The 103021-nt window shown below is 36.3% G+C and carries 104 protein-coding genes, 1 riboswitch and 2 other annotated features; of the genes, 83 read left to right on the top strand and 21 right to left on the bottom strand.

Going from position 1 to position 103021, the window contains the following annotated elements:
* Window positions 1–299 precede the first annotated feature (299 nt).
* The 7 genes from ACZYT3_RS05895 (at window position 300) to ACZYT3_RS05865 (ending at window position 6971) form a co-directional block, all read left to right on the top strand.
* Window positions 300–1025: a sigma-70 family RNA polymerase sigma factor gene (locus tag ACZYT3_RS05895; RefSeq protein WP_071440989.1), complete on the top strand. Its 726-nt coding sequence runs from the start codon at window positions 300–302 to the stop codon at window positions 1023–1025.
* Window positions 1022–1903: an anti-sigma-I factor RsgI family protein gene (locus tag ACZYT3_RS05890; RefSeq protein ID WP_071440988.1), complete on the top strand. Its 882-nt coding sequence runs from the start codon at window positions 1022–1024 to the stop codon at window positions 1901–1903. Before ACZYT3_RS05895 ends, ACZYT3_RS05890 begins: the two co-directional genes overlap by 4 nt.
* A 177-nt stretch (window positions 1904–2080) precedes the next feature.
* Window positions 2081–2971, top strand: a complete 891-nt coding sequence (locus ACZYT3_RS05885) for an anti-sigma-I factor RsgI family protein (protein WP_464088019.1) — start codon at window positions 2081–2083, stop codon at window positions 2969–2971.
* Window positions 2898–3656, top strand: a complete 759-nt coding sequence (locus ACZYT3_RS05880) for a polyphosphate polymerase domain-containing protein (protein ID WP_464088018.1) — start codon at window positions 2898–2900, stop codon at window positions 3654–3656. The genes ACZYT3_RS05885 and ACZYT3_RS05880 overlap by 74 nt, the downstream gene beginning before the upstream one ends.
* Window positions 3657–3668: 12 nt before the next feature.
* Window positions 3669–4340: a DUF4956 domain-containing protein gene (locus ACZYT3_RS05875; protein ID WP_464088017.1), complete on the top strand. Its 672-nt coding sequence runs from the start codon at window positions 3669–3671 to the stop codon at window positions 4338–4340.
* A gap of 5 nt (window positions 4341–4345) precedes the next feature.
* Window positions 4346–5743, top strand: a complete 1398-nt coding sequence (locus ACZYT3_RS05870) for a CotH kinase family protein (protein WP_464088016.1) — start codon at window positions 4346–4348, stop codon at window positions 5741–5743.
* Window positions 5744–5810: 67 nt separating this feature from the next.
* A complete protein-coding gene (locus ACZYT3_RS05865; protein ID WP_071440984.1) occupies window positions 5811–6971 on the top strand; it encodes an iron-containing alcohol dehydrogenase in 1161 nt (386 codons plus the stop codon).
* Between the two features lie 18 nt (window positions 6972–6989).
* Here the strand turns inward: ACZYT3_RS05865 and ACZYT3_RS05860 are convergent, their stop codons facing one another.
* The gene (locus tag ACZYT3_RS05860; RefSeq protein ID WP_464088015.1) at window positions 6990–7838 is read right to left on the bottom strand and encodes an HAD family hydrolase; all 849 of its coding nucleotides are present in this window, start codon (window positions 7836–7838) and stop codon (window positions 6990–6992) included.
* 1047 nt (window positions 7839–8885) lie between these two features.
* Between ACZYT3_RS05860 and ACZYT3_RS05855 the strand changes: the two genes are divergently transcribed.
* From ACZYT3_RS05855 to ACZYT3_RS05830, 6 genes are all read left to right on the top strand, one after another.
* Window positions 8886–9452 (top strand): hypothetical protein, encoded by a 567-nt coding sequence (locus ACZYT3_RS05855; RefSeq protein WP_071440982.1) that lies wholly within the window; start codon window positions 8886–8888, stop codon window positions 9450–9452.
* Between the two features lie 80 nt (window positions 9453–9532).
* Window positions 9533–10156, top strand: a complete 624-nt coding sequence (gene tmk, locus ACZYT3_RS05850) for a dTMP kinase (protein ID WP_464088014.1) — start codon at window positions 9533–9535, stop codon at window positions 10154–10156.
* Complete coding sequence (locus tag ACZYT3_RS05845) at window positions 10153–11127, top strand: DNA polymerase III subunit delta (protein ID WP_464088013.1); 975 nt, start codon at window positions 10153–10155, stop codon at window positions 11125–11127. Before tmk ends, ACZYT3_RS05845 begins: the two co-directional genes overlap by 4 nt.
* Window positions 11117–11944 (top strand): regulatory iron-sulfur-containing complex subunit RicT, encoded by an 828-nt coding sequence (gene ricT / locus ACZYT3_RS05840; RefSeq protein ID WP_071440979.1) that lies wholly within the window; start codon window positions 11117–11119, stop codon window positions 11942–11944. The genes ACZYT3_RS05845 and ricT overlap by 11 nt, the downstream gene beginning before the upstream one ends.
* Complete coding sequence (rsmI, locus tag ACZYT3_RS05835) at window positions 11941–12792, top strand: 16S rRNA (cytidine(1402)-2'-O)-methyltransferase (RefSeq protein WP_071440978.1); 852 nt, start codon at window positions 11941–11943, stop codon at window positions 12790–12792. Before ricT ends, rsmI begins: the two co-directional genes overlap by 4 nt.
* Before the next feature lie 81 nt (window positions 12793–12873).
* The gene (locus ACZYT3_RS05830) at window positions 12874–13254 is read left to right on the top strand and encodes a hypothetical protein (protein ID WP_464088012.1); all 381 of its coding nucleotides are present in this window, start codon (window positions 12874–12876) and stop codon (window positions 13252–13254) included.
* A 59-nt stretch (window positions 13255–13313) separates the two neighbouring features.
* On the opposite strand, the gene ACZYT3_RS05825 is transcribed toward ACZYT3_RS05830, so the two are convergent.
* The gene (locus tag ACZYT3_RS05825) at window positions 13314–13457 is read right to left on the bottom strand and encodes a hypothetical protein (protein WP_154667075.1); all 144 of its coding nucleotides are present in this window, start codon (window positions 13455–13457) and stop codon (window positions 13314–13316) included.
* Between the two features lie 266 nt (window positions 13458–13723).
* Here ACZYT3_RS05825 and ACZYT3_RS05820 point away from each other — a divergent pair, with 266 nt between their 5' ends.
* The 24 genes from ACZYT3_RS05820 to ACZYT3_RS05705 all read left to right on the top strand — a co-directional run bounded on the left by ACZYT3_RS05820 (window position 13724) and on the right by ACZYT3_RS05705 (window position 39117).
* Window positions 13724–14077, top strand: coding sequence for an ArsR/SmtB family transcription factor (locus ACZYT3_RS05820; protein ID WP_464088011.1), 354 nt, complete (start codon window positions 13724–13726; stop codon window positions 14075–14077).
* A 2-nt stretch (window positions 14078–14079) separates the two neighbouring features.
* A complete protein-coding gene (locus ACZYT3_RS05815; protein ID WP_464088010.1) occupies window positions 14080–16503 on the top strand; it encodes a heavy metal translocating P-type ATPase in 2424 nt (807 codons plus the stop codon).
* Window positions 16504–16622: 119 nt separating this feature from the next.
* Entirely contained in the window at window positions 16623–17162 is a 540-nt protein-coding gene (rbr, locus tag ACZYT3_RS05810; RefSeq protein ID WP_273400223.1) for a rubrerythrin, read from the top strand.
* A 142-nt stretch (window positions 17163–17304) separates the two neighbouring features.
* Window positions 17305–18801 carry an IMP dehydrogenase gene (locus ACZYT3_RS05805; RefSeq protein ID WP_071440973.1) on the top strand — a complete coding sequence of 499 codons (1497 nt, stop codon included), beginning with the start codon at window positions 17305–17307 and terminating at the stop codon, window positions 18799–18801.
* A gap of 191 nt (window positions 18802–18992) precedes the next feature.
* Window positions 18993–20198: an ABC transporter substrate-binding protein gene (locus tag ACZYT3_RS05800; RefSeq protein WP_464088009.1), complete on the top strand. Its 1206-nt coding sequence runs from the start codon at window positions 18993–18995 to the stop codon at window positions 20196–20198.
* 66 nt (window positions 20199–20264) lie between these two features.
* Window positions 20265–22064: an ABC transporter permease gene (locus ACZYT3_RS05795; RefSeq protein WP_464088008.1), complete on the top strand. Its 1800-nt coding sequence runs from the start codon at window positions 20265–20267 to the stop codon at window positions 22062–22064.
* A gap of 1 nt (window position 22065) precedes the next feature.
* Entirely contained in the window at window positions 22066–23184 is a 1119-nt protein-coding gene (locus tag ACZYT3_RS05790; RefSeq protein ID WP_071440970.1) for an ABC transporter ATP-binding protein, read from the top strand.
* On the top strand, window positions 23184–23825 hold the full coding sequence (locus tag ACZYT3_RS05785) for a YesL family protein (RefSeq protein ID WP_294560867.1): 642 nt from the start codon (window positions 23184–23186) through the stop codon (window positions 23823–23825). Before ACZYT3_RS05790 ends, ACZYT3_RS05785 begins: the two co-directional genes overlap by 1 nt.
* Window positions 23826–23883: 58 nt before the next feature.
* Window positions 23884–24132: a hypothetical protein gene (locus tag ACZYT3_RS05780; RefSeq protein WP_294560866.1), complete on the top strand. Its 249-nt coding sequence runs from the start codon at window positions 23884–23886 to the stop codon at window positions 24130–24132.
* 11 nt (window positions 24133–24143) lie between these two features.
* Entirely contained in the window at window positions 24144–24674 is a 531-nt protein-coding gene (locus ACZYT3_RS05775) for an SOS response-associated peptidase family protein (protein ID WP_464088007.1), read from the top strand.
* Between the two features lie 53 nt (window positions 24675–24727).
* On the top strand, window positions 24728–25810 hold the full coding sequence (locus tag ACZYT3_RS05770; RefSeq protein WP_464088006.1) for a pyridoxal phosphate-dependent aminotransferase: 1083 nt from the start codon (window positions 24728–24730) through the stop codon (window positions 25808–25810).
* Entirely contained in the window at window positions 25807–26448 is a 642-nt protein-coding gene (locus ACZYT3_RS05765; RefSeq protein WP_464088005.1) for a diaminopimelate epimerase, read from the top strand. The genes ACZYT3_RS05770 and ACZYT3_RS05765 overlap by 4 nt, the downstream gene beginning before the upstream one ends.
* Complete coding sequence (locus ACZYT3_RS05760; protein ID WP_464088004.1) at window positions 26445–27092, top strand: DapH/DapD/GlmU-related protein; 648 nt, start codon at window positions 26445–26447, stop codon at window positions 27090–27092. Before ACZYT3_RS05765 ends, ACZYT3_RS05760 begins: the two co-directional genes overlap by 4 nt.
* 117 nt (window positions 27093–27209) lie before the next feature.
* Window positions 27210–28505, top strand: coding sequence for an adenylosuccinate lyase (purB, locus tag ACZYT3_RS05755; protein ID WP_464088003.1), 1296 nt, complete (start codon window positions 27210–27212; stop codon window positions 28503–28505).
* Window positions 28506–28535: 30 nt separating this feature from the next.
* Window positions 28536–30206: a formate--tetrahydrofolate ligase gene (locus ACZYT3_RS05750; protein WP_464088002.1), complete on the top strand. Its 1671-nt coding sequence runs from the start codon at window positions 28536–28538 to the stop codon at window positions 30204–30206.
* A gap of 110 nt (window positions 30207–30316) precedes the next feature.
* Window positions 30317–31198, top strand: coding sequence for an AAA family ATPase (locus ACZYT3_RS05745; protein WP_464088001.1), 882 nt, complete (start codon window positions 30317–30319; stop codon window positions 31196–31198).
* A gap of 153 nt (window positions 31199–31351) precedes the next feature.
* A complete protein-coding gene (locus ACZYT3_RS05740) occupies window positions 31352–32875 on the top strand; it encodes a BglG family transcription antiterminator (RefSeq protein ID WP_464088000.1) in 1524 nt (507 codons plus the stop codon).
* A 4-nt stretch (window positions 32876–32879) separates the two neighbouring features.
* Window positions 32880–33338, top strand: a complete 459-nt coding sequence (locus ACZYT3_RS05735) for a PTS sugar transporter subunit IIA (protein WP_464087999.1) — start codon at window positions 32880–32882, stop codon at window positions 33336–33338.
* Between the two features lies 1 nt (window position 33339).
* Window positions 33340–33663: a PTS fructose transporter subunit IIB gene (locus tag ACZYT3_RS05730; RefSeq protein ID WP_464087998.1), complete on the top strand. Its 324-nt coding sequence runs from the start codon at window positions 33340–33342 to the stop codon at window positions 33661–33663.
* Between the two features lie 26 nt (window positions 33664–33689).
* Window positions 33690–34787, top strand: coding sequence for a PTS fructose transporter subunit IIC (locus ACZYT3_RS05725; protein ID WP_464087997.1), 1098 nt, complete (start codon window positions 33690–33692; stop codon window positions 34785–34787).
* Window positions 34788–34825: 38 nt separating this feature from the next.
* Window positions 34826–35695 carry a class II fructose-bisphosphate aldolase gene (locus ACZYT3_RS05720; RefSeq protein WP_464087996.1) on the top strand — a complete coding sequence of 290 codons (870 nt, stop codon included), beginning with the start codon at window positions 34826–34828 and terminating at the stop codon, window positions 35693–35695.
* 21 nt (window positions 35696–35716) lie between these two features.
* Window positions 35717–36583: a class II fructose-bisphosphate aldolase gene (locus ACZYT3_RS05715; RefSeq protein ID WP_464087995.1), complete on the top strand. Its 867-nt coding sequence runs from the start codon at window positions 35717–35719 to the stop codon at window positions 36581–36583.
* A 7-nt stretch (window positions 36584–36590) separates the two neighbouring features.
* Window positions 36591–37631, top strand: coding sequence for a transaldolase family protein (locus ACZYT3_RS05710; RefSeq protein ID WP_464087994.1), 1041 nt, complete (start codon window positions 36591–36593; stop codon window positions 37629–37631).
* Between the two features lie 232 nt (window positions 37632–37863).
* Window positions 37864–39117, top strand: coding sequence for an ATP-binding protein (locus tag ACZYT3_RS05705; RefSeq protein WP_464087993.1), 1254 nt, complete (start codon window positions 37864–37866; stop codon window positions 39115–39117).
* 40 nt (window positions 39118–39157) lie between these two features.
* Here ACZYT3_RS05705 and ACZYT3_RS05700 read toward each other — a convergent pair whose 3' ends face one another.
* Both ACZYT3_RS05700 and ACZYT3_RS05695 read right to left on the bottom strand, forming a co-directional pair.
* Window positions 39158–39586: a hypothetical protein gene (locus tag ACZYT3_RS05700; protein ID WP_464087992.1), complete on the bottom strand. Its 429-nt coding sequence runs from the start codon at window positions 39584–39586 to the stop codon at window positions 39158–39160.
* 10 nt (window positions 39587–39596) lie between these two features.
* The gene (locus tag ACZYT3_RS05695) at window positions 39597–40163 is read right to left on the bottom strand and encodes a folate family ECF transporter S component (RefSeq protein ID WP_464087991.1); all 567 of its coding nucleotides are present in this window, start codon (window positions 40161–40163) and stop codon (window positions 39597–39599) included.
* A gap of 61 nt (window positions 40164–40224) precedes the next feature.
* Window positions 40225–40322: riboswitch (THF riboswitch) on the bottom strand.
* A 137-nt stretch (window positions 40323–40459) separates the two neighbouring features.
* Between ACZYT3_RS05695 and ACZYT3_RS05690 the strand changes: the two genes are divergently transcribed.
* From ACZYT3_RS05690 to ACZYT3_RS05640, 11 genes are all read left to right on the top strand, one after another.
* A complete protein-coding gene (locus ACZYT3_RS05690; RefSeq protein WP_464087990.1) occupies window positions 40460–42037 on the top strand; it encodes a hypothetical protein in 1578 nt (525 codons plus the stop codon).
* A 102-nt stretch (window positions 42038–42139) separates the two neighbouring features.
* Window positions 42140–42313 carry a DegV family protein gene (locus ACZYT3_RS05685; RefSeq protein WP_464087989.1) on the top strand — a complete coding sequence of 58 codons (174 nt, stop codon included), beginning with the start codon at window positions 42140–42142 and terminating at the stop codon, window positions 42311–42313.
* A complete protein-coding gene (locus tag ACZYT3_RS05680; RefSeq protein ID WP_464087988.1) occupies window positions 42313–42996 on the top strand; it encodes a DegV family protein in 684 nt (227 codons plus the stop codon). Before ACZYT3_RS05685 ends, ACZYT3_RS05680 begins: the two co-directional genes overlap by 1 nt.
* Window positions 42997–43138: 142 nt before the next feature.
* Complete coding sequence (locus ACZYT3_RS05675; protein WP_464087987.1) at window positions 43139–43618, top strand: PTS sugar transporter subunit IIA; 480 nt, start codon at window positions 43139–43141, stop codon at window positions 43616–43618.
* Window positions 43599–44465, top strand: a complete 867-nt coding sequence (locus ACZYT3_RS05670; protein ID WP_464087986.1) for a PRD domain-containing protein — start codon at window positions 43599–43601, stop codon at window positions 44463–44465. The genes ACZYT3_RS05675 and ACZYT3_RS05670 overlap by 20 nt, the downstream gene beginning before the upstream one ends.
* Window positions 44466–44587: 122 nt before the next feature.
* Window positions 44588–45949, top strand: coding sequence for a PTS transporter subunit EIIC (locus tag ACZYT3_RS05665; RefSeq protein ID WP_464087985.1), 1362 nt, complete (start codon window positions 44588–44590; stop codon window positions 45947–45949).
* Between the two features lie 13 nt (window positions 45950–45962).
* Complete coding sequence (locus ACZYT3_RS05660; protein WP_464087984.1) at window positions 45963–47405, top strand: glycoside hydrolase family 1 protein; 1443 nt, start codon at window positions 45963–45965, stop codon at window positions 47403–47405.
* A gap of 386 nt (window positions 47406–47791) precedes the next feature.
* Window positions 47792–48034: a binding site (T-box leader), on the top strand.
* 55 nt (window positions 48035–48089) lie between these two features.
* Entirely contained in the window at window positions 48090–48890 is an 801-nt protein-coding gene (locus ACZYT3_RS05655; RefSeq protein WP_294562130.1) for a MetQ/NlpA family ABC transporter substrate-binding protein, read from the top strand.
* A gap of 3 nt (window positions 48891–48893) precedes the next feature.
* Window positions 48894–49385 (top strand): peptide-methionine (S)-S-oxide reductase MsrA, encoded by a 492-nt coding sequence (gene msrA, locus ACZYT3_RS05650; RefSeq protein WP_464087983.1) that lies wholly within the window; start codon window positions 48894–48896, stop codon window positions 49383–49385.
* Window positions 49386–49389: 4 nt separating this feature from the next.
* Window positions 49390–50358 carry a methionine ABC transporter ATP-binding protein gene (locus tag ACZYT3_RS05645; RefSeq protein WP_294562128.1) on the top strand — a complete coding sequence of 323 codons (969 nt, stop codon included), beginning with the start codon at window positions 49390–49392 and terminating at the stop codon, window positions 50356–50358.
* Complete coding sequence (locus tag ACZYT3_RS05640) at window positions 50355–50990, top strand: methionine ABC transporter permease (RefSeq protein WP_294562127.1); 636 nt, start codon at window positions 50355–50357, stop codon at window positions 50988–50990. Before ACZYT3_RS05645 ends, ACZYT3_RS05640 begins: the two co-directional genes overlap by 4 nt.
* Here the strand turns inward: ACZYT3_RS05640 and ACZYT3_RS05635 are convergent, their stop codons facing one another.
* On the bottom strand, window positions 50991–52400 hold the full coding sequence (locus ACZYT3_RS05635; RefSeq protein ID WP_464087982.1) for a spore germination protein: 1410 nt from the start codon (window positions 52398–52400) through the stop codon (window positions 50991–50993).
* A 113-nt stretch (window positions 52401–52513) separates the two neighbouring features.
* A complete protein-coding gene (locus ACZYT3_RS05630) occupies window positions 52514–54427 on the bottom strand; it encodes a BglG family transcription antiterminator (RefSeq protein WP_464087981.1) in 1914 nt (637 codons plus the stop codon).
* 223 nt (window positions 54428–54650) lie between these two features.
* On the opposite strand from ACZYT3_RS05630, the gene ACZYT3_RS05625 reads away from it, so the two are divergent.
* The 5 genes from ACZYT3_RS05625 (at window position 54651) to ACZYT3_RS05605 (ending at window position 58967) form a co-directional block, all read left to right on the top strand.
* Entirely contained in the window at window positions 54651–56096 is a 1446-nt protein-coding gene (locus ACZYT3_RS05625) for a glycoside hydrolase family 1 protein (RefSeq protein WP_464087980.1), read from the top strand.
* A 20-nt stretch (window positions 56097–56116) separates the two neighbouring features.
* Window positions 56117–56446, top strand: a complete 330-nt coding sequence (locus ACZYT3_RS05620; RefSeq protein WP_294562123.1) for a PTS sugar transporter subunit IIB — start codon at window positions 56117–56119, stop codon at window positions 56444–56446.
* A complete protein-coding gene (locus ACZYT3_RS05615; protein ID WP_294562122.1) occupies window positions 56439–57701 on the top strand; it encodes a PTS sugar transporter subunit IIC in 1263 nt (420 codons plus the stop codon). The genes ACZYT3_RS05620 and ACZYT3_RS05615 overlap by 8 nt, the downstream gene beginning before the upstream one ends.
* Window positions 57702–57703: 2 nt before the next feature.
* Complete coding sequence (locus ACZYT3_RS05610; RefSeq protein WP_294562121.1) at window positions 57704–58042, top strand: PTS lactose/cellobiose transporter subunit IIA; 339 nt, start codon at window positions 57704–57706, stop codon at window positions 58040–58042.
* Window positions 58043–58106: 64 nt separating this feature from the next.
* Window positions 58107–58967 (top strand): HAD family hydrolase, encoded by an 861-nt coding sequence (locus ACZYT3_RS05605; RefSeq protein WP_294562120.1) that lies wholly within the window; start codon window positions 58107–58109, stop codon window positions 58965–58967.
* 27 nt (window positions 58968–58994) lie between these two features.
* On the opposite strand, the gene ACZYT3_RS05600 is transcribed toward ACZYT3_RS05605, so the two are convergent.
* The 3 genes from ACZYT3_RS05600 to ACZYT3_RS05590 are packed head-to-tail and all read right to left on the bottom strand — an operon-like array spanning window position 58995 to window position 62677.
* Window positions 58995–59774, bottom strand: a complete 780-nt coding sequence (locus ACZYT3_RS05600; protein ID WP_464087979.1) for a TatD family hydrolase — start codon at window positions 59772–59774, stop codon at window positions 58995–58997.
* A gap of 2 nt (window positions 59775–59776) precedes the next feature.
* The gene (gene mnmE, locus ACZYT3_RS05595) at window positions 59777–61105 is read right to left on the bottom strand and encodes a tRNA uridine-5-carboxymethylaminomethyl(34) synthesis GTPase MnmE (RefSeq protein ID WP_464088021.1); all 1329 of its coding nucleotides are present in this window, start codon (window positions 61103–61105) and stop codon (window positions 59777–59779) included.
* A gap of 57 nt (window positions 61106–61162) precedes the next feature.
* Window positions 61163–62677: a bifunctional metallophosphatase/5'-nucleotidase gene (locus ACZYT3_RS05590; protein ID WP_294562118.1), complete on the bottom strand. Its 1515-nt coding sequence runs from the start codon at window positions 62675–62677 to the stop codon at window positions 61163–61165.
* Window positions 62678–62788: 111 nt separating this feature from the next.
* Between ACZYT3_RS05590 and ACZYT3_RS05585 the strand changes: the two genes are divergently transcribed.
* The 3 genes from ACZYT3_RS05585 to ACZYT3_RS05575 are packed head-to-tail and all read left to right on the top strand — an operon-like array spanning window position 62789 to window position 64662.
* Window positions 62789–63562, top strand: a complete 774-nt coding sequence (locus ACZYT3_RS05585) for an inositol monophosphatase family protein (protein WP_464087978.1) — start codon at window positions 62789–62791, stop codon at window positions 63560–63562.
* A 1-nt stretch (window position 63563) separates the two neighbouring features.
* A complete protein-coding gene (locus tag ACZYT3_RS05580) occupies window positions 63564–64085 on the top strand; it encodes a DUF5662 family protein (RefSeq protein ID WP_294562116.1) in 522 nt (173 codons plus the stop codon).
* Between the two features lie 7 nt (window positions 64086–64092).
* Window positions 64093–64662 carry an ECF transporter S component gene (locus ACZYT3_RS05575; RefSeq protein WP_464087977.1) on the top strand — a complete coding sequence of 190 codons (570 nt, stop codon included), beginning with the start codon at window positions 64093–64095 and terminating at the stop codon, window positions 64660–64662.
* Here ACZYT3_RS05575 and nagA read toward each other — a convergent pair.
* The 5 genes from nagA to ACZYT3_RS05550 form a co-directional block, all read right to left on the bottom strand.
* Complete coding sequence (nagA, locus tag ACZYT3_RS05570) at window positions 64659–65792, bottom strand: N-acetylglucosamine-6-phosphate deacetylase (RefSeq protein WP_464087976.1); 1134 nt, start codon at window positions 65790–65792, stop codon at window positions 64659–64661. The two genes, ACZYT3_RS05575 and nagA, sit on opposite strands and share 4 nt — an antisense overlap.
* Before the next feature lie 57 nt (window positions 65793–65849).
* Complete coding sequence (locus ACZYT3_RS05565) at window positions 65850–67427, bottom strand: PTS system mannose/fructose/sorbose family transporter subunit IID (protein WP_464087975.1); 1578 nt, start codon at window positions 67425–67427, stop codon at window positions 65850–65852.
* Window positions 67428–67438: 11 nt separating this feature from the next.
* Complete coding sequence (locus tag ACZYT3_RS05560) at window positions 67439–67909, bottom strand: PTS sugar transporter subunit IIB (RefSeq protein ID WP_464087974.1); 471 nt, start codon at window positions 67907–67909, stop codon at window positions 67439–67441.
* A 4-nt stretch (window positions 67910–67913) separates the two neighbouring features.
* A complete protein-coding gene (locus ACZYT3_RS05555; protein ID WP_464088020.1) occupies window positions 67914–68294 on the bottom strand; it encodes a PTS sugar transporter subunit IIA in 381 nt (126 codons plus the stop codon).
* Between the two features lie 78 nt (window positions 68295–68372).
* The gene (locus ACZYT3_RS05550) at window positions 68373–70316 is read right to left on the bottom strand and encodes a BglG family transcription antiterminator (protein WP_464087973.1); all 1944 of its coding nucleotides are present in this window, start codon (window positions 70314–70316) and stop codon (window positions 68373–68375) included.
* Window positions 70317–70495: 179 nt separating this feature from the next.
* On the opposite strand from ACZYT3_RS05550, the gene ACZYT3_RS05545 reads away from it, so the two are divergent.
* The 13 genes from ACZYT3_RS05545 (at window position 70496) to ACZYT3_RS05485 (ending at window position 81161) form a co-directional block, all read left to right on the top strand.
* Window positions 70496–71092 (top strand): uridine kinase family protein, encoded by a 597-nt coding sequence (locus ACZYT3_RS05545; protein ID WP_464087972.1) that lies wholly within the window; start codon window positions 70496–70498, stop codon window positions 71090–71092.
* 17 nt (window positions 71093–71109) lie between these two features.
* Window positions 71110–71982 (top strand): DUF362 domain-containing protein, encoded by an 873-nt coding sequence (locus ACZYT3_RS05540; RefSeq protein WP_464087971.1) that lies wholly within the window; start codon window positions 71110–71112, stop codon window positions 71980–71982.
* A gap of 225 nt (window positions 71983–72207) precedes the next feature.
* A complete protein-coding gene (locus ACZYT3_RS05535; protein ID WP_294562002.1) occupies window positions 72208–73026 on the top strand; it encodes a hypothetical protein in 819 nt (272 codons plus the stop codon).
* A gap of 52 nt (window positions 73027–73078) precedes the next feature.
* The gene (rnmV, locus tag ACZYT3_RS05530) at window positions 73079–73615 is read left to right on the top strand and encodes a ribonuclease M5 (protein WP_294562003.1); all 537 of its coding nucleotides are present in this window, start codon (window positions 73079–73081) and stop codon (window positions 73613–73615) included.
* Window positions 73612–74478 carry a 16S rRNA (adenine(1518)-N(6)/adenine(1519)-N(6))-dimethyltransferase RsmA gene (rsmA, locus tag ACZYT3_RS05525; protein WP_464087970.1) on the top strand — a complete coding sequence of 289 codons (867 nt, stop codon included), beginning with the start codon at window positions 73612–73614 and terminating at the stop codon, window positions 74476–74478. Before rnmV ends, rsmA begins: the two co-directional genes overlap by 4 nt.
* Entirely contained in the window at window positions 74450–75283 is an 834-nt protein-coding gene (ispE, locus tag ACZYT3_RS05520; RefSeq protein ID WP_464087969.1) for a 4-(cytidine 5'-diphospho)-2-C-methyl-D-erythritol kinase, read from the top strand. The genes rsmA and ispE overlap by 29 nt, the downstream gene beginning before the upstream one ends.
* Window positions 75284–75374: 91 nt before the next feature.
* Window positions 75375–76028 carry a DapH/DapD/GlmU-related protein gene (locus tag ACZYT3_RS05515; protein ID WP_294562181.1) on the top strand — a complete coding sequence of 218 codons (654 nt, stop codon included), beginning with the start codon at window positions 75375–75377 and terminating at the stop codon, window positions 76026–76028.
* A gap of 13 nt (window positions 76029–76041) precedes the next feature.
* Window positions 76042–76995 (top strand): ribose-phosphate diphosphokinase, encoded by a 954-nt coding sequence (locus ACZYT3_RS05510; protein WP_294562182.1) that lies wholly within the window; start codon window positions 76042–76044, stop codon window positions 76993–76995.
* Between the two features lie 2 nt (window positions 76996–76997).
* Window positions 76998–77396: a DUF1622 domain-containing protein gene (locus tag ACZYT3_RS05505; RefSeq protein ID WP_294562183.1), complete on the top strand. Its 399-nt coding sequence runs from the start codon at window positions 76998–77000 to the stop codon at window positions 77394–77396.
* 123 nt (window positions 77397–77519) lie between these two features.
* Window positions 77520–77722 (top strand) — a binding site (T-box leader).
* Between the two features lie 117 nt (window positions 77723–77839).
* A complete protein-coding gene (locus tag ACZYT3_RS05500) occupies window positions 77840–78595 on the top strand; it encodes a transporter substrate-binding domain-containing protein (protein ID WP_464087968.1) in 756 nt (251 codons plus the stop codon).
* Window positions 78596–78620: 25 nt separating this feature from the next.
* Window positions 78621–79322 (top strand): amino acid ABC transporter permease, encoded by a 702-nt coding sequence (locus tag ACZYT3_RS05495; protein ID WP_464087967.1) that lies wholly within the window; start codon window positions 78621–78623, stop codon window positions 79320–79322.
* Window positions 79315–80043 carry an amino acid ABC transporter ATP-binding protein gene (locus ACZYT3_RS05490; RefSeq protein ID WP_464087966.1) on the top strand — a complete coding sequence of 243 codons (729 nt, stop codon included), beginning with the start codon at window positions 79315–79317 and terminating at the stop codon, window positions 80041–80043. Before ACZYT3_RS05495 ends, ACZYT3_RS05490 begins: the two co-directional genes overlap by 8 nt.
* On the top strand, window positions 80043–81161 hold the full coding sequence (locus ACZYT3_RS05485; RefSeq protein WP_464087965.1) for an aminotransferase class I/II-fold pyridoxal phosphate-dependent enzyme: 1119 nt from the start codon (window positions 80043–80045) through the stop codon (window positions 81159–81161). Before ACZYT3_RS05490 ends, ACZYT3_RS05485 begins: the two co-directional genes overlap by 1 nt.
* Window positions 81162–81439: 278 nt before the next feature.
* On the opposite strand, the gene ACZYT3_RS05480 is transcribed toward ACZYT3_RS05485, so the two are convergent.
* The 3 genes from ACZYT3_RS05480 to ACZYT3_RS05470 all read right to left on the bottom strand — a co-directional run bounded on the left by ACZYT3_RS05480 (window position 81440) and on the right by ACZYT3_RS05470 (window position 88683).
* On the bottom strand, window positions 81440–82720 hold the full coding sequence (locus tag ACZYT3_RS05480) for an ATP-binding protein (RefSeq protein WP_464087964.1): 1281 nt from the start codon (window positions 82718–82720) through the stop codon (window positions 81440–81442).
* 169 nt (window positions 82721–82889) lie between these two features.
* Window positions 82890–86063 (bottom strand): UvrD-helicase domain-containing protein, encoded by a 3174-nt coding sequence (locus tag ACZYT3_RS05475; protein WP_464087963.1) that lies wholly within the window; start codon window positions 86061–86063, stop codon window positions 82890–82892.
* Window positions 86044–88683, bottom strand: a complete 2640-nt coding sequence (locus tag ACZYT3_RS05470; protein ID WP_464087962.1) for a PD-(D/E)XK nuclease family protein — start codon at window positions 88681–88683, stop codon at window positions 86044–86046. Before ACZYT3_RS05470 ends, ACZYT3_RS05475 begins: the two co-directional genes overlap by 20 nt.
* Window positions 88684–88884: 201 nt before the next feature.
* On the opposite strand from ACZYT3_RS05470, the gene ACZYT3_RS05465 reads away from it, so the two are divergent.
* From ACZYT3_RS05465 to ACZYT3_RS05420, 10 genes are all read left to right on the top strand, one after another.
* Entirely contained in the window at window positions 88885–89610 is a 726-nt protein-coding gene (locus ACZYT3_RS05465; protein WP_273398936.1) for a tryptophan synthase subunit alpha, read from the top strand.
* Between the two features lie 129 nt (window positions 89611–89739).
* The gene (locus ACZYT3_RS05460; RefSeq protein ID WP_273398939.1) at window positions 89740–90498 is read left to right on the top strand and encodes a DeoR/GlpR family DNA-binding transcription regulator; all 759 of its coding nucleotides are present in this window, start codon (window positions 89740–89742) and stop codon (window positions 90496–90498) included.
* Window positions 90499–90511: 13 nt separating this feature from the next.
* Entirely contained in the window at window positions 90512–91000 is a 489-nt protein-coding gene (locus tag ACZYT3_RS05455) for a PTS sugar transporter subunit IIB (protein WP_273398942.1), read from the top strand.
* Window positions 91001–91015: 15 nt separating this feature from the next.
* The gene (locus ACZYT3_RS05450; protein WP_273398945.1) at window positions 91016–91762 is read left to right on the top strand and encodes a PTS mannose/fructose/sorbose/N-acetylgalactosamine transporter subunit IIC; all 747 of its coding nucleotides are present in this window, start codon (window positions 91016–91018) and stop codon (window positions 91760–91762) included.
* 11 nt (window positions 91763–91773) lie between these two features.
* Entirely contained in the window at window positions 91774–92589 is an 816-nt protein-coding gene (locus tag ACZYT3_RS05445) for a PTS system mannose/fructose/sorbose family transporter subunit IID (protein WP_273398947.1), read from the top strand.
* Window positions 92590–92639: 50 nt separating this feature from the next.
* The gene (locus ACZYT3_RS05440; RefSeq protein WP_464087961.1) at window positions 92640–94106 is read left to right on the top strand and encodes a serine hydrolase domain-containing protein; all 1467 of its coding nucleotides are present in this window, start codon (window positions 92640–92642) and stop codon (window positions 94104–94106) included.
* The gene (locus ACZYT3_RS05435) at window positions 94103–94510 is read left to right on the top strand and encodes a PTS sugar transporter subunit IIA (RefSeq protein WP_273398953.1); all 408 of its coding nucleotides are present in this window, start codon (window positions 94103–94105) and stop codon (window positions 94508–94510) included. The genes ACZYT3_RS05440 and ACZYT3_RS05435 overlap by 4 nt, the downstream gene beginning before the upstream one ends.
* Complete coding sequence (locus ACZYT3_RS05430) at window positions 94511–95308, top strand: BtpA/SgcQ family protein (RefSeq protein WP_273398956.1); 798 nt, start codon at window positions 94511–94513, stop codon at window positions 95306–95308. It begins immediately after the preceding gene.
* A 121-nt stretch (window positions 95309–95429) separates the two neighbouring features.
* Window positions 95430–96251 (top strand): transketolase, encoded by an 822-nt coding sequence (locus ACZYT3_RS05425; RefSeq protein WP_464087960.1) that lies wholly within the window; start codon window positions 95430–95432, stop codon window positions 96249–96251.
* Between the two features lie 7 nt (window positions 96252–96258).
* Window positions 96259–97176, top strand: a complete 918-nt coding sequence (locus ACZYT3_RS05420) for a transketolase family protein (protein WP_464087959.1) — start codon at window positions 96259–96261, stop codon at window positions 97174–97176.
* Between the two features lie 45 nt (window positions 97177–97221).
* On the opposite strand, the gene ACZYT3_RS05415 is transcribed toward ACZYT3_RS05420, so the two are convergent.
* From ACZYT3_RS05415 to ACZYT3_RS05405, 3 genes are all read right to left on the bottom strand, one after another.
* On the bottom strand, window positions 97222–97803 hold the full coding sequence (locus ACZYT3_RS05415) for an HdeD family acid-resistance protein (protein WP_464087958.1): 582 nt from the start codon (window positions 97801–97803) through the stop codon (window positions 97222–97224).
* Between the two features lie 46 nt (window positions 97804–97849).
* On the bottom strand, window positions 97850–98254 hold the full coding sequence (locus tag ACZYT3_RS05410) for an Hsp20/alpha crystallin family protein (protein WP_464087957.1): 405 nt from the start codon (window positions 98252–98254) through the stop codon (window positions 97850–97852).
* Between the two features lie 152 nt (window positions 98255–98406).
* Window positions 98407–99042 (bottom strand): YigZ family protein, encoded by a 636-nt coding sequence (locus ACZYT3_RS05405; RefSeq protein ID WP_464087956.1) that lies wholly within the window; start codon window positions 99040–99042, stop codon window positions 98407–98409.
* Window positions 99043–99146: 104 nt separating this feature from the next.
* Between ACZYT3_RS05405 and ACZYT3_RS05400 the strand changes: the two genes are divergently transcribed.
* From ACZYT3_RS05400 to ACZYT3_RS05385, 4 genes are read left to right on the top strand one after another with little or no spacing between them, the layout of a single operon-like run.
* Window positions 99147–100001, top strand: a complete 855-nt coding sequence (locus tag ACZYT3_RS05400) for a DegV family protein (protein ID WP_464087955.1) — start codon at window positions 99147–99149, stop codon at window positions 99999–100001.
* A gap of 12 nt (window positions 100002–100013) precedes the next feature.
* Complete coding sequence (locus tag ACZYT3_RS05395; RefSeq protein ID WP_294562851.1) at window positions 100014–100868, top strand: DegV family protein; 855 nt, start codon at window positions 100014–100016, stop codon at window positions 100866–100868.
* Window positions 100869–100872: 4 nt separating this feature from the next.
* Window positions 100873–101619, top strand: a complete 747-nt coding sequence (locus tag ACZYT3_RS05390) for a hypothetical protein (RefSeq protein ID WP_464087954.1) — start codon at window positions 100873–100875, stop codon at window positions 101617–101619.
* 15 nt (window positions 101620–101634) lie between these two features.
* Complete coding sequence (locus tag ACZYT3_RS05385; RefSeq protein WP_464087953.1) at window positions 101635–102399, top strand: NAD-dependent protein deacylase; 765 nt, start codon at window positions 101635–101637, stop codon at window positions 102397–102399.
* 342 nt (window positions 102400–102741) lie between these two features.
* On the opposite strand, the gene ACZYT3_RS05380 is transcribed toward ACZYT3_RS05385, so the two are convergent.
* Window positions 102742–103021, bottom strand: a 280-nt coding sequence (locus ACZYT3_RS05380) for a hypothetical protein (protein ID WP_464087952.1), incomplete at its 5' end; no start/stop codon positions are given.

The raw sequence follows: 103021 nt of genomic DNA, 5'->3' as shown, positions 1-103021 counted from the left end.
CATTGCCAGCAATGGTGAAGATTTAGATTAAGACCTCACTTAGGAGCAGAAATGCTCCTTTTTTGTTATCTATGTAAAATCAAAATTAAGTAAAAGTAAAAGATAAATCAATATTGATTGCCTATATTGACACCTCTAATATGCCAATATAAAATCAAAACATAACTGAACCATACTATTTTTACGAGTTATCATAATGATTTCATAAATACAATAAAGGCAAATATGAAACTCATAACAGTTACCCCAATTTTAAAAAATATGATACGTATTCTATAAATGAGAAAAGGAGTAAGTTTATGCAGAGCGAGTATCTGATCATTGAACAGGTCTATGCCGCAAAAGAAAGTATGCAGGCAGCGGATGAGCTAATTCGTGCATATCTGCCTTTTATCCGATCGGAAACATCAAAGTTTTTTTCACGTCCTTGTACTGAGCAAGATGATGAATTCAGTATTGCGATGATTGCTTTTCATGAAGCCATTCGAGGATATGAAAAAAACAGAGGAGCTTTTTTTACTTATGCTTCTATGATCATACGCAGTCGTCTGATTGATTATCAGCGAAAAGAATCACGTCATTATGGACATCTTTCTTTAGATGAAAAGAAGGATGAAGATGGTAAAACCTTAATGGATACGATAGCCAGTGATGATACTGTTGATGATTTTGTAAGCTTAGAAGCAACCAAACAGGAAATTGAGGAATTGGCATCAGTAATGAAAGAATATGGTATAGGATTTAGTGATGTATCTGAAAATTCACCTAAACAGGAAAGGACCTTAGAAGCATGTAAAAAGGCCATTCAGTTTGCAGCGGATAATAAACAAATCTTAGATGAACTTTTGAGAACAAAAAAACTTCCATTAGCTCGTCTTGTAGAAGGCAGCGGAGCAGATAGAAAAACTTTAGAAAGGCATAGAAAATATATACTGGCAATGCTTCTCATCCAAACGAATGGATATGAAATTATTCGTGGACATTTGAGACATCTCCTAAAAACGAAAGGAGGTAATCTGGCATGAAGTATATGGTCATGGAATGTCATTTAAGTTATGCTGTTGTATTAGATGAAGACGGCAGGTTCTTAAATGTAGCAAATAGAAATTATGAAGTAGGCCAGGTTGTAAGTGACGTAGTCGTGATGGAAGAGAACTCTATCGAAATAGATGATAAACCAAAACCATATTTTAAATGGATTGCTTCCATAAGTGCACTTGCTGCATGTCTGGTCATTGCATTTACGACTCTTTTTCAATCAACCCCATCTTTGCAAGGATCAATATATATGACGATCAATCCTGAGGTAAGAATTGATGTTGGTGAAGAGGATATCGTTATTGATATCGAAGGCATCAATGAAGATGGTCATTTACTGATTGAGAATTATGATTATGAGAATAAAGAAGTGAATCTTGTCATGGATGAATTAATTGATCGTGCTATTGAAATGGGCTATCTCTATGAAGGAGGACAGATTACTCTTACATTAGATGCGGAAAGTGGCGAATGGATCACGAATAAGCAAGAGTCATTAGGGACTCATTTAAATGAATATCTAACAGATAAGCTTTCGGTTACGATCGAGATTACCAATCAGCCATCAGAAAATCAAGAAATTACGATACCAGTACCACCAAATAACTCTTCATCAAATGAAAATGATTCAGGATATGAAGAAGCACCTATTGTACCACCTGCATCTCAGCCAAATACTAATTCTCAAGATGATTATGATGATGACGATTATGGGGAAAATGATCCTTCGACAAATGATGATCCGGATAAAGATACAAATAATGATGGAGATAGTGGTTATGATAAAACAGAAACTGAAGCACAGTCAAATTACGGCGATTCAAGTTATGAAAAGAATGATGATGGAAATTCAAATTATGAATAAAATTTAAGCTTGACCCCAAAAACATCAAAGAATATCCGTAATCTTATAGTGTAAGGAAAAAATCTTACAGGGCTTCAAAAAAATTATTCTCTTACCCCGGTTTAGAAAGTGGGCTCACGTAATCTTTATATGTAAGATGAAAAAGAAGCCCGATAAAATAATGAAGGAGGAACTATTATGAAAAAAAGAAATTTAAAATCAATTTTATCGATCGCAAGTGTTTTAATGTTATGTTTGTTTTGTATGAGCGGATGTAGTGGAAATCCTATAGATACTACGACCCCTGACAGCAGCAGTGAGAATGTAGATGGCGGAATTTTATACTTAAAGGTAAATCCGGAAATTGCCATTACTTATGATAGTGAAGGAAATGTAGTAAAAGTAGATGCACAAAATAGTGATGCAGATGCGATCCTTGCGAACTATACAGGATATGAAGGAAAAGAATGTAAGACAGTTGTATCAGAATTAGTGAATGCAATTGGCAATGCCGGATATTTTGTTGAAGAGATTGAAGGTGAAAGCCGTCAGATTACCATTGAAATTGAAGCGGGTTCTAAGCTTCCAAACAGTACTTTCCTTGATGATGTTGCAGAAGAAGTTCGCCTTTGTGTAAGCAATAATAGCTGGCACAGTCCTGTAGATGTAGTAGGTGAAAGTGATTATGGGATTACTAATTATGTCGATACCGATTATGGAGCAAACAATGATGGTGTAACGGATTATAATGATACGGATTACGGACCAAACAATGATGGTGTAACGGATTACAATGATACGGATTATGGGCCAAATAATGATGGTGTTACAGATTACAATGATACGGACTATGGGCCAAATAATGATGGTGTAACGGATTATAATGATACCGATTATGGGCCTAACAACGATGGCGTAACAGATTATAATGACACGGATTACGGACCAAATAATGATGGTGTTACTGACTATAATGATACCGATTATGGACCAAACAACGATGGTGTAACGGACTATGATGATGGTAATAGTAATTACGACGATGGAAATAGTAATTACGATGATGGCAGCAGCGACTATGATGATTAAAGAAAAACCATCACTTAAACTTCGTCATGAGATTAAATATACGATAGATCCGTTAAACGATTGGATATTATCTCATCGCTTAAGAAAATTATTTAAACATGATAAAAATGCTGACTCACACGGGAACTACCGTGTGAGCAGTCTGTATTTTGATACACCGAATGATTCAGCATTACGACAAAAAATAGATGGTGTAGATCGTCGAGAAAAATTTCGTATTCGCTATTATAATTCTGATCTATCATTCATCCGCCTTGAAAAAAAGATAAAAATAAAAGGATTATGTAGTAAATACAGTGCTAGAATCAGTGCAGAACAGACAGAAAGACTAATCAAAGGTGATATTCGCTTTCTTCTTGAAAGTGATGAACCCTTATTTATTGAACTCTACAGTAAGATTCAAGGACGGCTTCTACGTCCTATGACAATCGTTACTTATGATCGTGAAGCTTTTTTATATGAGCCAGGTAATGTGAGGATTACCATTGACCGTAATCTTCGTACGGGAATGAGAAGCATTGATTTTTTAAATCATGATCTATATCATGCTGATGTATCGGAACAATTACCTGTCTTAGAAATAAAATATGATGAATTTCTTCCAGAAATTGTACGCATGGCTGTCAATATAAATCAAAAAGCAACTGCTTATTCAAAATATGCAGTGTGTCGACGATATGACTAAACAGGAGGGAATATGGGTTTTGGAGATATTTTTAAATCAGGATTTTTAGAAAATGTTACTGCAATATCTGTTTTAGATATGGTTCTTGTTTTGATCCTTTCTTTTGCATTAGGGTTATACATTTTCTTTATTTATAAAAAAAGCTATGCAGGAATTATGTATTCTGCATCGTTTGGGGTTACTCTTATTGCCTTGACAATGATCACAGCTCTTCTTATTCTTGCGGTTACAAGTAATGTCATATTGTCACTTGGTATGGTTGGTGCTTTGTCAATTGTTCGTTTCCGTACCGCTATAAAAGAACCATCAGATATTGCTTTCTTATTTTGGGCAATTGCTGTAGGTATCGTTCTTGCTGCAGGATTTATTCCATTAGCGGTATTTGGCAGTTTCTTTATTGGTATCATCATACTGATATTTTCAAGATACAAGGGATTTGAAAGACCTTATATTCTTGTTGTTCATTGTGAAGATTCTACAGTAGAAAAATATGTGTACGATTATTTAAAACAAAAAGTAAAGAAAACGTCTGTTAAGAGTAAAAGCGTAGTTCCTGGTTGTATTGAATTGAATTATGAAATAAGACTAAAAGATGAAAATACAGATTTTATCAATGAACTGGCAGAGTTTCCGGGTGTCAGTCATACCGTCATGGTTTCTTATAATGGCGATTACATGAGCTAAAGAATATGTTGAAACATAAGTATATTGATAAAATTTGTATCGTTGTGATAGCGGCTGCACTATTAATTACTTGTATATTTATCAACGGAGAAAGTTTAGGAATCACTTTTATGTCGTCGCAAATGGGTTATGAAACAAGATTGTTTGAAAGATCAAGGGTTCATGAGATCGATATTATTATGGATGACTGGCAAGGGTTTTTAGAAACAGCGAATGAAGAAGAATATCGCTCATGTACGATCGTGATTGATGGTGAAGCATTTTCAAATGTAGGATTACGAGTAAAAGGAAATAATTCACGACGACTTGTTCATGAATATGGTCTTGAGCGTTATAGTCTTAAAGTAGAGTTTGACCATTATGAATATAACAGTTATTATGGACTCGACAAATTTTCCTTAGATGCTTCTTTCCAGGATAACAGTTATATGAAAAACTGGATTACCTATGATATGATGGATCATATGGGTGTACCCACACCTTTGCGCAGTTATGCAAATGTTCGTGTGAATGGAGAAGATTGGGGCTTGTTTTTAGCTATTGAAGAACCTGAAGAAGCCTTTGCACGACGAGTATATGGAAAAAATCATGGACAGCTTTACAAGCCGGATTATAAGTCTTTAAACGATGAAAATGCAGATGTAGCTTTACGCTATACGGATGATGCTTTTGAAAGCTACGATAATATATTTAGAAATGCTAAGTTTGATATTACAGATCGTGATAAAGAAAGATTGATTGAGGCATTGAAGATTCTTTCTACAGGCGAAAACTTAGAGTCTGCAGTAGATGTGGATGAAGTGCTTCGTTATTTTACAGTACAAGTATTTGTAGTCAACTTAGACAGCTATTTAGGAAGGACCGGACATAATTATTTCTTATATGAAGAAGAGGGAATTATCAGTATATTGCCATGGGATTATAATCTGGCATTCGCAACCTATTCCCTAGGTATGCCGGATCCTATTAATGATGCTACACTTTATGTGAATTATCCAATCAATACACCGGCTTCTGGAGAAATTATGTTGAACCGCCCGTTATATCACAATCTCATGAAAAATGATGAATATTTTAAACAATATCATCGTTATTTTGACCAGCTGATCAAAGAATATTTTGAGAGTGGTTATTTTGAGAAATTTGTTGAGGAAACAAAAGCTATGATTTCACCTTATGTAGAAAAAGATCCAACAGCTTTCTGTAGTCATGAAGATTTTCTATTAGCGGTAGAAACGATCAAAGAGTTTTGTCTTTTGCGTGCAGAAAGTATCCGAAGGCAGCTTGAAGGAACGATACCTGCAACTATAAGAGGGCAAACGGAAGATAAGAGCAACTTTGTAGATGCCTCTTCCATCTGGCTGCCAGACATGGGAGAAATAGCTGATTTAAAGGATGAATAAAGGTGTTTAAACAAATAGAATTTCACTGATAAATGTGCTAATATGAAAGTACTTAGGAGGAAAGGATATGCAAAATTTTCATTATAACATACCAACACAAATTTATTTTGGTAAAGGTCAGATTGAGAATTTAGGAGAGAATCTGAAAAAAATTTCTGATAAGGTGCTTCTGGTATATGGAGGCGGCAGTATTAAAAAGATTGGTTTATACGATAAAGTGTGTGAGCAATTAAAAAAGGCAGGTATCGAATGGCAGGAACTTGCAGGAGTTGAACCCAATCCTCGTATTGAATCTGTACGTAAAGGCGTAGAAATCTGTCATCAGCATGGTTTGACAGCCGTCTTGGCTGTCGGTGGCGGCAGTACGATCGACTGTTCAAAGATCATCGCAAGTGGCGTGTGTTATGAAGGTGATCCATGGGATCAGGTATTAGATCGAAACAAGATTACGAAAGCTTTGCCTGTTGCGGCTGTTCTGACATTAGCGGCTACAGGCAGTGAAATGGATGGCTTTGCAGTTATTTCAGACTTAACCAAAAATGAAAAATGGGGATCGGGAAATGATCTGACAAAACCGGTATTCTCAATTTTGGATCCGGAGTATACGTATTCTGTATCTGCATATCAGACAGCAGCAGGAACGGCAGATATCATGAGTCATACTTTTGAAAACTATTTTAATCAGGAAAAGGGTGCTTATCTTCAGGCTCGTTTCTGTGAAGGTATCTTAAAGACTTGTATCAAGTATGCACCTATTGCTTTAGAAGATCCTAAGAATTATGAAGCTCGTGCAAATCTGATGTGGGCAAGCTCTATGGCCATCAATGGTATTTGTTCCTATGGAGAAAATACTGCATGGTCCGTGCATCCGATGGAACATGAATTAAGTGCCTTCTATGATATCACCCATGGTGTTGGACTGGCTATTTTGACACCAAATTGGATGGAATATGTTTTAAATGAAGACACATTGTGGAAGTTTGTAGAGTATGGGAAGAATGTCTGGGGAATCCATGAAGGAAGCGATATGGATATTGCGCATGCAGCAATTCAAAAAACTCGTGAATTCTTTAAATCATTAAATCTTCCTAGCTCATTACATGAAATTGATATTGATGAAACACATTTTGATGTCATGGCACAAAAAGCAGCTGATGGTGGACTTCAAAATGGTTTTGTAGCTCTTAGTGCAGAGGATGTAAAGAAAATATTTAAAATGGCATTATAAAAGCTGGCAATCGCCAGCTTATTTATTATCTTCTTCTTTTTGTAGTGTTTCTAGGATATGTTTTGATACTGCATAATCTTTGCAGCAGCCAATAATTTCATTGGCAGCTTTTTTTGCGGACTCCATACCATTTGACATCCCATAAGAATGTTTGAATCTTTCTAACATCTCTATGTCATTGCCGCCATCGCCATATACCGCAACCTCATCTTCCTGAAGATGAAGATATTCACATAGCCATGCGACAGCATTTCCCTTATTGACATCTTTTCCAGTAATTTCAAAAGCACCATTATCATAAGGAGCATTTACGATTTCATCTTTATGGTGATCAAGATAACAATTCATTTTTTCAATCGTTTTCGCATCACTTAAACGACAGTTGATCTTATAAATATCATGAGATAAAATATCATCAATACTTTGATCAAAAATACTATCTTTTATAAAATCTTCAATTTTCCATTTATTTGCAGCTCTGTTCCAAATGCTAGACCGGCTAAATTGATCCAAATGTTCCTGGCGATTCGCACGGATAAAAACATGGTCTTTGCCAATACAGTCAAAGTCAATCTCAGGAAAAGTTTCTAATAAATCTTTGACAATTTTTTTATCCATTTTTCTGTCATAAATTATATTTTGAGAAGGATCTAATATCAAAGCTCCATTCATACAAACCATAAAAACATCCCGTTTTTCATATTTTAATATTTTTATTTGCTGAGCATGCATGTGTCTGCCTGTCGCAAATGAAAAATATTTTCCTTCTTTAATTACTGCATCAATTGCATTAAAGATAATTTCATCAAATTCATGATCATCATTTAATAATGTTCCATCTAAATCACATGCAAATAATTTTATCATAAAGTCCTCCTCAACTCTTATATTATAAAGGAGAAATTCATAAAAAAATATCATATTTCATAAAATTTTATTGAAATTCACAAAAAAAAGAGATTGTCATTTTAGACAATCTCTTTACGAAGCCAGTTATATGAATACTTTCAATTTATAAGTGATGGAACCATATTCATAAAATTCATATGATCAACGTCTCTAGTTTTTAGATAACTCTGTCTTGAATCTTCTAAATATTTAGATCTTCATTGTTCATTCTTTATATGAATCCATCTATTGAAAATCCTCCTTTATAAACATGGAATCATTTAATTTGGAAGGAAATATAATTACATATGTTTGTTTGATTTCTATAGGAAGAACGACACATTAAACTCTCATTTATATCCAAATCATCGTTTTTTCTATTTTAAATCATTAAAACATTCTATAATTTATTTCTTAGAATTGTTTCTGACAATTCAAGTATGAAGCCATCTATATGTAAATCTCTTTCGATTTGTCAACGATGGGATCATCGATTTTTTTATAAGATCCTTAGGGCTTAATGAGAAAGTTATTTTATTCATTTTATATAATTTATTGAATATCTAACTATTTCTGTTTATAAGCACAGGGGGATTCGTTAGAATTCAATCATTATAAATTAATGATTTCTTACAACATTTCAATCATAAATAAGCCGTATCTATAAATAGATCATTTATCTATTTTTTCTACACTGCGGTAGACTTTTTATATATTCAGTTTTAGTTCTTCTCCTCTTCTCTGTCCATTGGTCTGCCCTCTCACAGAAAACACTTTCTTTTTAAAACATAAATAAGATTTTTAGTTTCCTCATGAAGTTCTGTCAGGCTTCATAGGAAACGAACTAAATTTCTTTTAAAACCTCTTTCATAAGACATTTCCTCCTTTCAGATGTTCTGTCTTTTTACACTTATATAATACCTTATTTATGCTATAGAAACAGTCTTATAATTTATTTTTTTTTGTGTTATAATAAATATGTTGGGGCATGATTCATGCCTTTTTCTTATATAGGAGAATAAGTGAATGAAATTATCGGTTTTAATGAATGACAAGATAAATCAAAACTGGTTTGAGAAGATGCTTGAAATGGATCGTAGAATTTTTCCTGCTGAGGGAAATGACTATTTAGAACCGGATTATATCCGCTCATTGTATAAACAAGTCAAAGAGGGACTGTTTTTTTGTGTAGATGAGGATGTAAATAGACTGGCAGGATATTTTACGGTGATTTTTCTTGATGAAAAGCAAAGAGATGAATATTTAAATGGTTCTCATTTTTCAACACTATTAAATAAAGGAATGAAGAAAGGAAAAAACATCCTTTATCTATATACGCTTGCAGTGGAAGAAGATTATCGTGGTACTGCATGTATGAAGTTAATGGGAAAGGCTTTTGCCAGATGGCTTGATACAAAGATTCAGGAGGGTTATGAAGTAAGTGAAGTCTATGCAGAGGCTGTTTCAGAAGATGGAGCACGTTCTTTGAAGAATGGTTTTGGGATGACACCTATGAGAGGTGCTGATGAAAAGGGCATTGGACATTATGTCTCAGATGATCAATTGAAATCTTATATTATTAAAATGCTTTGATGATTAGGTATAGGATAAAACGCTTTTTATGTTGATGATGATTGTGGTATAATCATTTTATAAGCTGACAGGAGATATTTATGAGAGGATATTTTATCACGTTTGAAGGACCCGATGGGAGCGGAAAGACGACAATTTCAACAATTGTTGCGCAAAAATTAAAAGAAATGGGCTATGATGCCATTTATACAAGAGAACCGGGTGGTATTGAAATTGCGGAACAGATTCGAAATGTGATTCTTGATCCAAAAAATACAGCCATGGATGCGAAAACAGAGGCATTGCTTTATGCTGCGTCACGACGTCAGCATTTAGTAGAAAAGGTTATTCCAGCTTTAGAAAAGGGACAAATCGTAATATGTGATCGTTTTGTAGATTCTTCTTTAGCTTATCAGGGTTATGCACGTCATCTGGGTATTGATAATGTGTATATGATCAACCAGTTTGCGATAGATGGATATTTTCCAGATACGACGATATTTTTAAATCTTGATTACAATGACGGATTAAAACGAATTGAAACAAGAGCCTTTAAGGATCGTCTTGATTTAGAAACGAATCATTTCCATCAGGAAGTAAGTGAAGGTTATCGGCAGGTACTTGCGAAATATCGTCACCGTATGCGTGTGGTGGATGCTTCACAAGAGGTAGATAAGGTTGTAGAAGAGGCGTTAAAAATCGTTTTGGAGACGATTAGAAAATGAAAGAAAAGCTTAGAAAAAAACAGCCAGTTGCTTATCGGATCTTAGAAAATGCTTTACTGGGAAAAACTTCAACACATGCTTATCTGTTTTTTGGAGATAAGGGATGTGGCAAATTTAAGAGTGCCATTTTACTGGCTCAAAGTCTTCTGTGTGAAAAAGAAGGCTTTGCATGTGAAAAGTGTGATGTTTGCAGACGTGTCGCAGAGAATAACTTTTCTGATCTGATCATTATTGACGGCAGTATCAAAACAATAAAAAAAGAAGATATCATGCATATTCAGGAAGAATTCAATAAGACGGCATTAGAAGCTACGGGAAAGAAGATCTATATATTAAATCTAGTAGAAAATGCTACAGCTGATGCAATGAATTCACTGCTTAAATTTTTAGAGGAGCCGGCAAGTGATGTGACGGCAATCCTTATCAGTGAGCAGCTGGATAAAGTGTTACCGACCATCGTATCAAGATGTCAGAAAATACCTTTCCGCAAACCGCCTGTAAAAGAAGGACTGGAATTTGCCAGAAATGAAGATATTGACGAACTGGATGCTTATTTGTGTTCTCATATAGCGGCAGATGCTGATGAAATTCTAGCGTTAAGTGAAGATGAAAATTATAGAAATGCCAGAGATTGGGCGATGGAGGTCATTGAACATTTTTATGATGATCCATATATGACACTGTTGACGATTCAGACTCAGGCATTTAATGAAAAAAAGGGAAATGATCGAATTCAGTTTGCTTATTTTAATGAAATATTAACGATATTTTTTAGAAATGGGATCATGCAGAAAAGTGAATGTAAAGATGATATATGGAATAGGATGATAGGCAAATATTCAAAAGAACAATGTGTTGAATATTTAAATATTTGTGTCAGTACAAAAAATCGTTTCAGTAAATCTGTTAGTGTGAAATTGTTAGTTGATTCGATGCTGATCAGGATGAAGGAGGTAGCAGATGGAGAATAAAGACTATACACATATAGCGTTTGTAAGTTTTTCGGAATCAAACAAGCTTTATACATTTGGGACAAATGATGATACCTTGAAGGTCCATGATAAAGTTGTTGTTGAAACGGTTCGAGGACTAGAAGTTGGTACGATCATGAAAGAAAATCAGCTTTTTGAAAATGTCTCCACTGAATTGGAAATCAAACCAGTTATCCGAAAGGCCACAGAAAAAGATTTAAAAGATGTGGAAGAGAATAAAGAAGCGGCTAAGAAGGCAATGGTGATTTGTGAAGAAGCCATTCAGGCACAGGGACTGGATATGCGTTTGATCGAAGCAGAATATACATTAGACCGCAGTAAGATCATTTTTGTATACGTTGCCGATGATCGTGTTGATTTTAGGGAGTTGTTGAAAGATCTAGCGACAAAATTTAAGTGTCGTATCGAACTTCGTCAGATTGGACCTCGCAATAAGGCAAAAATTGTGGGTGGCTTAGGTACTTGCGGCATGGAAACCTGTTGTTCAAGATTTTTAAATGATTTTGATGTGGTGTCAATCAATATGGCTAAAAATCAGATGCTGGCTTTAAATGTGCAGAAGCTTTCAGGGCAGTGTGGCAAGCTAATGTGTTGTCTTCGCTATGAAGATGCACAATATAAGGAAATGCGGGCGGGTTTACCAAAAGTGAATTCACAAATTGAATATAAAGGTAATAAATATCGTGTGACAAGCATGAATGTACTGTTGAAACAGGCAAAAATAGAAAATAAGGAAGATGTTCAATTTCTGGACTTTTCAGAATTATGGCCAGATATTGACTGGTCAAAACGATGAATCGGCAGAAAAGCTTTGAAAATGAAAAAGCAACGTTATATCTGGTTGCAACACCTATCGGTAATCTAAGTGAAATGACACCAAGGGCGATTGAGATATTAAAGAGCGTAGATGTAATTGCAGCGGAAGATACACGTAATACGATGAAATTGTTGTCACATTTTGATATCAAAACGAGATGTATGGCACATCATATGCACAATGAATATGAAAGTGCCAAAGGATTGGTAGCATTGCTGGAGGAAGGTAAAAATGTTGCCGTTGTCAGCGATGCCGGCTATCCGCTTGTCAGTGATCCCGGTCAGGTAGTTGTGAATATGGTGGTAGAAGCCGGTTTTAATGTAGTGCCTGTATCAGGAGCCAATGCAGCGCTAAATGCTTTGGTAGCTAGTGGCCTTTCAGCTCAGCCATTTATGTTTGTCGGTTTTTTAAAAGTTAATGAAAATGAACGAAGAAAAAGCTGTGAAGAATTATCAAAGGTCAAGCAAACGATGATCTTCTATGAAGCTCCGCACCGTATTAAAAAGACGCTGCATACATTTTTAGAAGTTTTTGGTAATCGTAAGATGTGTCTGGCAAGAGAAATTACTAAGAAACATGAAGAATTCCTTCGTGGAACGATCAGTGAAATGTTAGATATATGTGATGATCTCAAGGGTGAGATGGTACTTGTGCTTGAAGGATATAAAGAAGAAGAAATTGGCGATGATATTCCTTTTTCTATTTTAAATGAAAAAATACATTGTTATATCCAAAGCGGTTATTCAACAAATGAGGCAATAAAAAAAGTTGCCCGGGATCACGGGTTATCCAAAAATGAAATCTATAAACAATATCACAGTAGCTAGAGCTAATGCTCTGGCTTTTTAATAATACTTGGCGAAGATAAAAAGAAAAGCTATAATAAAAAGGAATTTAGGGGGATCAATATGAAAGATACAAATGAAAATGGTTTAGTACAATTTTTAGTGGGCATCGTTCTACTTGCAATAGGTTTATATATGTTATCTCAACGGGTGTATGTACATCATGGCTGGTCGGTCATACACTTTGGTTCTTTTAGTATCACATCTGGAATAATTACAATTCCCATGATCATAGGTGTTGTATGGTATTTTTATAATCCAAAATCATTAGGGCCAAAGATTCTTATCATCTTAGGTGTCATTTTTATTGTAGTTTCATTGCTTATGAATATGCGGATTTCAATCATGCGAATGACACTGTTTGAATATATTCTCGTTTTTGGCTTCATTGCTTCAGGCTGTGGTTTACTTTTAAAAAGTTTATTTAAAATAAATAATAAATAAAAAAGAAAAAGATGTGAATCATCTTTTTCCTTTTTTAATTATGTGAAATGCTAGAACGACTAGCGATAGAACACGATTCCCCAAGCAGAAGTAGAATTTCCGGCATTAATGTGCTCTACTTCACGAGAAGTAATCGATTGTTTAGCGTTTGTGCGATTCTTGTTGAATTTCACAAAATTGATAGCCTTTAATAAGTTCTTCATATTTGTATCCTCCTTCTCTTTATCTTAACTTACACCCATATAATATACTGAAAAAAAGCTGAAATCAAGGGATTTATTTAACTTTTTGAATTTTTTTTCACTTTGTTTTTCTGATAAAATCAAGTGTTTTTGTAGGGCAAACACTGTGTTAAATTTACATAAAATTTCACATTATTTCAGAAATTTTCATTGAAATAAAACTTGACATAATGAGAATCTTTACATATTATATATATGAACAAATGTTCATATGAAAGGATGTTAATATGGAAATTGAAAAATGTGAAATAACAGTTATCCATGAGGATGTTGTAAATAAGGTGAAAAAAGAGATGCCGGATGAAGATAAATTAGTCGCAACGGCAGAACTTTTGAAAGTGTTTGGAGATCCGACAAGAATCAAGATCATTTGTGCACTTTTAAAAGCTGAAATGTGTGTTTGTGATCTATCTGCTTTATTAGATGTGTCTCAGTCAGCGGTTTCTCATCAGCTCAAAACACTAAAACAAGCTCGTCTTGTTAAATATCGCAGAGATGGCAAGGTCATCTATTATTCATTAGATGATGATCATATCGGAAGAATTTTTGAAGCTGGATATGAGCATGTGATGGAGGATTAATTATGGAAAAGAAATATATTCTTGAAGGGCTGGATTGTCCAAATTGTGCTATGAAAATTGAAAGAGCGTTAAATAAGCATGAAGATGTGGAAAATGCCAGTGTGAATGCTGCAACATTAGGATGCACGATTCACTATAAATCATATACAGAAGATATAGAAAAAGAACTTATTCATTTAATTGAAGATTTAGAAGAAGTTCATGTCGTAAAAAAAGATGGTCATATACATCATGAAAAAGCTTGTACATGTGAACATGAACACCGCCATGACCATAGTTGCTGTAAACATGAGCATCATCATGAACACGAATGTTGTAATCATGATCATCATGAACATCGTAAAGAAGTTATGCGAGTTCAGCCGGCAGGTAAAGACTTAAAAAAATTGAAATGGAAAATTGAAGGGTTAGATTGTGCTAATTGTGCCATGAAAGTTGAAGATGCCGTAAATGAGGTGGAAGGAGTTGCATACGCTTCGTTGAATTTCACTACAAAAACATTACTGTTTTATGTGAAAAAAAATGCTGATGAAAATCATATCAAAGAAAAAGTCAGAAAAGCAATTCTTGATGCAGAAGAAGTTGAAATCATTGAAGGAAATGAGAAAAAAGAGAAAAAGAAGAATTATCAGGCTTATATTTTGGGTACAGGGATTGTCGTATTTGTTTTAAGTTTACAATTTGATTGGCAGATAGGAATTATCCTTTCTTACATTATGATTGGCTATAGCGTCATCGTAAAGGCGTTGAAAAATATTCGGCGTGGTGAAATATTTGATGAAAATTTCTTAATGCTGATTGCAACCATCGGTGCCCTTGTTGTCGGTGAATATTTAGAAGCAGTAGCCGTTATGCTGTTTTATCAGCTGGGTGAATATTTTCAAAATAAAGCAGTTGAAAGATCAAGAAATTCAATTGCTGATTTAATGAATATCAAAGCAGAAATTGCTCATTTAAAAACTAATGAACAAATAAGTGATGTAGACCCTGAAGAAATTAAGATTAAAGATATCATCGTCGTGCAGCCTGGAGAAAGAGTTCCGTTAGATGGAGTTGTTTGTCAAGGGACAACAACCTTAGATACAAGTGCATTGACAGGTGAATCACTGCCAAGAGAAGTTAGCTTAGGAGATGAAGTGTTGGCAGGCTGCATCAATTTGCAGGGGGTCATTGAAATGAGAGTGACACATGAATTAAGTGAATCAACGGTCAGCAGAATTTTAGATATGGTAGAAAATGCTTCCAGTAAAAAAGCAAGAACAGAGCTGAAAATGACTCGTTTTGCAAGAGTGTATACACCTATTGTTGTTATTGCAGCCTTGGTTTTAGCAATCGTTCCTAACTTCTTTCAAACTCAGATCGGCTGGCAGGAATGGCTGCTTCGTGCATGTACCTTCCTTGTCATCTCATGTCCATGTGCCCTTGTTCTTTCTATTCCGTTAGGATATTTTGCGGGTATCGGAAGTGCTAGTAAAAAAGGAATATTAGTAAAGGGTGGAAATTATCTGGAAGTTTTAAGTCAGATCGATACGATCGTCTTTGATAAGACAGGAACATTAACAAATGGTTCTTTTGAAGTAACAAATATTTATAGTGAAAAAGCTGATGAATGTTTACGTTTAGCAGCAATTGCGGAAAGCTATTCAACGCATCCGATTGCTCTTTCTATTCAAAAAGAATATGGAAAAGAAGTGGATAAAAATGAATTTAGAAATGTTGAAGAAATTGCAGGACATGGCATAAAAGGGGAATATCAGGGTAAGATATTACTTGCAGGAAATAAAAAGTTAATGGATCGTTTCCATGTTGCTTGTAAAGAAGAAGCGTCAACTGGAACACTTGTCTATATTGCTTATGATTCAAAGTATGTTGGTACGATTGAAATTAGTGATACATTAAAGCCAAATACGATCGAATCTTTGAGAAGCTTAAAAGAAAAGGGTATTAAAAAACTTGTCATGCTGACAGGGGACCGGCAGAAAACGGCACAAGCCATTGCCAATGAGTGTGGTATTGATGAGGTTCACTATGAACTGTTACCAACAGATAAGGTAGAGGAGCTGGAGAAGATCTTAAAATCAGCATCTGGTAAGGTAGCCTATGTTGGCGACGGTATCAATGATGCACCTGTATTAGCAAGAAGCGATCTAGGTATAGCTATGGGCGGACTTGGAAGTGAAGCTGCTGTAGAAGCCAGTGATCTGGTATTGATGAAGGATAATTTAAGCTCTTTGAGTCAGGGAATTGATCTAGCAAGATTTACGCAGAAGATCATGAATGAAAACATTGTCTTTATTTTAGGTATAAAAGCTATCATTTTAGGGTTAAGCATCTTTGGATATGCAAATATGTGGTTAGGCGTATTTGCTGATGTAGGCGTGAGCATCATAGCAGTCATCAATGCAATGAGAATTCTTAAAAAATGATAATGATTATCAAAATGAGTCTATTATTAAAGAAAAAATAAAATACTGATTGACAAAAAAGTAAGAAAAGATTATACTGGTGATGTATAAGACAAAAGTCTACAGAAAGGAAGTTAACAATGGAACTAAAAGGATCAAAAACAGAACAAAATTTAATGAGCGCATTTGCTGGTGAATCTCAGGCTAGAAATAAATACACATACTATGCCGAAAAAGCAAAAGAACAAGGTTTAAATCAGATTGCTGAATTATTCTTAGAAACAGCTAGAAATGAACAGGAACATGCTAAATTGTGGTTTAAAGCACTACATGGAGATAACATTCCTGAAACTGATGAAAACTTAAAAGATGCTGCAGCTGGTGAAAACTATGAGTGGACAGATATGTATGCTAAGTTTGCTAAAGAAGCTAAAGAAGAAGGTTTCAATAAATTAGCATTCCAGTTTGAAGCAGTAGCTAAGATCGAAAAAGCTCATGAAGAAAGATACTTAGCATTGCTTGCAAATGTTGAAAATAGCAAAGTGTTTAAGAAAGATGAAAAAGTAGTATGGCAGTGTGGTATCTGCGGTTACCGTGTAGAAAATGAAGTTGCTCCTGGTGTATGTCCTGTTTGTGGATATCCTCAGGCAGTATTTGCAAAAGCAAGCGATAACTACTAAAATGAAAAGGCATGAAAATGCCTTTTTTCTTTTATGGTGAAAAATAATATAAGGCTTTATCGTAAAAGTAGAAAATTTGATTGATTTTTAAAGGGATTTGTGATAATTTTACAGATAATACAAGGAAGAGAGGTACAATTTTATGGCGAAAGTTTTAGAAGGTTTATCTCATACGTTTGGTGAATATCTTTTAATTCCCAATTTAACCACCAAAAAGAATATCGTTGCAAATGTGGATTTAAAAACACCGCTGGTGAAGTTTAAAAAAGGAGAACAACCAGCACTTAGTTTAAACATTCCGATGGTAAGTGCCATCATGCAGTCAGTATCAGATGATAAGATGGCTGTTGCTTTGGCGAAAAAAGGCGGCTGTGCTTTTATCTATGGTTCACAGACGATCGAACAGCAGGCTGAAATGGTACGACGTGTTAAGAATTATAAAGCAGGTTTTGTTATTAGCGATTCTAATATCACACCTGAGAATACATTAAAAGATGTATTAGATTTGTTAGCTAAAACAGGTCATTCAACAATGGCGGTTACCGAGGATGGTACACCGAATGGAAAATTGTTAGGAATCGTAACAAGCCGAGATTATCGTACAACACGAGATTCGTTGGATAAAAAAGTAAAAGACTTCATGACAAAATATCAGGATTTGGTAGTGGGGCATGATGGTATGACACTTACAGAAGCAAATGATTTGATTTGGGAAAAGAAACTGAATTCTTTGCCGATCGTTGATAAAGAACAGCATTTAAAATATATGGTATTCAGAAAAGACTATTCAAGTGATAAAGAAAATACAGATGCATTGCTTGATAGTGAAAAACGTTATATTGTTGGTGCTGGTATTAATTCAAGAGATTATGCACAGCGTGTTCCTGCACTTGTTGAAGCAGGGGTAGATGTTGTCTGCATCGATTCAAGTGAAGGTTTCTCTGAATGGCAGTATGACACAATTAAATGGGTAAGAGAGCATTATGGGGATACTGTAAAGATTGGTGCCGGAAATGTTGTTGATGGAGAAGGATTCAGATATCTTGCAGATGCTGGAGCTGACTTTGTAAAGATCGGTATCGGAGGCGGTTCCATTTGTATTACTCGTGAAGCCAAAGGAATTGGCCGTGGTCAAGCAAGTGCTGTTATGGATGTCGCAAAGGCCAGAGATGAATATTTTGAAGAGACAGGTGTCTATGTACCTATCTGTTCTGATGGTGGTATCGTACATGATTATCATATTACTTTAGCATTAGCGATGGGTGCAGACTTTGTCATGCTAGGAAGATATTTTGCTAGATTTGATGAGTCGCCAACAGCTAAAGTAAAAACAAGCAAAGGTTATATGAAAGAATACTGGGGAGAAGGAAGTAATCGTGCTAGAAACTGGGCACGTTATGACCTTGGAGGTAAACAGGAACTGACATTTGAAGAAGGTGTTGATTCTTATGTGCCTTATGCCGGTAAATTAGATGATGGTGTATCGATCACATTACATAAAATTAAATCAACGATGTGTAACTGTGGCGCATTAACTATTAAAGAATTTTATGAAACAGCACGTTTAACATTAGCTTCCAATGTATCTATCCAGGAAGGAAGCGCACATGACGTCGTGCTGAAAGATGATTTTAAATAGTTAAAGAAGTTGTCTTAAAGAAGCCAAAAAAAGGCTTCTTTTTTTGGTTATAATGTAAAATTTATGTAATGTTTATGTTAAATAAATAAAAAAAGTAAGTAATAATATGGTAAAAAAATTTAATTTTATTTAAAAAAATGAGTTATTATATTAGATGAAAGGGATTTCACAAGAAAAAAGGAGGCATATAAGTGAAAAAATTTCTTACAATGTTCTGCAGCCTGTGCTTATGCTTAGGTATGGCAACAGGATGCAGCTCGACAACAGATGACACCCCTACGGATGATACGAATGAAACAGGGGAAATCGACCAGACAACTTTTGAAGAATTGTTGGAAGCTGGCAAGGAAAACGGTAAAAAGGTTACGGTTTATTCCACTCATTCCGTTGTAGTCAGTGCTTGTGAAGCATTCAAAAACAAATTTGATCTGGATGTTGAATTTGAATGTACACAGATCGGGGATACAGATCAGATCACTCAGGTAGCAACTGAGGTTTCGACAGGGGCAGCCGGAGCCGATATCATCTTTATTCAGGATGGTGCTCGTGTTCTTACTGATTTAGTAGACGAAGGATATGTAGTTAACTGGTATAATCAAGAGATCTATGATGCTGTAGGTGAAGAACAGGCAGAGCCGTTGCTGGTTTGGGATTACTGTAATAAAGTATTCATTTATAATACTGATAATGTAGCTGAAGATGAAATTAATAATATCTGGTATGTAACGGATGAGAAATATGCCGGAACTGTCATGATGAAGGATCCTTTTACCGAAGGTGTTAATATGGACTTCCTGACAGTAGTTACTTCTGATGAAAATGCAGCTTTGCTTGAAGAAGCTTATAAGGAATACTATGGTGAAGATCTTGTATTAGATGATGATTGTCCGAATGCAGGTTATCAGTGGATCAAGATGCTTTATAATAACGGTTTGGTTGTTGGTACTTCTGATGGTGATATGGCACAGTCTATCGGTGCTGAAGGACAGACAAAACCATGGTCAGGTCTGATTACATTGAATAAATATGTAAAGAACTTAGAGATTGGTTACAAGTTAGGATATACTTCTGATGTAACTCCATTTGCAGGATTTATTTATCCGATCTATGGACTGCTGACATCAAATGCCGACAATCCTGAAATGGCAAAAGCATTCCTTTGCTGGCTATATACTGAAGATGGCTGGTTTGGTGATGGTGAAACAACATTGAACGATGGTTCTGTTTATGTTGGTATGACAGGACGTCAGGGTGACTACAGTGCTAATACAAGCCTGGCAGTTGCTGATGGTGACCAGGAATTATCTGTTTGGAAAGATATCCTGATCGTTGAAGATCCTGAATATGCTGCTGAACATCGTGCAGATGTAGAAGATTTTATTAATTTGATCAAGTAGTTTTGAATCATAGAGAAGGGCTGTGGTGATACACTGCTGCCCTTGTCTTTTTTAGAGAGGTAAGATATGAAAAAGAAATTAAATCATTTAAAAACTTTTTTCAGTAAGCCTTATAATGTCCTGTTGCTGATATTTTTAGTAGTATTAGCCTATTTAGTGGTTGTTCCTTTATTTTCTATCGTTAAAGACACGTTTGTTGTCCATTCGGCTGAAAAATCACGTGTTCATCAGGCGGTAGGATCCTTTACGCTTTATCACTGGAATCGGCTTTTTGTTAGTCAGTATAGTAATTCATTGCTGTATGAACCACTCATGCACAGCTTGATATGTGCTGTTTTCTCATGTATCGTATCCGTGCTGATCGGCGGAGGCTTTGCTTGGCTGGTAACTCGTACAGATATGAGATGGAAAAAGGTCATGACGAAATTGTTCATTTTCCCTTATATCATGCCTAGCTGGACATTAGCGCTTGCTTGGAAGAATTTCTTTAAGAATACTGCGGTTGGCGGTGCGATGGGAATCTTTACGGCCGCTACCGGAATTGAAACGGCGAACTGGTTCGCCTATGGAGCATTTCCGATCATTTTGGTGACCGGATTGCATTATGCACCGTTTGCCTATATTCTGATTGGCGGTGTATTAAGAAATATGGATGCCAATCTTGAAGAAGCGGCTGTAATCTTGAAAACAAATCGTTTGCGTATGTTTGCACGCATTACGATCCCGATGGTCATGCCGGCAGTCATGAGTACGATCATCTTGGTATTCTCAAGTGCGATGAGCTCATTTGCCGTACCACAGTTTTTAGGTCTTCCGGTTCGTTATTATGTATTGACGACAGAATTATATGCGGCTTTACAGGGAACGAATCCGGGTGTTGGTTATATCATTGCGATCCTGATGATCATTATCAGCGTTTTGATCATGATCGGTAATCAATTGCTGATCGGTAAGCGTAAATCTTATGCGACGGTTACCGGAAAGAGTGCCAATGTATCCGTGTTCCATCTTAAGAAGGCCCGCAATATCATTTCCATTCTGGCAGGAGTTGTCGTATTATGTATGTCTGTCATACCGATGATATCATTCATGCTTCAATCAGTGATCATCGTGAAAGGTGATTATTCGCTTGCAAATATGACGTTGGATTTCTGGATCGGTATTTCAAAGGGTGGCAATGATATCATGGATAAAGCCGGTATCCTGATCAACAGCGATGTATGGAAAACACTTTTCAATAGTATCAAACTATCAGCGATCGTAGCTGTCGGTGCCGGAACTTTCGGCTTCCTTGCAGGATATTCGATCGTAAGAAGAAGAGGAAGCAAGCTGAGCCGTATTGTTGAGAATCTCACATTTATTCCATACCTGATTCCATCAATGGCATTTGCAGCTATCTATCTGTCAATGTTCTCCCAGAGCCACGGTATCATTCCTTCATTGTATGGAACATTTGCAATCCTGGCTTTGATCGGTACGGTGAAGTATTTGCCGATGGCTTCCAGATCAGGTGTCAATTCGATGCTGCAGCTTTCTCCGGAAATCGAAGAAGCCGGTATCATCCAAGGTATTCCATGGATCAAGCGTATGACCCGTATTATTGTTCCTATTGAAAAGTCAACGATCGTTTCGGGATATCTATTGCCATTTGTTTCAAGTATGCGTGAACTAAGCTTATATGTTATCTTAGTTACAGCAAATAATCGTGTGCTGACGACACTCTTGTTCATGTATGATGAAAAAGGATGGGATCAGTATTCCAATGCAATCAATCTTTTGATTATATTTGTTGTACTGCTTGTCAATTTTGGTGTTGAAAAGCTGACGGGTGCGTCAATCGAAAAAGGAGTAGGAGGAAGTAACTAATATGCCAACGATACGATTAGAGAATATCACAAAGAAATTCGGAAAAGATTCGATTGCTGTCAATCAGATGGATCTGGAAATCAAAGACGGTGAATTTGTTTCTTTATTAGGACCGAGTGGCTGTGGAAAAACAACGACGCTGCGTATGATCGCCGGTTTGGAAACGCCGACAGAGGGTGAAATCTATATTGATGGTGAACTGGTTTTTTCAGAAGAAAAAGGTGTCAATCTTTCACCGGATAAAAGAAATGTCGGTTTCTTGTTTCAAAATTATGCCTTATGGCCACATATGACCGTATATAAGAATATTTCATTCGGTCTTGAAAATATGAAATGGGAAAAAGCTAAAATTGATGCCCGTGTCAATGAAATCTGCGAAACGATGCGTATCAAAGAATATATGAATCGTTATCCTGCTGAGCTTTCCGGAGGTCAGCAGCAACGTGTCGCTATCGCAAGAACCTTAGCACCGAATCCAAGAATTTTATTGATGGATGAACCATTGTCAAATTTGGATGCTAAGCTGCGTAATGATATGCGTGCGGAATTGAAACGTTTGCATATGACAACAAAGGCAACCTTTGTTTATGTTACCCATGATCAATCAGAAGCCATGACCTTGAGCTCTAAGGTATGTCTAATGAAAGAGGGCGTTGTTCAACAGTATTGTCCGCCATTGGAATTGTACGGCGAACCGGCAAATCTCTTCTGTGCAGACTTTATGGGTAATCCTTCCATGAATTTTATCCAGTGTCATGGAAAAGCACATGAAAAGGGTATTGATTTAAATTGTAAACACTTTGCAGTACGTTTTACACCGAATCATCCGGTTGATTTAAGTGACGGTGAATATGTCTTAGGTATTCGTCCGGAATTTGTCGTCGTAGATGAGAAAGGTTCTATTGAAGGAAGAGTTATTTCATCATTGCCAAGTGGTATGGAAACGACACTTTCATTAGCTGTGAATGATGTGACATTCTCGGCTGTTGCCTTTGGAAGCATTGACTTTGCGATGGATTCGATCATTCATTTTGGTTTTTCAGGGGATCGCTATGTATTGTTTGATGCTAAATCAACAAAGATGATCACGTTGGGTTCACTGGAAGTATTGAGCGTATAATGAATACAACTGCCGATTCACTTTTTTGGAAATGGACATTAAGATTTATGGATATCATCCTGATGGGAACGCTTTGGCTTCTCACCAGCCTGCCTATTATTACGATCGGTGCCAGCAGCACGACCTTGAATATGTTAATGGGCAGGTATGTTACAGGGATAAAAGTAAATATTCTTAAGGACTATTTTCATGAATTTAAAAAGTGCTTCAAAAAAGCAACGATTATCTGGCTGATACATCTTGTGGTGTTTTTATTGCTTGCTCTCGATCTGATTTATTACTGGACAGGCAGTTCAACCTTTGATGCATTGGGAGCGGCTGTATTGGCCACATTATCAACGTTGATCGTATTTGAGTTTAATATGGTATTCATCATACTGTCCAGAAAACCGCATGCTAAGCTGAAAGAAATCATTTCAGAAGCTTTTGACTTATCCATGACATGTTTTCTGCAGGCTTTGTGCATTGCAATTTTAACGATTGGTCTTCCTATTTCCGCTTTCTTTTTGCTGCCGGAATTTCTTGTCATGATGCCGGGAATCATCTGTTATCTCAATTGGCAGATATTACCTAAGATGTTTGAGAAATATATGGTGAAAAAGACGGATAGAGAATATCATAAAAAACAAATTTCTAAATAAACAGGCAATGGAGTTTTGATTCATTGCCTGTTTCATGTATAATGAAGAGGGTGATCATATGGAAAGAATAACAAAAAAGAATGAAACAGGAATTGAAGTAAATAATATAGAAGAAGCCTTGGAAAGACTTTCGTTGTTTGAAGATTTTTATTTTGATCTCATTCATCAGCAAGAAGAAATCAGCAGGCAGATGAAAGAAATGCAGGAGAATGCACAGACAAGGCAGTACCGCTATCGTGAAATCAGTGCCCAAAAAGTTACGAATAATGTGATCATCAATATCTTAAAAAAATATGGAATAAAATAAGAGGAAATGATATGTGCGGAAGATATTTTATAAAGCTCGATGATTCAGAAATTGCCAGAAAAATTAAAGAAAGTCTGAAAGAAACCCAGTCATTTGAATATGCCACAAATGAGATCTTTCCTTCACAAAATGCCATCGTACTGGTGCCTAAGAAAGAAGGAATCGATGCGACTGTAAAGAAATGGGGTATTTCCGGCCGTTCACTTTTGATCAATGCACGCATAGAAACCTTACATGAACGCATTACTTATAAAAGGATCCTTCATAACCGGTGTGCTGTTATCGCTAATGGATTTTATGAGTGGAATCATAAGAAAAAGATCTATATTACGAAAGAAAATGAGCCCTATATTTACTTTGCAGGTCTTTATAATGAAAATAATGAATTTGTGATCATTACCGGTGAATCAGAAAACCAGATGAAACAGATTCATTCAAGGACGCCGATCATCATGAATGAGCAGAAGATGATGGATTATCTTCATTTTAAAGATATGCCTTCAATCGATAATGAAAATTTGCATTTTGAATTATGTGAATAGAGAAATCTATTCATTTTTTTAGATGGATAAGCATAAATTTAGCTGAGGTGAATATGAATCCGCAGCTATTTAAAATAACAACAAGCCGTTTAAGGATCTTTCATGAAAAAGTTAAAAAAACAGAAGGTGTCATTGATTTCACATTAGGTGATGCTCATGAAAATGTGAATGAGGATATCAAAGAAGCTGCCATACGGTCGCTTGATCATAATGAAACTCATTATAGTGAAAGTCAGGGCTTATATGAGCTTAGAGAGCTTTTGTGCTTAAAAGAAATGTTTTATGATATACAGGAAATCTGTATTACGAGTGGTGCTACCCAAGGCCTTTTTGAAGTCATGATGACCTTGTTTGAAAAAGGTGATGGTTTGCTTGTAGGAATTCCTGCCTATCCTTCTTATATATCGTTGTGCATCTTGTTTGATCTTGATCTGCAAACATTTATATTTGATGATGAATTTCAGATCAGTGAAGATTTCCTTCGGGCTGCCATAAAAGAAAATACAAAAGCACTGCTGATCAATCATCCTCATAATCCAAGTGGCAGCGTGCTCAATCAAAAATCAATCCAGATCCTTCATAAAATATGCAAGGAATATGATTTGCTGCTGATATGGGATGCGACCTATTTTGAATGTGGTTCTTATCCTACCTTATATCATCCCCAATTACATGAAAGTATCATTCAAATTCATAGTTTTTCAAAAAGCTCGCTCATGTGTGGTTTCCGTGTGGGTTATATTTGTGCTCCTTTAAATAAAATGAAAGAAATCGTGAAGCTTCATCAGCTGATACAAAGCTGTCTGCCGGTTTTTACCCAGAAAAGTGCCCTGACTGCCTTACATTCTCCTTTTGTAAGTTATGATGAGCAGAAAAGATACATTTTCCGGAGATTGATAGATATGGGTATCGATGTTATTGAAACAGAAGGCCCTTATTATATCTTTTTTTCAATCAAACCTTTTCATTTGTCAAGTGAAGAATTTGCGTACCGTATGCTTGAAGAGGTACAGATAGCAGTATTACCCGGGAAATATTTCTATTATGAACATCATATCCGGATGTCCTGCTGCATAGACTTAGAAAAATGTAAAGAAGGATGTGATCGCTTGGAAGCGTTTGTGAGAAAGTTATGAAGATTTATGAGGCCAATGGGAATCGTTTTATCTTAGGAAGTGAAGAGATCGATGTCGTTCAAATGTGTGAGAAGTATGCATGTGATGGTTATTTAAAAATATTTTCACATCGTATGAGCATCTATAATGCCGATGGCAGTGAAGCTTTGTTATGTGTCAATGGGCTGCATTGTTTTGCACATTATCTCTATGATGAAAGTGAGAAGTATGATGTGTTTGCCCTTGTGGTTCAAAATGAGATCTATAAGTGTGAGATCCTTCAAAAAGAACCGTTCATAAGTGTTGTGACGGTCAAGATTCCGAATATTTATCGTAATTTTGTCGATGTTGGAAATGAGCATATGATTCTTTTAGATGAAGATATGGAAAACGCCGCCCAGTTATGCAAACGATTTGATTGTAATATTTCTTATGTTCGTATCTTAAGTCAAAGCTGTATCGAAGTAAGGACATATGAGCGGGGAGTCGGGTTTACATTATCGTGTGGCAGCGGTAATATTGCCAGCAGCTATTATTGTTATGTGAATGGATTATGCGATTCACAGGTCAATATCTTAAATGAAGGAGGCGTGTGTTTTGTGGACATGAGTGATGAAATTGAAATGAAAGTGATGAGCCGTTTCGTACAAGAGATATGAATATCATTCAAAAGATCAAGAAAAATAAGAAAAAGACATTTGTCAGAGTTTATCTTAATGAAAAGATTCATGGTCTGAAAAGCTATGCCTATACGGCTGTCGGTGAATGGGAAAGCATCAAAAAGCTGCTGATGGATAATGATATTGATGATTATCATGTGGAAACGATTTGTGTGAACAGTGCATTATCACTTTTAGATATAAAAGAGATCAATGCCCGTATTGAATATGGGGCAGTTATACGGGAGGGTGTCGTGATCGGTAAAGAAGCTGTCATCCTGATGGGAGCCATCATTAATACAGGCTGTGTCATCGGTGAAAGAACGATGATCGATATGGGGGCTGTTTTAGGTGGCGGGACTATTGTCAGGGAAAATTGCCATATCGGTGCCAATGCAGTTCTTGCAGGAACGATTGAACCTTATTGTGAACAGCCGGTCGTTATCGAGAGAAATTGTTTTATCGGTGCAGGAGCAATAATCTTGGAAGGAGTGCATATCGGCGAGAATACGGTCATAGGAGCCAATGCGGTCGTTACAAAAGATATTCCCGCAAACTGTGTGGCAGCAGGAGTGCCGGCACGAATCATAACGGAAAATCGAAAATATGAAAATCTTACAGAAAATGATTTAAGAGGAATTTGAGAGAACGGGGAAACTTGTTCTTTTTATTTGAAATGCGGTGTTAAATTGTTCTTCGGACATTGTTTTTATGCTTAAAATCAAGTAAAATAAAAGAGATATAAAAGAGGGTGGGAGTATATGTTAAATCGATATTCAAGAAAAGAAATGCGTGACATCTGGAGCGAAGAAAGCAAATTTAATGCTTGGCTGAAGGTGGAGCTCTTGGCCTGTGAAGCGTGGTCAGAGTTAGGTGAGATTCCAAAGGAAGATGTGGAAAAGCTTTGGAAGAATGCAAAGTTTGATATTAACCGGATTTATGAGATCGAACAGCAGACAAGACATGACGTCGTAGCGTTTACCCGCTGTGTTTCAGAATCACTGGGTGATGAAAAGAAGTGGGTGCATTACGGTCTGACTAGCACGGATGTCGTTGATACGGCTTATGGTTATTTATACAAGAAAGCCGATAAGATCCTGTTGGAAGATATTGAACGTTTTATGGAGATCTTAAAGAAGAAAGCTCTTCAATATAAGATGACGCCGATGATCGGAAGAACTCATGGTGTACATGCGGAAATTACTTCTTTTGGATTGGTATTCGCTTTGTGGTATGAAGAAATGAAACGTAACTTAAAACGCTTTAAGGCTGCCTGTGAAGACATCGAAGCGGGCAAGATCTCAGGAGCAGTAGGAACTTTTGCGAACACACCGCCATTTGTACAGGACTATGTGTGTGAAAAGTTAGGTATCCAGTCAGCGAAGATCTCTACACAGACGCTGCAAAGAGATCGTCATGCGGAATATTTCGCAACACTGGCATTAATTGGTACATCACTTGAAAAAATGGCTACGGAAATCAGACATCTTCAGCGTACCGAAGTGCGTGAAGTGGAAGAACATTTTAATCCCGGTCAAAAAGGAAGCAGTGCCATGCCGCATAAGCGTAATCCGATCGGTTCAGAAAACATTTGCGGATGTTCAAGAGTATTAAGAGGTTATATGATGACTGCTTATGAAGATGTACCGCTGTGGCATGAAAGAGATATTTCCCACTCTTCGGCAGAAAGAATCATTGCTCCGGATGCAACGGAACTTTTGGATTATATGTTGAACCGCTTTGGTAATATCTTAGATAACCTGACGGTATTTGAAGATAATATGAAGGCGAATATCAATAAGACTTATGGTGTGATCTATTCACAAAGATTTATGTTAAAGCTGATTGAAAAAGGCTTCTCAAGAGAAAAGGCATATGATCTTGTACAGCCAAATGCAATGAAAGCATGGAATGAGAAGATCAGCTTTAAGGAATTGATGGAGAATAATCCGGAAGTAACCGCTCAATTGAGTCAGGAAGAAATTGATGATTGCTTTAACCCGATGCATCATTTAAAAAATGTAGATACGATATTTAAAAGAGTCGGCATTGAATAATTGAATCAGATAAAGGGAAGAGGAGGTAAAATGGCAAAGACAGATTTAGAGATCGCTCAGGAAGCAGAGATGCTTCCCATTCAGGAAGTAGCGAAAAAAGTAGGTATTGAGGAAGATGACCTTGAATATTATGGAAAATACAAGGCCAAGCTTTCTTTAGATCTTTTTAAAAAGAACAAGGATAAAAAAGAGGGGAAGCTGATTTTAGTTACTGCTATCAACCCGACTAAGGCCGGTGAAGGTAAATCAACGACAACGGTTGGTTTAGGTGATGGATTGAATCGTCTTGGCAAGAAGACGGTGATTGCCTTACGTGAACCTTCTTTAGGGCCTGTATTCGGTTTAAAGGGCGGTGCTGCCGGAGGCGGTTATGCCCAGGTCGTACCGATGGAAGATCTAAACTTACACTTTACAGGAGATATGCATGCCATAACGACCTGCAACAACCTGATCAGTGCTTGTCTGGATAACCATATCTATCAGGGAAATGAATTAAACATCGATCCTGAAAGAGTGACATGGAAAAGATGCTTGGATATGAATGACCGTACCCTGCGTCAGATTGAAATCGGTCTTGGTGCGAAGACCAATGGTATTGAAAGAAAAGACGGTTTCAATATTACGGTTGCCAGCGAAGTCATGGCCGTGCTGTGCCTTTCCAGCTCACTTATGGATCTTAAAGAAAGACTTGGCAAGATGCTGGTTGCTTATAATTATGATGGTGAGCCTGTCTATGTCAAAGATTTAAAAATTGAAGGTGCTTTGGCTTTGATCATGAAAGATGCGATCAAACCGAATCTGGTACAGACCCTTGAAAATAATCCGGCGATCGTTCATGGCGGACCGTTTGCGAATATTGCTCATGGCTGCAACTCGCTTTTAGCGACGAAGCTGGCTTTAAAGCTTGGGGATTATGTTGTTACCGAGGCAGGTTTCGGTGCTGATTTAGGAGCTGAAAAATTCCTTGATATCAAGTGCCGCTTTGGTCATCTGAAACCAAATGCCGTTGTCATCGTTGCAACGATACGTGCCTTAAAACAGCATGGCGGTGTGGAATTTGATCATCTGAAGGAAGAAAATGTGGAAGCGATGCTGGAAGGATGTGCGAACCTTGCGAAACATATCGATACGATCCGGCAGTTCAACCTGCCTTATATCGTAGCGATCAATGAATTTGCCAGTGATACACCAAAAGAAATCGAAGCTCTTGAAAACTGGTGCAAAGAAAATAACCATCCGATGTCTTTATCACAGGTATGGGCAAAAGGCGGCGAAGGTGCTTTGGACTTAGCTCAGAAAGTGGCGGATATCTGTGAACAGGACAATGATTTTGCGCCAATCTATGATGTTGATGCTTCCATTGAATCCAAGATCGAAACAATAGCCCAAAAGGTATATGGTGCCAAGGGTGTTGTCTTTACGGAAGAAGCACAGAAGCAGATCAAGATCTATAATGAACTGGGCTGGGATAAGATGCCGATATGTATGGCCAAATGTCAGACTTCATTGAGTGATAACGCAAAAATCTATGGCGCACCTAAAGATTTTACGATCACTGTCAGGGAGCTTCGTCCATCAATCGGTGCCGGCTTCATCGTTGCGCTGACCGGTAATGTGATGACGATGCCGGGATTGCCGAAACATCCGGCAGCACTTGATATGGACATTGATGAAGAGGGGCATATTGTCGGATTGTTCTAATCAGACCCGTTATCTTACGGGTCTTTTTCTATATGAAATGGAAGAAAATACCATATTGAAAAAAATATACGAGTGGCATAAGATAATTATAGATAATGAAGGAGAATCTTATGATTTTTTTAAAAGCTTTTCATTTATTGCCAGAGATGTCAGAATATTGGATGATATGTCAGAAGAAAAATATCTTTAATAGCCTCTATCCTTTGAAAATATTCCCTGAAAAAGAATTGGAGGATATTGATTTTGATACGATAACGATCTTTTGTGGCGGAAACGGGTCCGGTAAGACAACTCTTTTAAATATCATCGCAGATAAATTAGAAGCATCAAGAAAAAATAAAATAGAATTAGGTGAATTATTTGATCAATATGTAGCACAATGCAGCTATGAGTTTTTTCATAAGGAAACATGCAGTGAGATCAAATTTATCGCCAGTGACGATGTATTTGACTATTTGTTGGATCTCAGAGCTATCAATGCAAGGGTCAATCGCAGAAAAGATGAATTATCAGAGGAATATCTCAATTCAAAATATGATGTAAATATTGATGAAACACTGGAACAGTATGAAATTCTAAAAAGAAAGAGCGATGCCAGAAGAATGACACAATCCAAATATATACGTTCACGTCTTGTCAATAATAATCTCATCCAACAGTCAAACGGTGAATCCGCCATTGATTTCTGGCAGAAGGAAATACAGGAAAATGCTGTTTATTTGATTGATGAGCCGGAAAATAGTCTGTCAGCAGAGAATCAGTTAAAGCTTAAACACTATATCGAAGAATCTGCCCGTTTTTATGACTGTCAGTTTATCATATCGACGCATTCACCGTTTTTATTAAGCTTGGATCATGCGAAGATATATGATCTGGATGCTGTGCCGACCAGGCCAAGGAAGTGGACAGAATTGTCTAATGTCAGAGCTTATTATCAATTTTTCAAAGAAAAGGAAAAAGAATTCATGGCAGTTGATCCTCACGAAGAATAAGTAACAATTATAATTATAGCTTGATATACAAACGTGTCCACTTAAAACGGACACGTTTGGTATTTTAAAAATGTCCACCAAATCAAGACAGATTTTGGTATTTTCATATTAAAATTAAAAAAATATAATGATAGTGAAGAAAGGAGTACCTATATGGGATTGAACGAAAGACAAATTCTGATCCTTCGTTATCTTCTATTAAAAAATGAAGCTGTTAATTATAGTGAACTATCCATGCATTGTGGCTGTTCATCGAAAACGATCCAGCGTGATATTAAAAAAATAGAAGAAGCCGGCAAGGAATTAGATTTTGAAATCAAACGGAATGGTCAAGGCATCCTGCTTGAATGTGATTCAGAGGCGCGAAATCGATTAGATGAATTCGTATTCAGCAGTGATTCTTATAGGAGCAATGATTCTGTAGAAGACAGAAGAAACCGGATCTATCTGGATCTTTTACTCAATTCTCCGAATCCGACCAGCATTCGTTCTCTCTCAGAAAAGTATTTTGTCGGAAGCAGTTCGATCGTGAATGATCTCTCTGCCGTGGAGCAGCGGGCTCAAACTAACGGACTGACCATGAAAAGAACCCGAGAAGGTACTTATCTTCAAGGAAATGAGCTCTTGATTCGTAACGAGGTCGCCTATTTATTAAATGAGATTCAAGTAGGCATTGCAGATGTGAAAACAGCACAGAGCCGGTTGAATAAAGAAACACGGATGGTACTGGAAGGAATCTATGGAAGTGAGAATCTGGCAAGTGTCGAACAGTGTGTTTCATCTATTGAAGAAGAGATCGATGTGATACTCAGTGATACGTATTATGTCAATATTGTGACCCATATTCTAATTGCGATGGAACGCATGAAAAATAAAAGGTTTATCAATGAAAGCAATGTTATCTCTGAAAAGGATCGCAATGATGTCATCTTCCATAAGATCAAAAAATGTATAACCGACTTTTCAAATCAGACAGGCATCCGCTTCCCTGAAAATGAGATCAATTATATTTATACGCATTTCATGGGATGTGGTGTGGGTGAGCTGCCTAGCCGCGAAGTGATCGCCCAGACGCTTCAGGCATCGAATCGGGAAGTGCTAAGCATTTGTAATGAGCTTATACAAAACATGGAGAAAGAAACATCTTATTCTTTCGCTAATGATTCAAATCTTTTTTATTCATTACTGTTACACGTAAATTCAATGATAACACGAATCAAATATAATGTTCGCATTATCTGTTTATTGAAAGAAAAAACGATCATGCAATATCCGCAGATGTATGCGACCGTGAAGCAGGTAACACTGGAATTAAAGAAAAAGTATTTCAAGGAAGGTTTTATATCTGATGATGAAATCTGTTATCTCTGTCTGTATTTTCAATTAGCATTGGAAGATAGAAAATCCCCTCGAAAAGTACTGCTGATCTGTTCAACAGGTGTGGGAACTTCTCATATCCTGAAGAAAAGAGTACAAAAGATCTTTCCTGATTTGGAAATTACAGATGTGATCTCATTGAAACAGTTAGAGAAGAAAGATCTATCTGATATTGATTTAATCATTACAACGGTAAATATTACAAAAGAAATACAATGTCCGTCAGTCTTGGTTTCAGTGCTCATGGATCAGAGGGATATTGATGAAGTTAAAAAAGCGATTATGATCGAGAAAAGGTGAGGGAATGTTAAATATTAAGGAAGTTTTATTTGATGAAAATGTTTGTCTGAATCTCAATGCAACGACCAAAGATGAAGTAATTTCAGAAATGACAGAGATGCTGTATCGAAATCAAGTAATTGAGGATCAGAAGACATTTATTAAAGAAATATATGATCGTGAGAGTGAAGGGATCACAGGTATCGGTGATGGTATTGCGATTCCTCATGGCCGTTCAAAAACGGTGAAAAAGAATGTAATTGCAGTAGGTAGAACAAAGACAGGTATTCGTGACTGGGAATCATTTGATGATAAACCGATAGATTGCATCATTATGTTTGCCATTCGTGATGTAGATATGTCCCAGCATATCATGCTGCTCTCTCATGTGGCAGAATTATTGCTTGATAAGGATGTCATAGAGGTTTTACATAATGCTCAGACATCAAGTGAAATTGTAAATGTTTTAAGAAAGGATCAATAAGATGAAGATAGTTGGAATTACGGCTTGTCCTACGGGGATCGCCCATACATATATTACAAAAAAGAAAATTTTAGAAGCTGCAAAGGAATGTGGATATCCATGTCGTATTGAAACACAGGGATCTATTGGTGCGGAAGATGAACTGACACCTCAGGAAATTGCCGATGCAGATGTTGTCTTATTGGCAGTTGATGTGAAGATTGCCGGTGAAAATCGTTTTACTGGAAAGCCAATCGTAAAAGTGAGAACTGAGGATGTCATGAGGAATACAGCAAAATTCTTACAACAAATAGAAGAAAAATTGAAAGCAGCTGGAAGGCTATAAGAATAATAATTAAAGAGAGGTAAAATATGAAACTAGATATTCGAACAATAAAGAAGCATGTCATGACAGGTATTTCATTCATGATTCCTGTTGTAGTTGCATCTGGTATCTGTCAGGCTTTAGGTATTATGATCGGTGGACCAAATGTCGCAGATGCTGTAGTTAGTTTGCCATATATTATTTATAAAATTGGTAATCTTGGTTTGTCTACTTTGATCGTACCGGTAATATGTGCAGCTATTGCTTATTCAATTTCAGATCGTCCTGGAATTGCACCGGGCTTAATTGTAGGGTTAGTTTGTACGGAAATTAAATCAGGTTTCTTAGGTGGTGTAATTGCAGCCTTCTTAATTGGTTTTGTTGTTAATTGGATGAAGAAAAATATTAAGCTTCCTGAAACGATGCAGGGGTTGATGCCGATTTTAATTATTCCATTCTTCTCAACACTTATTTGTGGATTCTTAATGTTTACCGTTATTGGAAAACCGATTGCTATGTTTATTGAAGCATTCACTACGTTCTTGGAAAACTTATCAACAGGATCAAAATTCATCTATGGTATGGTAATGGGAGCTGTTTCAGGGTTTGATTTCGGCGGACCTGTTAATAAGACGATGTCATTATATTCAACGGCTATGTTGACAGATGGTGTTTTTGGACCAAAAGCGGCACATTTCCTGGCCGGTATGACTTCACCGTTTGGTGTATTGATTGCTTATGCATTGAGTAAAATCTTTAAAAAACCAATCTTTACTAAAGATGAAAGACAAAGTGTTATATCTTGCTTACCAATGGGTATCTGTATGATTACTGAAAGTGTGATCCCATTTGCGATGAATGATTTGTGGCGTGTGGTTTTATCAAGCGTTATCGGAAGTGCTATTGGCGGTGGCTTGACTCAGATTTGGGGCGTAGGTGTACCGGTAGCTCATGGTGGATTATTTGTTGTACCAACATTTACTAATCCGGGCGGATTCGTATTAGCGTTAACTATTTCTTCTATAATTTGTGGTACATTAATGTTCTTGCTTAAGAGAAGATTAACTCCTGAACAGCAGGAATATGGATTGGATTATTCTAGTGATGACGATGATAAAGTAGCTGATGTAAATATTACATTCTAAAAGAAAGGAGAGGGGCTGCGATACAGCCCTTTATATATATGTTATTAAATACGAAAGATCTATTAAAAATTGCAGAAGAAAATAATTTTACGATTGGTGCGTTTAATGTTACGGAATTATCAAATTTTAAATGTGTTTATGAAACCGCACAAGAAATTCAAGCACCTGTTATTATAGCGGTAGCAGAGAATGAGTTTGATTTTTGTGGTAAAGAATATTTCACGTATATTCGACAACAGCTTATAAAAAGCTATGTTCCTTTTGCCCTGCATCTTGATCATGCTCATACAGTAGAAAAATGTATGGAAGCAATACAAGCAGGTTTTACCTCAGTGATGATCGATGGATCGTCTTTGCCTTATGAGCAAAACGTCGAAATAACAAAAAAAGTAACTGAATTTGCACATATGGTAAACGTATCGGTTGAAGGTGAACTCGGAACGATTGGTAATTTCGGAACAAGTGATGAAGGTGTTGTAAACAATAATATTATTTATACAAGAGTAGAAGATGTTGTTGATTTTATTGATAAGACAAATTGTGATTCATTGGCAGTTGCTATAGGAACTTCACATGGTTTGTATCCAAAAGGAAAAGAGCCGAGATTACAAATTGAATTACTAAAGGAAATTAAAAAAGTTGCCCGTGTTCCCCTTGTTCTTCATGGAGGTTCTGGTAATTTGGATGAAGAATTAGATAAGGCTGCACGTGCCGGTATTCGCAAAATTAATATTGCCAGTGAATATAAGGCAGCTATATCCCGAAGCTTAAATAAACAAATGAATGAGCACCATGAAGTTAAGTTTGCTTTGATGATGCCGCAGGCAATAGAAGAAGGTAAAAAAGTAGTACGTAATCGTATTCGCCTTTTTAGATCGGATGGTAAAGCATCTCTATATTATGAATAAACAGATCAAGGTAAATATGTTATGTTAGTGAATATGATCGATCTTTTAAAGCATGCGCAAAAGAATGGCTATGCAGTATTGGCAGCCAGCATGCAGAGTGAGGGTAATATGAAGGTAGCCATACAAGCTGCCGAAGAAAATTACTCACCCATTATTTTAAATCACCGTTATGATCGCTTTGAAGAGGATTTTTATCGATATGGGCAAATCGCACGTCAGCTTGCGGAAAGAACGTGGGTTCCTGTTGCTATTAATCAGGATCATGGTAGCACTATCGAGCAGAATATGTGGGCGATAAGAGCAGGTTATACGGGCATCATGGTTGATCGACAGACATATCCATTAGAAGAAAATATTAAGCTTGTCAGAGAAATGACAGGATTAGCTCATATCGTAGGAGTAAGCGTTGAAAGTGAATTAGGTGTCGTAGGTTTAGGAGATGCCAAGGACATTGAAGAAGGTAAGACAAAGCCTGAAGATGCTTTACGATTTGTAAAGGAAACGGGTATTGATTGCTTAGCAGTATGCATTGGAACAACGAATAGTTTTGATGTTCCTAAAGATCAGTTAAATGTAAAATTAGACCTTGATCTGCTTCAAAGAATCATGGATGTTGTCGATATTCCTTTAGTGCTTCATGGCGGTTCAGGTGTGCCTGATGAAATGATGTCCAAAGCATGTAAGATGGGTATATGTAAAGTGAATGTGGGCAGTGATTTTCGATTGAATGCCCGCAATACCTTACAAAAGCATATGACTGTATCCGATCAATTGGATTATTGGAGATGGATGGATGCCGGCTATAAAGAAAGAATGGCTGAAAAAATGAATGTTTTTGGAAGTGTAAATCAAGCAATGAGCTTTATAGAAGAATACATAAGAAAGTAGAGGAAATATGGAGAATAAAAATTATTTTCATCGAGTGAGCGAATTAACACAAACTCGCTTTTGGATCAATAATGTAACTGAAAAAGAAGCATACCGAGCCATTGAAGAAGGAGCTGTCGGTTGTACACAAAATCCGGCATATGTTTGGAAAATGATGCAGAAAGATGATCTTCAACCTAAAATCAATGCATTGATTGAACGATATAAGGGATTGGATACGACTGAAATTGTTGTGAATATACAAAAAGATTTAGTTGGTGAAATTGCTAAAATATTTAAACCGCTCTATGATGATACCTTTAAGAAAAATGGTTATGTTAGTATTCAGGGAGATCCATTTCACGAAGATTGCGATACGATCGTGCGATATGGACGATTGAATCGTGAAGTAGGAGAAAATATTATGTGCAAAGTGCCTGTAACGGAAGAAGGATTGAAAGCTATTGAAATTCTTGCAAGTGAAGGAGTTCCTATTAATGCTACTGAGGTTATGAGCGTAAGGCAAGCATTAGATGTATGTGAGGTATATACAAGGGCAACAAAAGGCTTAGAAAAGAAGGCACCTATTTATTTTTCGCATATTTCGGGTATTTTAGAAGAATATTTGAAAAAAACAGCTGAAAAAGAAGGTGTTGATATTCATGATGATTTTTTATGGCAAGCGGGTATTGCTGCAGCCAAGAAGACTTATTGGATGTGCAAAAAAGCCAATTCAGAAGTAGGTTTTATTGGTGGTGGAGCCAGAGGACTGCATCATTTCACAGAGATGGTTGGTGCAGATGCAAGCATTACGATTAATTGGGTAGGAACGGCAGATAAGCTGATAGAAGAAAATCCACCGGTAGTAGAGAGATTTAGAATGGAAACACCGGAAGCAGTCATTGATGAGTTGTGTGACAAACTTCCTGATTTTAGAAAGGCTTATTTCGTAAATGAAATCAAACCGGAAGAATATGAGGAATTCGGGCCGGTGGTATTATTCAGAAGTTCTTTTGAAGAAGCGTGGAGAAACGCCGAACGGTATGTAAATGATTATCTAAATAGATAAATTGTCTTTTAAGTTTTAATATACTTATGTAAAATGGATAAGCTAAATGATAGTGGCTTATCCATATTTTTTTAGGAATAATGGGGTATGATAGTATTTCAATATATAGTATGTATTACTAAAAAATGTGCAAATGCACAAAAAAAGGGAATGAAATTGAATTCATAAAGCATTCTGTGATACAATGTAATTACTAAAAAGTGTGCAAATGCACAAAAAAAGGGAGTGTATCATGGAAGTTAAAAGAGATATTTATCTTCAACAATTGATTGATCGAAAAGATAACGGGATGATAAAAGTAATTACAGGAATTCGCAGATGTGGAAAATCCTACTTGCTTTTTACTATCTTTAAGAGATATCTTCTAGAAAGTGGAATTGATACAGATCATATCATTGAAATTGCATTAGACGGTATTGAAAATGAGGAATTAAGAGATCCCAAGGTGTGTTATCAGTACATTAAAAATGCTATGAAAGATAAGGGTAAATATTATTTACTTTTGGATGAAGTACAGTTCATGCCACATTTTGAGGAAGTGTTAAACAGCTTGCTTCGCTTAAATAATATTGATGTATATGTAACAGGAAGCAATTCTAAATTCTTATCAAGTGATATTGTTACAGAATTTCGTGGAAGAGGTGATGAAATTAGGATTTATCCTCTTTCTTTCGCAGAGTTTTATTCTGCCTACGATGGAGAGTATGATGATGCCTGGAATGAATATATGACTTATGGTGGTCTTCCACAGATTGTAGGATTAAAAAGTGAACGCCAAAAATCTGATTATTTAAAGAATATGTTTACAAATGTATATTTGAAGGATGTTATAGAAAGAAACAAGATACATAATACAGATGAGATCAATATTTTAGTGGATGTGCTTGCATCTACGATTGGTGCACTAACAAATTCTTTAAAAATCTCTAATACGTTTAAAAGCGAACGTCAGATGAGTTATACGAATAAAACGATTTCAAAACATATTGATTATTTAGTTGAAGCTTTTTTGATTTCAAAAGCAACTCGTTATGATATCAAGGGAAGAAAATATATAGGTGCTAATCAAAAATACTACTTTACTGATTTAGGACTGAGAAATGCAAGGTTAAATTTCAGACAGCAGGAACCTACCCATATTATGGAAAATATCGTTTATAATGAGTTACTTATCCGTGGTTATAATGTTGATGTTGGCGTCATAGATGTATATGATAAAGATAAAGAAGGAAAACGTATTCGCAAACAGTTAGAGGTTGATTTTGTAGTAAATCAAAGCAGTCAAAGGTATTATATTCAGGTTGCTTATGATATGAGTTCAAAGGAAAAGCAGAATCAGGAATTTAACTCTTTACGTAATATTCCGGATTCATTTAAAAAAATCGTAATCGTCAATGGAAATAAAAAGCCATGGCATAATGATGAGGGATTTGTGATCATGGGGATGAAATATTTTCTTTTAAATGCAGATAGTTTGGAATTTTAAGAAAATAAATCTGTATATAAAAATTGAGGCTATTAAAGCCTCATTCTTTTTCATCATTGTTTTGGATGTAATTTTGAATCGTTTCATCACTATAACTTAACAGTTTTCCAAAACGATAGGCAATCTCAAAACGATAAGTATCATATTCATGTTGTTCAACAGATTTTGCTTTTAACTTCTTTAATGTCTTATATTCTTCGATATCTTTTTCATCTTTATAAAAAATGATATTGTATGTATTTTTATTCATGGAAGCAGGAAATAAATCAGTAATGAGCGGATCATCATCTAAATAAAAATGAATCTGATACTTCTCACTGATCATCTTGGCAAAAGGGACATACTGATCTCGCAGCTCTTTAGAAGCAGAAGGATGAGATAATGCGATACGCTTTAATCCGGCCTTTACCATTTCACTAAAACAATCCATCACACCACACTGGTAAGAATAAGCATCTATTTGTTTCATAAGACCTCCATTAAGATAAAACAGGAATTGCCCGTTTTGTAGCTTTTAGTACCGTATATAACAAGAATACATCGACAGGAAACATCAATATATTTTTTAATATTCTTGCCTGCACAAGAATGATAAAGGCAGTGCCGTAAAGGATATGAAGCCATAGAGGCGTTAAAAATATATTGATCAATAAAACAACACTAAGTCTTGCAAGAATGACACGTTTTAAAGACAATGTTTTCTTATAAAAGAACAATCCATAAATAAAACCTGTGAGAAACTCATTTAATCCAAATAAGGGCATATAAGGACCGCTGGGATTTAAAAGATATTTGATGTTATCACAGATGATACCTGCTGCTCCTGCCATCACAGGTCCGTATGTAAAGGCACAGGCGGCCAATGCTAATGAAGAAAAATTAATTTCCAGCATTTTGGGGATCACTACGATCTTAAAATACCCTAAAGCAGCATTCATAGCTACAAATAACGAAGTACCCACTAATGTTTTGACATTTTTAATGCCTTGACCGCTCTGGCGTATCAGATGAGAAATTGATCTAAATTCTGTCAGTAAGTTATCCATATATAAAAACCTCCTTTTCTACTATTGTCATGAAAAAGAGGCATTTTTGCGATTTTCATGCAACAGTGGGATGCGAGATATATATCGCAAGAAAATCTTTTCGCCTAACTGACAACTCCCCGTTCAGTTAATACTTAACGCATATATCTCTACTCTGCTAACGCTTTTATTATATGTCGAAATGAAAAGCAAATCAATCATTTTACGTTTATTTATGAATTTAAATGAAATGACTATAGTGTCATGGAATATTTTTATACATATGATATACTGAACGCATACGAGGAGTAATGAATATGAAAAATAAAAGGTTTATTTATGGAATTGTCGGTTCACTGGTATTGGCAGCTGTTTTGTTTTTCTTCTTTTTGCCGCCGATCAATCCAACCAGCATTGCATTTTGGATTTATCTGTGGGTATCGCTGATTCCATTGTTGATAGCAGTGATCGCCAACATGACGAAAAGTGCGAATGTGAAAAAAGAGCAGGGAATCTTAGGTGTTTTTGCCGCTTCCATTGCAGTAGTATTAGTGGTCATGTTTATATGCAGTCCGATCTTCCATGCCGGTGAGTATGCCCGGCGAATTGATTTGGTGGAAGCAGATTTTAGTGAGATCGATGAAGTTGATTTTACGAAGACGGCAATCATTGATCGTGATTCTACCATGGTTTTAGGGGATCGAACATTGGGACAGCTTCCTGAGCTTATCAGCCAGTTTGAGGTGAGCGATATCTATTCACAGATCTCTTATCAGGATACGATTGTTCGTGTAACACCGCTTGATTATAATGGTCTGATCAAATATTTTTCAAATCACTCAGAAGGAATACCGGGTTATATCATCGTGAATGCGACAACCGGGAAGAGTGATCTTGTGAAACTGGAAGATTTAGGATTAGACGGTATGAAATACAGTGAAAATGCCATCTTGTTTGAAGACCGTGATCGCCATATGCGTTTTGCTTATCCATTCGACATCTTCTATGAAACAAATTTTGAAATTGATGAAGAAGGTGTGCCATATTGGATCACTTCAACGATTTCTTATAAAGGTATTGGTCAGAAACCAACGATCACAGGTGTCATTGCCATGAATGCGATTGATGGCAGTATGAATAAATATGCCATAGGAGAAATTCCCGAATGGATCGATCGTGTTTATGCCAGCGATCTGATCATTGAACAGGTGAATCAGTCAGGTGCTTATGTGCATGGATTCATTAATTCAATTATCGGTCAAAGAGATGTCTATCAGACAACAGAAGGTTATAACTATATCGTGTTAAATGATGATATATGGCTTTATACAGGTATTACATCGGTCAACAGTGATGAATCAAATATCGGTTTTGTCTTAGTAAATCAGCGTACACAGGAAGCAAAGATCATCATGAGCAGTGGTGCTGAGGAATTTTCAGCTATGAGGAGTGCAGAAGGAAAGGTTCAGCATTTGGGCTATACATCAACGTTCCCATTATTGATCAGCGTGGGTGGACGGCCGACGTACTTAGTATCGCTTAAGGATAATGCAGGTCTTGTGAAAATGTATGCGATGATCGATTGTGAGGATTATCAGCAGGTAGTGACGGTTGACAAGGATAAAAGCCTGGAATATCTGAAGAGCCAATATGTGGCGGCTATGAATATCGTAGATACAGATAATGTTGAGGAAAAAGATATTGTTGTTTCTTCCATTTCGTATATGAATATTTCCGGTGATACCTATGCTTATATCATGGATCAGGAAGGAAATGTCTATAAAGGGCATGTAACGATCAATGAAAAACTCTTGCCTTTTATTAAGGAAAATGATGTTTTAAAAGTTAAATATACAAAAGGTGATGTTAACAGCATCATTGAAATCACACGGTAAGGGTGCAGTATTACGCACCCTTTTATCATATGATGTAATTTGTATAAATTTGTATATGATCAGGCATTGAGAAGGTCTTGATGATATGTTAGTATATACATTATGAAAAAATATGCGATTTTAACGGATTCATCATGTGATATTGATGACAAAACAGCTCAGGAGCTTGGAATATTTGTACTTCGGATGCCCATTACGATTGATGAAAAAGAATATACAGAAGGAGTCGATATTGACTTAGACGGTATTAAAAAAGCCATGTCAGACGGTAAATAGTGAAGACTTCTCAAGCTCGATTAGGAGCACTTATAAAGATGTATGACAGCTTATTGGAGGAATATGATGAGGTCATACATATCCCATTATCCTCGGGTTTAAGCGGGATGTATGAAACATCGCTCATTCAGTCAAAGACCTATGAAGGAAGAATAACGGTCATTGATGCGAAATGTGTCTGTTATCCGTTAACCAAATTATGTCTGGATGTGAAAGAAATGATTGGTGAAGGGAAAACAGCTTCAGAAATAAAAGATATGATCGAAAATACTTCTTCTATTATGGAAGCCATCATCATTCCCAGTGATCTGAATTACCTTAAACGGGGAGGCAGGATCACACCGGCTGCAGCTGCACTTGCAAATCTTTTGAAAATCGTACCTGTCTTATCTTTAAAAGAGGGTGTGATCGATGTCTTTGATAAAGTAAGAACATGGAAGAAAGCTATTCATAAAGGTATTGATGAAGCAGTAAATGTAGATGATCCTTCTCAGTATTACTGGATGGTCATTGCTGATGGTTTTGATGATATGGTAGAAGAAGTAAAACAGGAATTAGAGAAAAGGACTCATCAGCAGGTAGAAGTTCATCAGTTTGGAGCTGTGATACTTTCTCATACAGGTCCGGGAGTCGTAGCTTTCGGAAAGATGAAAAAATTAAAAAAAGAAGATCAAAAAAAATAAATATCATATTGACACCGATAATGTAAACGCTTATAATGAAACCAGATAGTATGAATTGTTACTTTAGGTAGGCAAGATCAACATCATTTTATGGTATTGATCTTTTTTTTGATTGATACCCAAAGAAAGGAGGATAATGTAGGTGTTTTTTAGGAAAATGCAAGATGATAATATCTATGCACCGGTAACAGGACAATTTATAAAACTACAAGATGTAAATGATACTACGTTCAGTTCAGGGCTCATGGGATTTGGTTTCGGAATAGAACCAGATGATTCTTGTGTTTTGAGTCCTTATGACAGTGAGGTTACGATGATATTTCCAACAGGGCATGCGATAGGCTTAAGGCGTAAGGATGGGTTGGAAACCTTAATTCATATCGGAATCGAAACTGTCAATTTAAACGGTCGCGGTTTTGAGATATGTTGCAGCTTGCATAAAAAAGTAAAAAAGGGGGAATTACTGGTTCGCTTTGACAAGGAACTCTTTGAAAAGGAACAGTTAACAGCAACTGTAATTGTTGTTTTCACGAATAGTTCTTCTTATGATTTTGAAATACCCCAAGAATCAAGATACTGCTATGCAAAGGATGTGATAGGAAATGCGAAAAAACAAAGCTGATAAATATATCATCTTTCGTATTATCAACAATAATGTAGTTTCCTCTTTAGATGGTCAGGAGAGCGAAATCGTCCTGATGGGGAAAGGAATCTCCTTCCAAAAAAAGGTTGGTGATTATGTCGATACCAACAAGATCGAAAAAATTTTTGAGTTGAAAGGAAAAGAACGTAGTCGTTATTTAGATATTGTTGAAAATATTCCTTCTGACATTTTAGATCTATCCATGGAGTTTTTGGATCAGGCAAGAAAAGAATGTGATATCAAGGTAACATCAATAAGTTATATCATGCTGGCAGATCATATAGTTTCAGCTATTGAACGTGCAAAGGATCATATCCCTTTAAAAAATGAAATGCTGACAGAGATTAAACGTTTTTATCCAAATGAATTTGAATTAGGTAAAAAAGCAATCGCAATGATTGAATCAAATTATGGTGTTGCTTTGCCTATCGACGAAGCAGGATTTATTGCCTTTCACATCATTAATCTATCTGAAGGATCTTTTCAACATAAAAATGATGAGCGTTTAAAACTGGTCAATAAAATCCTGGAAATCGTTGAAAGTTATTTTGATAAGAAATTGGATAAGGATTCTTACTACTATGAGAGATTTTTGACCCATCTTAATTTCTTCAGCACACGTGTATTTTCATCACAAAATGAAGAACAAAAAGATGATTTTCTATACCGTTTAATGAAAATCCAATATCCAGAAATTACAAAATGTGTAGAGTTGGTTCAGGAATATTTAAATTATAATTATCAGATTAACATAACAAGTGAAGAAAAAGGATATCTAATTATTCATATCAATAATTTATTAAAGAAAAGCGAGATAGTAACCTAATGGGCTAGACTTCCTTCTAATGAGGATAAGTTTGCCCATTTCTTTTTCTAAATGTATTAGTTAAACGAATTGTAAATTATGATTAGCCTATATATTGGCAAGTAAGAAAGGATGTTAGTAAAATGAAATATGAAACGTTATGTAATAATATTTTGAAACAGATTGATAGAGATAATATCAAAGATGTATTCCACTGTGTCACAAGATTACGATTAATATTGAAAGATCGTAATGCAGTTGATAAAGAGGCTTTATCCAAAATTGATGGTATTATTCAGGTGAAGGAAACCGGTGACCAACTGCAACTGGTAATTGGGCCACATGTTGCAGATGTATATGATGAATTTTGTGATATCGCACATTTAGATAAAAATGAAATGATTGATGAAAAAGAAGAAAATGTGTCAACTGATATCCCTAAAAAAAGAAAAGTGAGAGTAACAAATGTTTTTGAGCATTTGTCTGCGATTTTCATGCCATTGATTCCAGCTTTTTGTGCTTGTGGTATGATTAAATGTATTACTTTATTGCTTACAGTTTCAGGACTTCTATCGGAAACTGATGGAATCATAACCACCTGGAATATGATTGGTGATGTACCATTTTATTTCCTGCCATTCTTCGTTGGTTATACAACTGCAAAAAGATTTAAACTTAATGAAATTTACGGATTGATCATTGCTGGTTGTCTGCTTTCACCAACTTTGTTAAACCAAACAGCTGGTGCAGAAATCCACTTTCTGTTTTTTGACATCCCATGCTATTCATACACCTCTACAGTACTCCCTGTGTTGTTGAGTGTGATCTGTTTTTCTTATTTGTATAGAGCAGTTGATCGTTTGATTCCGAAAAGTCTTAGTTTGGTGTTAACCGGAACAATAGCGCTCTGCATTTTTATGCCATTGATCCTGTTTATTATTGCACCACTAGGCAACTATGCAAGCGTGTATGCAACGCGTACAGTTTCTTTCCTGTTTAATACGTCTGGACCATTAGCTGGTGCATTATTAGCAGGTTTAAAGCCGTTTATAACAATGGCTGGCGGACTTGGTATTGGACCAATGATGTTAGTAAATTTTGATGTACTTGGGTATGACTTCTTATTTCCAGCTTATTTTGTCAACAATATAGCAGTGGCTGGAGCCACAATTGCAGCGGCTTTTCGCATTAAAAATTCAGCTCTTAAATCGGCAGCATTCTCTGCCGGGGGATTGGGAATTATCGGTATTACAGAACCAGCTTTATATGGTATCGATATAAAATATAAGACAGCTTTAACTGGTGCTTGCATTGGTGGTGCTGTTGGTGGTGCTATTTATATGCTGCTTGACGTAAAATGCTATTTGTTTGCTATGCCAGGTATCTTCAGTCTTCCTGCTTATATCGACGGAGGTAATAATCTAATGTTTATGATTATTAGCATTATTGCAACATTTATTACTTCATTTGCATATACTTTTATTTTCATGAAAGATAAAGCGTAAGGAGGAAAGAAAAATGAGTTTTCCAAAAGATTTTTTATGGGGTGGAGCTACTAGTTCTGCCCAATATGAAGGTGGTTTTAATGAAGGCGGACGCGGTAAATCTCAACTGGATTATATAAATTTAATTCCAAAAGAAGAACTTGATGAACATACAAAAATTCCAGAAGTCACTTATGAGCGTTATCAAAAACTGATTCGTAATGAAGATCAATTCAATTTTCCAAATCGTCGAGGAAGTGACTTTTATCATCGATACAAAGAAGACATTGCTTTATTCGCAGAAATGGGATTTAAGACATTTCGTATGTCAATTTCATGGTCAAGGATATATCCAACCGGTTTAGAAGAATTGCCAAATGAAGAAGGTTTGAAATTCTATCATAATGTGTTTCAGGAGCTGCATAAGTATGGGATTGAGCCTTTGGTTACAATGACGCATTATGAAATTCCCATTGCATTAACGAACAAATACAATGGTTGGGAATCACCTGAAGTAATTGCGCTCTATGTAAAATATACGAAAACACTTCTTGATGAGTTTAAAGATGAAGTGAAGTATTGGATTACGTTCAATGAAATCAATATGATGTTGATGTCTTTCTGGAATGATGGAGGTATATTTGAAGCCAAGGCGAAAAAGGATGCACTTTCTACAAAACACCAGGCTTTGCATCATCAGTTTATTGCAACTGCATTGACTGTGAAATATGCACATGAAGTTGCACCAAATTGTATGATAGGAGGTATGATCAATCGAATTGAATGTTATCCGTTCACATGCAAACCGGAAGATGTCTTGGATACGATGATTGAAGATCAGCTGAATTTGTATTTCTTCGACGTTATGGCTAGAGGTAAATATCCTAAAACAATTCTAAAATATTTTAAAGAGCATAATATCCAAATTGATTATGTAGATGGATATGAAGATATATTGAAGAATAATACGATAGATTTCTTAGCTTTCAGTTATTATTTGAGTAATGTTGTTAGTAGTGAACAGACTGCCGAACAAGGTACTTTTGTCAAATCTCTGCGTAATCCATATTTAAAATTCAGCGAATATGGGTGGAGTATTGACCCAATTGGCCTGCGTATATCTTTGAATAAATTGTATGATCGTTACCAGTTACCGATATTCATTGTTGAAAATGGGTTGGGAGCCAGGGATAAATTTGAGGATAATACAGTTCATGATAACTATCGAATAGAATACTTAAGGTCACATATACGTGCTATTGAAGAAGCGTTGGATGATGGTGTTGATATTCTCGGTTATACGCCTTGGGGATGTATTGATATTGTATCAGCAGGTGGTGCGGAAATGAGCAAGCGTTATGGCTTTATCTATGTAGATGCCGATGATTTTGGTAATGGCACCTATAATCGCTACAAGAAAGACTCCTTTTATTGGTATAAAAAGGTTATTGCATCAAATGGCGAAGATTTAGATTAAATATGCTTTTTGGTTTTCAAGAAGATACGAATACTATTAAAACAATACCTGACAATGTCAATAAATAAGTAAAGAATACACTAATTAAAAAACACGTAGGTTAGATAGAAAGGTATGAATTTTATAGGAATCATACCTTTTCATATTTCTAATCATGTATTTGTGAATGTAATAATAAAAAGAGAAAAAATTTAAAATAACAAAAAAAGCCGATAAAATCGGCAAAATTTAGAAAAAAGAATAACGCAACCTCTAAGAATTGGGGGTGAGAACTTTTAAATACAGGTCATACAGGTCCGGGAGTCGTGGCTTTCGGAAAGATGAAAAAAATAAAAAAGGTTCTTGACAATTAATTTTTTGTGTTTTATTATTTTAGCAACAATACAATAAAGACGATGAAAAGAAAAGTAATTCATTGAAAGTCTAAAGAGAGTTCTTGGCTGGTGTGAAAGAATGACGGAAGATGAATGAAAATGGCCTTGGAGTTGCATACCGAACCGGAAGGTTAGGCTATGACGGGTTCACCCGTTACAGTGATAGAGTATAATCCTATGGGACGTACTTGATGAGGAAATAATCGTGAGATTATTTTAAACTAAGGTGGTAACGCGAATACACTCGCCCTTATATGGGCGAGTTTTTTTATTGTATTGAGTAGTGAGTAAATAAAGGAGGAAACAGAAGATGAAAAAATTACTCAGTTTACTAGTTGCAGGGGCTTTATTAGCTGGCTGCTCAAGCACAACGGATACGGAGGATAAGACGATTAGAATCGGTGCTACGCAGGTACCGCATGCGGAAATTTTGGAAGATGTGGTAAAACCAATATTGGAAGAAGAAGGATGGGATGTGGATATTACGGTATTTACAGATTATATACAGCCAAATACAGGTGTAGAAGAAGGCAGTCTGGATGCCAACTATTATCAGACTTTAGATTATATGAATACTCAGAATGAAGAAGGCGGTCTTCATTTAGTAGCAGTAGCCGGCATTCATTTGGAGCCTATGAGCTGCTATTCTTCAAAATATACAAGTGTTGATGAAATACCTGACGGTGCTAAGATTTCGATTCCAAACGATGCCAGCAATGGTTCCAGAGCTTTAAAACTGTTAGCTGCAAATGGTTTGATCACGTTGAAAGAAAAAGACGGTCTATATACTGTATTAGATATTGCGGAAAATCCTCATAACTATGAAATCGTTGAGCTGGAAGCTGCTCAGCTGCCAAGAAGCTTGGATGATGTGGATGCTTCCGTTATCAATGTAAACTATGCGTTACAGGCTGAATTAAATCCGGTAGATGCTTTATTTACGGAAGATGCAACTTCTGAAGAAAGTGCAGATTATGTAAACTATTTAGTTGTAAAAGAAGGAAATGAGGAAACTGAAAAAACAAAAGCCCTTATCGAAGCGATGACAAGCGAAGAGGTAAGAAGCTATATCGAAAAAACTTACGGCGGTTCAGTACTTGCGGCATTCTAGCCGATGAAAACGATTTATTTAGCTGGCGGCTGTTTCTGGGGCATTCAAAAATACATAGATCAATTTGACGGAATCATTGAAACAGTCGTCGGTTATGCTAATGGATATTTGGATGATCCAACATATGAAGATGTAAAAGCACAGAAAAGCGGTCATGCGGAAACAGTAAAAATCGTATATGATGAAAAAATCATATCATTAGAAGAAATTCTAAAAAAATTTCTGCTTGTCATAGATCCCACTTCACTGAATAAGCAAGGTGAAGATGAAGGAAGTTCTTATCGAAGCGGTATCTATTATACCGATGATAAAGATTCAGATATCATCGTTCAAATGATCCAAGATGAACAGAAGAAATATGATCGCCCAATCGTCGTGGAAATTCTACCTTTAACAGTATTTTATAAAGCAGAGGAATATCATCAGAAATATCTGGAGAAAAATCCGGAAGGTTATTGTCATATCGGTACCTGTTTTTTCAAGAATAAGGAGTAATTTTATGATAGAGATAAACAATCTAAGTAAAAATTTTGGAGAGCTCAATGTTTTAAATCAGATTTCTTTCAATATCGAAAAAGGTGAAATCTATGGTATTATCGGACAAAGCGGTGCCGGTAAATCTACTCTTTTAAGGTGTATTAATGGATTGGAAAAATTCGACAGCGGTTCACTTGTAGTAGATGGTAAAGAAATCCAGCATTTAAAAAAGGGTGAATTACGACAGGTTCAAAAAGAAATGGGTATGATCTTTCAGAATTTTAATCTGTTGAGCCGCTTAAATGTATATGACAATGTAGCCCTGCCTTTACAGTTTTGGGGACAAAAGAAAAACAGTCCTGAGAACAAAGAAAAAATTATGAATTTACTGCGGCTTGTTGGTTTGGAAGATAAAATCAACAGCAAGCCTGCCCAGCTCAGCGGTGGTCAGCAGCAGCGTGTAGCCATTGCAAGAGCTTTGGTATTGGATCCTAAGATCTTATTATGTGATGAAGCGACCTCTGCATTGGATCCGGTAATCACGAAAGGTATTCTTGATCTGCTTATAAAGATCAATAAAGAAATGGGAATTACAATCGTTGTAGTAACACACCAGATGGAAGTCATTAAGCAAATATGCAGTAAGGTTGCCTTCATAAAAAATGGTAAGGTCGTTGCAGTAGGCAAACCGGAGGAATTATTTGTCGCACCGAATAAAGAGATCCAAGCATTTGTGGGAGATAATGCGGAAACTCTTCCAAAGAAAGGAATCAATGTCAAATTATTCTTTGCGAATGAAAATTCAGAAGCCCATTTGATAACGACACTTGCAAGAACCTTAAATATTGATTTTGATATTTGTCAGGGCAAGCTGGAAAATTATCGAGGAACGATACTTGGCAGTCTGATCATTAATATTCAGGAAGAGGATAAGGAAAAAGTATATGCATTTTTAAAACAGCACAATATTATTTGGGAGGAATTAGTATGAGTCAGATATTATTAAAAGCTTTATATGAAACTTTATATATGGTTCTTGGTTCAACATTCTTTTCAGTGATATTGGGATTTATTCCGGCCATTGTCATGACATTGACAGCCAGCGATGGCTTGCGTCCTAATAAAAAAATCTATGCGATCTTAGATTTTCTTGTGAATACATTTAGAAGTTTTCCTTTTGTGATATTGATGTGTCTGGTAACTCCTCTGACACGTTTCATCGTAGGAACAACGATTCAAAAAACAGCAGCCTTGGTTCCTTTGACGATCGGTGCTATTCCTTTTGTCGCAAGAGTGATTGAATCATCACTACGAGAGGTGGATCATGGATTGATCGAAGCTGCCAAGTCGTTTGGTGCCAGTGATTTTCAGATCATGCTTCGCGTATATTTGAAAGAAGCTTTGCCGTCCATCGTTTCCGGAATTATCCTGGTCATGATCTCACTGATCGGTTACAGTGCTATTGCCGGAACGATGGGAGCCGGAGGTTTAGGAGATATAGCGATACGTTATGGTTATCAGAGTTACAGTGATGAATATATGTTTGTTACAAGTATTATTTTGATCATCATCGTTCAGATCATCCAGACTACCGGTAACTATTTCTATAAGAAATTATCTTAATCATGAATTATTCTTATTTATAGGGACTCTTATCAGGAGTTCCTTTAATTTTTTTGTGTTTAAAGGGATCAGTGGAAAAAGATAATTGTGATGAAGGATCGTCGGTGTGAAATAAAGCATGAGGATCATCAAAATAAGACCACTGATAAAACCAAAAATATTCAATAACCAGATCAGTATGATCAGCAGGATGCGCCAAAGCTTAAAAGCATAACTGAGCTCATAAGAAGGCTGAGTAAAGTTAGCCAATGAAACAAAAGCCATATATAAAAGGACTTCCGGTACGAACCAATGTGCCTTGATGGCAAATTCGCCTAAAACGAGGGCACCGATGACACCAAAAGAACCGCTTAGAGCACTAGGGGTGTTTAATGAAGCCAGCTTGATCGCATCAATTAAAAATTCAACGATCAAAAGCTGAATGATGATAGGAACGGCATTCATTTTTTGGACTTGAAGGAAGCTGAGCCATTCGGGAAATAAATGAGGATTCTGAATATAAAGATACCAAAGAGGTGTTAAAAACAAAGTACAGGCAAAAATGATCAGGCGTACCCAACGCAAATAGGTACCGATGAGTGGTGGAAAATAGAAGTCATTGGCTTCCTGAAGAAAATCAAAAAAGGATGTAGGAAGGATCATGGCAGCCGGAGAATTATCGACAAGAACGATGATCTTACCTTCATAGATATTAGCACTTGCGACATCCGGGCGCTCGGTATAACGTATTCTGGGAAAAGGATTCCACCAATTTTTTCGAATCAGACATTCAGCCAGTGATTCTTGAGCCAGTGCCAGTGAGGGAATATCAATAGCACTGATCTGTGCTTTTAAATCAGCAACATTTTTTGGATCTGCTACGTTCTCCATATAACATAGCACTACATCGGTTTTTGATTTCGTACCAACCGTATGGATTTCTACTTTTAAATGCTCATCTCGTATCCTTCTCCGTATGAGGGCAGTATTGAAAACCAGTGTTTCTACAAACGAATCACGGCTTCCTCTTAATACACGATCATCTTCAGGTTCGCTGATAGAACGGTTCGGATAGGTTCTTCCATCAATGCTGATGGCAAAATCATAACCGTCGATCAGACAAAGAATGCTTCCGGAAAGTATCTGTGTCATGATCGTTTCAAAATCATCAATCAATTCAACTTCTGTATAAGGAATATTTCTCTTTTCAAATTCATTCATTCGAAAAGGAAAATCTTCAGGAGTGAGTTTTAAGAGAAATTCAAAGATCTTCTCAAAGATCTCATCCTTCACAAATCCATCAATAAAATAAAACGTACACTCCCTGTTTCCGATAATTAAACAACGATTACATATATCAAAATTATTTTCAACATCCAGCTTATGATTTAAATATTCAACATTCAGCTGATAAGCTTCTTTCAGTTTCATGATTCACCTCACAAATAGTATGAAACAAAAAAGAGGAATCATGAATCATATTTTGTTAGAAAAAAATGTGTGCAAACACAAAAAAGATAATGAAACAGATAAAAAAGGAGCAATTACTCCTTTTCAAACATTTCATCAGCCAATTTTTCAATAAAATCATTATAAGTACTAATACCAAGACATTTTAATACATTGCTTCTTTCTGAAAAGAATGGAATGATATTATCAATTACGTTTTTAAAAAATAATTCATCTCCTGCTTTTACACCAATCAGCAATACGATATTCACTTTTTTATCATCCCAGTAAATTTGTTCTTCATTAATTGCAATTGCTAAAAAAGAATGATTGCAATTGTGGTAAAGAGAGTGCGGAATGGCGACGGAACTATCAAATGCAGTAGAAGATATATATTCCCTGTCCAATACTTCTTTTTTAAAACTGGAACTACAATACCCTAATTTTAATGCATCTTCTGTAATCATGCTTATGATTTGTTCAAAGCCTTCTATGAATATATTTCGATAAAAAAGGCGGTTCGTTGAAAATTGTTTTAAAGCTTCTTTAAATGAATGTTTATGTTTTTCTAACAGCAGTGATTCAATGAAATGCCCGATTAAATTTATATTCTTTGCAGATAGGAATTCATCAATATAGATAATGGGTATTTGATTGTTTTTTAATAATGGATAATTTGAAATGATAAAATCTACATTTGTTGGCATTTGATCAACATATTTCGCATTTAATGATGCCACGATCGTAATTGAATCCCTAAAACGATTACTGATTTCATCTAACTGTTTAGAAAAATAGTTGTGGTAATTGAAATAAACAAAACAACAAGTTAATTTGTCATGGGACATATATGTATCTTCAACATAAGCACCGATATGAATCGCTAAAAAAGCAATTTCACTATCTGAAATTTTATTGTACTGCTCTTTAAACATCTCTTTGACATAATAAATTGACATATCATAGATAAAAGGATATTTTGTTTTAATTTGTGCTAAAAGAGAATTGCTTTGCATATTAGGACTGTTGATCCTGTCAATCATAAGCATTGTATGAAGAATGATCTTAATTTTAAAAGCTTCATCAAATTGTGATAAGTGATAATAATTTTCCAGCTTTAATAAGGAAGATAATGATTTATCAATAATCTCTTGTGGTACAAAATCAGAAATATTGCTCATGTTGATATGATCTTGATTAAATGAATTACAATTATTTCGAATAATCAGGAATAAATAATGCAATTCATTTTTATTGAGTTTAATATTGAAGAAATTTTCTGCTGCTTGTACGATTTGTAAGAAGAACTTATTATCTTCATAAATGCTATATGATGGAGCAATATCATTATTAAGAACATTCTGACTTTTGATTCTTTCAGATAATATACAAAAATAGATGATTAACATATTAAAATTATAATCATTAATATAAATTTCATGTTCGTTTAAAATATCAGCAATCCTACGAACAAAAGATTTGAGATTTGGTATATTTGAATAATAAAAGCTGCTGCTGGTTTCAAAAAAATTAGCATTTTCTTTTTGAAGAAGATAAGATAATAAATGTCTTTTATTAATTTCAGATCCTTCAAGTTTAATTAAATTACGTTTTCGAGTTAACGTTAGATCGTATTTAAGGATTGTCTTTTTTACATGTTTTAAAAGTGTTTCAAGGTGTGAATCGGAGATAAACATAGAATCAGCTAAATAATAAGTAGAAACTTCTTTATTCTCAATAAGCAGGCTTCTTAGAATGTAATTGACACGGCTTTTAAAATCATCATTAAAAAATAAAGAGTTTTTTTCATTGTCTATATTAAAATCACGATTCAATTTATAACCTTTATTCGATGATAAAATAAGATTTTCTTTATAATCATTGATTCTTTTGACATAATTTGAAACTGTTTTTGTTGAAACGCCAAAAATATCTGCAATCTCTGCAGCTTCATACCAATCCGCTTTTTTTTCTAATAGCAATAGTAATTCTTTATTTGATATTTTCATGAACATATTATATCATAAATAATTTTTATGTAATTTTTTTAAAGTATCTATTCAATCCAAAAAATGCCGGCTAAATAATTTCTTAGCAGTAGGAAAAAAAACGGATAGTGAAAGATTCCGAATGAAAGAGATTTTATAGAATTTGAAAAATATCTGTGCTGTTGGATAAAGAAAAAAATGAAATTTAGTGATACCCTTTTATAATTAAGGTGGAGGTGATGTTATGTATCACGTAAGGCATAAGTTTCCAGATAATTTTTTATGGGGAGGCGGATTCGCGGCTGATCAAATGGAAGGAGCATATTTAACTGATGGCAAAGGTTTATGTGTTGCTGATCTAACAAAATATGTAAATGATCTTCCGTTAGAAAAAAAAGGTAATAAAGAGATGACGATGGAAGTGATAGAAGAAGCTGTCAATGATAAGGATGGGAATTATCCTAAACGTCGAGGTATTGATTTCTACCATACATATAAGGATGATTTAAAGCTTCTTGGAAAAGATGGTCTAGGTTTAAAATCATTTAGGACATCTATCAATTGGGCAAGAATATTTCCAAATGGTGATGATGAAAAACCAAATGAAGCAGGCCTAAAGTTCTATGATGATTTGATAGATGAAATCATTGCAAATGGTATGGAACCGATGATTACGATGTCACATTATGAAATGCCGGTAAATTTAGTTACGAAATATCGCGGCTGGTATCAAAGAGAAACGATAGATTTCTTTGAAAAATACGGTAAAGTCATCCTTGACCGCTATCACGACAGAGTAAAATTATGGATCAATATTAATCAAATTAATTTGCTTGCTCACGAATCTATACTACATTTAGGAATACCTTGTGATACAGTAAAAAATGTACATGAAGCTAAATATCAAGGTGTAATTCATGAGATGATAGCCTGTGCAAGAATTAGTAAATATGCGCATGAGCATTATCCTGATGTTAAAATAGGGTGCATGCTTTGTCAGGGATATGATTATGCAGCTACTTGCAAACCTGAAGATGTTGTGGCAACAACACGGCATAATCAAATGGAGGTTTTCTTTAGTGATGTGTTATTAAGGGGTAAAATCCCAGGTTATGCGTGGCATTATTTTGAGGAAAACGGATATAATATTCAAGTAACTGATGAAGATATAGAGATGTTAAAAAATACGAGCGATTATTTTACTTTTTCATATTACTATACTACTCTTTGTGATAAAGAACATTTTGAAAATAATAATAAGACATTTATTAATAAAGAGTTACCTGCAAATCCATGGGGGTGGAGTGTTGATCCTGATGGCTTGCGAACATTATTAAACATTTTCTATGATCGTTACCAATGCCCGATTTATATTACTGAAAATGGTATTGGCTTGTTTGATAAACTAGATGAAGATGGACATATCCATGACAGTTATCGTCCTGATTATTATCGTAAACATATTAAGGCGATGAAAGAAGCGATTGAAGATGGTGTTGATTTAAGAGGATATTACGCATGGGCACCTTTGGATATTGTGAGCTGTTCTAGTAGTGAGATGAGCAAACGATATGGATTTATCTATGTAGATTTAGATGATTACGGCCACGGCAGCGGTAAAAGAATTAAAAAAGATAGTTATGACTGGTTTAAAAAAGTATTAAATTCCAATGGCGAGGATTTAGATTAGATAATTGAAAGGAGATAATCATGAAGAAATATGAAGTACTGCTAGTTTGTGGTGGTGGATTCAGTAGTGGGTTCATGGCCAAAGCATTACGTGATGCGGCAAAACAAAAAGGAATAGAAATGCATGTTCAAGCAAAAAGTGAAACAGCACTGGAAGATTATATAGACGAAATTGATGCGGTGATGGTTGGCCCACATATGGCTTATGTTATGGAAGAAGCAAAGGCATTAACTGATGAATATGGAGTTACGCTAGTGCTAATGAAACCTGATTATTATAAATCATTAGATGGAAAAGCATGTTTAGAACATCTATTAGAGTGTCTGAAGGAGGATGGAAAGTATGAATAAACTATTGGCGGTATTTGAGAAGCATCTAGTTCCTACGATGGAAAAAGTGAATCGCTATATTTGGGTGAGTACATTAAAAGATGCCATTATGCAAACCCTACCTATGACATTGCTCGGATCTATATTTTGCGTGTTGACGGTTCCGGCAGATTTACTTGGCTGGACATGGTTTAGTAATTTCTGGACACCGTGGCAATGGACAATGGGACTTCTTGCTGTATTTATTGCTGTCCTAGTACCCTTAAATTATCTTGAAAAAAGAAAGCTTAGACGTCAGCGTGTAGCAGGTATCATGGCAAGTGTTTCCTGTTTTATCATTATCGTTAATCCAAGCATTGTAGAAGAGGGTGCATTGGGATTAGCGCAGTCTTTATTAGGGGCAGGTGGTATGCTTGCAGCTATTTTAAGTGGTATTTATACTTCATTAGTGATGGAGAGATTCGGCAAATTCACATTCTTCAAGGAAGATTCAGCAATTCCTGATTTCGTACGTACATGGTTCGATCAGATGTTACCTTGTGGACTATGTGTATTGGCGACATGGATCGTTGTAGATCTTTGTGGCATTAGTGTTTTTAATATTCTTCAAACGATATTTTCACCTATTGGCAATATTCTTCAGACACCATATGGTATGGTATTGTATTGTTTGCTTCTTTGCTTCAATTACTCGATGGGTATTTCAAACTGGGTATTCAATCCAATTTTTAATCCTCTCTTAACAATGGCTATCGTTGCAAACGTTGAAATGGTGAGAGAAGGTACAGCAACAGTTGAAACATTGAATCTTTGTACAAGTCCTGCTTTATATTGTGCATATATTTGGTTAGGTGGAGAAGGATGTACGCTGGCTCTTAATTTGATGAGTCTTCGATCTAAATCAAATAAGATTAAATCATTAAGTCGTGCAAGTATAACACCGAGTATTTTTAATATTAACGAACCTATCGTATTTGGTATGATTGCTTGGAATCCATATTTAATGATTCCGATGTGGTTATGTGGAATCATTCTGCCTTTAGTCATGTTCTTATTTACAAAAGTTATTCCATTTGCACCTATTCCAAGTATAGCCGTTGAATTTTGGTGTGTACCATTCCCGATTGTTACATGGTTGACAACTTATTCTTGGAATGCTGTAATTTTAGTAATCATCATATTTATAATTTCTTGGCTGATTTATTATCCTTTCTATAAAGCATATGAAAGACAAGAAGTTGAAAAAGAACGTATAGAAATGGAAAGTAGCAAGTAGATATGAATAAAATTGTAGAAACATCATTTGATATTATATTTTCTGCTGGAGAAGCACGTACGGAATGTGAAAAAGCTTTGAATGCGCTTGAAGAATTTGATTTTAAAGAAGCTGAAGATTGTATGAAAAAAGCTCATGATCATATTGTAAAAGCTCATACATTGCATACAGAAATCATTCAGCAAAATATGGATAGTATGGAAGGGCAGCCCTACTATATGATATTTGCGCATGCGCAAGACACATTAATGACAATTAACAGCGAAATATTGATTGCAAAGCATTTACTTAAAATATCAAAGGCATTAATTTCTAAAATTGAAAGCCTTGAAATTGAATAAAAAAGATAGGCGTATCATTAATTTGAGCGCCTGTTTTTCTCATTATAATTAAGAGGAATAGACTATGATTAAATTGATAGTTAGTGATTTAGATGGCACATTATTAAATGATGACGGGAAAGTTAGTAAAGAAAATATAAAGGCGATAACAGATCTATCAAAATTTGGTATTCAGTTTTTGATATGCAGTGGTCGTGCATATTGGGAAATTGGGGATATAATTGATGATTGTGGTATTAAAAATACAGCTATATGTCTAAATGGTTCTGATATGAGAGATGAGAATGGCAATAGTATTTTGAATCATTATTTAAAAAATGATTATGTAGATTTGATATACCAGTTATCTTGTGAACAAAAATGTGCCTGTTTATACCATTGTTTAGATCGGACATATTTAACAATATCTCGTAAAGAATTAGAACTATATTTTATACAGTATGTCATGAAAAAAGATCGTCTTACTACATTTGAAGCAAAAGAAAAATATAAAAGATATTATATTTATAATTATGGACGATGTGATAAATACATAGATGATATAAAAAAGAAAAAAGTGGTTAAAGCTGAATTTGTTTTTTTAAATAACTATCAATATGACCAAATATTTGATTATTTGTCAAAATTTGATCTTAATGTTGCCAATGGATATGAAGAAATAAATAATCTTGAAATTACGGATAGTAAGGCTTCTAAAGGAAGTATGCTTATGGAATATTGTAAATTAAATAATTATCAGAAAAATGAAGTGATGGTTATAGGAGATAGCTTTAATGATTTGAGTATGTTTGATATGTTTGAATATTCAGCAGCTGTAATGAACGCACCGGATGAAGTGAAACAGCATGCTCGATATATTACATCAAGTAATAACGATCATGGGGTAGCTGAAATTTTAAAAAAAATTATGTTAGGTGCCATTTAATCATATAAAATAACGAGTCGATATTGATTAATTCGACTCGTTTCTTTTTGCTTTTTTAAATAATGTATAGTAATTCTCTTCCATCTGTTTCATGAGTGTTTCCGCATCGATCTGTTTGATCTCACATACCTTTTCAAAGGTAATGTGGGTATAGGCAGGTTCATTTTGTTTGCCGCGGAATGGATGAGGCGTTAAAAACGGTGAATCGGTTTCCACAAAGATCCTATCCAAAGGTACCCACTCACATACCTGAGGTGCATCTTTGGCATTTTTAAAGGTCAACGGACCGGCAAAGGAAATATAGTAACCCAGCTTTACACATATCTTAGCGGTTTCCAGACTTCCGGAAAAACAATGCATGATACCTCTGCAAGGATATTGTTTAAGTATTTCAAGGGTATCAAGCGTTGCATCTCGCATGTGAATCAAGATTGGTAAATCAAGTTCATTGGCGAGTTGTATTTGACGGATGAATAAATCTTTTTGAGCTTCTTTATTTTCTTTGGTATAGTGGTAATCTAAACCGATTTCACCTAAAGCAATCATATGTGGATCAGTGAGGATAGATCTTAATTCGGATAGATCATGATCTTCAAGCCGATCGACATCTTCCGGATGATAACCAAAAGCACAATCGAAAATATCATATTGATCGGCAATTTCAATAGCCTTTAAGGCTTCTTCTTTTGTACAACAGACACATAGGATCTTTGTTACATTGTGCGATAAGGCATTTGTAACGATCTCATCTATGCGCCCGACAAGGTCTTTATAAGTTACATGTGCGTGTGTATCAATAATTCCCATAGTTATTTCCCCAAACAGAAGTTTGAAAAGAGCGTATCTAATAAATCATCTCTTGAAACTTCTCCTAATATTTCTTTTAATTGTGTATAAGCTTCCTGTAAATCAATCGTGACCATATCAAGTTCGATACCGTTTTTTAAAGACTCGATGGCCTGATTCATTGAATTGCGTGCTTTCATCAGACATCCGATCTGACGTTCATTGTTTAGAATCGGATTTTGAATTGAAATAAGCTCTTGCTCATAATAAGATTCGATTTCATGGATCAGATCGTCTAATTCACCCTTTGCGGCACTGATAGATAGACCTTCTTTTTCTGCAAGATCATTTTTATTATAGACAATGATACGTCTTTTATCGGCAGTCATGTCTAATAATAACTGATCCTGTTCATCAATCTCACTGGTGGCATCTAAGACGACAATGACCAGCTCTGCTTCCTCAATGGCTTTTTTTGATCTCTCAATACCGATTTTCTCAACAGCGTCATGGGTATCCCGGATACCGGCAGTATCAATCAGATTCAGATGGATCTGACCAAGCTGGATATGTCCCTCAACAAGATCACGGGTCGTACCGGCAATATCGCTGACAATTGCCTTATCCTCTTCTAACAGGGCATTTAATAAAGAGCTTTTACCGACATTGGGCTTACCTACGATCGCCGTTTTGATTCCTGCTTTTAAAAGCTGTCCGCTTTCACTTTTCTTTAAGATTTCATTGATTTGATCCAGCCATGACAGACTCATTGGTAAGACGCGCTCATTGGTGAGCATTTCCACATCATCATATTCCGGATAATCAATGTTGACTTCGATCACAGCAATAATATTCAATAAATCTTCGATCAGCGGTTCAAGTAATTTCTTAACGCTGCCACGAATACCGGAAATGGCCATCTTTGCATTGGTCGGGCTGTTTGCACGGATCATGTCATTGACGGCTTCTGCCTGGGTAAGGTCGATACGTCCGTTTAAGAAGGCGCGTTGTGTAAATTCACCCGGATTAGCAAGACGGGCGCCGCAGGATAAAAGGATCGATAAGATTTTCCTTGTGATATAAACGCCTCCGTGACAGTTGATTTCTACCAGATCCTCACGTGTATATGTCTTAGGTGCCTTAAATACGCTGACAAGGACCTCATCAAGAATTTCATGCGTATGAGGGTCCTGAAAGGTCGCATAGCGGATCGTATGTGAGGGCGATTTTGTCAAATCAATATTACAGCACTGATTGACAATTTCAATGGCATCATCACCACTTACGCGGACAATGGAAATGGCACCCTCACTTAATGCAGTAGAAATAGCAGCTATCGTATCATTCAGCATCATATCACCTCCATGTTATTGTAGCACAAAAATAAAATCACTGCATGAAAACAGTGATCATGGAATGATTTTAATATTATTTTGGTGATTTACTTCGATCACAGGATGCTTTTCGATATACTGACGCAGGCATTCTACCATATCTTCCTGATAAGCCATGATAGGCTCACAGTCCTTGATCATAAAGAAATCACCGCCACAGGCAGCACGATAATTGCTCATGGCCATGGTAAACGAATCTTCATCTTTGACAGGAATGCCATGACGGGTAAGGGAGATGATACGGGAACCCACAGGATTGGATACCTGAATCGTATATTCCACACCATCTACCATATCATAGTTATAATGCGCCGGTTTAGGTGCAAGATAACGAGGGGCTACACCGATTTTGCCATCTTTGATCTCAAAATATTCCGCACATTTCTCTAAATATTCTTTAAGTGTCTTACCACTCATACGAACCACACATAAGGTATTCGGATATACATAGGTCGATACAAGATCACGCATCGTGATCGTTGAATTGAAGCCGGTCGCATCATTAAACAGCGCAACGCTGGATAAATCAGCTTTGGTGAAATCAAGCTGGACGCTGTTAAGAAAAGAAACAAGGGGATGTTTATGCAGCCGGGCATCAAAAGCATCATGGATCAACAGATCACCGTTTGCCAGTCTTCCTAACGGCTGATCCAAGTATTCCTGAGTGGCCTTTTCCTCTTCTTCGATCAGCGGATAAAGCGATTCATCAGCCTCACCATCAGCACTGATGAGCCTTGCCACTCTTTCATTTGTATCCAGGTCCCATTCAATATAAGCCAATTCTTTCGCATTGAAAGCTGTCTGGGTGACACAGGTATTGTGACAGAACTGGGCAATCGAGCGATGCTGGTGACCGCTGATCATGACATCAATACCTTCGATCTCACTGCACATCTTATAGCCAAGATTTTCACCTGTAAGGTTCTCGGTAGGTACACCACTTTCCAAATCTTTTTCAAAACCACCGTGGTAAACTACTAAGATTCCTTTTACGTCTTCTTTTTTCTTGATCTTATCTATTGTCTGTTTCAGCTTATCAAACACATTTTCGAATGTCATATCAACGATATTTTTCGGCTGTTCCCAATTTGGTATATATTGAGTGGTCAGACCTACAAGGGCAATACGATTGTTTTTGTCAAATTCATGGATCACATATTCTTTTCCAAAACAAACACCCTTATCAAATAAATTGCTGGTCAGACATACAGCATTCATATCATGAATATATTTCCAGACATTTTCTTTACCAAAATTAAATTCATGATTTCCCAGATTCATATAATCATAATTCATCGCATTGAAGCATTTGGCCATAGGATGGATCCGGTCTTCAAATTTTAAATGATGAACATAATCAAGAGGTGATCCTTCTAGGACATCACCATTATCAATCAATAGAGTATGCTTATCTTTATGGATCAATGATGATAATTTCATTAATCCCATGTTCATTTCTTTAGAATCACTGTAACGGTATGGCGTAATCGTACCATGTGTATCACTTGTTGCGTAAATCTTTATTTTCATCTTCATTCTCCTAACATATTATTATTCAATGAATTTAAATACTTGTCAATGATAAATATAGCTTGAAAAACTATAAAAAACAATTAAAATTATCTGTATGTGGAGGTAGGTATGGATTATCAGAAGATAGCGAATGAAATAGAAAAGATTGCCAGAAATGCAGGTCAGCTTATTCTTCAAAAGGAAAAGCTGGTCATTAAAGAAAAAAGTGATGCGGCCAATATCGTAACAAATAAGGATATCGCAAGTCAGCATTATATCATAGGGGAATGTTCAAAGCTGATTCCAACAAGTAGTTTTTATGCAGAGGAAGAGGATCAGCGTGAGCTGGGAGAGGAATTTACATGGGTCATTGATCCTATTGACGGAACGACCAACTATGCATATGACTATAAACATTCCTGTATATCGATTGCATTATTGTATAAGAAAAAAGGTGTCATCGGCGTTATCTATGATCCTTATTTAGATGAATGCTTTACAGGTATTGAGGGACAACAGAGTACATGTAACGGTGTGCCGATTCAAGCGGGCGATCATGATGTTGGACATGCGCTTGTTTTATTTGGATCGTCACCTTACAATAAAGAGCTGGCTGATGTTACTTTTGAGAATGCGAAAAAGCTATATCTCAACTGTCGTGATGTGCGCCGAAGCGGCAGTGCAGCCTTGGATATCTGTTATGTTGCCTGTGGCAGGGTAGATGCTTATTATGAAGAACGCCTCTCTCCATGGGATTATGCGGCCGGGCAGGTGATTGCGAAACAGGCACAGGTAAAGATGATGGGTCTTAAAGGTGCAGCTCTTGATTACACGAAACCGATCGGTGTCCTCTTTGCGAATCAGCGTTGCTTTGAAGGAATCCTTAAGATCGTAGGTGAGTAAGATGAATCGTCTGATCGGACATTTGACCACGATTACCCGCCATAAGATAAAGGTCGGCAAGCTATGTTTTAAATGTGGTCTGTATAAACAAGGAATCCTGCATGATCTGTCAAAGTATTCATGGGTTGAGTTTTCCGCAGGAGTCAAATATTTTCAGGGAAACCGCTCGCCTATTGATAAGGAAAAAGAAGTAGTTGGATATTCAAAAGGCTGGCTGCATCATAAAGGAAGAAATAAGCATCACTGGGAATACTGGATCGATTGCAATCATCAAGGTGTATTTGGTACCAAGATACCGAATAAATATATTGTAGAGATGTTTTGTGATCGTGTGGCTGCCAGCATGATCTATTATCCGAATAACTATACGACAAGCAAGCCTTTAGAATATTTCATGTTGAATCAGCACAATTACTGCATGCATGCTCAAAGCAAGCAGACATTAAGAGATATGCTTGAGATGTATGCGCAAAAAGGGCTTGATGAAACGATTGCCTATATTAAAAAAGAGATTCTGAAATGAGGGAAGTATGAAGAAAAATACTAGAACATTTGCACATATCGCAATTTTCGCAGCATTAAATTATGCGGTTTTCAGCTATGGCAAAATCGATATCCCATTAGCCGCCGGATCATCAGTAGCCATTCATGTGGCTAATGCGGTGGTTGTCGTTTCTGCACTGCTTTTGGGACCGGTAGAAGGAGGAATTGCGGGAGCAATAGGACTTTCGATTGCTGATATCATGGATCCACGCTATATTGCTTCAGCACCTAAGACGTTTCTTTTGAAGTTCTGTATCGGCTGGATCTCGGGAACATTGGCTAAAAAGATGAATGTTTCTAAAGAAAAGGACGCAAAAAAAGCTGCTTTGAACACAGCTCTTTGTGCTGCTGCCGGACTTGGTTTCAATGTCATCTTTGATCCTATCATCGGTTATTTGTTTAAACGCTTTATCTTGGGGATCGAAGCCGATGCGGCAGCTATCATTCTTGCATGGAGCGGTGGTGTAACAGCTTTTAATGCGATTATCTGTATCTTTGTAGCCGTAATTCTTTATATGGCATTGAGAAAGCCATTTGCGAACATGAATAAGAATTAAGAAGCAGAATATACGATATCACCTAAATGAAAGGTTTCTTTTAGATTCAAGGAATGATCCAAAATACATAGATCGGCATCATTACCAATCTGAATGAATCCTTTTTTATTTTGTATACCTAAATATGTTGCCGGATTTTGTGATGCTGCCAATATGGCATCTTCTAAAGATACTTCACAGTGTGTGACAATATTCTTCATGGCCTGAAGCATGCTTAATGTACTGCCGGATAAAGAATCAGTTCCAGCCATATAGGCACAGCCATGACGCATTTCAATAGCTTCACCATCTAATTCATAGCTGCCCTCAGGCAAGCCCTTGGTTTTGAGAGAATCGGTAATCAGGATGACCTTGTCTTTCGGTTTACAACGGAACAGAATTTTCAATGCTTCAAATGATACATGATATCCGTCACAGATACATTCACTGTAACAGTCATCGAAAAGAAGTGAACAGCCCACAGTTCCGACTTCACGGTGATGAAGGCCCAGCATTCCATTGTAAGTGTGGGTAAAACCATTCAGACCATGTTTCTTTGCTTCTGTACCTTCTGTGTAAGTGCAGCCGCAATGCCCTGCAGAAATAACGACAGAACGTGTGTGAAGATAATCCATGAGCTCATATGCATGTTCAAGCTCACAAGCAAGTGTGATCAATTTAACACAATCTTCATGATCTTGAGCAATCTTTTTATAGGTATTGATATCAGGTTGTAAAACGTATTTTTCATTCATAGCACCAAGGTGTTTATCTGAAATAAAAGGGCCTTCTAAATGACTGCCTAAAACACTTGCTTCAAGGTGCTGATTTCTTAAAGAATCAATGAGTGCGATACTATCGTGCATTTTCTCTATTGTAGAAGTATAAGGGCTGATCAAGAGTGAAGTAGTACCTTCTAAAGGTAAATGCCGGATCCAGTTTCGCAGGCTGTCTATATCAGCATTGTTAGCATCACAGCCATAACCGCCATGTGTATGGATATCAATCAGACCGGGAATGATATAATGATCAAAATAACATGCCCCCTGACCATAATCGCTGATCTCAGCAATTTTATTATTTTCAATACCAATTGATGCAGGAACAAATCTTCCATCGATAAAAACATTTTTTGAACAAATATATTTCATAATCTCTCCTTTTTTTTTCAAATAAGAAGGATATGGAAGAACCATATCCTTGTGTTACTATAAGATACCCACAAGAGTCAGAAGCACTCCTGCAACAAGCATTGCAACCATCAAATGCATAAGTTTGAATCCCTTTTTCAATAAATGAGATACGCAGAAGACGGTAATCAAAGATAACATGCTTGGTAAGATGGCATCAAAGAGATCCTGTAATACGATAGGTTCCATTTGACCGATCGTAAATGTCAAAGGGGTCGTAACAGTAACCATTGTAACGGTCATGGCACCTATGACCATCAATCCCATGATGCTTGCACACTGCGAAATATTCTGCAGCAAATTACCTTGACTAAGCTTGCGAATGAATTCTTTTCCAAATTTATAGCTTAACATCAATCCATTGTAACGAATGAGTATATGCGGAACATTGAATATCAGTAAGAATATAACAGGTGCCAGTAAGTTGCCCTGTAAGGCAAATGTACAGGCAACACCGGTTGCAATCGTTCTGATAATTCCCCACCATAAGGAATCACCAACACCCGCTAAAGGACCCATAAAAGCAACTTTGACAGCATTAATAGAATCAGGACTCATATCTCTGTTTTCGGCATACTCTTCTTCCATCGCTACTGAGATACCCATGATTAAAGTAACTAATTGAGGCGATGTATTAAAGAAAGCCATATGACGCTGTAATGCTTCAGATAAATCTTTTTTGTCCGGATATAGTTTTTCTAATGCCGGGATCATGGCATAGCAGTATCCAAATCCCTGAAATCTTTCGTAGTTGAAAGAAGCTTCAAGGGTCAATGAACGAAAGAATATACGATATAAATCTTTTTTGGTAATCAATGAGTTTTTAGGTTGCGATTGAGTTGAGTTGCCATCTTGACTTGTTTCGTTAGATTGTGAGGTAAAAAAGAAGATCAGGATAGCAACGCATCCTCCTAAAATCGCAACTGCCATCGTATCCATATTTAAATAAGCAGCTAATACAAATCCGATAAAATAGAAAGCAGCAATCTTTTTATTCCAGATAAGATTTAACAATAAACCAAAGCCCAATGCCGGGAGCAGCTTGACACCTGCATCTAAACCGTTGTAAATCACTTGTGGGATACTGTTTACAAGAGCTTCAACAGCACTTGAACCAATTAGGATCGCTATAAAAGTAGCAATAAAGGCACATCCTCCAAAGCAGGCAAAACCTAAATAATGATTGATTTCAATGCCACGAGGATTTCCTTCAGACGCTGCTTTATCGGCACGAGTTACAAAAAATTGAATTACGATATAATAAATCTTTTCTAATAAATTATAGAGAATACCAATAGGAAGGGTAAGAGCAGTTGCCACTTCAACACCATTCCCGGTCATGATCGCAAAGGCTGTGCTGACAACTCCACCTACAAGCAAGCTCATAGGTACTGCCCCACCGATCTGCATGATTCCGATATATGCTAATTCCAAAGAACCACCAATGATCACACCCTGAACCGGATCACCCAAAATAATACCAACTAAAGGTCCTAATACGATCGGACGATGCAGCATGGATGAACCGAGCATATATTCTGCCTGTCCTAAAAAAGCAACAAGCCCAATTAATAAAGCTTGAATAAATAATTCCATTTTCCTCTCCTTTATAATAATTTATTTAATTGATTTTTCTTATCATCCGGGGTCGTGCGAATATACACCTCTACATTCTTTGCTATCAATTCTTTTGCGATTGCGACATCTTCAGGTGTTAATGTTACTGAAGTGGAGTATCGTGTAGAATTAGGCCTTTCTCTCAACTGACCTAAATTTAAAGAATTGATAGTAGTAGATGCATCTATGATATTTTTCGCATCTTGCATGTTATTTACAACGACAAGCACATGAGCAGAATTTGTTTCTTCAATATTAATTTGTCTGATTGCATCTTTCACATCCAAAATCATGAGTTCCACACCCATTGGTTTAGACATACCTAATGTCATCTTTAAAAACTCATCATGAGCCACATTATCATTAGCGATAATAATTTTTTGGATGGATAATGTTTTTGTCCAAAGAAAGGCAACCTGCCCATGTAACAATCGATCATCAACTCTCATTAAACTAATCATAAAATTACCCCCTTGATTTAAAATAACTGTTTACTAAAACCATCTGGTTTTTAGCCTGATCAATCAGATTTAAAAGATTTTGTTCATTACATTCATCGTCTGATAAATATAAACACTCAAGTATCAGTGCTAGATTAAAGCCGGCTATAATCATGATCTTATCAGACATCATTTTACGAGTAATCTCTAAATTTACACTTCCGCCAAATAAATCAGTAAATATCAAAGTTTTTTGATTGGGATCTAATAATTCGATCAAATCATTGATTTCCTTTGATATATCATCGGTCGTGTCATAGGCATTCAAGGTGAAAATATTTTTCTTATCCGCTAGCATCGATAAAGTATTTTTTACACCCTCTGCCATACATGAATGTGAAGCGATGACTATGTTGATAAAGATCCCTCCCTTCGCTTTTATTTAAATATTATTTCAATAAGTTTTCAATTTTTGTTTTTTCACTTAATAAAGTGAATGGGTATATTGATTCAATTCGTTTATCAATTCTTCATAATCGAGTTTTTTTAGAAAATTCGATATATTTTCATATTTACATATAAATTTTGATAGGATTTCCATAATGATTTCAAATTCATCTACATTTTTAGAATTGGTAGATATCCAAATGATAATTTTAACTAATTGTTTATCCCAAATGACTTGTTTTTTTGTAATGAAAAACATGATTTCAATGTCATCACTTTTCTTTGATGAGTGAAGGATCGAAACCAGATTGCCGACTTCAGAGCTGAGCGTTTTCTCAATTTCTTTGATATATCTGAATTCTTTTTGATCATCTTTATCTAAAAGCTTTTCAATTTCATTTAATACTTCGTACTTGGCATTTCCTTTGATATCAAAGAATACATGTTCTTTTTTGATGATTTTATTAAAATGAATCTTATTGTAGCGTATCTTTTCTAAAGAATATTCAATTTTTTTGATATTATTGATATCTTTGCTTGAGATGGTGATTGTCGGTATTTCTTTACTGTCAATATCTATTGTTGATAATAAGACATCATAAGTAGAATTTTTTAAATCTAACGTATTGATGTCTTTGTAGTCGATGACCGTGATATTATCAATGATATGGCCAAGCTTTTCATTCAGCTCATTAATGAGCATGATGCTTTCGGGACGCCCGCTTCCACATAAAAGCAAGATATGGTATTTTTTCTTTCCTTTTTTTCTTGATAAGGCCCAGTTAAAATATAATACCAAAAAACCATATTCATTGATTTCCAGTTCTAAATCAAATCTTTTTTTAATGATTTGACGCGCCTCAAAGGTAAGCAGGTAAGAGAAGATATATTTTCTAAAATATTCATAAAGAGAAGCATTTCTAAGCGTAAAATTCAATTTTAATCGTGATAACATCGGTGGTAAATGTAAACTTAACATCTTTTTTAGTTCATGATCATGATGAAAAGAAAGCCCATATTTATCTTGGATGGCATCAAATATCTGTCGGATCAAATTGTCAATTTCACTTTTATCTGTGTTTAAGATATCCGCATTTGTTTCAATGTGTTTTGTCTTAAAATGAATAGCAAAATAAATAGATTCATCAAAAGGAAGCATGATCGAATATTGTTTTTCTAATTCTTTAACGAGTTCGATTCCGGCTTTTAATTCTTTTGTGCCATAAAGATAATCAAGATATTTATCTTCTGATTTTGCAAAGTTGTATAAAAGCCAGCGACGTATGGCTACAAAGATATGTATGACCATATTTTCTAAAGAATAATCACTCATTTGAATAGAATTTTGTTCACAGATACGGATTAAAATTGATTTGATGGTTCTTATTTCTTCTAAACTATGTTCATTTGAAAACATGATATTATCTTCGGTTAAAAAGGATTTAGATATATTATTATGAAAAAAGAATTCCGCAATGCATATACGAATGTCAATTTCACTGCCGGATATGATGATTCCCTGTTTATAGATATTTACTATTGCCAAATGGTATTTCGCAAGAATCATCCTTGCTTCATTTAGACAAGAAAGGAATGTTGATTTATCTATGAATAATTCATCTGCGAAATCATCGATCTTAATATAATAATCAACGGTTAATAATTTCATGATGATGAAATTAATTCTTTGAATGCGGTTGTCAGGAATATTCTTATATTGATTTATTTTCTTTCTGCTGATGAAAGAGAGTAATTCATCATAAGAAGCTTGGCTGATGATATGGATATAATATCCATAGTGTTTCCTTGATTTTATTTCAAAGCCATATTCATTGCTGTATTTGTTTATGTTTTTTATATCTGATTTAACGGTTCTGGATGAAACGCTTAAAAGTGAAGCTAAAGCTTCACTGGTTGAATATGTGCTTGATTTGCTTAGCAGCAGTAAAAGTCTTTGTTCACGATCGTTAAGTCCATTCATAGTCTTATTTTATATGAATTCTTAATGATCATCAATTTTATATTTTCACTTATATAAGTGAAAATATAAAATCATTACTTTGCACCTAACTGAAGATTTTAAAAAAGCAGAAAAATAATTTATATAAAACACTTGACTTAAAGTTAACTATAGGTTTTATATTAATATGAGGTGAGGTCATGGCTGATGCGAAAAAGGTAAATTCACTAGATGAAGCAGTAGTGATGATACAGCATGAAATTGCATTAAAACAGAAAAAAGATGCATTGCTGCTGGTTGCTATTGATGGAAGATGTGCTTCAGGCAAGACAACGCTGGCAAAAGTTTTAGGTGAAAAGATTGGCTGTGAAGTGATTCATATGGATGATTTTTTCTTACAGCCGTATCAAAGGACATCTGAGCGTTATGATGAAGCTGGTGGCAATGTGGATCATGAGCGTTTTGAGAAGGAAGTGCTGATACCGTTAAGAAAAGATGGTTCATGTACTTATCAACGCTATGACTGTTCTTTACAGCAGTTAAAAGATGAAGTACATGTTCATGCTCGATCGATTGTCATCGTTGAAGGTTCTTATAGCCTTCATCCACGTTTATGTTCCTATTATGATCTGAAGATATTTTTAGATGTTGATCAAAAAGAACAGATTGAAAGGATCAAAAAGAGGAATGGGGAAGATAAGCTTGAAGTTTTTCTTTCGACTTGGATACCGCTTGAAGAAAAGTATTTTGATACATATCAGGTTAAGGAAAAATGCGGGCTTTGTTTTCAGTTATAAAGAAAGGAAGAGGTAAAATGGAAAAAGCAAAGGTTTATTTTACAAGTGAAGTGTCTAAAGACAGTTTAGTTAAGATGTATGAGGCTTTAGGTGTAGAATATCCGGGAAAAGTTGCAGTTAAATTGCATTCCGGAGAACATGGCAATAAAAATTATTTAAAGCCTGACTTTGTAGAAGCATTGGTGAAAAGAGTCAACGGAACGGTCGTTGAATGTAATACGGCATATCCGGGAGAAAGAGATACGACAGAGAAGCATCGTCATTTGATGGATGAACATGAATGGACGAAATATTTTGATGTGGATATCATGGATAGTGAAGGACCTGATATGGTGCTTGATATTCCGAATGGACAGCAGATCAAGAAAAACTATGTGGGCAAGCATTTGGCGAATTATGATTCCATGTTAGTTTTATCTCATTTTAAAGGACATGCCATGGGTGGCTTTGGCGGAGCTTTGAAACAGTTATCTATCGGTTGTGCTTCTTCTCATGGTAAAGCTTATATCCATGGTGCAGGTGATGTAGAAGCCGATATGTGGAAGACTGATCAGTTACAGTTTGTGACTTCAATGGGTGATGCTGCCAGCAGTGTTCATAAATATTTTGATGGTAAGATCGTTTATGTTACAGCTATGGTAAATATTTCTGTTGACTGTGACTGTGATGGCAATGCTGCTCCTCCATGCATGGAGAATATCGGTATTCTTTCAAGTACGGATCCGGTTGCCATTGATCAGGCTTGTATCGATATCATCTACAACAGCAAGGATAAGGGTAAGGATCAGCTGATTGCCCGTATCGAAGAGAAGCTGGGTGTTAATATTATTCGTGTAGCTGAAGAAGATGGTGCAGGTACCCGTGAATACGAATTGATCAATGTTGATTAATGAAAAAGCAGGAGTGAAAAAGCTCCTGTTTTTATATGGCCGATTTGCCAAAACATGGAAAAAGGAGTACAATGGGTTTTGTGAATGAAAAAAATCCCATAAATTGCTTGATTAAAAGCCCTTTCATGAGGGAATACTAGCAATAAAAGGGATGAAAAATTGGAAAAAGTGGGAAAAAGCATTAAATGTATGTTATACTGTCTAACGTTTTAAAAAGGAGGTTTTATGGTTAAAAGAAACCAATTGATTAAAATATTAGTTGTTGCATCATTATTATGTGGATGCTCATCAACTTCAGCGTTTCATTCAGAAACTCTAGTATTAAAACAAACAGAAACAGAAAGCCAGACTTTGGAAGTAACGATGGAAACTATCAATGAAGTATGGGAAGTCGGTGAAATGCCAGAGATGGTATATGCAGAATATGAGGAAGGCATGGGAGGCATCAGTTGGATTGCATCTTATGTGGATGGGAAAAAAGCAACTGTTAGTGAGGATTATGTTGTTACTTATGACAGTGAAGGCAACATAATTTCGAAGACTGCTGTGATCGGCAGCCGGCAGGAAACAGAAGCTGTTGCACCAAAGATGCAGTTTGGTGGCAGTGTCAGTGTTGGCAGTGAATTTTATCCAACGATGGTTACGTATGGTATTGATTGTGCCGGCTGTTATGTATCACCTGAAGGGACAGGAGGTACAAGTGCCGGTGTCCAGGTAGGTTATCATTCGGTTCGACAGGCGGATGGTGAAATGAGAGAAGGGATCAAGTACGGTGATTATTATATCGTTGCAGCTGATCCAAGCATCCCTCTTTGTTCAATACTGACGATCTATGATCATGGTTTTTCAGGTGAAGGATTGACGCCGGGAGTACCGTTTCAGGCAATTGTATTGGATCGCGGAGGAGCCATTAAGGGAAGTATCCTTGATTTATTTAAAGGAAGTCAGGGCAATACTAACATAAGCAATGATCGCAGTGCCGATACACGGGTCGTTATTGAGCGTGTTGGCGGCAGAAGCGGTTCAAATGCCTGTAAATATTAGAAAGCGTACGCTTTCTATTTTTATTAGATGAGAAATTTGTTAAAATAGAGATATGAAAATTAAGGAAATTATTATTGTTGAAGGAAAAAATGATACACAGAAGCTAAAGCGTTATTTTGACTGTGATACGATTGAAACCCATGGCATGCATCTCTCTAAAAAAACGTTGGAAATGATCCGGCAGGCACAGAAAAAAAGAGGTGTGATCATATTTACGGATCCCGATGCACCGGGAGAGAAGATCCGTACAAGGATCAATCAGCATGTGGAAGGATGCAAGAATGCTTTTATTGACAAGAAGAAGGCCAGGACAACGAAAAAAGTGGGGATCGAACATGCGAGCGAAGAGGATCTGAAAGAGTCGCTGGAACATCTCTTAACGTATTCAGAGAATTTACAGCCAACCTTGTCATGGAGCGAGTTTTTAGAGCTGGGATGCAGCGGAAAGGCGGACAGCTCACAGAGAAGAAGAAAGCTGGAGGAATATCTGCATATTGGTAAAAGTAATGGAAAGACGCTTTATAAGCGTTTAAATATGCTTCAATTGAATCAGCAGGAATGTTTGAAAATATTAGAGGATAAACAATGAAAGTGATTGCCACACCGTCAAGGACGAAGGAAATATTAGAAAAATTTGATTTATATGCCAAGAAAAACTATGGACAGAATTTTCTTGTGGAACCGGGCATCGTATCTAAGATCGCTCGTAATGCCATTGTCAGCGATCATACGGTGGCTGTTGAGATCGGACCGGGTATTGGAGCTTTAACGCAGATGTTGAGCCAGTATGCGAAAAAGGTCGTCGCATATGAGATTGATGAAAGACTGCCGGAGGTATTGGCGTATTCCCTAGAAGATTGTGATAATGTGGAAATTGTCCTTCAGGATTTTATGCAGGTTGATCTTAAAGCATTGGTGAACAAATATCCTGAAGATGATGTCGTTATAGCTGCTAATCTTCCTTATTACATTACGACGCCGATCCTTTTTAAGATTTTTGAATCAGAGGCAGATATCAAAAGGATCACGGTCATGATGCAGAAGGAGGTAGCAGATCGTTTTATTGCTCATGTCAATACAAAGGATTATAATGCTTTAAGTGTGATTACACAGTATTTAACAGATGTGAAGCAGGTGGTCAAGGTGCCGCGCAATGTATTTAATCCTAAGCCGAATGTGGATAGCAGCGTATTGCAGTTTGAATTTAAGAAGAAGGATCCTTCTGTGAATGAGAAATTATTTTTCGCAATGGTCAAGGCATGCTTCAAGCAGCGCCGGAAGACGATCTTAAATAACTTTGGTGAATGGCTGGGGGATAAGGATCAGGCAAAAGCGTATCTGAGCGATGCTGATATATCTAACAGTCAACGGGCAGAGAGCTGTTCTTTAGATGATTTTTTGAAACTTTACAGGAGGATCGAACATGAGGACATTTGCGTATGCGAAAATTAATGCCTGTCTAAATGTCGTCGGCAGAAGAGAGGATGGGTATCATGAATTGGAAATGGTCATGCTGCCTTTGACGCTTTGTGATGATGTTTCGATACGTTTTGCGAAAGCAGACTGGTTTACATGGAATCTGAAATACCGTATCAATGGCAAGAATACGATCGTGAAAGCTGTTGATTGCATGAGAAAAGCCTATGGCATCAAAGAGCATTTCCGCATTCATGTGCATAAACGTATTCCTACGCAGGCAGGTTTAGCCGGAGGAAGTGCTGATGCGGCAGCTGTCATGCTGGCAATTCGTGATCTGTGTCATCTTGATGCGGATGATCAGGAGATAGCTCAATTATCGAAGCAGGTAGGAGCTGATGTTCCTTTTTGTGTCATGTGCCGGCCAAGTGTCGTAAAAGGGATTGGTGAAGTTATTGAGCCTTTTAAGATGAATTGTGATTTTGATGTGCTGCTGATGAAACCTTATAAGGGCGTATCAACAAAAGAATGTTTTGCAGCCATTGATTTTGATACGTGTATCCATCCGAACGTTGATGAAGTGAAGCGGTGTCTTATGGAGGATGATTTTGATTCCCTTCCTTTATGTGTGGCTAATACGCTTGAACAGCCGGCCAGCAGGCTGGTAAAAGAAATCGGCTATGCGAGAGAATATTTGCAGAAAAAAGGCTTTGAAGTTGTCTGCATGTCCGGCAGCGGATCAACGGTATTTGCACTCACTCGAAGACCTGAATTGATTGACCAGGTCATGAGAGATACAAATTATAATGGATGGTTTCGGTATAAATGCAGGGTTTTATGATAACTTGTTGAAATTATATTATGAAAAGACTTTAAAAGCGAGTGAAATTTGAGTAAAATAGAAGTGATATAAAAAAGGAGAAAATTATAAAATGACAAGTGCAGATATTCAGCGGCTGATCAATCAGAAAGTAGAATTCATTGATCCTCAGAGAGTGACGATCGGTGAAGATGTCGAAATCGGAGAGGGAAGCGTTATTTATCCGAATGTGACATTGTTAGGTCATACGAAGATCGGAAAAAATTGTAAGATCCTTCCTAACTGTTTTTTTGAAAATGCGCTCATTGGTGATGATGTTACGATTGATTCTACAAAAATTACAGATAGCGAGGTCATGAAAAATACGACCGTAGGTCCTTTTGCGCATTTGAGAAATCATACAGTGGTTCATGAAAATTGTCGGATCGGAAATTTCGTGGAGTTTAAAAACTGTAATTTTGGGAATGGCAGCAAATGTGCGCATTTGACTTATCTTGGGGATTGTGAAGTAGGTGAGCATGTTAATATTGGCTGTGGAGTTGTAACCGTCAATTATGATGGAAAGAACAAATATAAGACGATCATTGGAGATCATGCATTTATTGGCAGCAATGTCAACATCATTGCACCGGTAACGATCGGTCATCATGCACTGCTGGCTGCCGGTTCTACGATTACGGAAGATGTTGAAGATGGTGCGATGGGAATTGCCAGAAGCCGTCAGACAAACAAAGAAGATTACGGAACAAAATATTTAAATAAATAAGGGGGATCATATTATGATTAAGGATACAGTTATTTTTGCTTTGACATCCAGTGTCGATCTGGCGAATGAGATCGCTCAGCAGCTGGGCATCCCTCTGGGTAACTGCGATGTTCGTCACTTTGCAGATGGTGAGATACTTGTACAATTGGGAGAGAGCGTACGCGGTAAAAGAGTTTATATCGTTCAGTCTACCTGTAATCCTGTCAGCAGCAATCTGATGGAGCTTTTAATTGCTATTGATGCCTGCAAGCGTGCCAGTGCTTCTTTTATCACAGCTGTCATACCGTATTTCGGTTATGCACGTCAGGATCGCAAAGCACGTCCGCGTCAACCGATAACAAGTAAGCTGGTAGCTTCTCTTTTAGAGAGAGCGGGTGCAAATCGTGTCATTACGATGGATCTTCATGCAACACAGATCCAAGGTTTCTTTGATATCCCGGCAGATGATATTGCTTGTCTGCCTATCATAGCAGAGTATTTTCAAAAGAAGCATTTGGACCAGATCGTTGTCGTTTCACCGGATCATGGAGGAACTACACGTGCAAGAGCTTTGGCAGAACGTCTTCATGCTCCTTTAGCAATCATTGATAAGCGCAGACCTCGTCCAAATGTTGCGGAGGCAATGAATATTATCGGTGATGTAGAAGGTAAATCAGTAATCATCATCGACGATATCGTTGATACGGCGGGAACGCTGATCGCCGGTATAGATTTATTATATAAGCAGGGAGCAAAAGAGGTTTATGCCTGCTGTACACATGGTGTTTTATCAGGACCGGCAATCGAAAGACTGAAGAATTCAAATATCGTGGAATTCGTATGTACGAATACGATACCTCAGGCAGAAAAGAAGGCACAGCTTGAAAAGATGACCGTTTTATCGGTTGGTAAGCTTTTAGGCTTGATCATTAAGGGAATGGAGGAGAATCGTTCGGTTAGCGAAGTTCTCCAGTCCTATAACAGTTAGTTATGTTAACGCTATTGTTATTTTCAGAGGCGGCGACGGAAAATGTTGCTTTCTTTGAACGTATTGTTGAATTTATCGTACCTGAGATCATTGGGATCATTGAATTGATGGGCATTATCGTCATTGTTGTAGGTTCAGTGAAGTCCTTTTATATGTATGGAAGAAGTCTTTTGAAGCATGTACATTATCCTATCAAGCTTTCATTGGGAAATGCTTTGGCATTGGGGCTTGAGTTTAAAATGGGAGCGGAGATCCTGAAGACGGTGACGATTCGTACGATCAATGAAATTATGATTCTGGGAGCTATTATTGTTCTTAGGGCCTTGCTTTCAGTCTTGATACATTATGAAGTAAAAAACGAAAAAGAACATAATCAGGATATGGTTGATATGGAATTTTAAGCACTCAAAAAGGAGTGCTTTTTCTTTGAAAGAAAATGTATATGAATGACATTGTTTTACATTTATGATGTAAAAAAAATAATTTTTTTCTTGACAAGTCGTTTTGATTCGATTAATATGTTGTCAACGTCAATGAAAAAGAGTAGTAGTTTTTGGAAGGTCATAGAGAGTCAGTGGCTGGTGGAAGCTGATGCCGGAAGAAAATGAAACGAGCTTTGGAGATGTTGCTGTATGAAAGTAAGGCAACTGTGGTACTCGCATTAAGGGTTGAGAGGCCGGCGAAATGTTGGCAAGTGAAGTGGCACCGCGCTGTCAGCGTCTTCATATGTGAAGACGCTTTTTTTTATTTCAGGAGGTCATTATGAGAAAACGACGGCGACGTTTAGTACAGATATATATAAAAAATGAATTATTGTTTGAAAGGAAAGAAAGAGGTAAAGAAAATGAAGAAAATATTAAAATTAGCAGCAGTAGCAGCAATGGTATTAGGATGTAGCGCATGTTCTCAGACACAAGAGGAAGAAAGCAGCTGGCAGGACCAGCTGATTGAAGAAAATACATTGATCGTGGGAATTTCTCCGGATTATCCGCCTTATGAGTCACTGGAAAATGGTGAGATGGTTGGTTTTGATGTGGATATGATGGCTGAATTGGAGAAATACTTAGGCGTTAACGTAGAATTTGAACAAATGACGTTTTCCACGATCGTCGATGCCGTAAATCTGGGACAGGTCGATGTAGGTGTTTCAGGCTTTACTTACGATCCGGAAAGACAGGTATTGTTTTCTGATCCATATTTGGAATCTGCACAGGTAATTCTGACAAAGAAAGATTCAGGTATTGAATCAGCAGCCGATCTAAGCGGTAAGGTTGTAGGGGCACAGCTTGGAACGACAGGCGCTGATGCTGCTGCAGAAATCGAAGGAGCTTCTGTGGAATTGAATCAGGATGCGAATATTTTAGTTGAAGCATTGAAGGCCGGACAGATGGATGCGGTCGTTGTCGATCTTCTGGTCGCACAGAATTATGAAGAGAGTGATTCATCATTAGTCGTATTAGATGAACCATTGGTGGATGAAGAAAATGGTATTATTTGTTCAACGAGCAATGAATTGTTGATGGATGCTTTGAATGATGCGATCGCACAGTTTAAAGAAAGTGATGCTTACGAAGAATTAAAGACAAAGTGGGGAATGTAATCACTTCAATAAGTGAGGAAAAATTATGGATATTCAAGAATATTTTGGAAAATGTCTGAAAATCGCCAGCAATCCCGAAAATTATAAGACACTGCTGATTGGCGCTGTTTACTCACTTATCGTGGCTTCAATCGCATGGGTGATGGGCATTGTTTTGGGAATTATCGGGGCATCGCTTAAACTGAATAAGAATAAGTTCCTTCGCTTTTTAGGAAACTGCTATGTAGAGCTGATACGTGGAACGCCTATGTTGCTTCAGATCCTGTTTTTCTACCTGATCATGCCTACTTTGATTACCTTGATAACGGGAAATGCTTTCCGTGTCAATAAATTTGTCGTGGGTACGATTGCCATCGGAATTAATTCAGGAGCTTATTCGACAGAATTGATACGATCCGGAATTATTGGTATCGATGCCGGACAGTGGGAAGCCGCCATGTCATTGAATCTTTCCCATTGGGATATGATGCGATATGTTATTTTGCCACAGGCCTTTAAACAGGTAGTACCTCCTATGGTATCGGAATATATCACCTTGATCAAGGATTCCTCGCTTCTTTCAACGATCGGAGCTGTTGAATTGCTTTACAGCGCACAGATCATGGGAGCAAACTATTACAATTATCTTTTCCCTTTGATGATGGCAGGCGTATTTTATTTGGTTATGACCTTCGTGATTTCTTCGATTGCGAAAAAAGTGGAAAGGAGATTAGCGGAAAGTGATTAAGGCTGAACATATTTCAAAAACATTTCAAAATGTAAAGGCACTGGATGATGTATCCTTTCAAATCAGCAAAGGAGAAATCGTTTGTCTGATCGGTCCCAGCGGTTCGGGAAAGAGTACATTATGTCGCTGCATCAATGGATTGGAGATTCCTGATTCAGGAAATATTTATATTGAAGGTAAGCGGATTGATTACACAGATCAAAAGCAGGCATCCGAGGCTCGATCAAAAACAGGCTTCGTCTTTCAACACTTTAATCTTTTTCCTCATATGAGCGTCATGGATAATATGATTCTGGCACCTATGAAAACATTGCATATGAGCAGGGAAGAAGCAATCACAAAAGCAAGAGAGCTTTTATCGCGTGTAGGTCTGGCAGATAAGGAAGAGGCTTACCCTAAGAAGTTATCCGGCGGACAGAAACAGCGTGTGGCCATTGCCCGTTCATTGATGATGAATCCACAAATCATGCTTTTTGATGAACCGACAAGTGCACTTGACCCGGAAATGGTCATGGAAGTATTAGAGGTCATGAAACAGCTGGCTTTTGAGGGAATGACAATGGTCGTTGTGACGCATGAAATGGGTTTTGCGAAAGAAATTGCAAGCCGTATCGTATTTTTAGAAGAGGGTAAGATCATTGAAGAAAACACTCCGGATCTCTTCTTCTCTCAGCCGCAGACAAAGCGTGCACAGGATTTCTTGAAAAAGGTGTTGTACTGATGAAGATTTCACCCTTTAAAGTAGAAATATGGATGAATGAACATGAAAATGACGGCATCTATAATCTGACTGAATCTTGTGTATCGCCATTGAAAATGGGTGAATTATTAGAGCTGTTGGATATCAAAGAAAAATATTTATCTGATCTTTTAGATATGAAGCTTGATTATGGTGATATCAATGGAAGTGATGAATTAAAAAAACAAATCTGTCAGTTATATGAAACAGCAGAGCCATGTAATATTGCCATCGCACAAGGAGCTATTAATGCGAATGAGATGACGATCATGGAGCTGATTGAACCCAACGATGAGATGATTACATTCACACCCGGTTATCAACAGGTATCTTCTTTGGCAGAAAGTCTTGGCGCTAAGGTGATTGAGTTAGAATTAAAGGAAGAAAAAGGCTGGCAGATTGATTTTGATGAATTGGAAAAAGCAATCACCGATAAAACAAAAGTCATCTGTGTAACCTTACCTAATAACCCGACCGGAACGATGCTAAGCACTCAGGCATGTGTCAGACTGATTGAGATAGCTGAAAGACATGATTTATATTTATTCGTGGATGAAGTTTATCGAAGTCTGTATGTTGACAGATTCTGTTATCAGGGAAGTTTGTTTGATTTATACGATAAAGCAATCATCACGTCCGGCTTAAGCAAATCTTTTGGTTTACCGGGACTGCGGTTAGGCTGGATCGTTGGACCTAAGGCTTTTATTGACCGGATCATCTATCGGCGTGATTATCATATTATTTCGATATCTAAGATGAATGATGTCTTAGCTGTTGAGGTTTTGAAGCAGAAAGAAAAAATACTATCAAGGAATCGTGATATTTGTTTGAAAAACAGGGCTTATCTTGAAGAATGGATCAAGCATGAAAGACATATTACCAATTCTTTTACTTCAGGAACGACGCAATTGATTCGCTATGATATGAAGATACCAAGTGAAGAATTATCTCTGCGTGTTCAAAAAGAAGCCGGTATCTTCTTTGTTCCCGGAAGCTGCTTTGATTGTGAATATCATCTTCGTCTTGGTGGAGGTATCGATCCTATTATATTTCAAAATGGATTAAACGTATTTTCAAACTGGTTAAGACAGTTTGATTAAATCTAGCGTGAAGTGGAGATATATAGTTGTGCGATTAAATTTTTATGCTAATCGTGATAATATAAAAGAACTGGAACCTGACGTTTTAATAATTGCTATGATGAAGCTTATCATGATATTGATGCAGTAGGGAAACGAGTTATTATTGGTGGTGGAACTATTGGCTGTGAATTAGCATTCACTTTGAATGTTTAAACGATTCTGTTATATTTAGTGTTGCTTAGGTAAAATAAAAAGAGGTGAAAATTATTAAATTTCACCTCTTTTGAATGATCTTATTAATCTTTTAAACATCCGATTGGAATTACTAAGACTCCATCATCCCTACGATACCCATATTCTGTTCCAGTAAGTACAATTTTTAAGTCTGGTAAACGAATAGGTACTTGTTTTTCTGTTTTATTATGGTCATTTATAAGTTTTTCGATTTCACAAAGGTGGTGTGCACCTTCGTCGATTTCATTTGCTCCTAATTTGATTTCTATTAATGCATATCTTCCATCTTCTAAATGTAGTACTGCATCAGCTTCTAACCCATATCGGTCATGATAATAGGAGACTTTACCATTGTTTTTAGAAGAATAAATAATTAAATCTCTAATACATAATGACTCGAATAGAAAACCTAGTGTCTTAAAATCTAAATTGAAGTATTCAGGACTAAGACCTAATGCTGCAACAGCTATTGATGGATCTATAAAATTAATTTTATTGGAAGCACGAATGGCTGATTTTGATCGGATTGCAGGACACCACGAATGAATATTTTCAATAATATAAAGTTTTTCTAAAGCATTCTCATAATCAAAAAAAGTTGATTTTGATATTGAACAAGTCGCTTCTACATCTGCTTGTATTGTACTTTTTTTTGCTAATGTACATATATTTCTAGCATAAGATCTTAATATTGTTTCTGACCACATAGGATTTCGCTTGACTCCATCAATGTTAGAAATATCTACTGTATATGTCTGTTTGAATAAATCCTTAGCAATTTCTAGTTGAGATTGTTTCGTTTTATTGTTAATTGCTCTTGGCCATCCACCCCTACAAATTGCGAAAATTAAATCATCTAAGTTTATATTGGATTGACATCCATCAAATTGGTCAGGATGATTAAATAAATCAATCAAAGATACGCTTCCATTTGATTCTAGACTTTCATACAAACTCATAGGATACATTTTTAAGGTAGAAATTCTTTGGGTTCCTGTATGAGGGGTGTTCACATTTTGTGACGTTGAACCCGTTAATATGTATAAGCCATTTTCTTGACGATCATCAATGGATTTTCTAATAGCTCCCCAGATTTTAGGTGCGTCTTGCCATTCATCGAATAACCTTGGAGTTTCACCAATGAGTAGCCTTGACGGCTGGTTATTTGCGACTGCTAGTAAGTTATCGCGAATATCTTCATCTTGAAATTCAACAATGCTTTTAGCTTTCTGCTTTGCCGTAGTAGTTTTTCCACATCCTTTTGGACCAACGATCAAAGCAGCACCAAAACTTTCTAATTTAAGATCTAACTGTGCATCTACGATCCTTTTTTTATATTCCACAATAATCTCACCATCTTCCTATTGTTATTATACTATTTTGTGGCACTTTGTCAAACCATTTTGTGGTATTTTATCGGACTGATTTGTGATATTTTGTCAAACTGCTTTGCTATATTATATTAGACTGTTTTGTGATAAAAATCGTCCCATAAAGGACGATTTTGATATGTTATGATTTCATTTCGATCATCTCAGACAATGAAAATGAATAAATATAAGTCCGGATCATCTTATCTTTGAAAAGAAGCCGGCAGGCTTTTGTATAAGCCGTTAGCTGTGAGGTATAGCGATCGATCAAAATACTTTCATCCTCCACTGCATCACTTTTGAAATCAATGAGCGTAATGACATCTCCAATAGATAAAAAGTCCATATATCCATGTAATATTGTAGTTCCGTCTTGAACAAGAAACGGATATTCGTGATAGATTTGAGTATGTTGGAGCGATCTGAAAATTTCATTCTGATTCAGCTTCATCAGATCAAAAAGAAGCCTGTCATCTATGTCAAGATGATACTTAGCGGAGATTTCATGTATCAATGTTTCATTCCATGGCACAGATGGTAAATGCTCCAGATAAGCATGATAAGTGGTACCGCGATGAGCGGCATCGCTGTCACGAAAACTTAGTGGGCGCACCCCAAAATCAATAGTTTCAGTTTCACTCGGTGAAAGAATTTCGATGACCTGCGTATCCTTGTATCGGGGAAGCAAGGAAGCAGATGTCTTCATCTTCTCCAAAGGTGCTGTTTCCCACAGATGATCAACATAGTGAATACTGAAAAGATGGTCCTTATGTAAATGATTCATCGCCTGTAATATCCAGCTGGTCGTACCTTTGCGGGCATTGACCTTGGAGTAGGTAATGCCATGATCAATATCCAGTTTTGGATCCAGGAAGTCTACGATATGCAGCTGTTTTTTTGCGCGGGTCGTCGCAACATAGAGGATACGCAGCTCTTCTTCTAATTCATCACGATTTTTCTTATGTTCAATGGCAATGCGCTGATAAGATTTGAAAACATTGCGGTAAGGAAATTGCATGATATTCATGCCGATTCCTAATTCATTATCACAAAGCACCATATCACTAAGTTCCATCTTTTTCATATGGCTGGTTGACCATAGGTAAACGATAGGGAATTCAAGTCCTTTCGAGTTATGGATGCTCATAAAACGAACCACGTTGTCGTTTTTCCCGATTGTACTCGTTTGGGCGGTTTGCTGATCCTTTAATGAATCGATGTAAGTTAAAAAGTTGATGCATTCACAGCTGATGTTTTCTTCATAATCACAGGCCAATTCATAGAAATAATCACAGTTGGTCTGATCCTGAAATGAGCAGGTATCGTAAAAATGATTCCATTTGAAACATTCCTGGATCATTTGCCGGATCGTATATGAGGAATTGCGGATACGTTCAAACTCATGTAAGACTTGAGGTGTCTGCTCTTTTAAACATTGATAATAAGATTTATTTTTCTTTTGTGAGATTTTGGCTAATGAATCACTGTCAAATTGAAAAAAGATACTGGTGAGAATCGCTGCGAAATGAAAGTCATTTTCCGGATCACAAAGGGCATTAAGCATGGAAAGCAGGATCTGAATGCTTCGTGATTCGTAAAAACCGCTTTTTTGGTTCATATAGTAAGGGATATGATATTTCTCAAAGACCTTTTTTAAAACTTCCATTTTTGCGTTGCTGCGTACTAATACCGCAAAATCTTTAAATTCATGATCCTTGCTCTGTCTAATGATCTCATGAGCGATATATTCCGCTTTATAAATATCTTTATTAATTTTTTCATCTGCATAAGTTTTTAGGTTGGGATCAAGGGCATGGAAGACAATAGGCTGATTATCTTCTTTTTGTGAAGCAAGACCGATCTCACTTAAATCTTCGCTTTTAAAAGGCAAGGAATCAAAGCCTTCGATATTCATAAGAATTTCATATAAAACATTATTAAATTCTACGATGGTCGCATCTGAACGATAATTTTTATTAAATCGGATGACTTTATTATAACTGTCTTCCTTTTCCTTGTATGACTGCATGATTTGAGGCAGGGCATGTCGAAAGCCATAGATCGATTGTTTGACATCGCCGACACGGAAAACATTGTCTTCACGACAGATCAAACGTACGAGTTCATCCTGCACATCATTGCTGTCCTGAAATTCATCGACCATGATTTCTTTAAAAAGAGAACGGTAATGTTCGGCAACACGAGGAAATTCTTTTAAAAGTCTAAGTGCCATATGTTCCATATCAGAAAAATCAATCACTTCTTTTTCATTTTTTATCGCTTCATAATGCTTGAAATAAATGCGTACACAATCGATCAGTTCAGAAACGATATCAATGATCTCATGGGTCATTTTCTTCATGACATCAGTAGGAGGAACCGCTAAAACTTCATCTTCGATGGCAATGATCTCATCTCTTGCTTCTTTATAAAAGATATTTTGTGAATCCGGAGAAGTCGGCACCGGCTGTTTGGCACATACAAGTATCTGTTTAGAGAATTCATCAAAATCGCTGACAAGATGAATATCACGAATAAGATCATATTTCTTATAAAAAGCATGGATCTTCTTTTCTTCGTCGGGATAATGTTCTTCAAACTGCTGACGGATCGTTTCAAAGCACTGCTGATAGGTTTGAAGCTTTCCCTTCCAGTAATCTAAAAAAACTTGACGGACCTTGGTATCCTTCTCAAAAGTATCCGGATCATAGGCCGCTAATGCCTCATCCAGCCATATTTCAGGATTGCTTTGAGAATCTGCCATTGAAGCTGTTTTTAAAATGATATCTTTGACTGGCTGAAGATTTTCAGGACGTGAAGAAAGCATGGCACACAGCTGATAGAAAGTGTGTTTCTTTTCTTTTTGTTTGATCGCCATAACTTCTTCTAAAGCCTGGTCCTGATAGATCTTCTGAGTGCTTTCAACACATAAATTTGAAATTCTTTTGGCGGAAAGACCTAAAAGATAATAATAATCTTTAATGATCGAATAACAAAACGAGTGAATCGTTGAGATATGAGCATTTGATAATTTAGAGAGCTGTGAGAAAAGATACTGTCTGTTATTCTCATCTTTTTCATTTAAGACCAGCTGATTGATTTCTTTTGAAAGACGTTTTTTCATCTCACTGGCGGCATCTTCTGAGAAAGTCATGGCAAGTATTTCATCAATTTCAATGTGATCCAAAATGACAAGTTCTACTAAGCGTTGAACCAGGACCCCTGTCTTGCCGCTTCCGGCACTTGCACTGACTAGAATATTGCGATGCCGGGTAGTAATGGCTTCTTTTTGTGCCTCATTCCATTGTTTGCCCATGATCTTCCTCCTTTCTCATGCATGGCGGCAGATCCACCAGCTGTTTTTTCTCCGTATAGCTGCCATTGAATCGACAGATAGGCCGGTACTTGCAGAAAAGACAGGCCGCTTCATTAGGCTCTAACCGTATATCACCGCTTAAAATCTGAGAAGCGATCAGCTTCATCATTTCTTGGATACAATCACTGACTTCATCAATATCAAAGACAGAGGATGCATAAATTCCTTTGCTTTTTGTATTTTTCAGACCTGATACATGGGCTGCATCATCATCCATGATCTCTACATTCTCATCGAAGATCCATCCCTGAAGCCGATTTGCACGAACCACTTCTTTCTGAATGGCTTCTTGTGTGATCGTATCAATGGTTTTAGATCTGCGGGCGAGCTTTTGATAAGGAAGCTCAAGCTTGCCGTTTTGAAAGGAATAGTAAAAGCCGCCTAAAGGACGCAGCTTTAATTCATCCTTCATTTGCATCAGATAAGTACAAAGCTGTAACTGCTGACCTGAAAAGACATGATCCTTCTGCAGCCTTTTTGAAGAACTCTTATAATCCATGATCCGAAAGGTTCCAGAAGAGGTATCAATACGATCGACATAGCCGACAAGATGCAGGTTGACTGTATCGTTGACAGGTACGATTCTTTCCCACTTATATTCACAATATTTTGGCGTCATTGAAGAATGAGCCTCCATTTCATCAAGAATATAAAGATTCATTTTCATATTTTCAATCAATCGATCACGAATTAAATCAAAGTCGATATGTGGAAAAACAGCTTTCATATCAGACATATATAAATCAATGATTTCACTTATCTCATCAACACAAGCTTTCGTATAATCCTTCTGATAACGTCCGACCAAGGTTTCCAGGACGGCATGATTTAGCGTACCGATCTTCTGGACGTTAAAACCTGCTTCAAGTGGTTCTTTGATGTGGCATCCATATCTTAAAAAATATGCATAAGGACAGCCTACATACTTTTCAAGAGAAGAAACTGATCCTTTGATCTCATGATCCTTCATATAAATTTGTTCAGCTGTATTTTCACTTAAAGGCAGTATCGTTTCCTTTAGCTCACTTGTTTGCGTAAGCGGATAAGGTATCGATTCTTTTTGAAGAAGAGCTTCGATATCCAAGCTTGATTCAAAATTTTTTCCTACATAATCGCTCAGCGGGTAGGAAATGATGATTCGCTGGCCGTTTAGGATCCTTTCCAGCATGCTTTGATGATATCGCTGATAACGAGTCATCAATGAAGGGAATTTTTTGATGCTGGCAACATAGTTTTCACCGAAAATACCGCTCATAGGCGTAAAGCTCGAAAAATGATTCTGGGTTGCAGAACAGATAAAGGTTATCGGCAAGCACTCATTGATCTGTGAATAAGGAAGTACCGTAACGCTGTTCATACGTTTGTCAGCTTCATTAACTCTGATCTTGCGTATTTCATCGATCAATAAGCGCATATCTTCTTTTTCTTTAATATAAGGAAGACTCTCTTTGAAAAGATTTTGTATTTTCAACAGAGAATTTCGAAAATCTAAAGTAGAAGCATGAAAATGCCTTAATATTTCATCTGCTGCCATCATGATGCCTGGAATATCATCTGAGAGCAATCGTTGACAGTATGGGAGTATCTGCTGTTTCTGAAGATTTGCTTTTTCTATGATACGAGTCAGATCTTTGATTTCATATTCACTGAAAAGATCGCTGTGGAACCTTTGTTTATTTAAATCAGGATAAGCTTCATCATATGCATAAGGATAGATTTTTTGAGCTTTGATCAGATCGCTCATATCACCAAAGCAGCTTTGGGTCAGACACTCATAAAAGGTTTCGGGTGTCGGATTCAGGGCAAATTCTAATAAGCTTGCGGCCTGAAAGGCATACGATGAAGATTTTGATAAGGATAGATGATAAGGAATCTGATACCGATCAAAGACAGAGGCCAACAACGTCTTGCTTTTAGGATCACATAAAGCAATCATGACATCATTGACATCCATTTCTTCATATATGATTTTTTGCGCAATGCTTTCAATTTCACATCTGGGATTATTGGCATGATAGTATTCATATGCAGGCTTATTTTGATGCTTTGATATTACATGGGCCTGATGGTCTGCGAATATCTGAATGTATTTCTCTTCTATTAATGTCGGATGTGCGATATTGATATAAACATTGGAAAGATCGCCAAGTGAAGAAAGATTCTCCTTGTAACAGATTGAACGTGTTTTCAGATCATAGATGCTTTTTAATATGATCATAAGCTCTTGATCACTTTCTTTCTCACAAGGAAGCTCATCAAGACTTATTTCATAGAAATGAAGCAGATCGAGAAAGCTTAGACATTCATCAATAAAGGAGGATGAAAGAAGCGTATTTTTAAAATAATGAAGCTGATCCTTAATGCTTTTAAATCGCTGATAACATTCATAGCATAAAGTCCATTCAATTGTATTTGTCTTATCAAGCGATTGAATGAAACGGTTGAGCGTAGTAATCTCAACTCCTTTTGCTTCCTGTTTTAATATTTCTTTCTGTGTTTGACGTAAGGCACCTTGTGCAACGATCACAATACTATCATCTTTATATTTTTTTGTTTCCATAATATTACCTGCCATTGAGTATATTTTACACTAAAGTTTCTTTTTCGGATAGCAGAAATTATAGATTAGGTGATGGTAAAGATATGTATAAAGATTTCGGTGAAACTATATTTTAATTGTAGTATTGGATTGACTTCCAATAAATGTAAATATATAATGAAAAAGAAAGGAAAAGAAAGCAAAAGAAAGGAGAAGAAATAAATGAAATTCATTGGCTATATACCTTTTGGCTATCCATCTATTGAGCAAAGTATTATCAGTATAGAAAACTATGTTTCAGCTGGCTGTGAAGCGGTAGAAATAAGTTTTCCATTGTATGATCCGATAGGAGAGAGTGATTTGATAGTTGACTTCATGAGAAAAGCGTTAAAAAATTGTTCGGATTACGCTGTTTATATGAAAGCAGTTCAACAAGTAAGGAAGAATCATCCATCATTAGAAATCAATCTTCTTTTATTTACACAAGTCATGCAGGAAATCGGTTTTGATTGTTTAATATCATTTTATGATAAATGTAAGATTAACTCAGTCATATGTCCTGATGTAAATGATCATTTGGATGTGAGGGATATTTTGACATCAAGAGGAATGAAATTTGTGGCCCCTTTTCATTATGATGTTAATGAAAGTGAATTAAAAAATTGTCTTGATAGTAAAGGCTTTGTTTATATGCAGGCTTTTCCGCCATCATGGCAGAAAGTAAAAAAAGGATACGAAACACCTGATAAAATAGTTGATTATTTAAGGAAGAACGGAGTTAAGCAAGAAATTTACGCAGGGGTTGGTATTAAGACGTTAGAAGACGTAGAAACAATAAAGAAAGCTGGCGTTGATGGTTTTTTTGTAGGAAGTAGTTTGATGAAGCTTTTAGATGATCCGATACAGTTACACAGAAAAATCACAGAATTTATTAATGCCGGCAAATAGAAAGCAAAAGAAAATAAAAGAAATAAAAAGAAAGAAAAAGTGTTGACATTTAATAAGCTGTTTGGTAATATATAGATGTAAAAAGAAACCAAACGAAAGCAAAAGAAATGTTTAAACTGGAAAAAGCAAATGTACCAAGAGGAAAGACAAAAATATATTTTAGATTATGTAACAAAAAACAAAAAAGCATCAACCAAAGAATTAAGTGATCTTCTGAATACTTCTCTTGTAACGATTCGTACAGATTTAAGGGTTTTGCAAGAAAAAGGTCTTTTAGTTAAAACGCATGGTGGGGTAATGATTAATTCATATAAGATTAATGATGTAATCCCTTCAGATATCAAATTTCAAAAGCATAAAAAAGAAAAACGAAAGATTGCGGAGATTGCAAATAGATATATCAACGATGGAGATATATTGATCATTGATTCAGGTTCTACAACCTTGGAATTAGCAAAATGCATTAATGCAAAAAATTTAACAGTATTTACAAATGATTTACAGATAGCATTGGAACTATCGAAAAAGAAAGATGTCAGTGTGAATGTTTCAGGTGGTTCCTTGATTCCGGGTGTTTATACACTGACGGGATATGATTCAGTTGATTTCTATAAAGGTATTCATGTAGAGAAATTATTTCTTAGTTGTGATGCCATTGATGCTGATTTCGGAATATCAAATCGGGATATTCGTGAAGTAGAAATAAAGAAGGCAATGCTTAAATCAGCTAACGAAGTATTTATGATGGCTGATCATAGCAAAATGAATGCGAAAGTACTCATCAAAGTAACAGGTTTTGAAAATATTGATAAATTGATCGCTGATGAGATACCTAAAGAGTTAAGAGATATTATTAGTAGTAAAGGTGTAGAAGTAATTACTGAGTAAAGGAGGAAAAAATATGTCAGTAACATTAGCCAGAATTGATGACCGTTTAATTCATGGGCAAATTGTCCATGCTTGGATTGAATTTTCAAAAGCAAAATATCTTGTCGTTGCAGATGATATCGTTATGAATGATAAAACCCAGCAGCTAATGTTACGATTGGCTGCACCTAAGACTATTAAATTAGAAATGTGTTCTTTACAAGATGCGGTTACTTTCATCCATGAACATGAAAATGATGCAATTTTTCTAATAGTAAGAAATCCTGAAAATATGCTTAAAATGTTGAATTATGGCTTAGTACTTTCTGAGGTGAATTTGGGAAATATTAGTATGACCAAATCACAAACAGGAAGAAAAATGCTTCTGAAAAATATTCATGTTGAGCAGAATGATGTCGATTGTTTAAAAGGTATTGCCTCTAAGGGTGTAAATATATATATAAAACTGGTACCAGATGAACGCCCAATTGATGCAATTGACCTTATAAATAACAAATACTAAAAGAAAGGAGAAATTATGTTATTAACACAGGCACTTATAGCATCTCTTGTCATGTTTATTGTCTGGCTAGATTATGAATGGATCCATGTTTGGACGTATAGACCAATTGTATTAGGACCATTAATGGGTTTAGCCTTAGGTAACTTAGAGATCGGACTTGAAGTTGGTGCAACAGTAGAATTAATGTTCTTGGCAACTGTCTGGGTTGGTTCAGCAGTTCCGCCAAATGAAATTTTATCAACGGGAATCGCAACAGCCTTAGCAGTTGCAACAGGTGATGCAACAGTAGCGATTGCGACAGCTTTACCAATTGCGATTTTGGGAAGTGCGTTGTTAACTTTCAGAAATACTTTTATGAATACATTTGCAATGCAACGTTTTGAAAAAGCTGCATCGAAAGCAGATACAAGGGCGATGAAATTATGGGGAATTGTAGTACCTGTTGGGGTATATCATATGATTTTGTTTGTTATACCAACATTTGTTGCTGTATATTTTGGTGCAGATGTATGTGTGGCTTTACTTGAAACTATACCAGAAAACGTGCTTGCTGCAATCAATTGTGGTGGTCGCATGATAGGTGCAGTGGGACTTGCTTTATTATTAAAATCAATAAATTTCCGTTCTGCATGGCCATTCTTCTTCTTGGGATTTATTTTCTCAGCTTATTTAGGTGTAGGAAATCTGGGAATTACAATGTTAGCCGTTGTAGTTGTAGGTATTATCTATATGTTTAAAGAAAAATCTGCTAAACAAGAATAGGAGGGACATTCATGGCAAAATTAGATAAGCATGATTTATGGAAACTATTCTGGTCAAGTCAATGGTTTACTGTCGGATGTAATAATGAGAAATTTGAATCTATAGGTTTCACTTTATCTTTGATGCCGATTATTGAAAAATTATATCCAGATAAAGATAAACGTATTGAGGCATATATGCGTCATCAGGAAATCTTTTTGACAGAAGCTCAATGTGCAAAAACAGTTATTGGTATTACCGCAGCAATGGAAGAACGACTTGCTAATGAAGGAGATATTCCAGCTGAATCTATAGGAGCGATCAAAGCAGCTATGATGGGACCTCTAGCAGGAATTGGTGATACATTATATCATGGTACGCTTCGTCCTATCTTTGCAGGTATAGCTGTTAGTTTAGTTACGGCAAGCGGTTATACAAGCCCATTAGGATCTATCTTATTCTTTGTTATTATGGGTGGTATTGGACAATTGATTAACTGGTTTGGTATCTTTAAAGGATATGAAAAAGGTGTAGAATTAGTTGCGAATATAGAAGAAGCGGGATTGATTGATAAGATTAGAGAATATGCTTCAATCCTTGGATGTATTATCATGGGTGGCTTTTCAGCAGTTTTTGTGACAATTAATCTAGGTGTTGAATTTAATGCTGGAGAATCTGTTATTAGTCTGCAAGAAACATTAGATAGTATGGTTCCGTACTTATTGCCAATGACTTATACATTATTCTTATATTATTTGATAACAAAGAAAAAAGCGAATCCAATTGTATTGATGGTCATTACAATGGTAATAGGAGCAATCGGTTATTTGCTTGGAATATTTGCATAAAAATATTTGAGCTATAGCAATTGCTGTAGCTCTTTTTTCTAGGAGGTTATATGTGTGATTTAGAAAGAAGTAATTGCTTACAAGAAAATTTGAATCCTAGAAGTGTTCGTGATTTTCTTGAAAAGTTAGAAAATAAAATTGAACCTCATGGAATAGTGATGATAAAAAATGGGAAAGTAATCTTAGATGCAAAATGGGCGCCTTATGATACAAGCAGACCACATGTAGTAAACTCGGTAACGAAAACATTTGTAGGTATTGCTATTGGACTTCTTTATGATAAAGGCCTCATTCATTTAGATGATAAGGTTGTTGATTTTTTTACCGATATAAAAATTCATCCTAGAAATGAAGCAATTAAAAAAGTAACGATTAAACATGTTATGACAATGTCAATGGGACAACTTACAACGCCGGTTTTGGATGAGAATAGAGATTGGGTAAGTGCATTATTAAATAATCCTATCACATTTGAACCTGGAAGTATGTTCCATTATGATTCATTGGCTACATTTCTACTTTCAGCGGTATATTCAAAAGTCATGAATGAATCAGTGGCAGCTGGACTACAAAGAGAGTTATTTGAACCTCTTGGAATTACGAACGCTTATTTCTTTGATAATAAAGATGGAATCACAATTGGAGGATTAGGTTTATTTATTCCGACTATTGGATTGGCAAAGACGGGTTATTTATTAATCAATAAAGGTGTTTATCAAGGGAAAAGAATTCTTTCAGAAGAATGGTGTATGATGCAACTTTCTAAGCAAATTGATAACTCAAATGTTTTTCCAGAAAGTAAACATGAAAGTCGTCAGGGATATGGACTACAATGCTGGCATTGTGTAAATGGTGGAGTTAGAATGTCAGGTCTATGGGGGCAAATGTGCTTAATGCTTCCTGAATTTAACTTTGTTATGGCGGTAAATGCGAGAGGATCCAGTTCGCAGCCAATGTTAGATATCTTTAATGAAACAATATTACCTGCGTTAAAAAATGAGATGATTGATTCAGAACAAGATATACTAGATACGTATTTAAAGAATAGGAAAATGGTTATTGAGAAAAAAGAGTATGTTTCTCCTATGAAAGATATTATTGATGGAAAGGAAGTAAAAGTTATCAATGATCTTTATGGAATTACATCATTTAAAGTATCTTTCGATCAAGATGATTTAATATTTGAAGTAGTTCAGAAAGGCCAAAAATATAGTTGTATATATAAGCACAACGCTTTGAAAAAGAGTATTTCTAATATTATTGAATTATTTCCCCCATATTATGATTCGTTATCAAAGCCAAAGAAGGATTTATTAAATTACAATGAACCTTATACTTATGGACAGTATATATGGGAAAAGGATGGTTCTCTGTTATTAACCACTTTATATGATAATGAGGCTACTCATTTTGTAATTCGTATTTATTATGATTATGAATATGCGGCATTTGAATGGACGTCATTGACATGTTGTACAAAATACGATCTGGTTCTAGTTCATGGGAGATATATATGATAGGAATTTTATTAGTAAGCCATGGTGAAATGGCGAAAGGTATGCATAATTCTGCTAAAATGTTTTTCAGTGATGAAATAGAATCATTTGATTATCTATGCTTTAAAGAAGAAATGGTGATAGATGATTTTGATAATCAAATTAATAAAAAATTAAAAGAATTAAATGATGGATCAGGAGTTGTCATATTAGCGGATATCGTAGGAGGAACACCTTGTAATCGAATTGTTTCATATTTAAAAGAAGATATTTATTTGATATGCGGTTTCAATTTCAATTTATTGATTGATCTTTTAGTAAATCGTAATAACTATTCTCAGGTTTGTGATTTAGATGTGTTAAAAATGATAGATGAAGCGAAAAACAGTATTGTTTTTGTTAATAAATTATTGGAGGAGATGTAATTGAAATATAAGGAATTATTTAAAAGAAAGCCTATCATTGGCATGGTTCATTTACTGCCATTACCTTCAAGCCCATTATTTGATGGTGATATAGAAAAGATTGAAAAAAGAGCATTAAGTGATGTAAAAGCGTTAGTTGAGGGGGGGGTTGATGCATTTATTATCGAAAATTTTGGAGACATACCCTATGATAACACAATCTCATTAGAAGCTTATTCTATCATGATTTCTATTGTGAATAAAATTAAAGCAATTACTGATTTACCTTTTGGAATCAATATTCAATTTAATTGTACTGATCATGAATGTGCAATGGCTTTTGCTACAAAAGCAAGCTTTATACGAGTAGAATCATTTGTAGAAAATAGAATAGGTACTCATGGAATAAGTTATTCTAGTGCACCTAAACTAATGAGAAAAAAAAGTTTATATCCATCGGAGTTTATGATTTTTGCAGATGTGAATGTAAAACATACTTATCCGATGGCCGATATAAAATTAGCGGATGCGGTTCATGAAGCTGTAGAGTCTGGTGCTGATGCAGTTATTGTAACTGGCAAAGCAACTGGGCAAAATCCTAAAGTTGAAGAAATTAAAGAACTAAAAGAAAAGTTTAAGGATGTTCCAATCTTAATTGGAAGTGGAATAAAGCAAAGTAATGTTAAAGAATTTCTTCAATATGCAGATGGTATTATTATTGGCAGTTCTATCAAAATTGATAATGATGTCAATAATGGTGTGGATCTAGAAAAAGTTAAAGTATTAATGAATACTGTTAAAGATAGTCAATACTATTAATCAAGTAGCAAATAGCAAAAAAACGGATAGTGATATTTTATTTCTAAAACTATCCGTTATCTTTTAATTTGGGTACTTATTAATTGTAGAATCAGAAGCTGTTAATATGAGGAGATTTATCATGTATGATACAAAAAAACAATTACAACAACATGCCATAAACATTCGTAAAAATATTTTAAAAATGGTGGCCAATGCACAAAGCGGACATATCGGAGGCAGCCTTTCCAGTGCCGATATCATTACCTATTTATATTTTAATGTCATGGATATCAATGAAGATAATGTGAAAGGCATCGATCGTGATCGCTTTGTACTAAGTAAAGGTCATGCTTCTCCTTTGCTTTATGCAGTACTGGCAGAAAAAGGTTTCATTGATGAAGATGAACTGATGACTTTCAGAAAAATCAATTCCAGACTTCAGGGACATCCCAGCATGAAACTGTTGGATGGTGTGGATATGTCGACAGGTTCCTTAGGACAGGGTATCAGTGCGGCAGTAGGTATGGCAATAGCCAATAAACTCGATCAAAATGATCATCGTATCTATGTCCTTTTAGGAGATGGCGAATGTGAAGAAGGAGAGGTATGGGAAGCTGCAATGGCAGCAGCTCATTACAAATTAGATAATTTATGTGCGATTTTGGATTATAATGGTTTACAGATCGACGGCAGCATTCACGATGTCATGGATCCATCACCATTGGATGAGAAATTTAAAGCCTTTGGATGGCATGTCATTGAAATTGATGGACATAACTATGATGAAATAGAAAAAGCCTTTGCACAGGCAAAGACGATCAAGGGACAGCCAACGCTGATCTTTGCCCATACGATCAAAGGCAAGGGCGTATCCTTTATGGAAAATCAGTCGGCATGGCATGGCAGTGCTCCGAATGAAGAACAGTTAAAAGAAGCATTAAAGGAACTGGGAGGTGAGTGAGGTGAGCATGGCGACAAGAGAAGCCTGTGGAAAGGCGCTGGCAGAATTAATTGTTGAAAATGAGAAGATAGTTGTTTTGGATGCTGACCTGACAAAGAGCACAAAAACGATAGAAGCAAAAAAAGCATGCCCAAAGAGGCATTTCAATATGGGAATTGCGGAAGGCAATATGATGGGTGTGGCGGCCGGACTGGCAGCAAGTGGAAAGATCGTATATGCGTCAAGCTTTGCGATGTTTGCGAGCGGCAGAGCCTATGAGCAGATCAGAAATTCAATCTGCTATTCAAATCTGAATGTAAAGATCTGTGCAACACATGCAGGAATCAGCGTAGGGGAAGATGGAGCGAGCCATCAGTGCAACGAAGATATTGGGCTGATGAGAGTGATTCCGAATATGAAGGTCTTTCAGCCCTGCGATGCGATAGAAACAAAAGCAATCATTAAAGCAATATCAGAAATAGAAGGCCCCTGCTATGTACGTTTAGGAAGAAGCAAGGTTGAGGATGTATTTGATGAATCCTATCGTTTTGAATATGGGAAAGGTAGGATAATTCGGAAAGGGAAAAAAGTCTGTATCATCGCCAGCGGAATGATGGTACAGGAAGCAATGAAGGTAGGAGAGCTGTTAGGAAAAGAGGGAATTGAGCCAACGATCGTGAATATTGCGACCATCAAGCCTATTGATGAAAAGTTGTTGATAGAGATGGCAAAGACGCATGAATATATCGTGACATGTGAGGAACACAGCATCATCAATGGACTGGGAAGTGCGGTATGTGAAGTCTTGGCACCCTATCGCTTATGTAAAGTGATTCGTATAGGAATTGAAGATGTATTTGGAGAGAGCGGAAGTACAGCAGAATTATTTGACAAGTATGGATTAAGTGCAGATAAAATTGCAGAAAGCATAATCCGACTATTATAAATGGTTTCAATAAAAAAAGTTCAGCTTTATTAGCTGAACTTGAATCTACCGTATTTTCTTTATGTTGATCGCTTCTATCAGCAATGTTACACCATCGATGATCAAATAAGCGGCAATGATATAATTAATCAGGATTGCCGATGTCCATGGCAGGATCAGAAAGATAATTGCCATCAGGATCGTAAGTACACCGCTGAATGTATAAGAGCCGGTATTGATCATTCCAAAAAAACTAAATCTTCGGGCAAAGGCAATTTTCTCTGCTCCGTAAAACATCAGCATGATCGCAAACATGATCGTTAATGACATGGCAGTTATCTCAGAAGGTGTCTGAAGCAATAAAATACCAAACAATATATTTATGATACCTGTGATAACATGAATAGGCTCTTTAAAATAAGAGGAAGTCAAACAGAAATTGATGATTGAATACACACCAAATCCGATGATGATGACAGCTGCGATCGTTTTGACGACATCAAACGCTTGGATTGGGAAAAAGATACAGGCAACGCCTACGCCTATCATCAATAAACCTAATAATAGACAGATCCAACGCATCCTTTTTACTTTTCTATTCCAATTCCGTTTAAATTCTTCTTCAAAATCAAATCCCGGATAAAACATATATAACACCTCTTTTTACAAAAAGCCAACGAAAGTTGGCTTTACATTACTGTATCTCAATATACTTCTTTTCTTCAGCGTGCTTAACATTGCTCTTAGGAAGAGATACTTTTAATTCACCATTCGTAAATGAGGCCTTGATATCTTCTTCTTTCACATCACCGACATAGAAGCTTCGGCTGCAGTTTCCCTGATAACGTTCACGACGAATGACATGTCCTTTATCATCTTTGACTTCGTTATCGGTATTCTTATTAGCGCTGATCATTAAATATCCGTCTTTTAATTCCATACGAATATCTTCTTTATTGAATCCCGGCAATTCCATGCTTAATTCATATTCGTTTTCTTTTTCTATAATATCAGTTCTCATGTTATTGCTGGAACGACTCATGAACGGGTCATAGAATAAATCATCAAATACGTTATTTATAGTTGGGTAGAATTTCATAAAACATCGCCTCTTTCTTTTTTTTAATCTCAGTGAAAACGCTGGGATATAAAATTCATACCTGAGCTAAGGTCCTTTCCTTAACTACGCTTATATTATATCACATAATTTAGCACTGTCAATAGTTGAGTGCTAAAAAAATTAAATTTTTTTTATTTGTTTTTATAACTATCTTTATTTTTGATCTCACATTCAATGATACATTCTTTTTGGTAAGTGTTTATGATCTTTCCTTTGCTCATTTCCATGAGTTCATCTGTAATGTCATGTTCACAGATATAGGTATAGGTTACCTTTTCTTCATATTGCTTATCGAGTATCTGAATATTATGTTTAGAAAAGTAATAATCCAAGGGACCGATCAGGTCATAGGAAAAAGTACAGATATATTCCTGCATCTTTTTGGCTTCGACAAGGGTAGCGTTTTCCAGTGCCAGCGAAATACTTTTGGAATAGGCACGGATCAGTCCGCCGGCTCCCAGCTTGATTCCGCCAAAATAGCGTACTACGACTGCAACGATATTCTGCATATCATTTTTTCTTAAGCACTCCAGCATAGGAACACCTGCCGTACCGCTGGGTTCGCCATCATCACTGCTTCGTTGAAATTCACTGTGATCACCATAAATAAAAGCACTGCAATGATGATTGGCATTGGGATGCATCTTTTTGATTTTGGTGATATAGGCTTTTGCCTCTTCTTCATTATCAATGCGTTGTAAGTAAGTGATGAAGCGGCTTTTTTCAATTGTAAATTCATGAATGACTTCTTCTTTGATTCTTGGCATGTCCCTATTATAACAAAATCTTCTCTTCTTTCAAAGAGTTCAAAATTGCTTCATTAAAAGAAACGTTTGGTGTATAATAAAGGACGGAAACGAGGTAAAATAGAATGAAAGTTGCTTTTATTACAGATAGTTCATGTGGGGTTCATCCTGATAAAATGAAGGAAAAAGGAATCATCAGTCTGCCGTTGCAGATCGTGCTTCCGGATCAGGAAAATGCGTTGCTTGATTTTGTGGACGCACCACTGGAAAAAATTTACGAATATATTGAAGATGGGGTCATGATGAGCACGTCCATCCCACCGCTCGGATTGATCAACCAGACATTTAAGGATTTAAAAAATGAAGGCTATGAGGCTGTTTTCTGCATTCCGATCAATCCGGGATTAAGCAGCTGTTACAATGCGCTGCGTTTGGCTGCAGAGGAAAATGGTTTGGAATTTATTCATGTCGATGTGCATACAACGGCTATGCTGCAGCTTTATGCAATCACACGTGCCAAAGAAATGTATGATGAAGGTCAGGATCTAAACGAGATCAAAGAAAAGATCCAGAAAATGGGAGATGATGGAATGACGTTTGTTATTCCAAACGAACTGGATCATTTAAAGAAGGGCGGAAGATCAACCCCATTGGCTGCAACGCTTGCAGGTCTGTTGAAGATCAAGCCGGTATTGAAGATCGATGCCAGCTGTGATGGGAAAATTGATGTGTTTGATAAGATCAGAACGTTTAATAAAGCTGTTGAGCGTGTTGTGAAAGAATTGAAGGATCGTGGTGTGGATGACAGTTATAACATTTGGGTTGCTCACAGCAATGGTATGGAACATGCCCTTTTGACAAAAGAAAAGCTTCAGGAAGCTTTTCCGAATCATCATATTGAAATTGTTCCTCTAGTGAGCGTTATTTCTGTTCATACAGGAATTGACTGTATTGGAATACAGGCTTTTAAGAAAATATAAAGGAGGGTCGTTATGAAAGTAGCATTTGTATGTGACAGCGGTACGGGAAGAAATGTCGCACAGCTAAAGGAATTAGGTATTTATAGCTGTCCGCTGCAGATCAGTGATGAAAGTACGAATTATCTTGAGCTAGAAGATAAAAGTATTGAAGAGATTTATGATATGGTTGAAAAGCAGGTGCCTTTAAAGACGAGTCTTCCTCCGCTGGGAATGATTCATGATACGATCGCACAAATTAAAGACGACGGCTATGATACTGTTTTCTGTGTACCTATCTGCTCCGGATTATCCGGAACAGGAAATGCTTTCCGTTTAGCTTGTGAGGAAGCTGGCTTGAAGTTTATTTTTGTTGATACGCATGTGACGGCAGAAGTAGAATTTTATTGTGTGACACAGGCAAAGAAAATGTATGAAGCGGGCAAGTCGATTGATGAAATTTTAAAAGAATTGGATAAGGTGATTGCCAGTGCTTCCACGATCTTATTGCCAATGGATCTTGATCATTTGGTACGTGGCGGCCGTTTGACGCCTATGGCAGCCAAGCTGGCAGGATTTTTGAAAATTCGTCCGATCTTACGAATCGATCAGACGACAAAAGGAAAAATTGATGTCTTTGATAAGGTTCGTACGTTGAATAAAGCAATGGATCGTGTCATTTCGTTTATGAAGGAACAAGGTGTCGGTGATTTATATAATGTCTATGTTGCTTATGTAAAAGAAAAAAGCAACTGCGAGGTCATGCTGGATAAGATCAAGGCAGCCTTTCCGGGTGCTTCCGCACATTTGATCCCATTGATCAGTACCGTAGGTTGTCATACCGGTATCGGCTGTATAGCCATTCAATATTATAAACGTTTAGGAGAATAGCAGTATGCAGGAAAATAAGGGGAATATTGTCAGTGGTATATTTGGGGCGCTTATTGGCGGACTGATTGCAGCGATTCCATGGATTGCTGCCTATGTCTTCTTAAATTTGCTTTCTTCACTGGCAGCTATCTTGATTGCGATGGGTGCTTATGCAGGATATAAGAAGCTTAATGGGCCTGTCAATAAAGGAACTGTCTGGATCATTGGTATCATAACATTGATCATTGTAACGGTTGCGAATTTTGTGATCATTCCGCTTATCTATCTGGCAAGAGATGGTTTTGCACTGAATCTGACCTATTATAAATGGTTTTTCAGCTCAGATGAATTGATGACAGGAATGATCAAAGATTATGTCATTTCTATTATCTTTGCCTTTATAGGGGTACAGAGCATCATGCGTAATATAAGAAGTGATCGGGGTATAGAAGATCCTGCTTCTTATCAGAATGTGAATGAGGGCATATCTGATATAAAAAGTGTATTTTCTAAATATCATGCGTTTGATAAGGGAAATGCCATATCAAAAGAAATGGTTTTAAGTGAAACAGGGAATACCCAGCTGTTCCGTACCTTATGTGCACAGCGTATCATTCGTCGTTATCGCGGTAATTATTATTATGATGAAAGAGCTGAAACCGATACTTTTTATCGTACGCGTAAGGTTGTGGCCTATGTTCTTTCAGTTACAGCTATCGTTCTTGTAATAACGATTTCATTGGCGATTTTGATCGTAGTTTTAACTGAATAAAGGAAGCGATGATGTATGGATGAAAAGATAGCACAGATAACTGAATGGATACAAAAGAGTGATAATATTGTTTTCTTTGGTGGTGCCGGAGTATCGACAGAATCGGGGATTCCTGATTTTAGAAGCGATCATGGAATCTATCAAAAACAATATATGTGCAATGGTCGAAACGTGAGCCCTGAAGAATGCCTCAGCATTGATTTTGCACGCCGGCATCCGGATATTTTCTATGATTATTATATCCATGAATTTATTCATCCCAACGCTTTGCCGAATCGTGCCCATAAGGTGTTGGCCGAGTTAGAGAAGATAGGAAAATGCAAAGCGGTCATCACTCAGAATGTTGACTCTCTGCATCAGATGGCAGGAAGTAAAAATGTATTGGAATTGCATGGAACAACGGCAACATACTCTTGTGACCGCTGTCATTTACAATATACCGAAGCACAGGTATTCGACTTTTTAAAGAAGGAACAAATTCCAAGATGTACTTGTGGTGGTCTGATTCGTCCGGATATCGTTTTTTATGGCGAAGCCTTACCTGCAGGTGTTTTTGAAAAAGCCATTGCTTATGTTTCTAAGTGTGACGTATTTATCGTTGCGGGAACTTCTTTAAATGTATATCCGGCAGCGAATCTTATGAATTATTATCAAGGGAATAAATGTATTTTGATCAATTTACAGAAGACGCCTTATGATGATATGGCAGACTGTGTACTGCATGAAAAATGTGGGGATGTATTGACACAGGTGTTTGAAAATCTTCAAAAAAAGAATTGATTAAAAAAGTGAATATAGATATATATGATACAAAGGAAGAGCTCTGTATTATAAGAGTATTTTGTCTTTTGTATCTTTTTTTATATTATGATTTTCTTTAGTTTACATCTGTTAGGTAGTGGATAGTTCATTGATTCATATGAAAAGGGTAGTTGATGATAAGATACTTATTATAAAATATTATTCTTATTGCTTTGATGGTATTGACGGTTAATCCACAGGTGTAGGATGTTGATCAAGCAATAATCATTTTAGATGAAATGAAGGAAGCTCATAAAAAATCTGAATGGATTTTAAAAATAAAAAGGCTGTTAAGGATTTTTGTTCCTCAACAGCTCTTTTTTAGTTCATCAATGATAATAATGTCATCAGTTTATCATTCATCTGATGATCAAGATAATACTTGATCAGAAGCTTCTTTGTGTCCTGATCCATGAAAACATACATTTCACTCAAATCATCATCTCTTTCTTCCTCAACATATCGTTTCACATATTCGCTTATCATCTCTTCTTCCATGAAAGGTGCACACTCTGTCAGATCCTCTAGATCCATATGTTCAACCGCCCATGTCAACAGCGCTCTTTTCTGTGTCCTGTTTAAGAATGGTAAAATCTCTTCA

It is taken from the genome of Traorella sp. mt218 (assembly GCF_055420025.1).
The sequence above is the reverse complement of the archived record's forward strand: the minus strand, read 5'-3'. Positions and strand labels throughout refer to the sequence as shown.

Coding starts and splice junctions, on each gene's coding strand:
- ispE (WP_464087969.1), top strand. CDS start 74,450: ATGAGGACATTTGCGTATGCGAAAATTAATGCCTGTCTAAATGTCGTC.
- msrA (WP_464087983.1), top strand. CDS start 48,894: ATGAAAACGATTTATTTAGCTGGCGGCTGTTTCTGGGGCATTCAAAAA.
- ACZYT3_RS05605 (WP_294562120.1), top strand. CDS start 58,107: ATGATTAAATTGATAGTTAGTGATTTAGATGGCACATTATTAAATGAT.
- ACZYT3_RS05720 (WP_464087996.1), top strand. CDS start 34,826: ATGTTATTAAATACGAAAGATCTATTAAAAATTGCAGAAGAAAATAAT.
- ACZYT3_RS05670 (WP_464087986.1), top strand. CDS start 43,599: ATGCGAAAAAACAAAGCTGATAAATATATCATCTTTCGTATTATCAAC.
- ACZYT3_RS05600 (WP_464087979.1), bottom strand. CDS start 59,774: ATGGGAATTATTGATACACACGCACATGTAACTTATAAAGACCTTGTC.
- ACZYT3_RS05705 (WP_464087993.1), top strand. CDS start 37,864: ATGGAAGTTAAAAGAGATATTTATCTTCAACAATTGATTGATCGAAAA.
- ACZYT3_RS05825 (WP_154667075.1), bottom strand. CDS start 13,457: ATGAAGAACTTATTAAAGGCTATCAATTTTGTGAAATTCAACAAGAAT.
- ACZYT3_RS05780 (WP_294560866.1), top strand. CDS start 23,884: ATGGAAAGAATAACAAAAAAGAATGAAACAGGAATTGAAGTAAATAAT.
- ACZYT3_RS05475 (WP_464087963.1), bottom strand. CDS start 86,063: ATGGGCAAACAATGGAATGAGGCACAAAAAGAAGCCATTACTACCCGG.
- ACZYT3_RS05725 (WP_464087997.1), top strand. CDS start 33,690: ATGAAACTAGATATTCGAACAATAAAGAAGCATGTCATGACAGGTATT.
- ACZYT3_RS05435 (WP_273398953.1), top strand. CDS start 94,103: ATGATAGGAATTTTATTAGTAAGCCATGGTGAAATGGCGAAAGGTATG.
- ACZYT3_RS05710 (WP_464087994.1), top strand. CDS start 36,591: ATGGAGAATAAAAATTATTTTCATCGAGTGAGCGAATTAACACAAACT.
- ACZYT3_RS05845 (WP_464088013.1), top strand. CDS start 10,153: ATGAAAGAAAAGCTTAGAAAAAAACAGCCAGTTGCTTATCGGATCTTA.
- ACZYT3_RS05660 (WP_464087984.1), top strand. CDS start 45,963: ATGAGTTTTCCAAAAGATTTTTTATGGGGTGGAGCTACTAGTTCTGCC.
- rnmV (WP_294562003.1), top strand. CDS start 73,079: ATGAAAATTAAGGAAATTATTATTGTTGAAGGAAAAAATGATACACAG.
- ACZYT3_RS05655 (WP_294562130.1), top strand. CDS start 48,090: ATGAAAAAATTACTCAGTTTACTAGTTGCAGGGGCTTTATTAGCTGGC.
- ACZYT3_RS05805 (WP_071440973.1), top strand. CDS start 17,305: ATGGCGAAAGTTTTAGAAGGTTTATCTCATACGTTTGGTGAATATCTT.
- ACZYT3_RS05550 (WP_464087973.1), bottom strand. CDS start 70,316: ATGAATGGACTTAACGATCGTGAACAAAGACTTTTACTGCTGCTAAGC.
- ACZYT3_RS05865 (WP_071440984.1), top strand. CDS start 5,811: ATGCAAAATTTTCATTATAACATACCAACACAAATTTATTTTGGTAAA.
- ACZYT3_RS05715 (WP_464087995.1), top strand. CDS start 35,717: ATGTTAGTGAATATGATCGATCTTTTAAAGCATGCGCAAAAGAATGGC.
- ACZYT3_RS05535 (WP_294562002.1), top strand. CDS start 72,208: ATGGTTAAAAGAAACCAATTGATTAAAATATTAGTTGTTGCATCATTA.
- tmk (WP_464088014.1), top strand. CDS start 9,533: ATGAGAGGATATTTTATCACGTTTGAAGGACCCGATGGGAGCGGAAAG.
- rsmI (WP_071440978.1), top strand. CDS start 11,941: ATGAATCGGCAGAAAAGCTTTGAAAATGAAAAAGCAACGTTATATCTG.
- ACZYT3_RS05610 (WP_294562121.1), top strand. CDS start 57,704: ATGAATAAAATTGTAGAAACATCATTTGATATTATATTTTCTGCTGGA.
- ACZYT3_RS05735 (WP_464087999.1), top strand. CDS start 32,880: ATGTTAAATATTAAGGAAGTTTTATTTGATGAAAATGTTTGTCTGAAT.
- ricT (WP_071440979.1), top strand. CDS start 11,117: ATGGAGAATAAAGACTATACACATATAGCGTTTGTAAGTTTTTCGGAA.
- ACZYT3_RS05830 (WP_464088012.1), top strand. CDS start 12,874: ATGAAAGATACAAATGAAAATGGTTTAGTACAATTTTTAGTGGGCATC.
- ACZYT3_RS05585 (WP_464087978.1), top strand. CDS start 62,789: ATGGATTATCAGAAGATAGCGAATGAAATAGAAAAGATTGCCAGAAAT.
- ACZYT3_RS05770 (WP_464088006.1), top strand. CDS start 24,728: ATGAATCCGCAGCTATTTAAAATAACAACAAGCCGTTTAAGGATCTTT.
- ACZYT3_RS05695 (WP_464087991.1), bottom strand. CDS start 40,163: ATGGATAACTTACTGACAGAATTTAGATCAATTTCTCATCTGATACGC.
- ACZYT3_RS05440 (WP_464087961.1), top strand. CDS start 92,640: ATGTGTGATTTAGAAAGAAGTAATTGCTTACAAGAAAATTTGAATCCT.
- ACZYT3_RS05615 (WP_294562122.1), top strand. CDS start 56,439: ATGAATAAACTATTGGCGGTATTTGAGAAGCATCTAGTTCCTACGATG.
- ACZYT3_RS05495 (WP_464087967.1), top strand. CDS start 78,621: ATGGATATTCAAGAATATTTTGGAAAATGTCTGAAAATCGCCAGCAAT.
- ACZYT3_RS05590 (WP_294562118.1), bottom strand. CDS start 62,677: ATGAAAATAAAGATTTACGCAACAAGTGATACACATGGTACGATTACG.
- ACZYT3_RS05580 (WP_294562116.1), top strand. CDS start 63,564: ATGAATCGTCTGATCGGACATTTGACCACGATTACCCGCCATAAGATA.
- ACZYT3_RS05545 (WP_464087972.1), top strand. CDS start 70,496: ATGGCTGATGCGAAAAAGGTAAATTCACTAGATGAAGCAGTAGTGATG.
- ACZYT3_RS05860 (WP_464088015.1), bottom strand. CDS start 7,838: ATGATAAAATTATTTGCATGTGATTTAGATGGAACATTATTAAATGAT.
- ACZYT3_RS05515 (WP_294562181.1), top strand. CDS start 75,375: ATGACAAGTGCAGATATTCAGCGGCTGATCAATCAGAAAGTAGAATTC.
- ACZYT3_RS05690 (WP_464087990.1), top strand. CDS start 40,460: ATGAAAAATAAAAGGTTTATTTATGGAATTGTCGGTTCACTGGTATTG.
- ACZYT3_RS05625 (WP_464087980.1), top strand. CDS start 54,651: ATGTATCACGTAAGGCATAAGTTTCCAGATAATTTTTTATGGGGAGGC.
- ACZYT3_RS05795 (WP_464088008.1), top strand. CDS start 20,265: ATGAAAAAGAAATTAAATCATTTAAAAACTTTTTTCAGTAAGCCTTAT.
- ACZYT3_RS05445 (WP_273398947.1), top strand. CDS start 91,774: ATGGCAAAATTAGATAAGCATGATTTATGGAAACTATTCTGGTCAAGT.
- ACZYT3_RS05450 (WP_273398945.1), top strand. CDS start 91,016: ATGTTATTAACACAGGCACTTATAGCATCTCTTGTCATGTTTATTGTC.
- ACZYT3_RS05630 (WP_464087981.1), bottom strand. CDS start 54,427: ATGAAAATATCAAATAAAGAATTACTATTGCTATTAGAAAAAAAAGCG.
- ACZYT3_RS05785 (WP_294560867.1), top strand. CDS start 23,184: ATGAATACAACTGCCGATTCACTTTTTTGGAAATGGACATTAAGATTT.
- ACZYT3_RS05685 (WP_464087989.1), top strand. CDS start 42,140: ATGAAAAAATATGCGATTTTAACGGATTCATCATGTGATATTGATGAC.
- ACZYT3_RS05750 (WP_464088002.1), top strand. CDS start 28,536: ATGGCAAAGACAGATTTAGAGATCGCTCAGGAAGCAGAGATGCTTCCC.
- ACZYT3_RS05765 (WP_464088005.1), top strand. CDS start 25,807: ATGAAGATTTATGAGGCCAATGGGAATCGTTTTATCTTAGGAAGTGAA.
- ACZYT3_RS05815 (WP_464088010.1), top strand. CDS start 14,080: ATGGAAAAGAAATATATTCTTGAAGGGCTGGATTGTCCAAATTGTGCT.
- ACZYT3_RS05415 (WP_464087958.1), bottom strand. CDS start 97,803: ATGTTTTATCCGGGATTTGATTTTGAAGAAGAATTTAAACGGAATTGG.
- ACZYT3_RS05400 (WP_464087955.1), top strand. CDS start 99,147: ATGAAAGTTGCTTTTATTACAGATAGTTCATGTGGGGTTCATCCTGAT.
- ACZYT3_RS05895 (WP_071440989.1), top strand. CDS start 300: ATGCAGAGCGAGTATCTGATCATTGAACAGGTCTATGCCGCAAAAGAA.
- ACZYT3_RS05890 (WP_071440988.1), top strand. CDS start 1,022: ATGAAGTATATGGTCATGGAATGTCATTTAAGTTATGCTGTTGTATTA.
- ACZYT3_RS05460 (WP_273398939.1), top strand. CDS start 89,740: ATGTACCAAGAGGAAAGACAAAAATATATTTTAGATTATGTAACAAAA.
- ACZYT3_RS05790 (WP_071440970.1), top strand. CDS start 22,066: ATGCCAACGATACGATTAGAGAATATCACAAAGAAATTCGGAAAAGAT.
- ACZYT3_RS05635 (WP_464087982.1), bottom strand. CDS start 52,400: ATGAAACTGAAAGAAGCTTATCAGCTGAATGTTGAATATTTAAATCAT.
- ACZYT3_RS05775 (WP_464088007.1), top strand. CDS start 24,144: ATGTGCGGAAGATATTTTATAAAGCTCGATGATTCAGAAATTGCCAGA.
- ACZYT3_RS05540 (WP_464087971.1), top strand. CDS start 71,110: ATGGAAAAAGCAAAGGTTTATTTTACAAGTGAAGTGTCTAAAGACAGT.
- ACZYT3_RS05390 (WP_464087954.1), top strand. CDS start 100,873: ATGCAGGAAAATAAGGGGAATATTGTCAGTGGTATATTTGGGGCGCTT.
- ACZYT3_RS05885 (WP_464088019.1), top strand. CDS start 2,081: ATGAAAAAAAGAAATTTAAAATCAATTTTATCGATCGCAAGTGTTTTA.
- ACZYT3_RS05760 (WP_464088004.1), top strand. CDS start 26,445: ATGAATATCATTCAAAAGATCAAGAAAAATAAGAAAAAGACATTTGTC.
- ACZYT3_RS05565 (WP_464087975.1), bottom strand. CDS start 67,427: ATGGAATTATTTATTCAAGCTTTATTAATTGGGCTTGTTGCTTTTTTA.
- ACZYT3_RS05385 (WP_464087953.1), top strand. CDS start 101,635: ATGGATGAAAAGATAGCACAGATAACTGAATGGATACAAAAGAGTGAT.
- ACZYT3_RS05455 (WP_273398942.1), top strand. CDS start 90,512: ATGTCAGTAACATTAGCCAGAATTGATGACCGTTTAATTCATGGGCAA.
- ACZYT3_RS05560 (WP_464087974.1), bottom strand. CDS start 67,909: ATGATTAGTTTAATGAGAGTTGATGATCGATTGTTACATGGGCAGGTT.
- ACZYT3_RS05700 (WP_464087992.1), bottom strand. CDS start 39,586: ATGAAACAAATAGATGCTTATTCTTACCAGTGTGGTGTGATGGATTGT.
- ACZYT3_RS05395 (WP_294562851.1), top strand. CDS start 100,014: ATGAAAGTAGCATTTGTATGTGACAGCGGTACGGGAAGAAATGTCGCA.
- ACZYT3_RS05485 (WP_464087965.1), top strand. CDS start 80,043: ATGAAGATTTCACCCTTTAAAGTAGAAATATGGATGAATGAACATGAA.
- ACZYT3_RS05425 (WP_464087960.1), top strand. CDS start 95,430: ATGTATGATACAAAAAAACAATTACAACAACATGCCATAAACATTCGT.
- ACZYT3_RS05420 (WP_464087959.1), top strand. CDS start 96,259: ATGGCGACAAGAGAAGCCTGTGGAAAGGCGCTGGCAGAATTAATTGTT.
- ACZYT3_RS05410 (WP_464087957.1), bottom strand. CDS start 98,254: ATGAAATTCTACCCAACTATAAATAACGTATTTGATGATTTATTCTAT.
- ACZYT3_RS05740 (WP_464088000.1), top strand. CDS start 31,352: ATGGGATTGAACGAAAGACAAATTCTGATCCTTCGTTATCTTCTATTA.
- ACZYT3_RS05730 (WP_464087998.1), top strand. CDS start 33,340: ATGAAGATAGTTGGAATTACGGCTTGTCCTACGGGGATCGCCCATACA.
- ACZYT3_RS05870 (WP_464088016.1), top strand. CDS start 4,346: ATGTTGAAACATAAGTATATTGATAAAATTTGTATCGTTGTGATAGCG.
- ACZYT3_RS05470 (WP_464087962.1), bottom strand. CDS start 88,683: ATGGAAACAAAAAAATATAAAGATGATAGTATTGTGATCGTTGCACAA.
- ACZYT3_RS05855 (WP_071440982.1), top strand. CDS start 8,886: ATGAAATTATCGGTTTTAATGAATGACAAGATAAATCAAAACTGGTTT.
- purB (WP_464088003.1), top strand. CDS start 27,210: ATGTTAAATCGATATTCAAGAAAAGAAATGCGTGACATCTGGAGCGAA.
- ACZYT3_RS05505 (WP_294562183.1), top strand. CDS start 76,998: ATGTTAACGCTATTGTTATTTTCAGAGGCGGCGACGGAAAATGTTGCT.
- rbr (WP_273400223.1), top strand. CDS start 16,623: ATGGAACTAAAAGGATCAAAAACAGAACAAAATTTAATGAGCGCATTT.
- ACZYT3_RS05575 (WP_464087977.1), top strand. CDS start 64,093: ATGAAGAAAAATACTAGAACATTTGCACATATCGCAATTTTCGCAGCA.
- ACZYT3_RS05620 (WP_294562123.1), top strand. CDS start 56,117: ATGAAGAAATATGAAGTACTGCTAGTTTGTGGTGGTGGATTCAGTAGT.
- nagA (WP_464087976.1), bottom strand. CDS start 65,792: ATGAAATATATTTGTTCAAAAAATGTTTTTATCGATGGAAGATTTGTT.
- ACZYT3_RS05500 (WP_464087968.1), top strand. CDS start 77,840: ATGAAGAAAATATTAAAATTAGCAGCAGTAGCAGCAATGGTATTAGGA.
- ACZYT3_RS05880 (WP_464088018.1), top strand. CDS start 2,898: ATGATGATGGTAATAGTAATTACGACGATGGAAATAGTAATTACGATG.
- ACZYT3_RS05745 (WP_464088001.1), top strand. CDS start 30,317: ATGATTTTTTTAAAAGCTTTTCATTTATTGCCAGAGATGTCAGAATAT.
- ACZYT3_RS05465 (WP_273398936.1), top strand. CDS start 88,885: ATGAAATTCATTGGCTATATACCTTTTGGCTATCCATCTATTGAGCAA.
- ACZYT3_RS05875 (WP_464088017.1), top strand. CDS start 3,669: ATGGGTTTTGGAGATATTTTTAAATCAGGATTTTTAGAAAATGTTACT.
- ACZYT3_RS05645 (WP_294562128.1), top strand. CDS start 49,390: ATGATAGAGATAAACAATCTAAGTAAAAATTTTGGAGAGCTCAATGTT.
- ACZYT3_RS05510 (WP_294562182.1), top strand. CDS start 76,042: ATGATTAAGGATACAGTTATTTTTGCTTTGACATCCAGTGTCGATCTG.
- mnmE (WP_464088021.1), bottom strand. CDS start 61,105: ATGCTGAATGATACGATAGCTGCTATTTCTACTGCATTAAGTGAGGGT.
- ACZYT3_RS05665 (WP_464087985.1), top strand. CDS start 44,588: ATGAAATATGAAACGTTATGTAATAATATTTTGAAACAGATTGATAGA.
- ACZYT3_RS05820 (WP_464088011.1), top strand. CDS start 13,724: ATGGAAATTGAAAAATGTGAAATAACAGTTATCCATGAGGATGTTGTA.
- rsmA (WP_464087970.1), top strand. CDS start 73,612: ATGAAAGTGATTGCCACACCGTCAAGGACGAAGGAAATATTAGAAAAA.
- ACZYT3_RS05405 (WP_464087956.1), bottom strand. CDS start 99,042: ATGCCAAGAATCAAAGAAGAAGTCATTCATGAATTTACAATTGAAAAA.
- ACZYT3_RS05640 (WP_294562127.1), top strand. CDS start 50,355: ATGAGTCAGATATTATTAAAAGCTTTATATGAAACTTTATATATGGTT.